We start from the raw sequence: 115,343 nt of genomic DNA, 5'->3' as shown, positions 1-115,343 counted from the left end.
TCGTCAATTATTTCTATCTCTGAAAAATTATTTTCAAGAAATTTTCGCATTGCTTTACGCTCCAGCAGTTCATCTTCAGCAATTAAAACCTTCATTCCAGCTCCTCCTTATCTCGTGGCAGTAAAAGTCTTATTACAGTTCCCTGCCCTGGCTTTGACTTCATTTCAACAATATGGGTTAAACGGAAGAAAAGTTGTAAACGTCTAATTACATTCGTTAGCCCGATTCCAGTCGAATGACCGACATGCTCTTCCTTCTGTTTTGTCAGAGAAAGAATTTGATTCACCTTCTCTTGTTCCATACCTGCTCCATCATCGCTAATTTCGACAATCACATTCTTCAATTCCTGGTAAATAACAAGAGAAATCGTCCCCCCTTCTTCTCTCCCCTCAATACCGTGGATAAACGCATTCTCTACTAAGGGCTGTAATGTTAATCGGGGGACTTCAAGCTCAAGACAGGACTCATCAATATCTAAGTGAAATGTTATCCGTTCAGAAAACCGGACTTTTTGAATATGAAAATAATCTTTAACAACCTTGACTTCATCTTTTAATGAAACTCGATGTTCAATTTCTCCAAGACTGTGCCTAAGCAGTGTCGCAGCAGAATCTATTAACCCTGAAGTTGATTTAGCATCTTCCAAATAAGCCATCTTGGAAATCGTGTTTAACGTATTGAACAAAAAATGCGGGTTTACCTGATTTTGCAAGTGCTTTAGTTCCATTTCCTTAACTAATCGATCAAGCTCTGATTGATCCTGTATCTCCTCAAATAGTTCATAAATGTTTGAGCGCATCTGGTTAAACGTATCACCTAGCAATCTCAATTCATCATTAGTACGTACATTAATTGGCTCACCCTTCAAGTCACCTCTGGATACTTCCTCAGCAGCAACGGACAGCTTTCCTAATGGACGGGTAATCCCTTTTGAAAACCATAAAGCAAAAAATACCGCCAGCATAATAGTTGTCAGAAACAAAAAAGCGATAAACAGCAGAAAGTTTTTATTACGCAACTGCAATTCATCATAAAATGATTGATAGGCAGTTAATTCAAGCTTAATAATTTCCAGTGTGGATTCTGCTATGTAATCCGATGCATTCCCTGCTTCCTCAAGGTGATTCATATACTTTTCACTGTCACCTCTTAAAACAAAACCAACTGTTAGCTCCGTTTCACGAATGTATGTCTCTATTAAATTTATATAATTTTTCATTTCAATTGTGTCTATATAATAAAACGTGGCCATTAACTGTTCCACGTTACCTTCCAGTTCTTTTTTTATCCTGTAATAATCTTTAGCACTTCCCGACTTCGGTTCATTCACATATGATTTTGTTGTTGAATATAACCTTGATGTCTGTTGTGATATTGTATTCAGCAACAGAAAGCGCTGGAAACTATCATTATAGGTTTTAGTTAATTCATTTGAACTGACAAAGATGGAAATCGCTGTTACCTGAAATAGAATAACGAAAACAAAAAAATAAATGATTAGCTTACCGCGAATTGTCTTCATTTTAACACACCATATTTAAGTGGACTTAAATCCCTTTTTTCAACCACTTCAGTATTCGTATAAATTTCTTTATTTAATAAATCATTGTTCTGCAACTCGATCATTACATTTACCGATTTATTTCCCATTTCCCTAGGATATTGTGCAATCGTTGCATCAATTTTTCCTTTTCGAATCAATTCCTGTGTTTCTGGCAGCAAATCAAATGCAATAATGGTAAATTCTTTATATGTACCCATTTCCTGAATTCCGTCAACAATACCGATTCCATCCAATGCACTGGTTCCAACAAACATAGTTATAGACGGATGTTGTTTTAATAGTGAGTAGGTTGCTTGAGCTGCACCAATTGCAGTAATATTGGATTCTTCTATGTCAACAATGTGTATACGGGGCGTCTGCTTTATTACATGTTTGAAACCTTCCAGTCTTTTTTGTTGATTAATTGCGTTATATCTACCTGTAACAATTCCCACGTATTGTTCACCTGTGGTATTTTCGATTACCGCTTTGCCTGCTAATTTTCCTGCGTAGAAATTATCTGTTCCGATGTAGGCTTTGCGCTCACTGTTTGGAACATCTGTATCCACGGTGATAATCGGAATTCCCCGCTCAACCCCTTTATGAACTAAATCTACAAAGCGTTCACCAGGAACACCTTGAACAATAATCCCATCTACTTTAGCTGAAATCATCCGGTCCAATAATTTTAGAAGTTTATCATTGTTTGCCCTAGACGGAGCAAGGTACTCCAAATAGATATCATGTTCAGCTGCAGCCTTTTTAGCTCCTTCCTCGACTTGCCTCCAATATTCGTTGTCCGCTTCTTCAGCTATTAATGCAAAATGATAGTTGTAATCGGCTGACTCCACTTTCTCCGTTTGAATAATAAATGTTTTATAACCATAAATAAGCATACCGATAAAGCATATGCAGAAGATAACACCACTCAATGTATAAACTAGTAATCTAGAATTGCTCATCGCATCTCATCCTATTATTATTATGAATCTATTCTATCATGATGCTGCCAAAAATTGAAAAAATAGTTTACAGAGTATTGCAAACTTAATTTATATAAGTAATGTTTTATTTATTTTTTGACGACAATTATCCTATGTGACTGATAGATAACCTTAATCACAACTAGGCAAAAAGGCTCTACAAACCTAATGGAATAGGTGTTAAGTTCTATTTTTTGTTGTTGTTCTTTTCTTATAATAATCTAGAAATTATTAAAAAAATCCATTAAATTATTGTAAGCGGTTACAATAACTGAAGTACAATTCTACTAATAGTAATAGGGTTGAAAATGGAAAGGGAGCGATTACAGAAATAATGCTGTTGCAGGACGGCAAAGGTCCCTTTTTTATCAAACCAGTTAACTACAGAAAAATCTATTAAAAATTGGAGGATGAGAAGTGAGAAAAAAATTTATACCAAAATTATCAATTATGCTTTGTTTTCTAATGGTAGTCTCGGCACTACCAATTTCACCAGTAAAATCAACTATGACTGAAGCTGCTGCAACCAGAAATTTCACCTCATCATTTGAAGCAAGCGATCAACAACCAACATGGGAAAATACTTCAGAAGTAGATAGTGAAGGAAATAAAATGACCTCAGGAGTGATTGGGGAAATTCCTTATGATTCAATCCAGGGGGATATAACGAATAAAGTAGAAGAAGTCTCAGCTAGTAACAGCAATCCCCCAAATGAAGTAGCTACTAATTTAATAGATCGAAGTGCACAGTCAAAATGGTTAGCATTCGAATCTAGTGCATGGATTGAATTTTCATTTGCAGAGCCACAAAATCTGGTTAAATACGCACTAACATCTGCTAATGACGCACCAGGAAGGGATCCCAAAAATTGGACATTAGTTGGCTCTAACGATAGGGAAAACTGGGTGGAGCTAGACGCAAGAACGGATCAGACTTTCAAAGACAGGTATAAAAGAAAAGTTTATGAATTTGAAAATAACGAGGAATACACTTATTACCGCTTGAAAATAACCGAAAACGCTGGTGATGGACTTACTCAATTGGCAGAAGTTGCATTATCTAACGGAATTGACGTTCCACCGCCGCCACCATCAGACATGAAAACATACGTCAGCGAAGGTCCAACAAGTAGCTATACAGCGAAGACCAGAGTTGGCTGGACAGGTAAAAAAGCGTTAACTTACGAAGGCAGACATGAAGTAGACGGGGAAGCATATGCCTATAACAAGCTATTTGATGTGAACATTAAAGTTACACCAGAAGCACAACTATCTTACTATATTCATCCACAGTTTGTGGATCAGGATCAATTGGACTATTCTAGTACCTATGTATCGATTGATCTAGCATTTACCGATGGAACCTATTTGAGTGAACTTGGAGCAAAAGACCAGCATGGTGTTGACTTAAACCCTCAGAAACAAGGTGAATCGGAAACACTTTATCCGAACCAATGGAACCATAAACAAGCTGACATTGGATTAGTTGCTGAAGGAAAAACCATTGATAGAATACTAGTTACTTACAAGAATCCTAAAGGACCGGGTGTCTTTAAGGGAAGTATTGACGATATTAAAATCGAAGGTAACCCCGAACAAGCAGACTACACAAGTCCTGTAGATTACGTAAACATACTAAGAGGAACGAATTCGAATGGATCATTTTCACGTGGGAATAACTTTCCTGCTGTAGCAGTCCCACACGGTTTTAATTTCTGGACTCCCGTAACGGATGCTGGTTCTACAAGCTGGCTTTATAGTTATCAGCAATCAAATAACGAGAACAATCTTCCAGAACTTGAGGCATTCTCTCTTAGCCATGAAACTAGCCCGTGGATGGGGGATCGTCAGACATTCCAGGTTATGCCTGCTAAAGGAGATAGTCCGAGTGCTGACCGTAATGAACGAGCACTTCCGTTCAAACATGAAAATGAAATAGCAAAACCCCATTATTACAGCGTAGAATTTGAAAATGGTATTCAAACAGAAATGACCCCCACGAATCGAGCAGCAATGTTTACCTTTACATTTACGGGTGATACGTCAAATCTCATATTTGACAATGTGAATAATAAAGGCGGTTTAACCTTAAGTCCAGATAAGCAGACAATTACAGGGTATTCAGATGTTAAAAGTGGTCTATCAACTGGTGCAACAAGAATGTTTATTTACGCTATAGTTGATAAGCCTGTAAAAGATAGTGGTAAATTAACCGGTGAAGGAAGAGATAATGTCACAGGTTATTTGCAATTTGATACATCTGGTACTGACAAAACGGTCAACATGAAAATAGCAACATCTCTAATTAGTACTGAACAAGCTAAGAAGAATTTAGAACAAGATATAAAGTCTGATGTTAGTTTTGAAGACTTAAAAGAACAGGCAAAAGAACTTTGGAATGAGAAGCTGAGTATTATTGAAATAGAAGGGGCATCACATGATGAACTTGTTACATTTTACTCAAACATGTACCGTCTGTTCACATACCCAAACAAAGCATATGAAAATACTGGTACAGAGGCTGATCCTGTTTATAAATACGCAAGTCCATTTTCGGAAGAAGCTGGCGAGAATACTGCAACAAAAACGGGAGCTAATATTGTAAAAGGTAAGCCTTATGTTAACAATGGCTTTTGGGATACGTACCGAACAACTTGGCCTGCTTATACATTATTAACGCCGACACAAGCAGGTGAAATGATCGACGGGTTTGTCCAGCAATATAAGGATGGAGGTTGGATATCAAGGTGGTCTTCTCCTGGATATGCAAATTTAATGGTTGGTACCAGCTCAGATGTGGCATTTGGAGATGCATATCAAAAAGGGGTAACAAACTTTGATGTTGAAGCCTATTATGAATCTGCGATAAAAAATGCCTCAGTTGCAAGTGAAGATCAAAGTGTTGGTCGAAAAGGATTATCCACATCCATCTTTGACGGATATACGAGCAACTCAACTGGTGAGGGCATGTCATGGGCAATGGATGGCTATATCAATGACTTTGCAATTGCAAACATGGCAAAAGAACTACTCGAAAAAACAGATGAAAATGATCCCAAATACGAGCAGTATCAAGCAGATTATAACTACTACTTGTCACGTGCTCAAAACTACGTGAATATGTTTAATCCCAAAACTGATTTCTTTATGGGCAAAAAAGCTTCTGGTAAATGGAGAGCTACGCCGGAAAATTATGACCCAAGAGAATGGGGAGGAGACTATACAGAAACAAATGGATGGAATATGGCTTTTCATGTTCCACAGGATGGTCAGGGCTTAGCCAACCTTTATGGCGGCAGGGACGGGCTTGCAAATAAGCTGGATGAATTTTTCTCTACCCAGGAAACCGCCTTACATCCTGGTCACTATGGTGGTATTATTCATGAAATGCGTGAGGCACGAGATGTACGAATGGGAATGTACGGACATAGCAATCAGCCATCCCATCATATCCCATACATGTATAATTTCGCAGGGCAACCTTGGAAAACACAGGAAAAGGTTAGTGAGGTATTATCACGCCTTTATTTAGGAAGTGAGATTGGCCAGGGATACCCGGGAGATGAAGATAATGGTGAAATGTCTGCGTGGTATATATTCAGTGCAGCAGGGTTCTACCCATTACAGATGGGGAAACCAGAATATGCAATTGGGGCTCCATTCTTTGAGAAAATGACTATTCATTTGGAAAGTGGCAAAGACCTTGTAATTAAAGCTCCAAATGTAAGCAAAAAGAATAAATATGTACAAAGCTTGAAGGTGAATGGCAAGTCCTATAATAAGACGACACTACCCCATGACTTGTTAGCTGAAGGGGCAACACTTGAATTTGATATGGGACCGGAGCCGTCTGATTGGGGAACAAGTGAAGATGCATTACCTGCATCTATTACAGATAATGCAACTAACGGTTCTTCCCTTCTTCCAGATCCATTAAAAGATTTGACAAATCATGCTGATGGCAGCGCCATTCATAGTGATAAGGGTGTTGCGGATCGCCTCTTCGATAACAACTCTGAAACAAAAGTGACATTGGAAAGAGAAAATCCATGGGTTCAATATCAATATAAGGATGGTGCCAAAAGACCGTTAATGTACACCATTACTTCAGGCAACAACGACCAATCAGATCCAAAAAGTTGGACATTGTTAGGATCTAAAGATGCAAAAAATTGGACCATTCTTGATGAAAGAACAGATGTTAATTTTAAATGGCGGGAATTCACAAAACCATTTAATATTCAAAACCCTGGTGAATATACCTATTATCGAATAAAGGTAACTGAAAATGGAAAAAATGGCTCTACTTCATTTGCAGAAATAGAATTTCTCGGTTATGGAAATACGGACGAGAAATTTGAACAAGTGAAAGAGACTTATGAAGGTTATCGTGATTCTGGCGATGTTAAAGGGGCAATGATCAAGCAGTTCGATGCCAAATATGGACAGGCAGAAGATCAGTTTAATAAAGAGCATTTTAAACAGGCAGCCAAGAAACTGGATGATCTATTGAAATTCTTGAATAAGAATTCCGGGAACATTACAAAGGCAGCAAAAGAAGTACTAAGTGCAGACATAAACGCACTAATCACTTCTGTTGCACGATTAAATACAGGTGGTAAACCTGGTAAAGGACAATGGAAATATAAAGATGAGGTAGAACAAGTGCCTGTCTTTGAGGTTTCAAAGCTTTCTGCTCCTACTATTAAACCAGGAGAAGATGCTACGATTTCAGTTAATGTTACAAATATCGGATTATTGGCAGGTGACAAACAAATTGATTTTTCTTTTGATGGGGAACCTGTTGAAACAAAAACAATTACGCTTGAACCTGGTGATAGTAAGACGGCTACGTTTACCGTAAGTGACGTAGCACTAGGAATACACGAATTTAAAATAAATGAATTAACCGGAACATTAAAAGCGCTACATGATGGGCCAGTGCTGTCACTTGATTTTGAAGATGATGTGAAAGACGCATCACCTTATGGACATGACGGAACGATTCATGGCGATGTATCGTTTGTAGAAGGAAAAGTCGGAAATTCCATTAAACTAAATGGTGGATGGATTGATATTCCTTCCACTAAGTTGTTGAATGGTGATGATGAATTTACAATTGGGCTATGGGTTAATCTTGAAGACCCAGGCCAAGATCAGAAAATTATAGGTAAAACCACTATTGGGAATGGTTATGTTTTAGGCGTAGACGGTGGCCTTTATCCTGAAATGTGGGATGATAGTGGAAACAGGTTTAGCTTTAATAATGGCTCGATTGCTCCTAATGAATGGACTCATCTGGCTCTAACCTGGAAACAAAATGGGCAGGTCACTGGCTATATCAATGGAGAAGAAGCCGCAAACGTTGCAGCAGGAATGAATCCAATAGCACCTAATGATAATCCGTTAATTATTGGTGGAGCACCATGGGGACCTGAGGGACTTCAGACAAAAGGTTTAGTCGATGAAGTTCGAATCTACAAAGAAGCACTAAGTTCAGATGAGGTAAAAGAAATGTACACGAGGAACGCAAATTAAATTGAATATATCTTAACTGCAAAAAGCCAAAAAACTCCGATCCTATTGCGAGGAATCGGAGTTTTTTGAGTACTCGCTATTCGACTGTGAATTTCGCTTCAGCCCAGTTTCCATGGTCTTCTGCGTTACCATCGCCTGCGTCTGTAACTACTAATTTTAATTTCTTTTTCCCTTTTATATCTAGGTCAACTTTCTTTGCTGGGGTGTTATTATACATAATGCCACTCTCATATACGAGTTCACCATCTAACCATGCTTCAAAAGCTATTGAACCGCCGCCTATCTCCTGGTCAACTCCCACGAAAGATTGAAAGCGTTCGTAGCCTTTTCCTTCCAAATCGTAGACGATTTCTGAGTGAGCATGTGTTCCAAGTCCTTTATCATAGGTAACTTCCGATGAACCATCCCATAATCGTAATGGATTTCCTTCAATTGATTTGTCCCTCTGAATCGATCTCCAACCAACCGTTGCACTCTTCCATTCCGTATCACTTAAATATAGTTCATCTACAATCTCAAAATTAATTTCATATTTTGCAGATAATAACCCATTGTTTGAAGTGACTTCCACAACCGTTTTTCCTGGAAGTCCTTCTGCTGGTGTTATATCTACTGTAACGTTATCGCCCGTTGGAATCACGTCTACCTGTGGTACTTCGTCAATCGTCCCCTTCAGGTAACTAATCGAATACTTGTTTATTTCTGTATTAAAGTTTGCTAAGGATTTTCCATTAATTTTGATATTCTTAACTAGGTCATCCGTTACTACACGTTTGCTCAATTCCATTGGAGAATCATTGTTTGAAATCGGCTGTAAACGATAGCTGTAGGCATATGTCTTATCCGCATCTAACATAAATTCTGGATGTGGTCTTGCCCCCCAGCTGTTATCGCCACCAAGTCCCATTTGATGATAATTTAAGCTGACAAATATGTCTTCCTGCTTTTCCAATTCGTATGGATGTGCGGAGGACTCTAAATCCTCTTCCGTATAATGAAGTGCATTAACTTCCATCAACGGTAAGCCGGTAGCCATTAAACCAATTCCTTTTTTATTGGTAAAGGTTACCCAGCGTACATCCGTTTTGTTTCCGGTTTCCTGTGGTTCAACATATGGGAAAAATTGATTGTCTACTGTACTACTGTATACACCAACAGGATAGCCGGTTTTACGGTCCCAGTAGTTGCTTTCAGGTCCGCGTCCATACCAGTCCATCTGTTCAAACTCTTCTGGAAGGGTTAATTCCATTCCTATAGCCGGTATTTCTGGTAAACCATTTCCCGCTTCAAGTGTACTTTTTACAACTACTTCACCTGTTCCATATACAATATATGCTGTTTGGAATTCAGATTCATTTGTCGTCGGTAAGGTGCCGGTCACATTTATTCGAACAGCATTCTCGCCGTATTTCGTCACCTCAACATCTGTCACAGTTCTGTTTTCACCAGCATCCCTCCATGTACCCGAAATGCTAGGCATGCCGTATCCGTTATCATTATCAGTTGGAGCTCTCCAGTAGTCAGGTACCGGTCCACTCTTAATTAATTCTGTTTTCTTGTATGTGAAGGATGTGATCGTACCTTGAGCTTTATTAAAGTTCAGCTTAAAGTCTGTTCCATCAATTGAAATAACAGAATCTCCATTATCTACATTAATTTCAGACATCCCTGATATCTCTTCTGGTTGTACTTGTGGAACATCGTACTGCACTTCAAATTGTTCGTATGCAACCTCATGACCTTTTGAAGCCCATTTTGTGTCTTCTTTCAACGTAAAACTTACATCTAAAAAGTACTCTGAACCTGCCTTCAAAGTTGGCTTTTCCATTGGTACTGTTATTTCTTCTGTTGATAATGGATTAACATTTAATTCATCTATTTTTCCTTCTTGAATCACTTTACCGTCTCGTTTTAATTCCCAATGAGCATCAAATGCATTCAAGTTTGTAAACAGGAATTCATTTTTCAACTCGATAACACCATTTTTCGCATCTACAGCATGAACTTCAATTTCTTGATATACTTTTTTAACTTCTTTTAGTTCCGGTTGAACTGTCCGGTCTGCGGAAACCAGACCATTTGCCATGAAGTTATCGTCATTTGGATTATCCCCCCAATCCCCTCCATATGCGTGGTAAAATCCTTTATCTTTACCAGGTATAGGTTCAAGTAGGGTTTGATTCACCCAATCCCAAATAAATCCACCTTGTAAATTATCATATTTATCGATGACATCCCAATATTGATAGAGATTACCGACACTGTTTCCCATCCCATGAGCATATTCACACAAGATAAAAGGTTTTTCGTTTCCAGATTTACCATAAGCTTCGACACTTGAAACAGAGGGATACATAACACTTTCCATGTCAGCCCAGCGGTCGTCACCTTCATAGTGAATGATCCTGGTTGGATCTAATTCGCGTCCTAACTCAGCCATATGCTTGAAGGTCGTACCAGTTCCTGCTTCATTTCCTAATGACCAGATCAATACCGATGGATGATTCTTGTCACGTTCAACCATGCTTTCCATACGATCAAGTGATGCCGGAAGCCATTGTGGATCACTTTTAGGTAGTTGCCACCTAATTCCATGTGATTCCAGGTTTGCTTCGTCTATTATATAGAGCCCGTATTCATCAGCTAAATCATACCACACTGTTTGATTCGGATAGTGTGACGTACGAACTGCATTAATATTGTGCTTCTTCATCAATTTAATGTCTTGGATCATGCGTTCTCTCGAAACCGTTCGGCCATCTACCGGATCCATTTCATGACGGTTAACACCTTTAAATGTGATCGGTTTACCGTTTAGTTTCATTTGACCATCTTCAACCTTAAATTCCCGGAATCCGACCTTTGTACTTGTTGTTTCTGTAATGTTGCCATTTTGATCTTTTAGTGCTAAAACAAGTGTATAAAGGTTCGGTTGTTCAGCCGACCATTTTTTTGGGTTCTCAATTAATTGCTCTTTTTTAACAGATATTTTTGTTTTTCCGTTAAAATTAACTGCAGCTTTTAACGGCTCTTCTAATACCTCTTTGTTATGCTCATCGTACAAATACATTTCTACCGTTTGATTACTGGATTCTCTTTCTTCATGTTTTGTTAATTCAACATCGACATTTAACTCAGCATCTTCATAATTCTTATCAAGATTGGTTTGTACCGCAAGATCACGCATGTGAACATTAGGGGTAGAATAGAGGTAAACGTCTCTAAATATTCCGCTTAAACGAACCATATCCTGGTCTTCCATCCAGCTTCCATCTGACCAGCGATATACCTCAACGGAAATAGTATTTGTTCCTTCTCGGTTAATGTATTCCGAAATATCGAATTCAGCAGGTGTAAAGCTGTCTTCACTGTAGCCAACTTTTTGACCATTCACCCATACGTAAAAGGCTGATTCCACTCCTTGAAATGAAACATAAACCGGATCTCCATCCCAATTACCGGGAACCGTGAATTTCTTTTTGTAGGAACCTACAGGATTGTATTTGGTTGGTGCTTTTGGCGGTGCCGGATTTTCGATACCTGTCCACGGATAAGTGATATTTGTATAAATGGGGTAGTCGTAACCTTCTAATTGCCAGCTTGATGGAACCTGGAGCTTGTCCCAATCCGTCACATCGTAGTCTTTTTTATAAAAGTCTTTTGGTCTTTCTTCGGGGTTATCAGACAAATGAAAACGCCATTTACCATTCAACGTTTTATAAAACTTAGACTTGGTTTCATTGTCTTTTATTGCCGATTTAATATCCTTATAGTGCATGATCGAAGCATGTGCAGGCTCTCGATTCACCTCAAATATTTCTGGATTGTTATTCCATTCTGGATAGCCTTCATCTGCTGTTGCAGAAGGGGTGATCATTAGAAAGCCTAAAGAGAAAAAAGCAACTAACGACACAATACCTAACAATTTTTTTAACATCCAATTTCTCCTCTCAATAAGGTAAATTTAATAATCCCACGAAATTTAACCGCTTACATTACTCCCTTCACTCCTCCTTCATTAATTAATTTAATTAAGTAACTTCTCATTATTATAGATTTTTAACCCGGTTCCTTCAAGTAAATTTCTGAAAGTTCGTACTTTTGTACTGGAAAAATTAGGAGTGTTACTAAATACCCATGGAAGTTGTTTCCTCTGGATTAATCCTTTGACTCTCATGTCAGGTTCCTCCCTGAAAAAGCAGTTATTCTGTGATTTCCAGGGGATAATCAAGAAATTTGCTATTACTATTCAACAAGTTACCATTATGAAACAGGATAAAAGAATTCCTCCAAGAGCAGCGATACCGCTCCTAACAGTGTTGCATCTTCCCCTAAATTGGTTACTACTACCTCAGTCTTCTTTGCCTCCGGGGTAAGTATTCGCTCTTCAATCGTTTGATGAATGGCAGGTAGAATATACGCTTGGCTTTTCATAACTCCACCGCCCAACACAATTTTCCTCGGATTAACTAAATGAATAAGGTTCGTTAGACCAATACCAATAATCATTCCTGTTTCCTGTAATACACCCACATATGCTGTGTTACCGGATTTGGCTAATTCAAATACAACTTCCGCTGTTGGCGTAATCGGGTTGGACAAATCTTCTAACTTTTTGCGTGCACGTTCAGCAATGGCCGATCCAGTCGCAAAGGTTTGAAGGCAGCCACGATTACCGCACTCACACACTTCCCCATTAATATCGATTGTCATATGACCAATTTCACCAGCTATATTTTGTGCGCCATGAAATAGCTTTCCATTAACAACCATACCGGCCCCAACGCCACGGCCCAAGTTCACTGCAACCATACTGTCCAGCTCACCATGGCCTCCAAACCATGCCTCGCCTTGCGCCATAGCCCGAGCATCGTTTTCTACTTTAATCATTACATTAAATTCCGTTTCTAATTCCTCTTTAATAGGAATATTAGTAAGCTTTAAATTTGGCGCTATGAGAGATGTTCCTTCTGATACATCTACAACTCCATGCATTGCTATCCCAATTCCCATAATTTCGGCACCTTCGATGGGAATTTCATTAATAACATTACGTATAGCCTTTTTTAGAATCGAAATAAACTGATCATTCGATATTGGGAGGGACAATTTGGCGGAAGAACGATTCACAATATTTCCTGCAAAATCCGTCAGAATACATTCAATTCTCTTAGGACCGGCGTCAACTCCAACAATGTAAAATGCTTTACTATTAATGTGAAGCATTGTTGGCTTTCTGCCACCCATGGATTGTCCACTGTCACTCTCAGTTACAATGCCCTGAGCAATTAACTCTTTAACAATACTACTTACTGTTGGTGGTGTGAGTTTAGTGTCTTTTGCAATTTGCGCACGAGAAATCGGCTCGTGCGTTCTTATTTTATTTAATATAATTGACTTATTCACTGATTTCATCAGTCTAAATGAGCCTCGCTGCATCGTTAATCCCCCGTACAATAGTTATTTTTTCTTATTATATCATGTATCAACGTTAGGTAATCTAAATAGTTTAAACGTAAAATCTATATTAATAATTGCACTGCCTTATGTAAAGATAGGAATTTCCCCTCCTCTCCAATATCAAAGAATATATAATTTACTTTAGTTTTTATTGAATATTCCAGTTAAATCTTTTATAATTAACTTAGTTAAATTAATTAATTAAGTTAACAGCATTAAGAAAGGATTTATGATTTCTTATTTACTAACAATAAACATATAAGTTTAAATACTCATAAAAAATTCGTGGAGGTTATTTATGAACACAACTGACCTAACCAACCAATTCCAATCCATCTTCCAAACAACCGAAATACCGCTTATCTTCTTCGCCCCTGGCCGAATCAACCTAATCGGTGAACATACTGATTATAACGGTGGCCATGTCTTTCCTGCAGCCATTTCCTTTGGTACATATGCACTTGCCAGAAAACGAGATGATCAAAGATTGCGGTTTTATTCGCTAAATTTTCCTGAGATAAATATAATAGAATGTGAACTTGCAGATCTCTCCTACCAGGAAACACATAGTTGGGCAAACTACCCGAAAGGCATGATTAAGATGTTGCAGGATCATGGGCATGCCATTACGACAGGGATGGATATCTTATTTTACGGAAACATTCCTAATGGGGCTGGCCTCTCTTCCTCAGCTTCCATCGAAATGGTGACAGGAGTGCTTTTGGAGGAGTACTTCCAACTTAATATTAATCGTGTTACTATGGTTCAGCTAGGGCAAAAGGTGGAAAATGACTATATTGGCGTGAACAGTGGGATAATGGATCAGTTCGCAATTGGTATGGGGAAAAAAGACCATGCCATTCTATTAAACTGTCAAACATTGGAATACCGTTATGCTCCAATTCATCTTGATAATTATGCAATTATCATCATCAATACCAATAAGCAGCGAACGTTAGCTGGATCCAGCTACAATGAACGACGCAAACAATGTGAAGAAGCACTTGCCGATTTGCAGACAGAACTTTCAATTAGCAGTCTTGGGGAGCTATCCAATGAACAGTTTCAAATGTACCAGCATCTAATTACAAATAACATTAACCGCAAACGCGCCAAACATGCTGTATTTGAAAATAGTCGAACCTTAGAAGCTCTCGATCAACTGCAGCAAGGGAACCTGGGCCAGTTTGGTAAATTGATGAATGCATCCCACTTATCATTACAGCAGGATTATGAAGTGACAGGACTTGAGCTTGATACCCTTGTCGAAGCAATATGGAAGCAGGACGGAGTACTCGGTGCCCGCATGACCGGCGCCGGATTTGGTGGATGTGCCATTGCCATTGTAAAAAAAGATAGACTAGAAGATTTTAAGCGAAATGTAAATAATGTATATCGAAACGCCGTCGGATATGATGCAACATTTTACATTGCATCAATATCCGATGGTGCTAAACAATTGGAAGAAGGAGTGATAGAATGAGTGTTTTAGTATTAGGCGGAGCTGGTTATATTGGGTCCCATGCAGTATATCAGCTGATGGAAGAGGGTCGAGATGTTGTCGTGGTGGATAATCTTGAAACCGGACATAAAGGTGCTATTCATCCAAAGGCTGCCTTCTATCAGGGAGATATTCGCGAAATTACTTTTTTACGTGAAGTTTTTAAAAAAGAATCCATAGATGCAGTTATCCACTTTGCCGCAAATTCACTTGTTGGTGAGTCCATGGATAAGCCATTGAAGTACTTTGATAATAATGTTTATGGTACACAGGTTTTATTAAAGGTTATGGTAGAGCACGATGTAAAGCATATCGTGTTTTCCTCCACTGCTGCAACTTACGGCGAACCGGAAACTGTACCCATTACTGAATCAATGCCAACAATTCCAACAAATGCTTATGGTGAAACAAAGTTAGCGATGGAAAAACTGATGAAATGGACGTCACAGGCACACGGAATCAGCTATGCGTCCCTCCGTTACTTCAATGTTGCAGGCGCCAAACAATCAGCAGTAATCGGCGAAGATCATCGCCCGGAAACACATCTTGTTCCAATTATTTTACAAGCGGCCCTTGGTCAGCGTGAACATATTACTATTTTCGGAGAAGATTATGACACCCCTGACGGCACATGCATTCGCGACTATGTTCATGTTGATGATTTGATTAACGCCCACCTGCTCGCATTGGACTATCTGAAAAATGGCGGCAAGAGCGATATTTTCAACCTTGGAAGCAGTCAGGGATTTTCTGTCAAAGAAATGATTGACGCCGCAAGATTAGTAACCGGCAAGAAGATTCCTGCAGTAACTGGACCACGTCGTACTGGTGATCCAAGCACCTTAATCGCAAACTCGGATAAAGCAAGACAGATTCTCGGCTGGAGCCCAAAACACACCTTCATCCAGCAAATTATGGAGGATGCATGGAGATGGCATTCCTCTCATCCGGATGGCTATAAATCGGATGTTACAGCATCATGATTTATGAGCAAATTTCCAGGCTGATTGAGAAGGCTATTGAAGCAGAACTTATTGAACAGACAGATCGTATATATGTCCGTAATCAGGTTATGCACCAGCTGGGATTGGCTTCTTTTCCGGAAATGGTGTACAGCGCTAATAATGAGGACTCCATTCCTGACCTGCTTGAGAATATTATTTCCTGGGCAGTAGAGCAAGATGTAATTGAAGATATTTTTGATGCCAAGGAAATCTTAACAGCGAACATAATGAATTGCTTTGTAGCAAGACCATCAGTTATCAATCACAACTTTTATACAAAATATGAGCAATCACCAGTTGCAGCGACCGATTATTTCTATCACCTAAGTAAATACAGTAATTACATTCAGTTGAACCGCATCCGAAAGAACATCCATTTTAAAGCAAATAACGATTATGGTGTATTCGATATTACAATCAACTTATCCAAACCGGAAAAGGACCCTGAGCAACTTAAACGCGAACGTAAAATAAAGCAAACCGTACAATATCCAAAATGCCTTCTTTGTGTGGAAAACGAAGGTTATACAGGAAGAACTGGACATCCTGCCCGGGCGAACCATCGGATGATTAAAATACCTATTCTAGGTGAGAACTGGTATCTGCAATACTCGCCATATGTCTATTATAATGAGCATAGTATTTTGCTCAGAGAAGAGCATCGCAATATGAAAATTGATAGGCATGCTTTTGCACGACTGCTCGCGTTCACGGAAAAATTCCCACACTATTTTATTGGTTCAAACGCGGATTTACCAATTGTTGGTGGGTCTATTTTAAGTCATGACCATTATCAGGCAGGACGGTATCAATTTGCCATGACCAATGCCGAACATGTTCTTGACTTTAAGTTGAAAAATTTTACGGATGTTTCTGCATCTGTCTTAAAATGGCCATTGTCTGTTATTCGTTTAAAAAGTAATAATCAAGTACATCTCACGGATGCAGCCGATTATATTTTACAGATATGGAAAGATTACTCTGACAACGATGCAAAGATTCTTGCTTCTTCAGGAGAAACACCGCATAACACGGTCACCCCGATAGCAAGAATGCGCGATGGCTCATTTGAGCTTGATCTGGTACTGCGAAACAATCGTACAACAGAAGAACATCCTATGGGAATTTTCCACCCACATGAAGATGTGCATCATATTAAGAAAGAAAACATAGGACTGATTGAAGTGATGGGTCTTGCTGTACTACCGGCTAGATTAAAGGATGAGCTTAGCGATTTGAAGAAGTTTCTATTGGGGGAATCGACTGATGTGGCGGTATATCATCAGGAATGGGCGGATTCCCTGAAGGATAAGTATGGTACAATTACTGACTCTGACAAAGCAGATGAAGTAGTGGAAAAGGAACTCTCGAAGAAGTTTACTAGAGTACTAGAGGATGCCGGTGTCTTTAAACAAACAAAAAAAGGATTGGAAGCCTTTAAAAGGTTTATTTCGGCATTGAATAAATAGTAATATATAGCAACAACACATGATTATAAAACTTTAAATAAAAGGAAATGAACACTTAATGAATATTTCAACAAAAAACATTAGTCCTGAAAAAAATATATCATGGCAGCTCTACACGCTTTCCAATGATAACCAAATGGAAGTAAGCTTTCTTAATTATGGAGGAGCAATAACAGAAATACGAACCCCAGACCGTAATGGGAAAGTTGAGAATGTAGTTTTGGGCTATAAGGATTACCGGAATTACATAACTAATCCCACCTTTTTTGGAGCCATCATCGGTCGTGTCGCGGGAAGAATAAAAGATGCCAGATTTAAGGCAGATCACCAATCATTTTCCTTAACGGCTAATGATGGGAAAAATCATTTACATGGTGGAGCAACAGCATTTCATCAATCTGTATGGGAGGCTACGCCCTTTGAAACAGAAACATCGGTTGGTGTGAAACTTTCACATAAAAGCCCTGACGGGGATGATGGTTATCCTGGGAATATCCATGTTGATGTTATCTATGAATTAAACAATCAGAATGAGTTTACGATCACATATGATGCAACAACAGATAGTACAACCCCACTGGCACTCACAAACCATACATATTTTAATTTAAGCGGAGACTTGAAGGATACAATAGAAAATCACAATGTAACAATAGGAAGCAGCCAATTTACAGAGTTAGATGAATATCTCATCCCAACAGGCAAAAAACTTAATGTTAAGAACACGCCATTTGACTTTACTTCAGGCCGAAAAATTAAACACGGAATATACTCTACTCATCTACAAAATAAACTAGTCGGAAACGGATATGATCATTACTTTCTTTTTGGAAATCCCCAATCAGGTATTGCTGTAACAGAGGAAGAAAGCGGACGTACATTAACTGTCCACACTGATGAACCAGGAATGGTTATGTATACATCCAATAACCTGGAAGCTGGCCTTGAGCTTAACGAAAGGATATCAATAAGGTATTTGGGGCTTTGCTTAGAGACACAAAGGCACCCAGCATCCCTCATATATGACGATTTTCCATCAATACTTTTACATCCTGAAGAAAGGTATCATTCAAAGACCAGATTTAAATTCGGAAATTAAGAGAGAGAAACGATTTCATGCCGTTTCTCTCTTTTAATTTCTCATAACTTATTTATTTTTATTTAAAACATCAAATGCAACGGCTGCGAGTAGTACGAGGCCTTTAATTGCTTGCTGCCAATCAATTCCGATTCCCATAAGGGACATACCATTATTTAAAACTCCCATAACTAGCGCACCGATAACGGCACCAAATACTGTACCGACGCCACCAGTGAACGAAGCCCCTCCAATAACTGCTGCTGCAATTGCGTCAAGCTCAAATAGATTACCAGCCTGGGGTGTCGCTGCATTTAATCGACCTGCAAAAATTATACCGCATAGGGCGGATAAGACACCCATATTAACAAAGACCCAAAACTTCATTTTCTTTGTTTTGACACCTGATAGCTGTGCTGCATTTGTATTGCCGCCAACAGCATAAATGTGCCGACCGATAACTGTTTTGTTCATAACAAATGTATATCCTGTAATTAAGACCGCTAGGACAATCAACACATACGGAATACCCTCATATGAAGCTAATACATATGTAAACACATTAATTAAAGCGATAAATAAAATTAGTTTAACAATAAATAAAGGATAAGATAATGTTTTAAACCCATATTTAGTATCTGTTCTTCGTAACTTTACTTCACTTAGTACATATACAATTGATAAGGCTATTCCTATAACTATTGTAAATAACTGAAGCTCTCCTCCGCTTCCGCCAAACAAATCTGGTACGAAAGATGAACTTAAACTTCGAAATCCATCTGGAAAAGGGGCTATTGTTTTACCATCTAATACGACTAACGTCAGTCCTCTAAAAATTAACATTCCTGCAAGCGTTACGATAAAAGCTGGAATATTAACAAACGCAATCCAAAATCCCTGCCATGCACCGATTACAGCTCCAAGTACTAAACATAGCAATATGCCTACTATTACCGGCAACTCCCAAGATACTAGTAGCACACCTGCAACGGCACCCACAAATGCTGCAACCGATCCAACCGACAAATCAATCTCTCCGGTTATTATAACTAGCATCATACCGATTGACAATACAATAATATAACTATTTTGCATAATAATGTTTGTTACATTTAGTGGCTTTAATAGAATACCATTCGTTAACACCTGAAATAAAAGTACGATACCGACTAAAGCAATTATCATTCCAAATTTTCTTATATTACTTGATAGAAGTTGTTTAATTCCCTCCACTAGTTACGACCTCCAACTATGTGTCATATATGTCATTAAGGTTTCTTGATTCGCCTCATTTTTATCAATTTCTCCAGTGATTTTCCCTTCATTCAGGGTATATATGCGATCACACATACCTATTAATTCAGGTAATTCAGATGAAATCATAATAATACTTTTCCCTTGCTCAGCAAGTTCGTTTATTAACTTATAAATTTCAAATTTTGCACCTACATCAATACCACGCGTAGGCTCGTCCAGAATTAAAACATCTGGGTCGGTAAATATCCATTTCCCTAAAACGACTTTTTGCTGATTCCCTCCACTTAAATTAAGTGTTTTCTGATAAATAGTAGGTGCTTTAATATTTATCTTTGATTTAATAGACTCCGCTTCTACTACTTCTTCACTTGAATCAATCACATTTTTATTTGCTAACTTGTCTAAATTTGCTAATGTTAGGTTATTTTTAACACTATCAATTAAAATTAATCCATACTCTTTCCGGTCTTCCGAGACATATGCAACACCATTTTTAATAGCATCATCCACACTCTTAAAAAATACTTCTTTTCCATTTCTGAAAAGTTGACCTGTGATTCTTTTGCCATAGGACTTCCCAAACACACTCATTGCCAGTTCAGTTCGTCCAGCGCCCATCAATCCTGCAATACCAATGATCTCTCCTTGCTTTACGTTTATATTTATATCATGAAGTATCTGTCTTTCAGAATTTATCGGATGGTAAGCTGACCACTTTTTTATTTCAAAAACAATATTGTCTTTTATATTATGGTTCCTTTCTGGGAATAAGTTAGATAAATCTCGACCAACCATATCCTTAATAATTTGACTTTCGGTAATTTCGCCATCATCAACATGATATGTCTGAATCGTTTGACCATCACGTAAAACTGTAATACTATCAGATACCTTTAATAACTCTTTTAATTTATGTGAAATCATGATAGAAGTCATGCCTTGTTCTTTAAATTCCAATAAAAGATTTAATAGGTTTTCGCTATCTTCTTCATTTAATGCTGCAGTTGGTTCATCTAAGATTAATAGTTTTACTTTTTTTGATAGTGCCTTAGCAATTTCAACTAACTGTTGTTGACCCACACCAATGTTTTTTATTTTTTCTAGAGGGTCTAATTTCATTCCAACCTTTTTAAGAAGTCGTCTTGTTTCAACGATTGTTTCATTCCAATTTATAATACCTTTTTTTGCTTGTTCATTCCCTAGAAATATATTCTCCGCAATGGATAATTCAGGAATCAGCGCGAGCTCTTGGTGAATAATGACAATTCCTCGTTCTTCACTTTCATTTATATTTCTGAATTGACATGCTTTCTCTTCAAACGTAATATCGCCATCATATGTTCCATGAGGATGTACACCACTTAGGACTTTCATCAAAGTGGACTTTCCCGCACCATTTTCACCTATAAGCGCATGTATTTCACCTGGCCGGACTTTTAAGTTTACATCATTTAAAGCTTTTACACCTGGAAATGTTTTGGTTATTTCCTTCATTTCCAATATAGTTTCAGCCACTGCAATCACACCTTTTGAATTAGAAATAAGTAGGATGATTTAGCAATAGGAATTAAACTTCATTGCTAAACCATCCATTAAAAGTTTAGAATTATTCTAACTCTTCCTCTGTAAAATACCCAGTATCTATTAAAGCCTCTTGATAATTATCAATATCTACTGAAACAGGTTCTAACAAATAGGAAGGAACGACTTTAACTCCATTATCATATGTTTCCGTATCGTTTACTTCAGGCTCTTCACCATTAAGTACGGAATCTGCCATATTTACTGCTTTTTTAGCTAATTCTCTTGTGTCTTTAAAAATTGTCTGTGTTTGTTCTCCGGCTATTATAGATTTAACAGAAGCAAGCTCAGCATCTTGCCCAGTAACAATAGGCATTGGATTATCATCTGAGCCATACCCTACTGCCTTTAATGAAGAAATGACACCTCTGCTGATTCCATCAAACGGCGAATAAACAACATCGATTTTTTCACTAGAATAATGGGCACTTAACAGGTTATCCATACGTTCCTGCGCCTCTGCACCACTCCAGCGAAGGGTTGCACCCTGATCAAAGTTAGTTTGTCCACTCTGAACGACTAATTTACCCTCATCAATATATGGTTGAAGAACTGACATGGCACCGTCCCAGAAGAAATATGCATTATTATCATCAGGTGATCCTGCAAATAATTCGATATTAAATGGACCTTTACCCTCAGCTAAACCTAACTTCTCTTCAATATACTCTCCCTGTAGGACCCCTACTTTGAAATTATCGAACTTAGCATAATAACTAACATGCTCACTGTTCATAATCAACCGGTCATACGCAATAACTGGAATTTCTTGGTTTTTTGCCTGTTCTAATACATCTGTTAGTGCTGAACCATCAATTGAAGCAATTACTAGAATATCTACCCCTTTTGTAATCATGTTTTCAATTTGGGATAACTGGTTCTCCACGACATCCTCAGCATACTGGAGATCTACCTCATACCCTAAATCTTCAAATTCTTTCTTCATGTTTTCACCATCATAAACCCATCTTTCAGAAGACTTGGTAGGCATCGCAATCCCTACCGTCTTACTGTCACTTTCTCCTCCTGCATCACTGCTGCAAGCTACCATAGCAATTGCGAGAAACAAAATAGATAATAAAAAGCTAAATTTCTTCATAATCTTTTCCCCCTTCTTCCTTTACATTAGATTTGGTTTTGCATAGTTATATTCACAGACTCTCTGGTAGATAGCGCTTTCATAAATTAATAAAATATACTAATAAAATATGTATACTGTAAATATAACGATTAAGTCTATTAAATTTGTTCGTACAAAATAGAGTAATTTAACCATCATCTTGTACGTACATATATTATAAAATAAATAAAACTATTTGGCAACATAAATTTTTGTAATCTTTTCATATTTAATAGTAAAATAAAAAATGCCACCTTTTATAAAATTAAGATGGCATTCTTTTAGGTAGTGAGTTTCTGCCGGTTCAGATCCTGTGTAGAACTTCTATATACTATCTCAGGCGTATAAACAATAGAATCAACTTGGCTTTGCTCATTATTCTTACTATTTTTCGAATTAATTAAATCAATAATCGTATTCGCTGCTGCTTTCCCCATTTCACTTTTCGGGTGAGCGATAGATGTTAGCTTCACTTCAGATACTTCGGCTAACACAGAATCATCATAGCCTATGATTGATATATCCCCAGGAACTTTGATGTTTCTACGTCGTAATACGTCAAGGACCTTAATCACAAGCTCATCATTGTAACAAACTAAGCCAGTAATTGAATTACTCTTAGACATCAAAAGTTTCTCTATCTCTTCAGTTGGTTTGGTATTTTTTTCTTCGGTATTATACGTAATTATATTTGTTGGATTCAGCGGAATTCCGTGCTTTCGATGCGCTTTCAAAAAGCCCTTCATTCGTTTAGTCCCCTGGGTATCATCCGTTTTAAAGCAGCCAACGATATCTGTATGGCCTAACGTGATTAAATGCTCTGTTTGCATAAATCCGCCCTTTTCGTCGTCCATCACTATGCTTAGAGGCTCTAGTTCATCATAATAAGCATTAATCATAATGTATGGAATTGATAACCGTTCAAGATTCAGATAGTAGTTTATATTGGGATTCGAAAATGCGCTTCTTGTAGGCTCAATAATAATTCCATCAAATTGTTGTGTCAGTATCTTCTCTAAAATTTCCCTTTCTTTTCCATGATCGTTGTTTGTGCTGAAAATACTGACTTGATAACCCGCTTGACTCAGACAGGACTCAGCCCCTCTAATAATCGAAGGAAAGATATAATCGGAAATATAAGTCGTAATAATAGCAATGTTCTTCTGGTTATTTTGACTTTGCTGTTCATTTAATGTACTTCTGTCTGCACAATATGTTCCAGATCCTTGTTCCCGGTATAACCAGCCGGTTGTTACCAAGTCGCCAATCGCAAGGCGAACAGTATGTCGACTTACTCCAAACTCTTTCATTAACTCGTTTTCCGAACTTATTTTTTGATGTGGAGTATATGTTCCATCCATAACCTTTGATTTAAGCGCACTTTTAACTTTACTGTATTTCGTTTCCACAGAAACCACCTCAACCTGCCTGCATTTGTTCGTATAAGTTAAGCATAACATAAATCTTTATCCAAACTATATTAAAAGGACTGCAGGGCTATATATTAACTACAGCCCCTCCTCTTATTCATTCTTACTGCCAAACAGCCTCACTCAACTTTAATTCATTCCGAAGTTTACGTGGAACTGTATCTTTATCAATAACAACACATTCTATATTCGTCATATCAGCAAAATCATATAATTGTTCTGTTGTTACATTTAATGAAAATACAGTATGATGTGCTCCGCCAGCATAAATCCATGATTCTGTTCCTTCACTTAGAGATGGTTCAGGCTTCCAAAGTACTTTTGCAACAGGTAAGTTAGGTGTTTCTTGATTAGGTTGTTCTGCTTGCACTTCATTCACAACAAGTCGATATCGTCCGCCCAGTTCAATTAATGAGGCATTAACTGCATTCCCCCCTTGTCCGTCAAACACGAGACGTGCCGGGTCATCTTTCCCGCCAATACCGAGTGGATTTACAACAATTTTAGGTTTAGTTGCAGAAACTGTTGGACAAATCTCAAGCATATGTGAACCAAGTACCTTTTCATTTCCGGGTTCCAGGTGGTACGTATAATCCTCCATAAAGGATGTGCCTTTGTTTCCGGCAATAATCTTCATCATTCGTAGTAAAGCTGCTGTTCTCCAATCACCCTCACCAGCAAACCCATACCCTTCTGCCATCAAGCGTTGTGCAGCAAGTCCTGGTAATTGTTTCATTCCATGTAAATCTTCGAAATTTGTTGTGAAAGCATTGTAATTTCGCTTGGATAAAAATGCTTTTAAACCTAATTCAATACGAGCTTGCTCTAAAATAGAATCTTTTACTGGACCGCTCTTATATGCTTCAGCAGGCAAAACATATAACTCACTATACTCTTGGAATAAGCCTTCAACTTGCTTATCAGAAATTCCCCGCATTTCTTCAACCAGATCACCAATTCCATAGTAATCTACTGTCCAGCCAAACATAATTTGTGCCTCTACTTTATCACCATCGGTTACAGCAACATTTCGCATGTTATCACCAAATCGTGCAACCCTAATATTAGTGCCTTCCGTCACTGCTACGGCAGTTTGCATCCAACTACCAATTTTCGATATTACTTCATCATTCCCCCAATGACCGACAACTACTTTTCGTGAGATATTCATTCGAGTTCCAATGAAACCGAACTCTCTATCTCCATGTGCTGACTGATTCAAGTTCATAAAATCCATATCAATATCTTTCCAAGGAATATCACGATTAAACTGTGTATGTAAATGCAGCAACGGTTTTTGTAGAGCCTTTAGACCTGCAACCCACATTTTAGCTGGTGAGAAAGTATGCATCCACGTAATTAATCCTGCACAGTTTTCATCACTATTAGCCTCTAGCATTAATTTTCGGATATCATTTGAATTTGTTAGTACTGTTTTAAACACGATTTTAAAAGGTAAATCAGCATTTTTGTTTAAATTATCTGTGATAATTTTGGAATGGTCCTCCACTTCCCTTAGCGCATCCCCACCGTATAGTTGCTGGCTTCCCGTTACGAACCAAAATTCATAAGGATTTAGTGTTAGCATTTGTTTTCCTCCCATATTGTTTTTGACTGGTATATTATTTAATTGATGAGTTATTTAGAGGCAGTTCTAAGAGCTCGTAAACGCTTCATAACATCATTTTCACCACGACCGAAATATGTATGAAGCTTTGAATACTCTTGATACAGTTTTTCATATATTGCTACATTTTCAGGGATAGGCTTTATTACTTCATCTTTAATTCTTGCCATTTTCCTTGTCGCAGCTAATATAGAACTATATCCTCCATTATCTTCACCTGCTGCAACTGCTCCAAACATAGCCGCTCCTAACGCTGGTGTTTGTTTTGAATCCGCAATTTTAATAACACGATTTGTAACATCAGCATAAATCTGCATTAAAAGCTTGTTCTTTTGCGGTAAGCCTCCGCAAGCATAAAGCTCGTTAACCTCTACTCCATTTTCATGAAACGCATCAACTATTTTTCGAGTTCCAAATGCTGTTGACTCCAATAATGCACGGTATATTTCCTCAGGCTTCGTTTGAAGTGTCATTCCCAGTAACAGACCGCTAAGATCAGTATCAACAAGTACGGAGCGATTACCATTCCACCAATCAAGTGCCAATAATCCCGTTTCACCAGGTTTAAAATTGGCAGCCTTTTCTTCTAGCCATTGATGAACATTAACACCTTCATCGTCAGCCGCCTTCTTTACATAATTAGGTACAGATTCATCCACATACCATGCAAAAATGTCACCAACAGCTGATTGACCTGCCTCATAGCCGTAAAAACCAGGTATAATACCGTCTTCAACGACACCACACATACCTTCAACATGCTTTTCCTCTTTACCTAAAAGCATATGACATATAGAAGTACCCATAGCCATCACGAGTTTACCTGGTTCAGCCACACCCATGGCCGGCACTGCAGCATGGGCATCAACATTCCCAACAGCAACAGCAGTACCTTCGATTAACCCCGTAAGTTTCGCCATTTCTGCGGTAAGGCCACCAGCATTGGTACCTAATGAAACAACATCACCACGGAGCTTTGTGTCAGCTAGATTTTCCAAGCGTGGATCCAATGATCTGAAAAATTCCTTACTGGGATAACTTTCTCTTTTATGCCATATTGCTTTATAACCAGCCGTACAGCTGTTACGAACCAAATTATTTGTAAGCTTCGAAATTACCCAGTCCGTTGCTTCCACAAATTGATCTGTTTTGTCATAGATTTCTGGAGCTTCATTGAGAATTTGCCATATTTTTGCAATCATCCACTCCGAAGATATTTTTCCACCATACCTCGGTAAAAAATCCTCCCCACGCTGTTCAGCAATTTCATTTAATTTTGTTGCTTCATCTTGTGCTGCATGATGTTTCCATAATTTCACCCAACTGTGAGGGTTATCTTTTATTGATAGATTATTGCTTAACGGATCTCCCTGCTCATCAATAGGCAGCATTGTACATGCCGTAAAATCAATCCCAATCCCAATAACATCACTGGCATCTACTTTTGATCCGCGTAAAACTTCAGGAATAGAATTACCTAATACTTCTATATAATCTTGTGGATGCTGTAGAGCCCATTCATAGCCTAACTCAACGCCTGATTCAGGTAGTTTCTGATCAATAACCCCATGTCTATAGGGTGTTACATGATCAGCCACTTCCCTGCCGTCATCTAATGAAACAAGAACTGCTCTGCCTGATTCCGTTCCATAATCTACTCCAATCGTATATTTTTTTGCCATATTGCCTTCCCCCCTTATTTCTTTTGTCCATAATACGCTTTTGATCCATGCTTTCTTAAGTAATGTTTATCCAACAATGCTTGATCCATATCGAAAATGGATGGATTTAACTGATACGTTTGAAGTGCCATTTTAGCCACTTCTTCTAACACAACAGCATTATAAACCGCCTCGCTTGGATCCTTGCCCCATGTAAAAGGCGCATGACTATTAACAAGCACACCTGGCATTTGTAGCGGATTTATATCTTGAAAGGTTTCCACAATCACATTTCCGGTTTCATGTTCATACGAACCATTGATTTCAATATCTTTCATTGCTCTTGTACAAGGTATTGTTCCATAGAAATAGTCTGCATGGGTGGTTCCTAAAGCAGGAATATCCTTGCCAGCTTGCGCCCAGCTTGTTGACCATGGTGCATGTGTATGTACAACACCGCCAATTTCTTTAAAATTTTTATATAGAACAATATGGGTAGGAGTATCAGATGATGGATTCAAATCACCCTCAACTTTTTTTCCCTCTAAATCGACGACCACCATATCGTCACGTGAAAGTTCTTCATAAGAAACTCCACTTGGTTTTATCACTACTAAATCACGCTCTCGGTTGATACCGCTTACATTTCCCCAAGTAAAAGTAACAAGGTTATGCTTTGGAAGCGCTAAATTCGCATCAAGAACTGATTGCTTTAATTTTTCCAACATATTTTCCACACCCTTCACTTAAAATCAATCTTGTACGTATGAGATGACAGCTATACCTTAATAATAATATAATTTGTACGTACAATCAACATAATAATTCTATTAATCTTATAAACGTTATATAAAGAACCCAGATTAAAAAGCACATCAAAAAGGACAAGCTTGTAGCTTGCCCTCTAATATAAGTCCCTCTTATTTACTAAATACCCTGTTTTTGTCCATGTACCTCAAGACGATAATATGGTGACATGCTCTCTAACTCGTATGATGTCTACTCTTAGTCTAAAATGCTATTGCCATTTTCTAACAAGATACTCACTATTTTGTTTAAGAATATTATAAGCATTCGCAGTAATCATTTCATTTCCTCTCTCACTTTCAAGCTTTTGAATAAATTTCTCCATATGGAAAATTGCTTTTTCAGTATTTTCCCGACCATCGAAATGAATCACCGAATCTAATTGTGCTTGTAAAGATCTAGCAGCACCGTAATTTTCAAACTCTCCTTCTTGTTCAAAATTACCAATAAGAGTTCGCATCTCATTTAAATTATAATCCATCATTGCCCAATAGGCTGGTTTTACATTGAAATCTGGGTCAAAGACAAATGGCGCGTCCTTTCCAACACCATTATTGTAATCTTCAGCCCGATCATCAAGCCATGTATGGTCATCGGCAATACCCCAGAAAGTAACGTTGCTGATTTTATCACCTAATTCCTCATAAAGCTCAAATAACTGATCGTAGCGCTCTGCTTGATCGAGCAGACGTCCACTCGCTAGAATCTCATCATAATCTGCGAAAGCAGGTGTTGGCGGCCATCCATAGAGGCTGACATCTAACTCAGTAATGTGATTGTCCAACCCTAAACCAGCAAACATATTGATAGATTCTCTTGTATCTTCAATAGAAGGCCACCCAATTTGAATGTGCGCCTGATGTCCTACTCCATCAATCGGAACCCCTTGGTCCAGTAGATCTTTAACCAAATCATACAGATAGTTTCTTTTTGGTTCTACTTCGGTATTATAATCATTAATAAATAATTTGGCATCTTCTGCGGCATATTTTCTTGTTGTCTCAAAAGCTTTCTTAATATAGTCTGTTCCAGTAATCTGGTACCATTTGGATTCACGTAATCCTCTGTCATTAGATGCATAAGGGTCAATTGTTTCATTGACAACATCCCAGGCATCCACTTCATCTTTGTAGCGCGTTACGATAGTCTTAATGTGCGTTTCCAGACGTTCAAGTAAAATTTCCTTATTTCGTTCTCGCTGTTCAGGATCTGTTTCATCTACCATTGGATTTCCTTCCTCATCCAGGAAAAACCATTCCGGTACCTGACTATGCCAAACAAGCGTGTGAAAGCGCAAATCCATATCATTTTCTTTAGCGAACTGAACAATCTTATCTGCCTCTTCAAAGTTAAAATTTCCTTCTTCAGGCTGAATATTGATAGGCTTCATCACATTCTCGGCAACAATGCTGTTATAATGGCGCTTCAATACCTCTCCATGAATTCCTTCCAGCTGATACGGTTCAACAGCGGCGCCAATAGGAAAGGAGTCTTCATATCTTTGTTTAAGCGGCGTTACCTCTAAAGCACTTTTAGATTCATATCCCTCTTCTGCACTGGCTACACCTGTCCCTGCAGGTAATAATAACGACAAAGCTAACCCTGTAACAGCTGTTACTCGTAGAACTTTTAACATCAAACATTCCCCTTTCTAGTAATTTTTTCGTTTCAACAATGCCGACTTATCTTCATTTATTTGTAAAAAGACACCCCCCTTCAGTAACTTGAACCTATACTTTTTATATTAGGATCTTTTTGATAACGTTTGACGCTCTTTAACCCTCACAGTTGATATAAAATGCGAACTAACTTTATCGTAAATTCCTTGCATTCTTTATAAGATGAGTGCTAAACCATCGCTGCGGAAAAATACTCGCTTTCCATGGGGAACGCTTCAGCCTCCTCACGAGCAAAAACGCTCAGTACGCGGGGTCTTCAGACTGTTCCTTTTCCCATAGGAGTCTCGCATTTTTCCGCAGCTTAGAATAACTCAACGAACTCATAGATTTTATAACTACGCATTGATCAGAAAACCTCAACTGGAAGAGGTATCTTATATAGAGAATGAAGTTTTCCCCATGGCTAAGAAGCAATGTCACAATAAGTATTAATTAGATAAAGTGAGCAAAAACCAGCGTAGGAAATACACGTAGACTCCTGTGGGAGCTGAGGCCTAGATGAGACTACGCAGCGACGTAGGAGCAAGAAGGCTCATCAGCCGCCCACGGAAAGCGCAGTGTATTTCCGAAGCGGTGTCATAGCACTAAGCAATTTTTCTATGTTACTTCGCAGTTTATATCTTTTGTGTCAAAAACAATCTTTTAGAAAACAGTCTTTATACATTAAAAAGACCACCTCAAGTAGCGTTTAACACTTCTGAGATAGCCTTTTTTTAGTGAGTATATTTTATTTTCGAAATTCTAAAAGTTCTTCATTTATCTTTTTCGTCTGTCCATATATTCTCTGATAGATATTGAATAACTTCTTATAGACTTCAACATTATCCCTATCCGGAATAAATTCTTTATCTACTTGTAAAAATTCAGCCGCACAATCGCTTAAAGAATCAAACCATCCAGAGCCATATGCCGCTAACATTGCCGCTCCCATTCCAGGACCCTGCTCACTTGAAAGTTTAATGACTCTGGCATCGAAAATATCAGCCTGCATTTGTAACCAGACATCATTTTTTGCACCACCACCAATTGAAACAATTGAATCAATCGTCTTTCCATTATTACGGAAAATATTAATCGATTCATTTAAAGAAAAAGTGATCCCCTCGAGAACCGCTCGAACAAAATCCTTTCGCTGATGCGAACTATCCATGCCAATAAAACTTGCCCGAATCACTGCATCTGCATGTGGAGTTCTTTCTCCTGTCAAATAAGGTGTAAACAATAGACCATTGGATCCAATAGGAACAGTTTCCACTTCAGATACTAAGTCCACAAATGACTCATCCTTGGCAAAGACATCTTTAAACCAACTGAGACTATGCCCCGCTGAAAGGGTAACCCCCATTGTATAAAATGCATTAGACGATCCATGATTAAAGTAATGAACCTTGCCTTGAAAATCTTTGTTATCACTGTCTTCATAGGAAAGGACTACACCAGAGGTGCCAATACTGCAAAGCGTTTTCCCATCCTCTAAAATTCCTGAACCAATCGCACCACAGGCATTGTCTGCACCACCCGCAAATACGCTTGTCGAATTCGATAATCCAGTAATGCCAGCAACCTCAGCACTTACTTTTCCTGTTTCAGTATGTGACTCCACTAATGGCGGACAAAGATTTGAATCAATCTCAACTAAATCACAGATCTCCGTACTCCATTCTTTCATACCAATATCCAATAGTAATGTACCTGCAGCATCAGAAAATTCCATGTGCAGTTGACCTGTCAGCCTATAGCGTAAATAATCTTTTGGTAAAACGAATTTATTTGCCTTCTTAAACAATTCTGGTTCATGTTCTTTTACCCATAACAGCTTTGGTAATGTGAATCCTTCCAACGCAGGGTTTTTCGCTATATCTAGCAGTCTCTCTTCGCCGACAGTATTATAAATCTGCTGGCATTGTTCAGTCGTACGCGTATCATTCCAGAGAATAGCGTTGCGTAATACTTGATTATTTTCATCAAGCAAAACCAAACCGTGCATTTGTCCGGCAAAACTAATCCCTTCAATTTCTTGTGGGTCGATATTGTTATCCGCCAACAGACTAGATAGACCTGCAATTGTCTGTTCTACCCATACATGAGGATCCTGTTCACTGTAGCCTGTTTTTTCCTGAATCAATGGGTATTCTTTTGAAATTTCGTGTACAACTTCACCATTTTTATTAACCAATAAAATTTTCACCGCGCTGGTTCCTAAGTCGATACCGATTACATATTTCATAGCATTACTCCCCAGCATAAGCTTTTAGTAAATATTGATTTAGCGTCGCCTTAATTTGTTCCAGACGTCCGGATTGATGGTTGATTTCAGTTAATCCTAAAGCATGATCCTCCAGCTTATGAAAATCAGTTTTCCCTTCAACAACATCCAAACCGATACCTTCCTTATAGCTGCTATATCTGTTTTCAACAATATCCTCAAGAACGTTATCATCTATTAGTTTTTGCGCTACTTTTAACCCGACTGCGAAGCTATCCATTCCAGCTATATGAGCATGGAATAAATCCTCCGCTTCAAATGAGCCTCTTCTGACTTTCGCATCAAAATTTAAGCCGCCACGGCCGAGACCGCCATTTTTAATAATTTCATACATTGCTAATGTTGTAGCATGCAAATCTGTCGGGAATTCATCTGTATCCCAGCCTAACAATGGATGCCCTTGGTTCGCGTCAACTGAGCCTAACATATTATTAATCCGTGCATAATGAAGTTCGTGTTCAAATGTATGCCCGGCCAGTGTTGCATGATTTGCTTCAATATTAAACTTAAAATGGTCCTGAAGACCGTAATTTTGTAAAAAGGCAAATCCACTGGCTACATCGAAATCATATTGATGTGTGGTCGGTTCTTTTGGCTTAGGCTCGATTAAAAATTGAGCATCAAAACCTATCTCTTTTGCATAATCAACAGCCATATGGAAAAACCTTCCTAAGTTATCCATTTCCAATTTCATATCTGTGTTAAGAAGCGTTTCATAGCCTTCACGTCCACCCCAGAAGACATAATTTTCTGCTCCCAATTCTTTACCTATTTCCAATCCTTTTTTAACTTTTGCAGCCGAATATGCAAATACATCTGCATTATTTGATGAAGCTGCTCCATGAATAAAACGCGGGTGTGTAAAATTATTCGCTGTATTCCAAAGTAATTTAGTCTTACTATCCTTCATATAGCCCTTCATCAGGTCAACAATTGTATCCAGATTCTTATTCGTTTCTCTAAGATTGCTTCCCTCAGGAGCAATATCTACATCATGGAAACAAAAATATGGTACATTCAGTTTTTCAAAAAATTCAAAGGCAGCTTCTAATCTAGCTTTAGCTAAATCCATCCCTTTATAGTTATCCCATGGCCGAACCATCGTACCTGCACCGAATGGATCGGAACCATCCATTGTAAATGTATGCCAATAGGCAACCCCAAAACGAAGGTATTCCTCTACCGTTTTATCTCCTATTTTTTCTTTTGGATTATAAAACTTAAATGCGAATGGATTAGTAGAATTCGCTCCTTCGTATTTTATCTGCTCAATATCTTTAAAAAATGTCATTATCATAACCTCCCAATAATTTATAATGTTTTAAATGAAGAGTTTGAAATCGCATACATCAAACAGTCTAAATTTAAACTTCGTCAGTATGTATGTTTTACGTTAATGTAACTGCTTACATAAAAGTATACCAACCAAAAGTTAGTTTGTCTATCACATGAACAAAGTTTATAATAAACATAGCTAACCTTCTTCCCATGAAGAAATGATTAATTTATAATGGACCACATGGAACATCCCAAAAGGAGGATTCCCCCTTGAATAGTACAAGTGGCTTTATTTATAGTGTATTAGAATGGATCACAAGATTTGCTTACGTAAATTTGCTCTGGATAGTGTTCACCTTAACTGGTGGTATAGTTTTAGGTATCTTCCCTGCTACAGTATCCTTGTTCGCCGTGATAAGAAAATGGCTTTACGGCGAAGCAGACATTCCAGTTTTTAAATCATTCTGGAATTTTTATAAGAAGGATTTTATAAAAAGTAATTTACTTGGTCTGTTTATAAGCGGGTTAGTCATACTTATAGGAATTGACTTTTTATTTATAGAGGTAAATGTAAACGATTTACTAAGATTAGCGTATTTACCTTTGTATATATTTATGTTCCTGTTTCTATTATTCTTTTTCTACATCTTCCCGGCATTTGTTCATTATGATTTAAAATTGCCGAAAGTAATCAAAAATGCTTTTCTTGTAATGTTAATTTCCCCGATTCATAGTTTACTAATTATTATTAGCCTCATATCCATTTATTTTATTATAGAGGCAGTGCCTGCATTGGCTTTTATATTCGGTGCGAGCACTTATGCATTTATAACGATGTGGCTTTGTCTTAATGCTTTTTCAATAGTTGAAAGAAAGGGAAAACGCGCAAAATAAGGAAAAGAGAAACCAGCGACTCTCCTACAAGAGTTAAGCTGAAATTTTCTCTTCCTGCAGATTATTTTTCCTTGTAAATAAAGTAATCGAAATCAGCATGCTTGCTTCGGCCAGATGTATCCTGGCACTGCATGCCAACAAATGCGCCTGTAAAAAATCCTCCACCTTGAATATAATCATCTGACAACTTGTAGGATGGAAACTGGATCGGGATAACTGTCCAATTTTCTCCGTCAAACGAATAAGAATACTCGTAAATGTTTGTCTGTACATTTACTCGGAGGTACACATATTTCATATCATCTGGGATAACAATTTCTTTACCTTTAAGCGGATGATCAAATGTAAAGTTATCACAGGTCATAAGCTCTAGTATTCTACCATTCTCCTCATGCCAAGAGACCTGCAATGATGTCCAGTTTTGCGTATTATAATAATTTACTAAACCTGCAGATTGCTGAAAAGTAACTGGATTGAATGCTACTTTTGTCTCTGCAGTAAATTCAAAGTGCTGCCACCGTCTAGCTACATATGCTTGCGTAAATTTTGATGATAATGATTCTTTTCCATATAAACGTAAATGACCGGGGTTGTCGTTTAGCGAGACAATCTCTTCCCCTAATGGAACACGTAATGTCTGAAAATGAGGATTTAATGTAACGGAATTAAAGTCATCTTTTTCAGGATAATCTTTTTTCCATTTAACTTGTTCTATAGCAGGACCTTCAATTTCAAGGGATGGCTGATTCCCGCCAACGACATATGGCCAATCATTTTTCCATTCCAGTCGCTGAATTGCCGTTTCTCTGCCTAGCGGACAGAATCCACGTGGATCCAGCAATGGTTGCGCTTCTCTTGGCAAAGGTCTTCCTGTTAAATGAACTAAAAACCACTCATCAGTGTGCGTTTTAACCATCGAAGCATGCCCTGATTTCTGCAATTTATTTCTTGGATATGACCAAGAAGTAATCAATGGATTATCAGGATGAACTTGATACGGCCCTCTTATATCCTTTGAACGTGCAATTGTAGCTTGGTGATCAAATTTTGTACCACCTTCAGCAGTTAACAGGTAGTAATATCCATTTATTTTATATAAATGAGGCGCTTCAGTTAGTTTAATATCTGTTCCTTTAAAAATAACTTCTGCTTTTCCAACAAGCTTTTGTTCATTGGCATCATATTCCTGAAGCACAATACCATAGAAATTATGATTTCCTGAACGATGATCCCAAAGCATATTTGTTAGGTATTTTTTTCCATCGTCATCATGAAATAAAGATGGATCAAATCCTGAACTGTTTAAGTGGATCGGCTCTGACCAGTCACCATCAATCATCTCACATGTGACGAGATAATTGTGACTGTCTTTCCAATTCCCGTCTGTTACTTTGACATCCGTATAAATAAGCCAGAATTTCCCATCACTATAGGAAAGCGCTGGCGCCCATATGCCTCCTGAATCGGGGTTACCCATCATATTAAGCTGACTCAGCCGGTTAAGCGGTCTTGAAATTAACCGCCAATTCTTCAGATCCTTTGAGTGATAAATTCCTACTCCAGGGAACCATTCAAATGTAGAAACAGCAATATAATAATCTTCTCCGGCACGACAAATACTTGGATCCGGGTTAAACCCTGTTAATATTGGATTTCGAATAATAGCCATTAAATCCACCTCTACCTCTCTATATTTATTTATCCTTTTACTGCACTCGCTGAGATCCCTTCAACAATTTTGTTACTGAAGAAGAAAAATGCGATTAAAATCGGTACAATACTAATAACAAGTGTTGCTCCGATCGCACCCCAGTCAGTCATATATTGCCCAACAAAGTTTTGTATGCCGACCGTAAGTGTCTTATACTTGTCTGAGCTAATAAAGGTATTCACGAATACAAATTCATTCCAATTGTAAATCATGTTTATGATGACCGTTGTTGACATTACCGGTATTGTCATCGGTATGATAATACGGAAAAACAGTCGGTTAATAGAGCAGCCATCGATAATTGCAGCTTCCTCAATTTCACGTGGCAACGTGTAATAAAAACCTAACAGTATCATCATCGTTATTGGAAGATTATAAGCAGTATAGGTAATAATAATTGATAATGGGTTATCAATTAAATTCACAGTCAGGAACATTTTAAATAGCGGGATCAGGGCCGAATGAATTGGTATCATCAAACCGACCATAAATAACCCCAAGACCAGCGAACTGAGCTTCCATCGCATCCGTGTGATAGCAAAGGTAGCCATACTCGCCAATAAAACAGTCAGGAAAATGGCCACTACCGTATACCAAACACTATTGAAAAAATAGATTCCTATATCACTTTGCCAAACTTTAATATAGTTCTCCCATTTAGGATCCTGCGGGAGGGCGAGTGGAGATCCTCCAAAAATTTCCCTGGTATCCTTTAACGAAAATAGAACTAGCCATACCAATGGAAAAATTTGAAAGACAGCTACTACTCCTAGACAAAAATAAAGAATTAAATATCCGACTCGATTCATGTATTTAACCTCCTTCTAGTACTGCACTTCATCATCAGTAGCTGTTAACTTCCGGATGAATACAGTAACAATAAGTGTAATGATCAGTAATAAGAAGCCGATTGCACTTCCGTAGCCAAAGTCAGAAACTGAAAATGCTAATTTATACATATAAGAGGCCATAACCTCACTTGCTCCACTCGGACCTCCGCCAGTCATAACATAAATTAAATCAAAATATTTTAATGACCCGACAATAGCCAATACAATTGTTACCTTTATAACCCCCATGATAAGCGGCAATTTTACTTTATAGGCTATCTGAATCGGAGAAGCTCCATCAATTTTGGCTGCCTCAATGAGTGAATCAGGGATATTTTTAAGAGCAGCGTAGTAGATCAATATATAGAAACCTGCATACTGCCATAAGATAGGTATAAAGATCGCATACAGTACAACATCAGGATTTCCCAGCCAAACTGGGGGATTATCTATACCTATTGATCCTAAAATACTGTTCAAAATGCCATTCGCTGGGTTGTAAATCTTTATCCATAGTTGAGCAATAGCTACAGAGGATAAAAGCATTGGTATTAAGTATATTTTCCTAAGAAGGCCAGCACCTTTTATCTTCGAGGCCAAAATAAGAGATATTGCTAGGTAAATTATTAAACTCAGTGTAGAAAAGCCTGCCAGTAAGAAGGAATGCAGTGCACTTTCCCAAAACTTTTCATCTTGTACAGCATTAATATAATTTTCCAGACCAATAAATTGCATCTCACCAATGCCATCCCACTCCATTAAGCCGTAATAACCTGTAAGAATTAATGGTATGTAGATTAATACTGCAATCAAAAGAAGTGCAGGAAGGATATATAATGCAATCATTAGCTTGTTAGACATAACCTTATTCAAAACATTCACCCCCAAAAGATTGTATATAAGGCACTAAAACTTTGATGTAAGCCTCATATATTTCACCAATTTCCATTGTAACCGTTTTCTTTTTTTGCTTTTAAAAAAACTTTAATAAGTACTGTCCTTACTTACTAAAGTGCAATTTTAGAATATCAAAATATCATCTGTTTGTCTAGTGGATAAACAAAGTTTATATCAGTTTAGTTAAAATCAGTATATATGTAAACTAGCAGTAATAGAATCGCAGATTACCAGTTACCCTGTTTATTCACTTAGAAAACTTGGCTTATCACCTAGCCTTAATGGTGAAAGCCTTAGTTGCACTTATGCAGTAAGAAAATATTTATACTTTCTTATCTGCCAAAAAACAAGGCTGCCGAGTTTTATATCGACAGCCTGTGAACATACAATTAAATGCTTTGTCCTATACTTATATTCTATTCCCCTTCAGCAAGCGCTTCTTCTTGTAGTTCGGTAAACTTCTCCGGTGTTATTTCCCCGCCAAATAATGATTGAATTGCGTCCAGGTGAACCTGTGCTACATCAGGATCCATTTGAACATCTGCGAAAAGCGTAATATTCTCTGCTGCGCTTAATTCATCCAATACATTAATATACATTTCAGGAAGGTCAACAGAACTTGTATCCACTTTAGTTGCCGGTATAACGCCAGCCTCTGTTACAGCCTGTTGTCCCCATTTTTCAACAAAGTAAGAAGCAAATTCTTTAGATTCCGATTTAACCTCAGAATTTTCTGCTACAAATAAGCCCACTCCTGGTCCACCAACCCAGCTGTTCAAACTTCCTTGACCATCAACAGTTGGGAAGTTAAAGAAACCAACCGAATCTCTAAACTCTTGTGGGACATCTTCGTTTGTAGTGTAATTAGGCAGATCCCATGAGCCGATTAAATACATTGCCGCTTGCCCATTCATAAACAGGCTTTTTGCCTCCTGGTCAGCAAGGGCATTATACCCTTCATTAAATGCATTCATATCTGTTAGGTTTTGTATCTCTTCAGCTGCTTTTACAAGAGCAGGATCTTCAAACGAGCCGGAACGATTAATTGCATTAGTTAAAGTTTCTGCACCACCAATACGGTCAGCAAGGTACATGTACCATAGTGAACCAGTCCATCGATCCTTGTTTCCTAACGCAATAGGCGCAATATCATTCTTTCGTAATGTATCAACAACGTTTTTGAATTCTTCATATGTCTTCGGAACTTCCAAACCATTCTCTTCAAATATTGCCTTATTATAGAAAATAGGTGCGATATTTAATTCCAATGGAAGTCCATATGTGTTTCCATCGATTGCATATGCTTCAGTTGTTCCAGGTACAAAGTTTTCCTGTAATCCACTGTCTAGCACATCATTTAAAGGGGCAAACATTTCTCCTTCAACATAAGGCTTTAAAAATCCTGCCGCCCATGTCATCCCTACATCCGGTAGTTCTCCTGAAGCAGAAAGCACCTTCAGTTTTTCCTTGTATTGTTCATTACCTAAAATTTCCAATTCAACTTTGACACCAGGGTTATCCTCTTCGTACTGACTTACAATTTTATTTACAATTTCGTAGTGGTCTTTTGAACTTCCTTCTGGCCATAAATGCATAAACTCAATCGTCTTTTCAGCACCCTCAGCTTTATCACTACCGCTATCTTCTTCTCCGCCTTCATCTCCAGAACAAGCTGCAAACACCAACATAACTAAAGCCAGTAAAGCAAACAAAAATACTGATTTCTTCTTCAACATATTTATACCCCCTCGTTTATTGTAAACGCTTTCTGAATTCCATGTGTATAGAATAGCAAATAAATCATCGTTTGTCTACTGAATAAACAAAGTTTATAATAATAGTTAGCTGTCGATAATAGTTAATATAAAGGTTACACTTTTTATAACTGGCTTGAATGGTGTTATACTAATAAAAAACGTTCTAAGTGAAGGAAGCGTAATATAATTAATATCAAGGGAAAAGGAGAACACGGTAATCATGGGAATAAATCAAACATGGAATCAATTCGTCGTTAAAAAAGGAAACAAATCATTAGTGCTTCATACAATTAAAGTTAACTCACCGAGCTCACGTGCAGATGTTGCTCATAAAACTGGGCTTAATAAAGGAACTGTTTCGTCTTTAGTAAATGAACTCCTTCAGGAAAAGCTGATTACCGAGTCAGGCCCAGGACAATCAAGTGGTGGCAGAAGACCTGTCATGCTACATTTCAACCAAATTGCCGGGTTCTCTATTGGTATAGATTTAGGTGTTAATTATTTACTTGGAACTTTAACCGATCTGCAAGGAAACATTTGCGATGAAAAAAAAATTTACTATAGCCAATTGTCGTATGAGGAAATAGAAAAACGGCTAATTGAAGTGATAGATTATTTATCCGATTCCACACCCGAAAGTCCATATGGAATTGTTGGAATTGGTATAGGCGTACCAGGGACGGTAAGTACCAACGGAGAGGTATTATTAGCACCAAATTTAGGCTGGAAAAATGTAGACTTAAAAACAATAATAGAAGAAAAATATGATGTACCTGTTACGATTGAAAACGAAGCAAATGCTGGTGCATACGGAGAAAAGAAATTTGGCGTAGGCGTAGGGGAAAACGCAGATAATATAATCTATATTAGTGCAGGCATTGGAATTGGAGTAGGCCTAATCCTAAACGGGAAACTATTTAAAGGCAGTAAAGGTTTTTCAGGTGAATTAGGGCACATGACAATCCAAGCTAACGGACTTAAATGCCGTTGTGGTAATGAGGGATGCTGGGAATTATACGCATCTGAACAAGCCTTATTGAATGAAGCTAAACAATTGGGAATAAAGCCAAAAGAAAATGATGAACTAACACTCGAGGATGTTAACGAACTAGCAGAGATCAACAATCCGGATGCTATTAAGCTATTCGAAAAGATTGGGGATTACTTGGGAATCGGTGTGAACAATATTATAAACATCTTTAACCCAGACCAGATCATTATCGGTAATAGGATAGCAACATCTGAAAAATGGCTTAAGAAAACCTTGGAAAATAGAATGAAAACCCATACGTTATGGTATCAGCATAGTGATTTAAATATTTATTTTTCGGAATTGAACATCCACTCTACTGCACTTGGAGTTGCTGCTATAACTGCAGAGAAATTTTTAAATGTAAATTTCGAAAAAAAGGCACTAGAAGCATAAAAGTAATAGGTAACCCTAATTTGTTAAAACTGCGACAAATTAGGGTTATAAATTTATGATAAATTAATTAAACAACCTCTTTCGATTGATTCATAGCAAGCATCAATCACACGCATGTTATTTATTGTATTATCAAAATCATGATACAACTCTTTTTTTCCATCTATAATCGCCTGTGATATATGCTCCACCTGGCCCCGATATTGATCGCAATTTACTGTTTCAGTTCGTTGAACACCAGCCTTCTCAACAACCACTAACCCATCACCACCATTATTATCAGGACGATATGCTCTTGGAACTGTAATACGCCCTTCTGTTCCAATCACTTCATATTCACTCCGGTGTGCCATATTAAAGCTAGAGTCAAATATTGCTCGTACTCCATTTGGAAATGTCATATATCCAACTGCATCAGTTTCCACGCCATACTTAGAGTCAACTACACCATGCACATGAACACTATCCGGTTCAGCTCGAAGTATATTCCTAATCGAATGAATACCATAACACCCGATATCATAAATACTTCCGCCTCCCTTTTGACTACTCATGCGGATATTATTTTCTTTCCCGGCAAGGAAAAACGAGAAAGCAGCACGCATTAATTTCACTTCACCAATTTCACCAGAATCAATTATCTCTTTCACACGATTGTGCTGTGAATGGAAATGATACATAAATGCTTCCATGAAAAGAACCCCATATTCCTCACAAACCTTTTTCATTTCCATAACATCATCAGCATTAATTGCTGCTGGCTTTTCACATAAAATGTGCTTCCCCTTTTTAGCAGCCTCCATTACCCACTGTTTATGCAGGTGGTTTGGTAACGGAATATAAACAGCGTCAATATTCGGATCATCCAATAGTTTGTCATAGTCATCATATGTATACGGGATATCGAACTTTTTCGCTATCGTTTCAGCTTTCTTAATGTCACTCCCACTAGCTATGGCAGTCACCTCAGCATTTCCAGAGCGCAAGAAAGCAGGTATAAGTGCTTTTTGTGCGATGTTTGCAGTGCTTAAAACTCCCCAACGGACTTTAGCCATAAAAACTCCTCCTATTTGAATAGTTGTAATCTTTTCTTAATTATACATGAAATTTTCTCGGCAACAAAAGTGTTCAAATGTCGAAAAACCGGACAATTTGTCATTTCCCGGGAAATAACAAGAAGATTGTTGTTTAATGGAAATCTAGTAATCAACTAATGATATTCATCAGAATCCATAATAAAAAGAAGGTAATCAGGATCGTCAAATTGGATACAGTTCCGATAAACCTTTGGTCATAGTTAAATTCAACAGAATAAGGCAAAACCGACACTGATACTGGCAACATCAGACCAATAAGGACAGTATATTTAAACATATCATCATAAGGTAATATATAAAAGAGTGATATACCGACAGTTAAGCCAAGTACGTACCTAATGGTCAAAACTTTCATAATGAGTGTATAGTAACGTTTATCAAACTTAAAATTTAAATAAATACCTAGTAACAGAAATGATAAAGGCATGTTTGCAACGGAAACTATCTCGGAAACATTTATTACCATTTCTGGAAGCTGAACACTTATTATATTCAATCCACAAACAGTAATATAAGTCATTAATGGGATTGAACCCGTCAACTTCCTCATGATTACACCTAGACTAAGCTCTGCCTTATCGGATGAATAATAGCTGCCAATTAGATATAGTAGACCAAACACGATAAATGCATTACCAACATCAAACATCCCGAAATATTTAATACCTTCTCTTCCCCAGATCCCTTCAACGAGCGGATATGCAAACAGACCAATATTAAAGCCTGGCACACCAGCATTCCAAGCATACCTTTATTTTCTCTGCTTTCCTTTTTAAATATAATAATAGATACAAAAGCTGAAAGTAGTCCATAACAAAAGGCTATACCTATAAGAAGAAATAAGGAAGATTCAATCTTAATGTCACTAAAAGATACAATAATTAATGCCGGAAGAGTCAGATTGAATATTATTCTCGCTAAACCTTCTCCATCCTTTTCCTTTATTATATTAAATCGTTTTAGTGTATAACCCAGTGCTATGATTATTACGGCATACAAAAATTGCTCATTAAAGCCAGACATTATGTAGTTCACCCTTCGTTATGTATGTTTGTTTTTGAAATTCTAATACAAAAATAAATAAGCCCCCACAACCCGAGCCAATAATATTAGCTTATCATACAATCTTGGCAGGTAGTTGGGAGACCTAATTTTATAGAAATTTTCATGCATCCAATACGGAGAATTCAACCAGCTGCGGAGAGTTTCCAAAAACTGAGTAGTGGCAGGCATCTAAAACAATGTTAACCCTTTAACTTCTCCTCAACCTCCCTCATCACCTCCGGATCAAAGCCATTTTTAAATGAGTTACCCATTCGCACTGATTTCCCAAAATGATATTGAGTAGCACCAACAAATTCATGAATTCCCTTGATATTTGCAGGGGTAAGTCCTGAACCTGGCATGATGACAGGCCCATTTCCCTTTTCTACAAGTTCCAGGAGCTGTTGTTTTCCTGCTTCAGCATTTGCTTTACCACCTGACGTTAGGATTCGCTTCACATTCTGCTGGTATTCAGCCAGCGTTTCATATGCAGTTTGCAGGAATGGCACTTCGTCAAATGCACGGTGAAAAGTGATATCCAGCCTAGGATAAAGCCGGATAAGTTCCTCCAGCATAGTCGTATTAATCGTAAGGTCCTGATTTAAAGCCCCAAAAACAATGCGATTACAGCCAAGTTTTTGAATGACGTCGATATCTTCACGAATAATCATCAAATCCTCATCTGTATAACTAAAATGATAGCTATGTGGACGGACCATAACCTGCACAGGAATGGCAACACTCTCCAGTACTTGCTTGATTGTTCCATAACTCGGAGTCAAACCACCCTCCTGCATAGCAGAAACGAGTTCTAGCCGATTTGCTCCAAGCTTCTCAGCCTGCACTGCTTCCTGTCCATTTTGTACAATTACTTCTATTTTCATCAGTTCACCAGCCTTTATTATGTATTGTCTTGGCAGTTACAAGCATCTCGTTATTGGAATAATTTTATTAATGCTTGTGTTCCGCTGTCGTTTTCTCCTTTTTCGGCAAGTTCTTTGTATAGTTCCAGTGAAAGGGAAAGCCCTGGTGTGGAGAGGCCCATTTCTTGTGCCGACTCCAGCGCGATGGTCATATCTTTGATAAAATGCTTTACATAAAATCCTGGTTCGAAATCACCTGCTAACATCCGTGGGGCTAGCTTTGATAAAGAAAAACTGCCTGCTGCACCGGTTGTAATGCTATCCAGAACACGGGAAGGATCAAGCCCTGACTTTTTGGCATAGGCTATCGCCTCACAAACTCCAATCATATTCGATGCAATGGCAATTTGGTTTACTAATTTCGTATGCTGCCCTGCACCGGCTTTTCCTTGTAAAATGATATTCTCTCCAAGTACATCAAAAATAGGGGAAACTTCATTAAATACATGCTGTTCACCGCCAGCCATTATAGCAAGTGTTCCATTTTTAGCACCAACATCACCGCCAGATACCGGCGCATCTAATACATGGATATTTTTCTCCGCTGCTTGTTGGCTGATGTAAATGGCAAGTGCTGGTTTGGATGTAGTCATATCAACAATATATGAACCAGACCTGGCATTTTCAATAATTCCGTCTTCCCCAAAATAAATACTTTCCACGTCTGACGGATAACCTACCATAGTAATTATAACGTCAGATGTCTGAGCTAACTGAGCAACAGAATTTTTCCAGTTAGCACCATTGTCCAATAGTTCCTGTGCTTTCTCCTTTGTCCGGGTATAGAGATTGATGGAATACCCTGCCTTTTGCAGATTTAACGTCATACTTTTCCCCATTACGCCTGTTCCAATAACACCAATAATTGACTGCTTTGAAAGCATAACTTCTCACACCTCTCCTTTTCTTAACTGTTTCCATTATATTAGAAAACCTGGATTATCACCACGTTCAAAGGTTAAGGCTGCTTTCACTTTTTTCAGTATTGCGAACAAATTACAATAAAAAGTTCTGACCAACAAGGACAGAACTTTTTACTACTCGTTTAATATCCTGGAAATTCTTCAGTAATGATATTATCATCTTTCACCCCAGTCTCAAGCAGCATCTCTCGCATATCCCATACCATGCCGCCTGGACCAGACAAATAATAAATTGGCATTTTTACATCTGAAATATACTTTTTAAGCATATCAGCATCTATGTGACCACTTTCTCCATTCCACTTTGAGTCAGCTCGAGTCATTACTGGAACAAATGTAAAGTTATCATTTTCCTCTGCAAATGCTTCTAAATCATTCAAAAATGGTGCGTCATCAGGTGTCTTATTCGAATACAGCAACGTCATGTCATGCGCTGAATTATTAATGGTTGCCTGGGCAATCATGCTACGTACTGGAGTGATGCCAATACCTCCAATAATAAATACGGCAGGTGTTGATTCCGTTTTATGCAGGGAAAAATCGCCATATGGACCATTGAATTCAACCTCAGCTCTCTCCGGTAAATCCTTTAATACCTTCTTGTAAGCAGAATCACGTATTCTTGTAGCGATAGCTAATTTATTTTCAGCTGGTGCGAACACAAATGAAAAATCTCTTGAGTTTCCTTTTTCATCTGTCTCACTCGGTTCGATTAAATTAAACTCACCAAATTGTCCTGCCTTAAACTCAACTCCCTCAGGCTTTTCCCAGTGAAATAGCATCGTGTCATTCGCAATAACTTCCTTTTTAATTAATTTAATCGTATTAGACACATTATTCAGCTCCCTTCCATCTCAATCAAACAATCTATTTAGCTTTACCCAATATAACTAAATTTCAATCCAAAGCGTCGTGCCTGTCACTCCCCGGTTTTTGTCATTATATGTCGAACCAAAACTGAAAAGGATGCGCTCCATAACGGAAACGCACCCCTCGACTTATTCTATATCGGATACTTTTACAATTGCTTTGCCTACGTTTGCACCTTGAAATAAATCAAGAAATGCATCAATTGTATTCTCGAATCCTTCTGTGATTGTTTCTTCGTACTGAATTTTTCCTGCCTGCAGCCATCCTGCTAATGCTTCAGATCCTTCTTTAAAACGGGAAGCATAATCACCGACAGTGAAACCTTGCATTAATGCGCTTGATTTAATCAGATAGCTTTGAACACGTAATCCTATATCGGCCTCCTTGTTATTATAGGCAGAAATCGCCCCGCAAACAGGAATACGCGCAAATTTATTCAATAATGGAAGAACGGCGTCACCGATTTCCCCGCCAACATTTTCATAATAAACATCAATTCCGTTAGGACACGCTTTTGCTAATGCCGTTTTAATGTCTTCTGTTTTATAATTAATCACAGCATCAAATCTGAGTTCATTTTTAAGGTATGCTATTTTTTCATCTGAACCAGCAATACCAACGACATGGGCACCTTTAATTTTTGCAATCTGACCTACAACAGAACCAACAGCACCAGCTGCTCCTGATACAACAACCGTTTCACCTTCTTTAGGATCTGCAATATCAAGCAACCCGAAATAAGCTGTTAGACCTGTCATTCCTAACACGCTTAAATAAGCTGACGCTGGGGCAAGATTCGTATCAATTTTTCGTACCATAGATTCCTTCACAACTGAATACTCCTGCCATCCCAAAGCCCCTGTTACAACATCACTTTTCTCAAAATGTGAAGACTTCGATTCCACAACCTGCCCAATCACCGCACTTGTAATAACGGAGTCTAATTCAAACGGTGGGACATAAGACTTCACATTATTCATTCTTCCTCTTAAATAAGGATCAACCGATATGTAATTCGTGCGTATAAGCACTTCACCCTCAGCAGGCTCTCCAATCGGTACTTCAGCAAATTCAAAATCGTCTTTTGTCGGTGTTCCTGACGGTCTATTTATAAGTTTAATTTGTTGTTGCAATATGAGTCATCCTTTCCTGATTATCAACTTTATATTATCCAAATAGTAACATGCATGCAGATATTTTAAGGAAGCTGCCATCCCTTAAAAGGCTGACAGCTAATCCAGATTTATTATTTACCCTTGATTGTTAGGGCGAACAATCACTTCATTTACATCTACATTTTCCGGCTGGTTCACGGCATAAAATACAGCCTCAGCAATGTCCTCACTATTTAATGGCGTCATTGACCCAGCACTTTTTTTGAAATTAGAAAGAACTTCTTCATCCGTGATCGTTTCTGTAAGCTCCGTCTGAACTGCACCTGGAGAAATCGATGTCGTTCGAATGTTGCTTTGCGCCACTTCTTTTGCCAGTCCCTCCATCATAATACGAACTGCGAACTTAGTACCTGAATACACAGCACTGCTTGGAAAGACTTCATGTCCGGCGACAGAAGATGTGGTTAAAATATGGCCAGCGTTTTTCTCCAGCATATGCGGAAGTACTGCTGCTACACCATAAAGCACACCCTTGATGTTGACATCTACCATTCTGTCCCACTCATCTACCTTCAGGTTTTTCATAAAGGATAATGGCATTAACCCTGCATTATTGAATAGAACATCTATTTGACCGTATTCTTTTATGGTAAAATCAGCAAGTTCCTGCATTTGTTCTCTAGATGTAACATCCGTTTTCTTTATAGCAATGCTGCCATTATCAGAGCTGATTTTATTTTTGATTTCTTCTAATCGCTCTTCTCTACGTGCTGCAAGGACAACATTGGCACCTTCATTAGCAAACTTTTCGGCTGTTGCTTCACCAATGCCGCTGCTTGCACCCGTAACAACAATTGTTTTTCCTGTCATATTACCCACATAAATCACTCCATTATTTAGTCTGATACAATATTTTCCCCTGCTACCCTATTTTTAAACTAACCAATGTATAGACACTATTCATTGCATTTATGCTGTAAGAATCCACAACTGCCAAAAATAACGAGTACCACGCTTACGTGATACTCGATACTCGATAATAGACTTTATTTCATCCACTTCGGTTTGCCAAACCCTTTAAACTGTTCATCAATAATTCGCCCATTCTGCATCACAGCAAATCGCTGACATAATTTTTTGACAACCTCCATCTCCTACTACCCTACCTTTTCAGGCTACCTTATCAATTCCGGCAACCTTTAATGCGAACGCATCATTTTCAAAGACCGTTTTAGAAGCAACTAAGTAAAATCCCTGAAAAATCATCCCAATCGATTGTCTTGCTGTTCGCAAAGCTTTTGGAGGTAAGGTTAACAAATTCACACCGTCAACTAGGACAGCGCCTGAAGTCGGCCGTTCCAAAATGTTCATGCATCGAAGAACATCATTCTGCAGGAAGTAGTACGGCACCACACCTTTAAAGGTAGGTTGCTGTGACATCATAGAGCCTGTCCCTCCGTCACTCTGGATAAAATATTTATTTTTTTCGTTCCAAATATTTGTCAACAGAAAATTTTAACAGAGCAACTTACTTCTCTATCATCCTGATATCATGGTACACTGGAATCGTATATCTTGAGCAGTAAAAAAAGTACTGCATAAGTGCAAAAAAGGCACTCAACATTAAAGCTCGGTAAATGCCAAGTTTTCTAAAAATGGGGGAAATGTATGGGTAAACGAATATTACTTTTCATAATAACAAACATTCTGGTTTTAACGACGATTGTAATTGCCTGGTCGCTAATTACAACTTATACAGGGATTAGCGGTTCGTTTGAAAATAGCAGTGGTTATTTAGGAATTAATTATACATCATTAATGGTATTCAGCTTGCTGGTAGGTTTCATAGGATCGTTCTTTTCATTGGCAATATCACGCTGGATTGCTAAGAAAATGATGAAAGTTAAAGTGCTGGATCCAAATGATCAATTATCAGCACCTGAACGAGCTGTAGTTGAAAAAGTTCATCGACTTTCTCGAGCAGCTGGATTAGTCCATATGCCTGAGGTTGGGATTTATCAGTCTGGTGAAGTAAATGCATTTGCAACAGGCCCTACTAAGAAACGGTCGCTTGTTGCTGTTTCAGCTGGTCTATTGAATAACTTGGACGATAAAGCAGTTGAAGGTGTCATTGCTCATGAGGTAGCCCACGTATCTAATGGCGACATGGTAACCATGACATTATTACAGGGAATTGTTAACACATTTGTCGTCTTTTTCTCAAGGATTGCAGCAATTATTGCGTCACGATTTGTGCGTGAAGAAATGCAATTTGTCGTCCGTTTCGCGGCGATTATTATTTTCCAAATCTTATTCTCTATTCTTGGAAGTATTGTCGTCAGTGCCTACTCACGTCACCGGGAATATCATGCCGATCGTGGAGGCGCAGATCTGGCTGGTCGTGACAAAATGGCACATGCGTTGCGTTCATTGAAAAATAACGTAGGCCGAGCTAGTGTTAAGGATCGCACCGACGATTCAGCAATTCAGACAATGAAGATAAATGGAAAAAGCGGTCTAATCAAACTCTTCTCATCTCACCCTGATATTGATGAGAGAATAAAGCGATTAGAACAGCGCTAGCTTTAACCGGTGATCGATAAAATCGCATATAATTAGAGGGTACAAATCGCACGTGGGTTTGTACCCTTTTGTTTAGATAGCGATTGAACATCAGACGCAGGAAAGCAGCGTGAATCCTCATTCCGCTAATAGCAAGAAAAGCTGCTCCAACAGGGGTGAAGCGGATCCTCGTTCCGCTAAATGTACAAAATTAACCTAAAATGAGGGTTAAAATGATAAATAGCGGAATGAGGATCCTAAGCGAAGCCCAAAGTGAGGAATTTATAGTGAATAACGGAACGAGGATCCGTCCCTTAATTTTACTGTCATAATAGACCTAGAAATAAATGAATAACCTAGTAAATCTTGGGAAAGGTAGAAAAAACAAGGAGGCTCAAAACGATGAAAAAATTTCTGCTTTACATTGGGATATTTTCCATTATCGGATTAGTATTAGTCGGGTTTAATAACACGGAACAGCATTCTGATATGCGCGGAATGCATGAGCTAAGTAATAAGGAAGATATTTTAAGAGGTACCAACGAAGTGATCACCACTACAAAAGAATTAAAAAAGATTACAGAATCTGAAGAGTACAAAACCAGGGAAATTAACAAATTGGGGGAAGAAATTGAAAATAAATGGGACCGGATTGAAAAGAAAGTAGAAAGAGAGTACCCGGAAGATTACACAAATATCGAGAAAAGTCTCTATCCGTTAATTACAATGGCTAAAAAAGAAACACCCAACAAGAAACAGCTTCAGGGATTGTCCAACCAAACACTAGAAAAGCTAACAAACTTCAAGCACAAGATTGAATAGGAACAAAGGGGACAGGTTCATCGTCCCGCCCAAGCGGGACAGTGAAACCTGTCCCCTCTGTCCCGCTATTCTGCTGACTCGTACTCATGAACCCATACTTTCATATCGGGTTCCCATTTCATACCGGGGTGTATGGATAAGATAGCGTTCTTATATCCGTCTGCATTTTGATAGCCTTCCTGCATTGCATATTCATCTGTTATTTCTCCAAGTTTTTGTTCGTAGACATTTCGCACAATAAACGCTTGACCTTTTAGCGTCATGACCTCACCAACGTCTGCATAACGACCATTTCGGCGTGTTGCAGTTTTTTTGCCAGCGATTACTTTATCTATATCAGATTCAATTGTAACCAGCTTTTCAACTGTACATGTTTTTGGGGGTAAAACATTATTTTGTTCTGTCATTAAGTAGCCTCTCCTTTTATTTAGTATAAACGTTAAGAGATAACTAGGCTAATAATAATTCTAGGGACGCGAGACAAAGGGACTATCCCCTCGTTTCAAAACCGCCCACCGCCGGGCTGGGACAAGGTTCCTGGCCCCGATGTCCCACCCCTATAATAATTATTCCATTATTGTTCATACTAAGCTGTAAAATGCTACATAATAAAAGCAGGTGCATACATCTATGAATTCCCAACTCATTTCAATTATTATTCCTTCTTATAATGAAGCAAGTAACATTGAGCCTCTTTATCAGGCAATTGCTAATGAATTCGCCAGCATCAAATATGAATATGAACTTCTTTTTATTAATGATGGAAGTACAGATGACACATTAAATCGTATCAAACAGCTGGAATTAATCGATCGAAATGTGAAATATATCGATTTCACAAGAAATTTTGGCAAAGAAGTAGCACTCCTTGCAGGCTTTCAGCATGTTAAAGGAGAAGCCGTAATTGTCATGGACGCTGATTTACAGCACCCTTGCTCCTTAATTAAACCATTCTTACAAGGATATGAGGAAGGGTTCCATCAAGTCATCGCCCAGCGCAATCGAAAAGGAGATAGCCGGATACGGTCATACCTTTCCTCTCTCTATTACTGTATTGCTAACAAAGTCGTAGAAGTTGAACTTAAAGATGGAGCAGGAGACTTTAGGCTATTAAGCAGAAATGCAGTCGAAGCACTTCTGCTTTTAAATGAAGGTAACCGTTTTTCAAAAGGACTATTTTCCTGGATCGGATTAAATCAAAAAACGATTTATTATGAAAATGTAGCCCGGCAAAACGAAAAGCCCAAATGGTCAATCGCTAAGTTATTGAATTATGGTATTGACGGGGTCATTTCTTTTAACAATAGACCACTAAGAATTTGTTTTTATACTGGTGCTCTTATTTTACTCTTGTCTCTCACTTATATTTTTATTAACTTACTTTTTATTATGACTAATGGTATTACAGAACCCGGGTACTTCACCATTATATCTGCCGTTCTTTTTCTGGGGGGAGTTCAATTACTCTGCCTTGGTGTAATTGGAGAGTACATTGGAAGGATCTATTATGAAACCAAAAAACGCCCCCATTATTTAATACAGGAAACAAATATTTTAAAAGGAGAAAATCGTGAACGTAATCAGGCTAGAGTTTATAAGATTTATAATAGTGGGGATCATTAACACCCTAAATTATTATGGCATTTATTTGATGTTTAATTTAGTGCTTGGAATTAACTATATGGCATCCCATATTATTGGGTTTACGATTAGTTTAATTGTTTCCTTTTTTCTTAGCTCCTACTTCACATTTCAGGTAAAGCCGTCTTTAAAAAAATTCCTGCAATTCCCGCTAACTCAGCTTTTTAATATCAGCTTTTCATCCGTACTAATTTATTTATTTGTTGAGTATTTTTTTATTGATAGTACGATTGCTCCGATCGTGTCCCTATTTATTACTGTTCCTCTCACATTTTTGATAACGGGAAAAATTCTAAAGAAATAACGGAGAATACATATGCACAAAAAACGCGATCTTATTTTCCTTATAATCTCAAGCCTTATCGTTGCTGCGCTGGGTCACCTATTTTTTATATCAGAATGGTTTCAGGATAGATATATGGTAGGGCCGAATGATGGCTTACAGCAAATGGTTACATTTAAAAAACTTTTGTATGGGCAATATACCACTGGAAATTTCTTTTATTCCTATGAATTTGGTTTAGGCGGCGGTACGTACAGTCAATTGGCGTTTTACTTCTCCACATCATTTATGTTTATGTTAACAGCAGCTTTGGTTTATTTATTGCAAGCTGCACAGTTAGTCGGACCTGCTGATACATTATTTTGGGCGAATGCAGCTGTATTTGTCAGCATAGTTCGGCTGGCTATTATTATTGCGATAACAACTTACCTATTTCGTTATATGAAATGCAACTGGATGCCTGCTTTTACCGGGGCTGCTATCTATGGATTATCCGCCATCTATTTTCGCCATGCAACCTATTGGGAATTTTTTACGGATGCAATGCTATGGGTTCCAATACTTGTATTTGCTGTGGAAAAAATCATTCGTGAAGCACGAGGAGGCTGGTTCATTGGTGCTGTCGCAGTCACTCTCTTTAACAATTTTTACTTTGCGTATGTTAACTTGATTTTTATCCTGATTTATATCATTTTTCGTTGGAAAATTCAGTTGGAAGAGAATGAAACCAACCGACTGAGACAATTAAAAATGTACGTTGTCAGCGGAGTCCTCGGCTTAGGAATCAGTGCGGTTTCTTTTGTTCCTGCTGTTTATGGCTATTTGAATAATCATCGACCTCCATATAGCCAAGAAATTCCTCTATTTAATTGGGATAACATTTTATTTAACAGTCGATTCGTGATTATCCCTGCCCTTTTTTTAATACTACTCTTCCTATTCTCGTTATATAAGAACCGGACCTTTCGACTGTTTGCAGCGTTGAGCATTATATTTATACTTCTCCACTTCACTCCTATCGCAGCCAGCGCATTTAATGGATTTTCTGCACCTCAATATCGTTGGGAATATCTGCTTTCCTTTACAATAGGTGCTTGTGTAGCTTTTGGCTTAAAAGAGATAGATAAAATTAGCAAAAGGCAATTATCAAGGGCAAGCATTGTTGTAACTATTGTTTATCTTTTTACTATTTTTATGGATAAAAAAATAAGCATCATTTCTGAACTAAGTTTTGCAGTTTTAACTATGATGGTTATCACGATACTTTTGCTTTTTATGTTTATATTGGGAAAAGATCGAGTACGTCTTATTCTATTGTATACAGGACTTTTAATCATTCCTATTGTTTTTGCAAATGTGTTCCAATACGGGCTTTCTGTACCAGGAAAAGTAGATGAAGTTTCCAAAAATCATTTGCGAAGTGAAGATTATAATGGAGAAGAACAGCGACAAATTATTCAGCAGATTAAAGACCGTGAAACTGACCCATTCTATCGGATTGACTGGAAAGTTGGATCCTTTAATAATACTCCTATTGTACAAAATATTAATGGGATGAGTGTTTATGGAAGTATATTGAATAAGCACTTGCTATACTTTTACCTGTATGATCTAAACATTGACATGGGACGGGAAAGTGTTAGCCGGTATGCAACCCTTGGAAACCGCGCTAACTTATACAGCCTGCTTCAAGGAAAATATATGATCAGAGAAAAGGACAATAGCAGCCCTATTCCGTATGGATTCAACAAAATAATAGAATCAGAAAACTACATTGTATTACAAAATAAAAATATATTACCATTTGTACGTACAGCCAAAATGCTGTTCTCGGAACAAGAAATGAAACATACTTCAGTATTGGCAAGAGAATATGCCATGCTGGAAGGCGCGATTGTGCAGGACAAAAACAACGCTGCAATACCAAAAAAGCAGAATATAATTGATACAGCAGCTCTTGAAACAGTGAACGCCTCATATAATGACAATAAGCTCTCAGTTACAGATGACAAGGGTGGAATTAATATTTTAGTCGATGAAATTCACCCAGAAACAAAAGATTTTTATATTCGTTTTCATCTTGAAAACCTGGCAGCCGACCAAGGATTTACTTTAAAAGTGAATGATTATAAGACCACACGAAAGTCCAATCAGTCCGTTTACAAAACCTATGATGATAATTTGACCATTCGCGTTGCAAAGGCAGACAAAATCAAAATACGCTTGCCAAAAGGAGACTATATTTTAAAAGATCTAGCACTTTATCAGGAAAATTACTCAAAGTTGGAACAAGCGAAAAAACAAGCCACAGAAACGAAGAAGATAAACTGGCAAGATAACCGCATTACAATTACCTACAACAACCAGAATAATGACAATCTCATGATCCTGCCAATTCCCTATGAAAAAGGCTGGGAGGTAAAAGTAAACGATAAAAAGCAAGCAGTTAAGAAGGTTAATTACGCATTTGTTGGCTTTCCAATAGAAAAAGGAATAAACCATGTAAAGCTAATTTACTACCCACCATACTTTGGAACCGCACTAGTAATAACCCTCATAAGCCTCATACTATCTGTGGTGAGTTGGCGGAGAGCCAGAGGGAAAGGGCCCTTGTCACGCTAAAGCCGGAAATCCTGTACTGGGATAAGATTCCTGAGCCCAATGTCCCTCCCACCCAACTGGGACAAGGTTCCTGACCCCTATGTCGCGATGTTGCTTATTTTCCATTGTCCTTCTTGTTTGGTGAAGACAAATTCCATATCAAATATTCCGTGTAATTCGCTTTTGTGCTTTTGAACCAGTTTATATGTGGTTTCGTTTGATTTTTTTATAGTATAAGGTTCATCTTTGTTAAACATAGGATAGAGGTCTCTTGGAATCAGATACAGACTGCCATCTCCTTCATTTACGAAACCACTCCATATTGTTTGTGCCATATCTTTCGTCATAAAATCTGTAAATTGTTTATATAACTGCTCTTTTGTTTTTATCGTTTTAAATTTGTACCCAATATAGTCTTCATTAAATTTGTCATAATTTACATCAGACTTTATTCTTTCAAACATATTATTATAGTTGTCTAGAATCTTTAAAAAAGCTTTCTCTCTATCAGATTCATCTTCATTTTGACTTTGGTTTTCAGAGGTGTTGTTTTTAATTGTTTTCTTTGCATTATCACCGGAGCTGCCACTAGTTACACCTAAAAGTTCAGTAGACTTAACCTGCTCAGACGCACTTAGTGACTGTTGATGATCTTTTGGTGATTTTTCCATGCCGCTGCTGTTTTCTTCTGTTGTACCACAACCTGAGATCAGTAGCGTAAAAGCTACACTGATCATTAAAATGTGTTTCACAATAACACCCTCTCCATTAATTTCTATCTATTTAGACGAAATAGCATATGCAAATGTTTCATTTATATTACAAATTTCTCATCCTTTGTAATATTATTTCCACAATTATTTAAAATAACACCTTTGTTAAGAAGAGAGGTTATGGCACACTCACTCTCTATACTAATACAATCGAAACTCAGGTGAAAAAAGTGGCATCATAAAAAAATAAATATTTTTTAGATAAGAGTACACTTTTCTCCTAGCTGAAACGATAATAGTAGTGAGAGATGTATATTCTGATTGAACTTGCAAGTCTTGATGCCGGTACTTAAAAGCATTTACTGAAATTGACAGGTTAAGACTCTTATTTTATAATGAATTGTTATTTTTGAAAAAATTCGGAGTGATATATATGCATAATAAAGAACCCTACTTTATAACGGAATCAAAACAAATGTGTGAAGAAAGAGGGATGGATCCGAATGTCATGTCCCGCCCAAAAGTATTTTTATCCGAAAATGAACTAGCAGAAAAAAGAAAATCCTACAGCGAAATTTTGTCTGTTGTAAGTTTCTTTTCAAATAAACTATTAAATTCATTAGAAGGCACTCCAATATTAGTCGTTATTTCTGATGCGAATGGCTATCTCCTGGATATTGATGGTGATGAATCCATAAAGGCTACCACAGATCAGTTTGGAATTATATTAGGCAGCCAATTTACACAGGAAGACACTGGAACAAATGTTGTAAGTCTAACATTACAGCAAAAACATCCAATAAGTTTAATAGGTGAAAACCATTACCACAAGTTCCTCCAAAATATAGCATGCTATGGCGATACATTTGAATATACAGATGAAAAAAATTTACTTGGCAGTGTATCAATCATGATGCCGATTGAATTTCAGAATCCGCTCTTTTTAACGATGTTGTCACAGGCTGTTGATTCGATTGAAAGAGAGCTCCTGCTAAGAAAGCAAAATAAAAAGCTAAATATCATGAATCAAATCATGCTAAGCAGAACAAGTAATGGTATTGTCATAACAAACGAGAAAGGGATAACAACTGAGTTTAATGATTTTGCCCAAAAAATCTCAGACAATAGTAAAGATTCCGTAATAGGAAAAAACATCTGTGATTCACAACTGACAGGTGATTATTTTAAACAGGTCCTTGAACAAGAGAAAATCTTTAAAAATGAAGTCATACAATTTACAAATCAGCAAGGGGAACGCATTGTGTGTTTATTCGACGCACAACCAATCTATGAAGAAGAGAAAATGATTGGCGCATTTGGTCAATTTAGGGATATATCTGTTCGGTATTCTTTGCAGGAAAAATATAATTACTTAGCCTACCATGACGATTTAACTAATCTATCAAACAGACGATATATTAAAAAAGAAATTGAAACACTAATTGAAAGTATTAAATCTGGGCATAAAAGAAATCTGGCTATATTATTTTTAGACCTTGACCGCTTTAAAATAATCAATGATAATTTCGGCCATTCAAATGGTGACATACTTCTAACGGAAGTGAGCAAGAGGCTATCCAAGTGTCTGGAGGAAAGTGACGTGCTAGCCAGAATGGGTGGGGACGAATTTATTTTCCTGCTTAAGGACTTTGAAGATTTCAGTTATGTTACAAATAAGGCTGAGGAGATATTAGCCCAGTTCAATGCTCCTTTTCAAGTTGCAACAAACGAACTACATACTACTGCCAGCATTGGCATTGCAATTTATCCTGATTATCCAATCACACCTGAACAGCTTATGGTATATGCAGATAATGCAATGTATCAAGCAAAGTCACAAGGTAAAAATCGTTATGCGGTTTATACATCTGAATTATTAGTGGACTCTGTGGAGGAATTACAACTTGAAGCAGATCTGCGAAAAGCATTGGATCATAATGAATTTGTACTACATTATCAGCCTCAAATTGATAACAAAACCGGAAAAATAGTCGGTCTGGAGGCATTAATCCGCTGGAAGCACCCTAAGTTTGGTTTACTTTATCCAGGCAAGTTTATTAAGTTAGCGGAGGATAGCGGTCTAATTACGAAAATTGGCGAATGGGTAATAAATGAAGCATGTACCCAAAACAAAAAATGGCAAGAGGATGGCTGGGAACCAATAAAAATTGCTGTCAATCTATCTACACAACAATTTTTGACCCAGGATCTTGTCAAGTTTATGGAAGGAGTTCTGAACCGAGCAGAACTGGATCCAAAATATTTGGTCGTAGAAATAACAGAATATATGGCAATGGAATATGATTACTCCCTAAAAGTATTACAACAGCTTAAAGCTCTTGGTATTTGTATTAGTATTGATGATTTTGGTACTGGTTACAGCTCCCTAAAATACCTTAAGGACTTCCCGATCGATTATATTAAAATCGATAAATCATTTGTCGGAGAAATAACTGAGGATAATAATGATGCTGTCATTGTAAAAGCAATTATTACATTAGCACACAATCTTAGTATGAAGGTAATTGCAGAAGGGGTTGAAACAAAAGCACAGCTGGACTTTCTGCACCAATATTATTGTGATAAAACACAGGGTTATTTTTTCAGTAAGCCTATTCCAGCTGAAGTATTCGAACAAAATTACCTGCAATTGAAAAGAGAAATTAAGTCAAAAAATGAGAGGAAAACAGGTATATGAACACATCTGCATCTGTATTAGCTGCAAACTTTAAAAGATGGGGAGTCGACCATCTATTTGGTATTCCCGGTAAAGCTATCTCCCCAATAATATTTGAATTAAGGAAATATGATATAGAGTTTGTATTGTGCAAGCATGAGGCTGGTGGTGGCTTCGCGGCAGCCGGCTACTCGATAATGAACCAGAAGATTGGGGTTGCCCTTGGAACTTCTGGTCCTGGAGGTACTAACCTGTTAACAGCAGCTGGACAAGCGAAAGCAACACATACACCTTTGCTTCTTATTACAGGTCACCCATCCATGAAAGATACAGGTAAAGCTATGGGACAGGATTCAAGTATATTCGGAACAGATCTCCATGATATGTATAAATCAGTAACGAAATTCAGTGCCAGGGTGGAACGAGGAGATATGCTGCAATCCTATCTCCAGCATGCTCTGGAAAAAGCCGTGTCAGGTATCAAAGGACCTGTCCATCTATCAATCCCGTTTGATATTCTAATAGAAGAGATAGAACCGTTTGAAATTGATTTACCAAGTACAAATGAAATGATTTCACCTGCCATTGACAGTGTCGTTGAAAAATTGGATGCAGCAGAACGTCCGCTCTTATTCTTAGGAAAGGGTGTCCATTCAAGCAGAGCATATGAAGAAGTTCAGATGCTTGCTGAACACTGGAAAATACCAGTTATTACAACCCCTGGCGGTAAGGGGACATTTCTCTCCAACCACAAACTTTCGCTTGGAGCATTTGGATTGGGCGGCACAGTGGAAGCGACTGACTATGTCAATCAAGGTGTAGACCTATTAATCGTAATCGGATCCAAACTCAGTGATATGTCCATACCTGGTCTATCAAAGGAAATGTATCCAGAACATCTTATCCATTTTGATTATGACCCAACATTTATCGGAAAATCTATCAATGTACCGACCACACCAGTTCTTGGAGACATCCAATCTAATTTAAACGTTTTGTTAAGAGATATGCCTAAACCAGACAGTTCTGAGTTTTTAACTCCTATAAAGACGGAGCAATTAGAAAATAACCATCCAAATGAGCGAATGTCAGCAGTCACAGCATTAAAAGCTATGAGAAACGCTTTGCCTAACGATGCGATTGTCTTTGGAGATGATGGCAGCCACTCGTTCTACGGAATACAGAACTTTAACATTTATAAAGCCGGAACGTTCTTTTTTGATGATATTTTCGGCGCCATGGGAAATGGAATTTGCTATTCAATCGGCGCAAAACTAGCAGCTCCTGACAAAACGATTGTTTGTTTAGTAGGCGACGGCTGTATGTTTATGCACGGTACAGAAATTTCTACAGCATACAATTATGATTCGCCTGTACTTTTCATCGTTTTAAATAATGGAAGATTAGATATGGTAGAAAAAGGAATGAAAAAAATGACCGGCTCATCAACAGGCGGCGTTTATGAAACACCTTTAGATGCAGCGTTATTTGCTCAATCAATGGGATTACAGGCGTACACTTGCCAGAATTCATTTGATTTAACAGACCAGGTCAAACAAGCACTACATACTACAAAAGAAACCAAAAAACCGGTTGTCGTGGAAGTTTTAGTCGATCAGAATGAAACACCACCAACCATGGGGAGGCAATAAAATGGAAGACAGTAAGCGTTATGAAACCGGAATGGATGTAATGAAGGAGCTTTTTTCAGAAGAAGTCCGTAAAGGCATGGAAGGCATGAAGCAAATCTCACCCGACTTCTGGAAAATGATCGTTTCATTCGGATTCGGTGATACATATTCAAGAGAAGCATTGTCGCTGTCTCAAAAAGAGATCATCACGCTAACAGCACTAATCACGCAAGGCGCATTTGATCAGCTCAAGGTTCACCTGCAGGCAGCTCTCAAAGTCGGACTAACAAAAGACGAAATCAAAGAAATTATTATCCACTGCTCAGCCTACACCGGATTCCCCAAAGCAGTTCAAGCAATGGGAATCGCCGGCGAAGTGTTTGACGGGACATAAGGAACAGGTTCCTTGTCCCAGTCAGTCCACTGTATTTCACCGAATCCGGTCAATAACACTCTTGGATAAACCAGTTATTCTTGATAATTGCCTAATCGTCACCGCATTCAGTCCTTTAAGCTCTAAAATAATCGCATTCCTCTCTTCATTTTTCATTTGTTGCAGAGCACTACTGTTTGGTATGCCTAGTTTTACCAAATAATTCTTTACTTCGCTATCGGAATACCCAACCTTCACATGATCCTCTAAACAATGTTCATCACTATTAACTTGCATATATTCGGCAAACAATTGAATCGCTTTATTTCTACCTGGGGAAAATAAGTTGAACCCTTTTTGGCAGTTTTTTAAGCGAGTGGTAACTGACATTCAGAAAAAGCGGGACAAAGGTTCCTGTCCCCTATGTCCCGCTCATCCCACTTCACTTATCATTTTGTGTACTTTGGCTATTTCTTCGTCTGGGACTAAGTAATAGTAGGTACCGTCGATTTTCGTTCCGCTGCCTTTTAGCATGTAACTAACTGTATTCTTTCTGACATTTTTGTAATTAAATAACAAGTCCTTCATATCGTCAAAGTCCATGTTTGTTGCCATATTTTTACCCAGAACATCAATCATATTATCAATCTTGTTTACCGATGCGATACTGGAACCTTTATCAATAATGGCTTCAATAACCTGGCGTTGACGTTTTGTTCTGCCAAAATCACCATTTGGGTCTTTATACCGCATACGGACATACCCCATTGCCTGTGGCCCATTTAGTGAAATTTCACCTTCGGCATAGTGGTAGCCTTTTTTATAATAACCTGTATCATACCAATCCAATTGATTATCAACAGTAATTCCGCCAACAGCTCCAACCATTTCAGTTAGTCCTTCCATGTTCATTTGCACATAGTAGTCTAAACTTATATCCAGCATACTTTCGACTGTAGAAATTGACATATCTGTTCCGCCAAAAGCATAGGCATGATTGATTTTATCCTTAATGCCTTCACCAACAATAGTTGTTCGCGTATCGCGAGGGATACTGATTAATTTCATCTTGTTATTTTTCGGGTCAAGCGAAAGTACCATCAATGCATCTGAACGGCCACTGTCACCTGCACGTTTATCGACTCCTAACAGCAGTATGTTCAGTGGTTCCTGTGCCTCAATTTTCTTTTTTCCTATTTCATGATCAATGGAAGATACTTTTTTATGAATTTTTTCATTAACGGTATCCTTGGCATCATTATAAATGGAGAAGGCATATGCACTCACTCCAAGCCCCAGAACCAGAATTATCGCTAAACTAATTTTAAGCCACAGTCGTTTTGGCTTTTTGTTTCTATTTAAACGCTTTTGTTCTGACATGTATAAATACCTCTATCCGTGGAGATTTCTTGTCTTCTATTGTAAAACAAATACATTATACCATTTAGCAAAGGTAGTTTACTAGTTACATTTTGATGTCATAGGTATACGATACCTTAACACTTCAGACAAGACTCATCACTGAAAACCCAATGTCAATATACAAAAAATAAGGCGATAACAAGTCATTCAACCGACTTTTACCGCCCCTATTTAATTTAACATATAGATTATCCGACATAAACCGGGAAGTGACAGGCACCCACCACCAGCTACTTCTCCGGCGCTAATTCTATTGCTTGTTTCAATGCTTCCAGCATGCTTCTTTCGTCTGCTATACCTGTACCTGCGATGTCAAACGCTGTTCCATGGTCAACACTTGTTCTGATAATTGGCAGACCTACTGTGATATTCACTCCAGCTTCAAGTCCCAATACCTTAATTGGTCCATGCCCTTGGTCGTGATACATGGCGAGGACGATATCAAAGTCACCGCGTTGCGCTCTAAAAAATAGCGTATCAGCTGGAAGTGGACCTTCAACATTCATTCCTTCTCCCGTTGCACGATCAATAGCTGGGATGATCTTTTCTTCCTCTTCTCCATAACCGAATAAGCCATTTTCTCCGGCGTGAGGGTTGATTCCGCACACACCTATTTTAGGTTGGTCTACTCCAGCATTTGTTAGTGTTTCATGTGCTAATCGAATAACTTTATAAACACGTTCCGGATTAATCATATTAATAGCATCGATTAGACCGACATGTGTCGTTACATGAATCACCTTTAATTTAGGGGAAGACAGCATCATGGAAAAATCTTTCGTACCCGTTAACTCAGCCAGAATTTCTGTATGGCCAGGGTAAATATGTCCACCTTTATGCAATGCCTCCTTATTTAAAGGTGCAGTACAAATTGCATCAATTCGTCCATTGTTTGCGAGTTCTATTGCAGTCCTTAAATATTCAAATGCTGCATTTCCGGCCTCTGCAGAAACCTGTCCAAATGGCAGTTCTCCCGGAAGTAAATCAAGATCATAACAAGCAATTTCACCAAATTTTGTTGTGAAATCAGAATCACCATCTACTTCCTTAATCGTTAATTCAGTATTCAGCAGTTCGGCAGCGCGCTTCAGCATTTTAGCATCACCAATTACAATTGGGTGGGACTGATCATATAAATGCTGACTTTGTAAACTTTTCACAATAATCTCCGGACCTACTCCTGAAGCGTCCCCCATCGTAATACCCACTATTGGTTTATTGCTCATTATTATAAACTCCCTTCAATTCCTGCATCGCATTATAAATCGAATCCTCTTTTCCAAATGCTCCTGCTTTTGTTACAACTGTATATTCAGAATCTGTACCGATTAGTGTGCCTAATGGAATCCCTGCTTCAACCTGTTTGATTAAACGGAAGCCTATTCCACCTAGGTGACGCGAGGTGTCTTTTGCTGTATCCCCACCAGTTAACACCAAACCAGTAAGGCCCTTATTTTTTTCAGTTATTGTTGCCACGATTTCGCCGATCGCCCCAGAGATACGTTCCCCAATTTGGTAGCCAGTTAAATTAAGATTTTTTCCAATCTCCATAACTTGATCCCTTACGTCCTGATTAGAAGGAACATACAAAACAATATCATTCCCGTTTTCTAATCCTTCAAGCAAATCTTTAACAGTATTCTGTCTTAAGTTTTCCCAATCATTCCCAAAAGTTTGCACGGGATCCAGTTCAACCGCTGTTACATTAGGTTGGTTGACCGCATAACGCACTTGATTCTGGGTTACCTGTGATAAACTTCCGCAAACTGTCATGACACGATTGGATTTGGCAAAAGATCGTTCACCTGCCTCCTCACTGATTCCAAGTACTTCAGGAAGGACCTCTGCTAGACCTGCAGAACCGGACCAAATAACCCGTTCGGAAACAGCAACCATTTTTTGAGCTGCTTTTTGTAAATCCTTCTGTGTTTCTGCATCACAAACAACATAGCTTACCTCATTTTCCTTAAAGCTATTAACTTTTTCCTGAAAATCAGACAGATCTGCTTCAATATCTACTTTTTCAAGCAGGCCCACCGGTTGTCCAATTTCATTTTGCAAAAGCGCAGGAATGGATGATTCCGTCACAGGATGCTTCGGGTCTTTTGATATTTCTGTTTCAGCTATTTTCTCACCGTTGACGTAGTGAACTCCCTCTTTCGTTGTTCTGCCAAGCGGAGGAAAAGCCGGAGCAATAAATACAAACTCCGGTTTAAATACATCATACAGGGCCTGCAGCTCGGTTCCAATATGCCCCCTTAGGGTAGAATCCATTTTTTTATAAATAGATAAATAACCTTCCTGTTTTAAAAACTGACCAGCCTGCTTCGTCACATAAGCCGCTTCATCCTTAGACAACGCACGTGAATTTGTATCGATGACAACTCCGCTATCAAGGTTATTCTGATCTTTCGGGATATCAAAAAGAACGGAAGTATTGATCCCTTTTTCTGTGAGCTGCACGCCACTATCATTTGCTCCAGTTAAATCGTCTGCAATAATACCTATAATGTGTTTCATGTTGATTCCTCATTTATTAACAGATTTATATTATTCAACTACATAGTCGTCTGGTACTTTAACACCTTTTTTGTCTAACCGCTTCACAAGAAAGCCGATATATACTGGAAGCAGAATCGCTGTTGTAACAGTTGATGCTGCCACCTGCACTGTAGCAAGGTCAACGTGTGATGCAAAGCTTGCGCTGGCAGCTGCAATTGCTGCTGGTGTTGCTACTGCGTTACCTGCTGTTGAACCCTCTGAAGCACCAGCAATCGGATTCCACTTAAATGCTTTGAAGATGAAGTACCCTGCTGTACCAGTTAAGAATACAGTTGCCAATCCAAGAATAATACCTGACAATCCACCATCAATAATTGCGCCAAAGTCAATTCCCATACCTAATGCAAAGGCGAAGAACGGAATTAACATGGAACTTCCTTTATCAAAGAACTCTCTCATTTCTTCATCTAAATTACCTAATACCATACCAACAATTATTGGTAATAATACCGCGATAAATGAAACGAATGAAAACAGCCCGTCAACGAATCCCATAGCACCGAAAATAGATAATGCTACCATTGTAAAGAATGGACCATCATTTAACGCAAGCAACGAATATGCAGCACGGTCTGTTTTATCACCATATTGACCAACCAGCGCCACATACAAGCCGCCATTACTGTTAGTCATTGCAGCAATAATCGCAATCGGCGCTAAACCTAACCAAAGACCATTTTCTCCAGCTAACATATATGCAATAAGTCCGAATGTTGCACCTACTATCCATTTGGTCGTCAGTAATGTAGCACCTTTACCAAGGCTGACCCCGACATTTTTCAAATTAATTTGTGCTCCTGTACATAATAGGAATAGTGCAATAAGTGTGCCTGCCCCATCTACGAATAATGCCTGTGTGAAGTTACCAATCCTTAGTAAATCAGGCGCGATAGTATTAAGTGTTGCAGCAAGCAATAACGGTACTACCATCATACCTCCAGGAACTTTTTCTATCGATGCTTTAATTCTCATGTTTATCCCCCTCATAGTATATTGTTTAATAATTAAACACAAAATATAAAGTAAAGCGTTTTCATATTTTATGATAAGATATCATGATATAAAATGCAACATATTTTATCTATTTTCTTTTTCACCAAAAAATACTTTAATATATTGTTGCATTTTTAAACATAATATAAAAAAAGAGAACCCTATCTAGGATTCCCCTTACTGCTTCAATTTCCGCCATAAAGTTGAACGATTAATATTCAGCCTTTTAGCCGCTTTTGATTGATTGTTCCCTTCTTCTTCTAATACCAGTCTGATCACCTGTTGTTCTATTTCTTCTAAGGTTCCGTTAAGCGACAGCTTTTTATCATTAGACGTCAACATTTGTTTGTATTTACTCATCAATTCTTTTACATGGAAAAGTTCTATAAAATTTGCCGTCGTCATCCTGCTCAATTCTCTGATTACTTTTTTTAATTGAGTAAGATTTCCTAACCATTCAAACTGCAAAAGATATTCAATTGCATCTTGTTTCATCCCGATTGTTTCAAAGCCGTTTTCAGCATGAAATTCAGCTAAGAAATAATCAACAAAAGCTCCAATATCTTCTTTTCTCTCCCTTAACGGTGAAAGGTGAATGACATGATCCGAAATCTTCTGATAGAGCTCTTCATCATATGCACTGTTTTGCACAAGTTGATCAAGCGATTCATTAGCTAGTACAATAACTTGCATAGTATCTGGTATATTACGCAATAAGTTTTTAATGGTATCCTGCATTTTTGCAGACAGTGCTTCAACGTCTTTTATAATAACTGTACCGTACTTTATAGCTGCAAGCTTTTCTTGTACATTATCTTCACTTGTTAAGTGGCCACCCTCTAAAACAACCATAGGAGACCCCTGGCCAAATTTTTCAAAATGTAATTCTTGGGCAACCGTATATTTCCCTGTTCCCGGCTCGCCGATGATACACAGCATTTCATCCGCGCTTACAAATTGCTGAATACTATTTCGTAAACGCTTTGCTTCGTCACTCTCTCCAATAATCGGGACATGCACTGGGGCACCAATAAGTCTAACTGCTCTATTATCAGATTTCACCTGTGAGGAATGAACAGTTATCCCTATGATACCTTCTGACTTACTTACCAGAAAGCCTTGTAATTCGTATACAGTATTTTCACCTTCAACTTCAGTCCACTGATTTGTTTCATTTTCCAGTACCCTCTTTATCACCTTCGAAATAACAGGTGAATCTAGTATCTCATGACACTGGTTCTCTTGTTCATACTTTAAATTCTTCTCAATTACTTCAGCATTTTCATTCAGTAATATAACCGGGAAAGGCATCGAATTGAAAGTTTCCTGAAAATAATAGAATTGGCTGTTTACCCTGCGAAAGAAGTTATATACTCTTATTCCTTCTTCAAAAGCATCTGTAACGGCTTCTTTTCCGGACGTAATCAGAACCCCGCGCAATCCAACCTGCTCAGCAACCTCAACAGTAATAACATCACCAATCACCACTGCGAAACCTTGGTGCTTTAGTTCCTCCAAGTGACCTCTCACTTCAGTTCTGGATTTAATTGTGATCATCTTTACATCAAATTCTAAAATATTGCATATAGTTGCTGCCCCTTGAGAAATATTCGCGTAGCCAACGAGCGCAACCCCTTTTTTGATACCACGAATGAGAGTAAAGACACGCAGCATATCATAGCCAGTTATATCGATATGCACAACAGGTATTGAAACTTCATCCTGAATCATCGTGGCTGTTCCACCACGACTGATGATTAGCTCATACCCTTGTTGTTCTGCTAATTTCGCAACCTTCACACCTTCCTCAAGGTTAGCTATAGTCACATCCAAGTCAATATCTTCAGGTGAATCCACTTTTTTAGCCGTTTCTGCCAGACCTTGATACGGAGCAATCAGGAGTGTTTTTATCATCTTCCATCCCTCACTTGTTGCATATTTCAACACTTTCATTATTACATATAGATTAATGAATGTCATGTGAAATACTAAATACCGGAATGAATAGGGATGAAAATAATTACTCCTTTTCGTTAAAGATTCACTTAAAAAGCTTGCAAGACTACAATGCCCTGCAAGCTTTTAATAATCTACTAATAAATTCCTACCTGGTCAAATCCACTAGCAACCTCTTCAGCTTCCACACTCCCTTCACCATAAATATCTACCGCTGACTGTACGATAGCAGACCGTGCAATACTAAAATCAGAATTAGGTGTCAAGTAGGTGGTTAATGCACGATAGTAAATATGCCCAAGTTTATCCTTGCCAATTTGCTGACCTATTAGGTATGCAGCGTGATTTGTGATGGACGAGTTAACGTGAACACCACCATTATCTACCCAAATTGGCATGTCGTAGAATTCATCCATATGCTCAGGATACATTCCGTCACCGTATGGCGCTCTTGCTTCAGATACTGCAAACTGGTCCGGATTACTTAAGCTGCGTAATGCAACTCTTCCCTCTTCAATGGAAGCTGGCGCCATAATGTCTTCACCCAATTCCCAATCATCTTCATCGATAAGGGCCCCAAACACATCAGCAAATGACTCATTCAATGCTCCCGATTGATTACGATATCGTAAATTTGCAGTATGACTTATCACACCGTGTGTCATTTCATGGGCAGCAACATCAAGTCCTGCCGAAAGTGGTACCATGAACTCACCATCCCCGTCACCATAGGTCATCTGACGTCCATTCCAAAACGCATTATTATAATTGTTACCAAAATGAACATAAGATACGATAGGCATTCCATTGCCATCAAGGGAGTTACGGTCATGTTCATTCAGATAATAATCGTATACAGTTTCTGAATTATAATGTGCATCTACGGCCGGGGTTTGGTACTCATCCATCCAAGACTCACTCTTGTTTTCAAAAATATCTCCGGTGTTATAATCGTATGTGTAAATACCTTCTAGGTTTTCATGCGATTCATCATATAATTTAAAGGTAGTACTTTCATCAGGTTGTATTTCCATCGTTGTGTGAAGCTGTCGCTTTTCACCATGTACTCCTTCGCCTACCCCTATATGCGCCTTCTTTTTAATATCATTGGCGTGCAATAACGCATTATACTTATCAATGACATCACCCGATTTGGCATCAACGAATACAAACCAGTTGCCAGGTTCTTCTCCCAGGAAATTAACATTAATTTTATAGGCAAGATTGCTTTCTCCTTCGAATGAATAAATAACGAGATTAGAGGTAGGTTTATACGCTAGTTTTTCTGGAGCATTCACGGATGACTTAGCTTGTTGAAGAGCTTCACTGGTGTCAACGGAAGGATTGGTGTTAATCACATTATCTTGAACTACTTTATTAAGGTTGCCATTTACTGCAACAACCTCATTTTTCTCATTAAAGTGAACAATTACTTCAGTACCTTCTACAGGCACTCCACTTTTCGTTTGGTTAAAACGAATGTGTGTCATTCCAAAATCGTCTTTTTGAATATCTTTTACCTTTAAGCTTTCCTCCGGATTCTTAATCCCAATCTTATTCACATTTTGCTTCAGGAAGTTAACCGCATTTGAGGCATTGCTGGCGGAAAACTTTTTTGCGACTTTCTCCTTAACGAATATCGGGACATTGGCTTTTGCATTCCACGTCTTCTCTTCTTGTACACTACTAAAACTGGAATCTTGCGGTTTAGCTAACACGTCACTCACTGTGACCGAGCCAACTAATAGTGCCGATGACAGAACAACAGGAACAATATACCTTTTCTTCAATATTATACCTCCTATTTGATTTGATAGTTTAATTATAGATTAATAGATTACTAATTTCATGATTAATTAGAATTGTTTTAATTTTTGGATAAATAGTTATGTATACCTAATATTATTATTGAATTGGGTAATAGAGGCTATCTTTAACCTCATAAGAAATGCTAGCGATTAAAACGAAAAAAGCACCATTCAGGCGCTTTTTTCGTTTTTCACTATGTAGTTCATTGCTGCTTCTTCATGGTAATTAATTTTCTTTTTAAGTTCATGTTTAAATCCCTCATCAAGACAATCGGAGACAATAGTTGATAATTCCCGCAGTCTTAATTGATGCCAAAAAAACCTACCACGATAGTAAAATTTCTTCAAACATATTCCTCCTTGCAATACCATAAATCGACGGAGGTCGTATTCGATATCTGGCAAGCATTGTCATTCGACTTTAGCCCCTGTAGTTTTGCGTCACCGCTTTTCAACGATTTTGCCCTTTCGTACGATTTATGTTGTTAATTGTATTATCGTGTATATAGTCATGGTTTTTAATAGTTCTTTACACCTATTTATATAAATTTGGTACTTTAGGAAAACTATACTCCAAACTGTTATAATTCCATTACATACTTGCTAAAAAAGGGGACAAAAGCATTGATTAATGTATACACAGATGGGGCATCAAGTGGCAATCCGGGAATTAGTGGTGCTGGAGTTTACATAAAAGCAAACGGAAAAATATACGAATATTCATTTCCATTGGGAGAGATGTCCAACCATGAAGCAGAATTTCATGCTGTGTTGAAAGCATTAGAAATTTGCCAGGAGAATTTTCCGGATGAAATACTGTCATTTCGATCGGACTCAAAGCTTGTAGTAGACGCAATTGAAAAAGACTTCACGAAAAACAAAACCTTTCTCCCCTTACTTGAAAAAATAAGAGTTGCTTCAAGTAACTTCCCCTACTTTTTTATCAAGTGGATACCTGATAAAAATAACTACGCAGATAAATTGGCAAGAAAAGCAATTCAACGGGACGGAGGGTCAGGTTCCTCGTCCCAATAAGGAGAAAAAGCATGATTATTTTGTAGAAAAAAACATAGAAAGTCACCCCATTTTTTGGAGTGACTCCCACTATTGTGATCACTAGCTAGTGTTGAAGATCCACAACAATTCTTGAAGAAAACTCTGGCGTTTCATATTCAACATCATCTTCTATTAAGTTAAATGATGCAACGAACTTGTCATCTTCCGTATGGTAATCAATAGAGGTCAACACCGGACTATCATCAACCATAACAGTGCCTCCTTTTTCATTCAGATCACCATTAATTTCCCCATACGGTATTTCCAGCTGTAACAATCCTTCACTTTCTGTAATTTCATAGTTGTCAACAGTCTTATTTAAATCAAGAACAATCCTAGAATAATTTGAATGGATTCCGTACCGGATATTTTCTATAAATGTAGGTGAAACTCTAACATCTCTACTAGCTGTATAGTCATTAAATTCTGCTGTTATCTGACCTTGTCCTTTATTTTCAGCATGGAATTTACCATTTTCTACATAACCAATATCATTTGAAACGGTCCAATCTACTAACGCAGGATCAATCTCTAGTTCTTCTCCATTTTTATCAAATCCCTTTAATTCTAATTCAACACTTTGGTCAGTTGAGGCGGTTAAATCCAAGGGTAAAATACCCAAGTTTCCCTCTTCTTTATATGGATTAGAACCACTCGGATATGGATTATATAATAAATATTGGTTACGAACCTCTGAAACCCATGTATTTAACTCCTCTTCCCAAGACGCGATCACTTCATCAACCGGCATATCATTCATGATCATGTCTGGTACATCAGGATCTCCAATTAGGTTTGCATAACTGGAAGTCATCTCAAACTTTTCTGGATCCTGATCACGTATAGCATCAACAAGGTTTATTCCTAAAGAAACCAAGTCTATTTCAGACGGATTATCAATGTGTACTTGTACGCCACCAACGAGTTCTCCTTCATATTTTCCAAACATTGGAGTGAAATACGCTGATCTAAAAGTAACTCCATTAATGTCACGGCTATTCATTTCCTCAGCCAAACCTTCACCGTCTATCCAGGGAGCACCTACCATTTCAAATGGCCTGGTAGTACCCAGCCCTGTCGATAATGATGTGTCATCCAGCAACTCAGTTCCTGCATATAAATATGCTGTTTCTTTGGTTGGTATATTAGGTGATGTCATAACCCAAGGAAGTCCAGTATCCTCAAAATGCATTGAGCGTTTCCAGCCTTTCATTTTGGATACTTTCAGATCAACACCCATACTGTACTCATGATTCCACATTGTTGCTAATTCACCGACAGTCATACCGTGTCTCACTGGCAAGAGAAATCTGCCCATGAAGCTGACTGTATCCTCAGAACGTAGCGGTCCTTCAACTTTCGTGCCGCCAATTGGATTTGGCCTGTCCAATACAATTAATTCTTTATTGTATTCTGCAGCTGCTTCCATAGCAAAACCTAGTGTATAAATGTACGTATAAACATTTGAACCGATATCCTGTATATCAAACAGGAGCACATCAACCTCTTCCAACATTTCTTCTGACGGTTTCCAAGTTGACCCATATAGGCTGTAAACCGGTAGTCCAGTTTTCTCATCTATATAGGATTCAACGTATTCTCCTGCTTCACGATTACCGCGTATACCATGCTCTGGTCCAAACAAGGCTGTTAAGTTAACATCAGGATGATTATATAATAAATCAATACTGCTCTCTAAATTACTGGAGACGCCTGTTGGATTAGTAATTAATCCAACACGCTTGCCCTTCAGCCAATCCAGATTATCTTCCAGCAACACTTCAACACCAGGCATTACACCGCTTTTCCCATTATTGCCTTTGTCACTATTCGCACTCGAAGTTGTCAGGGCAGATGACATAATCAGTACTAAAACCATCATTGCCATTAATAATTTCTTAAACTTCATCGAAACACTCCTTAATGAATTTTTGGTAAAATTACGCCAAATTTACATTCATTCTTTCGGTTTACTAGCGCTTTTTCCTTCAATCATACGATCAACTTTCTCGTTCAATTCATGCTGACTCCGGTATATCTCAATCATTTCTTCAATAAGACTCTTTTCCGACATTACAGTCATTAAATGGTCCTGCGCATGAACAAGTAAGACCGGTAAATTTTCTAATTTTTGTTTTGAATCTTCCTGGATAAATTCCGTTTGTACTTTATGCGCCTTTAGAAGTTCATCTGAAGCTTGTTTAATTTTTGACTCAACTTGATCAAAAGCTGCATTTCTAGCTTCCTGCAGTGCTTCATGCAAATAATTTTTTGCATTTCCCGCATGTAAAATGATACTCATAGAGAATTTTTCAATGTCCATTTAGATATCCCTCCATAGTGGATCAGATGTATCGAGTGATTTTGCAACCAATCTTTAATCCTGTTGTCTACTAATATTTCTAATTCTTTCATTCTAGTAAAATTATAACTTGATGCCCTATTCAACCATGAGTCCAAAAATGCAGGATGACACATAATTTCTGTAGTTCCAGGCTGCAAATTCGAGAAAATATTTAATAGGTAGTCTATAGAGACATTTTCTTCACCATAAAAATCATAATAAAGAAAATCCGTAGTAGGAACGCTACCTGTTTGTTCCGACCCTGTGAATGTCCGCACAGGAATCTGATAGCTTTTCGCAACTTCCAGTACTGCTTCCAATGCATTCGGGATATGAAGATGCATATGATGATGGCTGTCTATGTGGGTCACATCCCCATACCATCTATACAGTATTTCAAGTTGGGCTTTTAGTTCATTCTTTATATCCTCCTTTTTAGCAGATTCCATCAATTCTTTTCCTTTTAAAAAATTACCAGCATGATCAGTTAAACTGCTATTAGATGAAAAAATTGGCTGGCCAGCATCTAGTACGAGATGCAAGCCAATTCCAAGATTCGGGTATCTTTTCGCTTCTTCTAAACTCTGCTTTGAAAATTCTGTATTAACCATTGCTGTTGTACTTGTTAACATACCATACTTATGGGCATATAAAATGCCGCAAGATACCCCAGGTGTAAAACCAAAATCATCAGCATTAATAATTAACCTCGTGGGGGACTTTTCCATCAGTAATTTCTCCTTATTCTTCATCCTTGGACGCAGCTACTTGATCATTTTGTTCTTTTACTAATTCTTCTTCTACTAGCTGTTTATCATATAAACGGAAGAACGGATAGTAAATTAGTATCGCAACTACAAGGTTAGCCATCATTAGCACTCCACCGCGCCAATCACCAGTTGTCAAAATACCTGAAAACGGTGGTGGTGTTGTCCATGGAACAATGACATAAGGTTTGCCTACAAAGCCAAGAGACATGGAAAAGTACGTTATTACCCCGACTGCTAATGGTGCCATAATAAATGGTATGAACAGTAGTGGGTTCATCACAATTGGCGCCCCGAATACAATAGGCTCACTAATATTGAAAAAACTAGCCCAAATGGAACCTCGTCCTAATCCTTTTAAGTGTTTTGACCGCGCTCGCCATACAAACAAAATAGTTAGTGCAAGTGCCATACCTGAACCACCTACAGCCCACCAAATCGCCATAAATGGCTGTCCCACAATGTGTGGTAATGCTTCTCCTGCTTGCTGTGCTGCCACATTTTGTTCAGTTAGACTGTACCAAATTGGTGCCATAACACTGGCAACAACTGAAATTCCATGAATACCAAATGACCACAGCAGATGAATTAGGATGATTGCTACCATAGCTCCCCATAAACTGCCCCCCATTGCTTCTAGAGGTTGACGCAGAACAGCACTTACTATGCCGTGCAATGATAATTCAAATGAGGATCTTAAAATCAAATCTACTCCCCAAACGATAAAGATAATTGCAGCACCTGGAATTAGTGCAGTAAATGCGCGCCAGACTGAAGGTGGAACCCCATCAGGCATCCGGATAACTATGTTTCTCACTTCAAAAAAACGGTAAACTTCAACAGTAAAAATTGCTAAAACAATGGCAATAAACAGGCCCTCGCTGCCCATCAAATTTAGCGGTATATTCCCTTCTTCAGTAAGCGGTGTCGCAACAAAAAAGGCCGCCAGACTGAGAACACCTGCTGATAACTCATCCATTTTATAGCTTTTAGCAAGACTAAAGGCTATTGAAAATACTGCTACCAGACCAAGCAGTCCAAACGTAGCATTTACAGGTATACTAAGTGACGGAGCATACGGTGCCATGAATTCTGACCATGATTCCACTGGTGGAGAAGAAATGATCAGAAAAATACTGCCGATAATTAACAATGGCATAGTTGCGATAATCCCATCCCGTACCGCCTTTAAATGCCGTTGCTCTGCTAATTTCCCAGCAACTGGCATAAAGTATCGTTCCATAAAAGCATTAAAACCATTCATGATTATTCCTCCCTTTTATAATTTTATTTGATCAGTTTAAGTGCCTGATCAAGCACTTTTTCACCATCAGTTGTGCCATAAGCTCTCATATCGATAATATCAATCGGTGTATTAGCTTCTTCAGCTTTCTTATAAAGTGCATTTTTCTTATATCGAATCTGTGGACCTAGCAAAATAACATCAGCTGAAGCCAGTTGACTATCGATATCATCAACAGAATGTGCGTTGATTTCTGCATTAATATCCCTATTTTCTGCAGCAGTCTTCATTTTCTCGACAAGTAAACTGGTGCTCATTCCTAAAGCGCATAATAATGTTATTTTCATAATTTTTTACCCCCTTATTAAATTTCTTGATAAAACTGCGGTAAGTATTGCTCATTTACCGGCAACATATCTGCCAAAATATTTTTTGCTCGTTCTACAGATGGAATAAGCGGATGCAACGTCAATGCCTGTAGTGCAGTCCCTTTATTTCCTGTAACAGCTGCCTCCACAGTCAATTCTTCATATGCCTTTACCTTCTGAAGCAGCCCTCTGATCTGGGTTGGAACTTCTCCAACTTGGAGTGGTGTAATTTGATGTTTCTCTACTACACAATTTACCTCAATACTGACATCATCCGGTAAACAGGATATTGCCCCATTGTTTCTCACGTTTAGGGTGTGAACCTTTTTTGAATCTGAATGAATTGATTTGATTAAATTAATAGCAGCTTCTGAATAATATGCACCACCTCTTTTTTCAAGAGCTTGAGGCTTGTCCTGCACTTTTGGATTTTGATAGATTTCAAATAATTCCTTCTCAACTTCCTGTACTTGATCAGCACGAGTTTCATTATCCCGAAGTTGTTCAAGCTGTTTTTCAAGGATCTGATCAGTTTGATAATAATATTTATGATATCCACATGGTATTGCTTGCATAGACTGCAGAAAATCTAAGTCCCATCCAAAAGAAGGGATATTTTTTGCTTCATAGATATCAGATTTTCCAGTCAAAATATCATCTATTCTAGACTCGCCATTGATATATAATCCAGTTATCCAGATGAGATGATTAATACCAACAAAGTTGATACTTACTTCTTCTGTCGATACGTTGTAGGTGCTGGCAAATTTTTTATAAAAATTAATCGGATTATTGCATAGACCAATAACCTTTACATTACTATGCTTTAATATTGCTTCCGTAATAATACCCGCTGGATTTGTGAAATTTAATAGCCAAGCATCTGGTGCCAGCTCTTCAATATCTTTGCAAATATCCAGCATTACCGGAATTGTTCGTAATGCCTTCATGAAACCTCCAGCACCTGTTGTTTCCTGTCCGACAACACCTTGCTGAATAGAAAGGTACTCATCTTTTCGTCGCATAGCTAACTGGCCAACTCGGATTTGAGTAATTATATAAGAGGCATTCTTAATTGCCTCCCTCCTATCTAGTGTAGCAACGATTTTTATAGAGCATTGTGCTTTTTCAACCATCCTCTTAGACAAATCTTCAATAATAGATAGTTTTTCTTTTCCTTGTTCAACATCAACCAACCATACTTCTGAAACATTTAATACTTCCTGATTATTAATAATACCTTCTAACAATTCTGGAGTATAAGAAGATCCCCCTCCTATTACAGTTAATTTTACTGAACCCATCATGTAACACACCCTTTCTTCTGTTGACCAGTTGCTTATGATACCTTCATATTACTATGTAAGCGCATTCATTTTGAGTTGAAGTTTTTCCGTTGACAGCGGAAAAATTCTACAAACGAAAAAGCAAAGGAATAAACCCCTTGCTCACGAAGTATTTACTATTACTCTTTTAAATTGTTCATATGTCTCACACTCTAAAAGTTGCAATACAGTCCGCTTATTGTCTATTAATTTACCAAGTGAGTTAAACATTGGCTTAAGATCATCTTTCTTTGTTTTACTAGTATTCAAAAGGAAAATCACCTGCACTAGCTTGTCTCCCCATTGGATGGGTTTATTTAAAGTGACAATAGACCAAAAAGTGGATTCTGTTTTCGGTTCAAGCGGGTGAGGTATTGCTATTAGATTTCCAAAACTTGTAGGAGCATATCCTTCTCTTTCAAGTACAGAATTGATATAATCGCTTCCTGCCTTCTGATCTCTCATTAAAATATTACCCAAAAATGTAATGACAGACTCCGGGGTTTCAAAATCACGCTTTAAAAATGTATATCTCTCGAGCATGTATTGTTCAAACACAGATTTACTTTTTGCCAGCTTTCGCTCAACTTCTGTTACATCATTATCTCCCAGTATTGTACTTACATATATTACTGGAACCCCCAATTCCTGTTGAATAGGAATGGTGCTTATGATAAAATCAAGATTTTCCAAAGAGTGGTGGTTCAGATTATAATATTCTGTTGTACCTAAAACGTCCAGTTCTTCACCAAATCTATCTTTTAGTTTATATGATAATAATTGCGCACTGCCACGTCCCGAAGCACACACAATCAAACACCTGTTAACATGAGACTTTACTTTTTTAAGCCTTTCTTGTGCAACTTCAATATGAAGTGCTAAATATCCAATTTCATCTTCATCAACGGTTATTTTCATTTTTTCATAAATTACGTCTGTTCCAATTAACGCTGCCTCAAAGGAAAGTGGGTATTTCGTTTTTATTTCCTCCAACATCGGATTGCGTATATTCATTTGATATCTATATCTATTAATGGCGGGCTTTAAATGTAAACTTAAATTCCACAGTAAATCCTCATCACCGGAAAGCTCTAATGAATATTTTTCATCAATTCGTTTCACCATATTCACTGCCAAATCATATACCTCATCATCAATAACAGCAGCTTTAACTTTTTCCATCTCGTTAACTGGTTTTGACAGCTTTGTCCCCTGTAAGTGAATGGTCAGATATACCACTTCATTTTCGGAAAAGGAAACTTTTAAACCTGTTTCAATGTCCTGAATAATTTCTTTTGCTACAAGAAATTCCTTTATATTTCCAATATTATTAAGTTCATCAGGCACAATTTCAACAGGGTTATCCTCTTGAATCCGTTTACAAGCTATAGCAAGATGCGTTATTAAATTTTGTAAACTGATATCCGAAATAATAATTTGATGTCTGCGCAAATTTTTTAGGATACTGTGTCTAATAAGCTCCAGTTCATCTTCAGACAATATTTTCAGCCAATGTGAATGATCTTCCATTTGAATAGGTTTTTGATTAAAAATAAACTCCGAGATACAGAAACGAATGTACGATTCTTTACCAATTGCCTTAATTCCATAGTTAGGTTTATGCTCAATAGATAATTCATATTGCTTTAAAAATGCACGAACGGTTTTTAAATCAGTCTGTAATGTCGAGCGGCTGACAAATAATTCTTCAGCTAAATCCTCTATTTTTACAAAGTCAGTCTGTAGTAAAATTCTCTCTATTAGATAATTGACCCGTTCATCAGGTTCAGTAGGTACCATTATTGCTTCTTCCTTAATGTAATCTTGTAAAAAGCGATTAAAAGTTGCTTCATCCTTTATTTGTAATGAATATCCCTTTCCCCTGTAAGCATCAATTTGCATGTTATATTTCCAGATAAGATTGTTCAGCTCTTTGATGTCATTTCTTACTGTCTTTGAGCTAACATTCAATACATTCGACAATTGTACACTGGTCATAGGAACATCAATTTTTTTAAGCAATTTTATAATCTCTCGCAACCGGTAATTCATAATGGATACCCCTTTTTGACAATTATATATACTTATTACCGAATAGTTTGATAATACCATAAACATATGTTTCACATTAATATTAACAGTTCCACCAATATTCGCAATATTATTTAAGACATCAAAAAGGAGGGTTACACTATCTATTCATGCAACGACACATTAAATGAAGATGATTTAAAGTTTTTGCCGTTCCATCTCCTTTCTTAAACATTCCATACAAAGCTTCACATACTAATTCTATTGCATTGAACAAGTACATATACTATATAACTGCACTAACCATTAAATAAGGGGGAGTAAATTTGAAAACAGGATTACGTTTGTTTTCATTCGTTTTTTTAATAGTGGGTCTTAGTTTTTTACTGTTCGGCTGTGGTTCAGATTCCGATGCTGAGCAAGCAAGTGAAGGCGGTAAGCGAAAACTTGTCGTTGGCACCGATGCAACATATGCACCGATGGAGTATATGGATAGCGAAGGAAATATTGTAGGGATAGATATTGACGTTGTCGATGCAATTGCTGAAGCAGCAGGCGTTGAAGTAGAGTATAAAAATATCGGATGGGAGCCATTATTTCCTGCAGTGGAAAATGGAGAAGTTGATTTTGCTGTATCTTCCATTACCATCACAGAAGAAAGAAAAGAGTCATTCGATTTCACTGACCCATATTACTTTGCGAATCAATTAATTCTCACGAAAGAAGACTCAGATATAAAATCATATGCTGATCTTGAAGGCAAAGAAGTTTCAGTCCAAATAAACACGACGGGACATGTCGCTATACAGGAGCTGCTTGGAAAAACAAGTTCTGACATTCTTGCAACAGAAACGATGCCACTTGCTATCAATGAAATGCTTAATGGCAATGCCGATGCGGCAGTTGGTGATAATTCCACCGTCAACGAATATATCAAGAACAACCCGGACACAAAATTAAAGACAATCGAGGATGATAGTTTTGAGAAAGAGTATTATGGACTAATGGTTAAAAAAGGGAATACGGAAATGCTGGAATTATTAAACGAAGCGATTCAAAAAGTAAAAGATAGTGGTGAGTTGGAGGAAATCACTGGCTTCGCTGTTGAGTAAACAGCTGTAATAACTAAGTTATTTAAAGTTTGCTCATTTGGGGGTAGTTGTAATGGATTTCCTGCAAAATATACGCTTTGATATGATATGGACCTACAAAGAATTGTTTATTCGAGGTGTTGGAATAACGCTGGCACTCACACTCGTTGGCTATCTAGGGGGAATTATATTAGGCTTGTTTTTTGGATTGGGGAAAATGTCCAAAAAGAAGTGGATCTACTACCCTTGTAAATATTATGTCGACTTTTTCCGCGGAACCCCATTACTCGTACAAATATTACTTATTCACTTAGCGGTAATCCCAACCATTTTCGGTCACTCCTTAGGCTATTTTGCATCTGGAGCACTTGCACTTGTTTTAAATAATGGGGCATATAATGCAGAAATAGTCCGTGCAGGCATTCAATCCATTGAAAAGGGGCAAATGGAAGCAGCCAGGTCACTCGGCATGCCATTTACCGAAGCAATGAGAAGCATTATTTTGCCGCAGGCTTTTCGTCGGATGATACCTCCACTCGGAAATGAATTAATTGCACTGCTTAAAGATTCATCGCTGGTTACGGTTATAGCGGCGAATGACTTGCTTTATGCTGGCAAAGTAGTTGCAGGCGCCTATGCACGATTCTGGGAGCCATATATTACGGTTGCAATCTTATATTTAATGCTGACATATGTTTTTACAAAGATTATTACGTATGTAGAGAATCGTTTTAGTAATAGTTATGTTCCATCACCAAGAAAACGTCCCTTCACATCCGGTTCCAGGTCTTGAGGAGGATGAAGTAATTAATGATTAAAATACAAAACTTATTCAAATCATTTGGTGACCTAGAAGTTTTAAAAGGAATCAATTATGAAGTAAAGGAAAAAGAAATCATTTGTGTAATCGGCCCCAGTGGTTCCGGAAAAAGTACGTTTCTTCGTTGTATTAACCTGTTGGAGGATATTACCGCTGGGGAAGTTTTTATTGATGACGTGAAAGTAAACGACAAAAACACGAATATTAATGAGATACGAAGAGAAGTAGGAATGGTGTTCCAACAGTTTAACCTTTTCCCGCATATGAGCGCACTGGCAAATGTTGCACACGCTCCGAAAAGAATTCGGAAAATGTCTGCAGTTGAAGCTAAGAAACTAGCATATCAGTTGCTTGAAAAAGTTGGACTTAGTGATAAGGCGGATGCCTTTCCTGAACAATTATCCGGCGGGCAGCAACAGCGGGTAGCGATAGCCAGGGCGTTAGCAATGCAGCCGAAGATTATGTTGTTTGATGAACCAACCTCAGCACTTGACCCGGAAATGGTTAAAGAAGTGCTTGAAGTCATAAAACAACTTGCATTCGAAGGCATGACGATGGTGGTTGTCACGCATGAAATGGGCTTTGCCAGAGAAATGGGAGACCGCATCTTATTCATGGATGAAGGACTACTCGTTGAAGACGGAACACCCGAACAACTATTTAAAAACCCACAAAACGAACGAACAAAAGCATTCCTAAGCCAGGTTTTGTGACGAAGGGGCAGGTTTCTCGCCCGGGACATGGGGTCAGGTTCCTTGTCCCATTAACGCAATTCCTGAGGCATGTTCCTCGTCCCGAAAAAAAAGCCGAGATCCCATCCAATATGGAATTTCGGCTTTTCACGTTAGACCCTGGCCTGTTACGCCGGATTCAGTATTCTTCTCAGAAATTGCTTCGTCCGTTCTTCTTTTGGTTCCTTCAGCACTTGACTTGGAGATCCTTGTTCGACGATATAACCGTCATCCATAAACAGGACTTCATCGGATACCTGTTCGGCAAATTGTAATTCGTGGGTCACGACAACCATCGTCCAGTTTTCTTTTACCAGGTCTTTGATGACGGATAATACTTCCCCGATCAATTCTGGGTCCAGTGCAGAAGTTGGTTCGTCAAATAACATCAATTCAGGCTTAATTGCCAACGCGCGTGCAATACCAACACGTTGCTGCTGCCCACCCGATAACTGATTGGGGTAAAGATCTGCTTTATCCTTTAACCCTACTTTGGTCAACAACTCCATTGCCCTAGCCTGCTCCTCTTCCTTCTTACCTTTTTGCACGATAATAGGGCCCTCTGTTACATTTTCCAGTGCAGTTTTATGTGGAAAAAGATTATAGGATTGGAACACCATTCCGGATTTTCGTCTCAATTTCAATATATCCCGCTTATGAACTTTATTGGAAAAATCAAGATTAAAAGAATCACGAAACGAAAAGGTCCCTTCATTTGGCTGTTCCAATGCATTCAGGCAGCGAAGAAGTGTTGTTTTTCCGGAACCTGAAGGACCTATTATTGATAATACTTTTCCTTTTTCGATCGTTAAATTGATGTCTTTCAAAACTTCCAGATCACCAAATGATTTGGTCAAGCCATTTACAGTTAAATACACAGATAATTCACCTTCCTAGGAAGAAATATGACGCTCCAGCCTGGTTTCGATTGCCTGCTGAACAAGTGACAACAGAAAACAAACAATCCAATATAAAAATGCCGCTTCAATATAGATCAGCATGAAATCGTATGTTACAGCAGCAATCTCTTGTGCCTTCCTGAATAACTCGGTGACAAGAATTAACGAAGCAAGCGATGTATCCTTCACCAGACTGATAAACGTATTGGATAACGGTGGCACGGATACTCTTGTCGCTTGTGGTAGAATTATTCGCCTAAGCGCTGTATTTTGAGTCATCCCAATCGTATACGCGGCCTCCCATTGACCTTTTGAAATAGATAAAATAGAAGCACGGATAATTTCGGATGCATATGCCGCTACGTTAATCGAAAATGCAATAACTGCACTTGGAAAAGGGTCAATCGTTACATCAAGACTTGGCAGCCCGTAAAACACGATAAATAATTGAACAAGCAATGGCGTCCCTCTGACTGCTGAAACAATTGCAATAGACGGCGCGCGGAGAAATGCTGACTTGGAAAGCCGCATGATAGCAAGCAACAGCGCGAACAACAATCCAACGGTAAATGCTATTAAAGTAAGCGGGATTGTATATTGAATCCCGCCTAATATCATTGGAAGCAGAGAGTTTTTGAATAACTCCCAGCCCCCCATCGTTGCATCTATGGTAAATAACATATTACTTGGAAGAAACATCTTCACCAAACCATTCTTTTGCTATTTTAGCCAGTGTGCCATCTTCTTTCATTGCCTTCAAATGTTTATTAACCGCGTTAACTAATTCTTCATTCCCTTTATTAAATGCAAATGCTGTTTTGGAAGCATCATCCTGTTTGGCAGCAATTTTAATTTGTTCTGACCCCTGCTGCTGGATATAGTCAAGGACAGCAAGCCTGTCATTCACCGTTACATCTGCTCTTCCTTGCTTAATCAATTCAATCGATTGCGCTAAACCTTTAATGTTAACAATTTCTGCTCCATTCTCTTTAGCAATCTTCTCAAAGTTACTTGTAAGAGACTGTGCGGACTTTTTCCCTTTTAAATCGTCAAATGAATTAATACTTTCATTATCTTTCGGTGTAACAACCACTGCTGATGAATATGTGTAAGGTATGGAAAAATCATAGTTCGCCTTACGTTCTTCATTAATTCCCACCTGATTAGCAATTAGATCAAATCGTTTTGAATTTAAACCTGCAAACATCGAATCCCATTTTGTTTCCATGAATTCAACGTCGACACCCATACGATTTGCAACTTCCCGGATGACTTCCACATCATAGCCAGTTAGTTTATTTTCTGCATTATGGAATGTAAATGGAGCATAAGTGCCTTCTGTTCCTACAGTAAGCACACCTTTTTCCATAACTTGATCATATAAGCTCGCCGTTTCTCCAGACTCATTATCTGCACTGTTATTTTGCTGCTCTTCGCTAGATCCACATGCCGACAGAACAGCTACTACACTTGCCAGTACCAACAAATAAAATAATTTCTTCATTTTTATACCCCCAGTAATCTTATCGGAATAATGTCTAATTGATTATAAAGTATCTTATGCAATATGTAAATGAATTGATTTCGAACTTATTTATATACTTACCCAAAATCAGAATTTCATTAAACCAAGACATGGGGCTGGCCGGCGGGACATGGGGTCAGGTTCCTTGTCCCTAATACTGAAAATGCTATAATAAGGAAAAGATTGGATGAGAATAAAAGGAGGATCAACATGACAAATCGTAAAGGCATCAAACGTCATGAGTCACTACAGCCTCTGTCACGCCATCATATGATTGGGTTGCACTTGGCACTGAAGCTAAAACGAGCTGGAACAGATGAAAGCCTTTTAACAAAAGAAGAAATTAAGCAGGAAGTCGATGAATTTTGGAATCCAAATGGACAACAGCATTTCCGGGAAGAAGAGGAATTTCTTTTACCCGCATACGCCCAGTATGAAAATGTAGAGCAGCCGGAGATAATAGAGATGCTTTTGGAACACGTAAAGATACGTGCACAAATGGATAATCTGATCAACGCAAAAGATGTCAGTTTAGATGTCATGCACGAATTGGGTATGCTGTTAGAGGCACATATTCGGAAGGAAGAACGCGTGATTTTTCCAATGATCGAAAAAGCATTGCCAGAGAAGAAGCTTCATGAACTGGCTCCTTATTTGCATTGATTATCGGTAGTTGAAACTTTAATCGAAAAAGTAACCCCTCCCTCATATGAGTTGTTACTCGCTTAATTAAATGATTTTCAAGTCAAGCTTAAATAGCGTCACCTTCCCTATTTGTCGGATCACTAAGCATTTTCCTCGAGAGTGTAACTTTACTGCAGCAAGACTGTCATACTTAATTTATTTTTTTTAAAAACAGAGGGTGAATCCCTCTTCCTAGTTAACCTCTAAAAACCCGTAGTCCTGCTCCAATGATGCCCTGATCTGTCTTTAACTGACTGTTTCCCATTCCATGAAGGATATGTTTTTGCTCGTCTAGTAAAAATGGTGTTAGCTTATTTTTAATCAAATCCACTAGAAACGGGTTATGATTTGCTACACTTCCACCAAACACAATTTGCTCGGGGTCAATAATACTCGTAAGCATGTAGATACCCTGTGCAATGGAGAAGGCAGTTTCCTCAATAATCTTTTGTGCTTTCACATGACCATGGTAATACTTATCAAACACATCAGCAGTCGTTAAATTTTTATCACCATATAGCTTCTGAGCCTTTTTGGCAATAACCGGTCCTGATGCTGCCCTTTCCAGCCGTTCCATTCCTTCACCCGTTTCGCGCATAGAAACAGGGACAAGCCCCAATTCTCCAGCAAACCCGGCACCACGTATAAATTCACCACCCTGAATAATGGAACAGGATACACCAGTACTAATAGTAATGTACACAAATAATCCATCGCTGGACATGTCAGCATTATTCCATTCGGCGTACGCTGCCATGTAAACGTCATTGTCAATCTCTACTCGCTCTATGCCTGTTGCCTTCTTAATTCTTTCTCTGAAAGGAAACTGAGACCAGGGCAGATTATTTTGAAAAACTGCTATTCCGTTTTCCCTGTCCACTTTTCCAGGGATTCCTACTCCCATTCCGCATATATTATTGGCCGGGATGCTTGAATGATTTATTAATTCTTCCACACAATGGACTACCTGGGAAAACATACTCTCCTTATTAGTCGGATCACTATGTACCGTTTCTTTTTGAATGAGGTCTCCCTTTTCACTTACAATCCCTGCAGCTATTTTCGTTCCTCCAATATCGAGCCCAATTGCATGGTTCATGTATTATTCCTCCTTGTCATAGAAAAAGAAAACTGAATGGTGTACCCATTTCATGTTTAGTCTTTGGTGTATTAATGTGCAAATTTATATTTAAGCTACACAGCGAAAACCAATATTCCCAGTCGAACTATCAGAATTATTTGATGTTCTTACTGCAACCCTACTTTAACGGAACAGTACCAACATATCAATCTTCTTTTTCATTTATTTCTGGAAACCTACCCAGTCACAAATTGCAACAATGCTCTCCATTAAAGCATAATTCGTCTTGTCACAACCTGACCCTACGTCCCTCTTTTCTTCCGCTTCAACAGCATATGCTCCACTGCTCCAGTACCGATAAATATCCCACTTAAAATAAAGATAAATCCAACCACATGACTAAAGGTAATTACTTCATTCAAAAAGATAGACGCTCCAATAATTCCAAAAAGTGTGTTCATATTGATAAAAAGAGCTGCTTCTGCCGGCCCTACTTTTTTAATGGCGTAATTATATGTCATATGGCCAAACGCTGATGCGAAAACTGCACTGAACAAAAAGACTGCCCCCAGCTTCCAATCAAGCAAATAGGTAATCTCGTGAATTTCTGATCCAAATGCCTGACTCAATATAAAAATAAAAACCGACCCAAGTAAAAGCATGTAGCCAGTTGCAAGACGTGGATCAAATGTCGGCTTCAGTTTGCTAATTAACACAAAACTAAATCCCTGAACAACAACTGCCAGGAACACGATGAAGTCACCTAATGAAACAGCCGCCAATCCGTCAGCACCTGTCAACGTTGTCACGACCACTCCGATAAATCCTAAAATAAAACCAAAGACTCTCAGCCACGTAACACGCTGACGCAAGATAATTACAGTCATCATCACGGTAACCAGCGGCATCATCCCTAAAATTAACCCACCGTTTATTCCTGACGTCAAATTCAGACCAACCGCAACAAACGAATGATGTAAAACGACATTAAAAATAGCTATGTAAAAAATAACAAGCCACTCATGCTTACGTGGTAATCTGAATATCCCCATCACAGCACAGATTACCAGCACCACAATCCCAGCTGCCATAATTCGAAAAGACGTCAAAAGCATCGGGTCAATTGCATCAACAAGCACCTTTAACGCCGATAAATTTAACCCCCACATTAACATTACCAATAATAATAAAATGTATATTTTGACCATAAATCTATTCACCTATTTCCACAGTTGATGCTTCTACTCTACAATACTATTAGAAAACTGTCACGGGACAGTGGGTCAGGTTCCTTGTTCCGTTTACTGCCACAGTGACGACGAGGTTCCTGTCCCCTCCGTCCCATGCAAAAAAGCCAGCCCTCTCGGCTGGCTTTTTTGCTCTATTATTCAATAAAACTAGTGTCAACTAATCCTTCTAAGTCTGGTTTTTCTTCCAGAAATTCAAGGTCATAGGATGAGTTTGCAAAATCCTGTAATACTTCTGCATCAACTTCATATGTGAAATTAATTCGTTCCCATGCGTTATCAATTACGGAAGACGAAAGTTCCTGATCGGTAATCTCTTTTATCTTCTTGATCGCAATTTCTTTTGCTTCTGCTGGGTTATCCTGAATGAACTCTGTTGCTTTTTTGTGACCGTCTACGATACTTTGAACGAGGTCAGGTTTGTTTTCAACTAGGTCTTGTGACGTTACAAATACAGCTGCTGGCAGTGTTTCACCGTATGCAACGTTTTTTGTATCTACAAGTACTTCACCGCTTCCTTTTTCTTCAATAACAGATGCCCATGGTTCTGGAACAGTTGCTGCGTCAACGTTTCCTGTTTTAAACATGCTATGATATGTCGCTGGTTTACCTGTAACATGTTTCATTTCCCCACCAGTACGGTCTGATGTAATACCGTATTCTTCCTTCATCATTGTTTCAAATTGAACATCATGCGTGCAGCCTACACGTGGAGAGATAAAGGTTTTTCCTTTCATATCCTCAGGTGATTCAATGTTGGCCCCTTTTCTAGCCATAATCACAGTACCACCTGTTGAACCTGCGGCGACAACGTTTATTTTTGCTCCACTTGTGAAGTGGTTCATCGCCGGCCCTGGTCCTACAAGTCCGCCTTGGATGTCGCCTGTTTCAAGAGCCGTCATAAAGGCTGATCCATCCGGGAAGTATTGGTAGTTTACTTCTGTTCCGTCCGGTAATGTTTCTGTATATAAATCCTTTTCTTCCGCTACCATTCCTGCAACGTGGTTAATGTTCGGGAAGTACCCAATTGTAATTTCCTTTGATCCCTCACCGCTTCCATCTCCACCTGAAGCTTCTCCGCTGCTTCCGCATGCAGCTAAAACGAGACTAAGTGCTGCTAATGCTATAATTGATAAGAACTTCTTCATTTAAAACTTCCACCCTTCTGTTTATTTAACTAATCCCCAACGTTTCATAACGTTTTTTTCTAATTTAGAAAATACAAGTTGATCGACGATTGCGCCAATCAGTCCGATAATAATAATAATGGCAATAACCTGATCCATGCGGGCATAGTCCTGTGCGTATCTCAACGAATAGCCGAGTCCTGGTCCGTTACTAAGTAATTCACCAGCCATCAATGCGCGCCAGCTGAATGCCCAGGCAAGCCTAACCCCAGACATAAAATAGGGAATGCTTGCAGGTACCTCAACCCGGTAAAATAATCCTAACCCGCTCGTGCCCATCGTTCTTGCTGCACGTACGAAGTGAGGTGGGACATTATGAATTGCCGACCTGACATTTAAGGCCATCACAAATGTTCCACCTAAAACAACGACAAATACGACAGCAAATTCGGTAAATCCAAATAGCATGATAGCAAGTGGAACCCAAACAATACTCGGAATACTTTGCAAGGCAATTAAATACATGCCCGCTGTCTCATCCGCCTGCTTGGATTTGCCAAGTATCACACCAACAATTGTCCCTAAAAGAATCGCCATGAACAAGCCTGCAAATAAATGCTTGAAACTCGCCCCTAATGCCTTGACGAAATCCCCATGTGCAAAGCCTTCATATAATGCTGTCCAAACTTTACCAGGGGACGGAAAAACAACATCTGCGAAAACATTCATCGAAAAAACCAACTGCCATAATCCAATGATCGCGGCTAAAAATAATACACGTTTAACGACTATATTGAATTTCATTTGATAACTCTTCCTCTAAGACTTTTTTTATTTCACCTTCAAGCAAATCCATGACTTTCTTTTCATGTTCTATTACTACTTGATCCTCACGCTTTCTAGGCCTTGCTATATCTACTTTAAAAACAGATATCACACGCCCCGGACGCGTCCCCATAACAATAACACGATCTGACAGTTTAATAGCTTCCTGGATACTATGTGTCACAAAAAGGATTGTTTTTTGTGTTTCCTGCCAAATTTTGATTAACTCATCCTGCAAGATATGGCGTGTCTGTTCGTCCAGCGCCCCAAATGGTTCATCCATTAATAAGACTTTCGGATCCATTGCTAGAGCCCGTGCAATGGCAACACGTTGTTGCATTCCGCCAGACAGTTCATAAATATAACTATCCTTAAACCTGCTTAAGTGGACCATTTTAAGATAGTGATCCGCATGTTCATTCGCTTCTTTTTTACTCATAATCCCTTTTAATGGAAAAGTAATGTTATCGCGAACATTGAGCCACGGGAATAACGAAGGCTGCTGAAAAACCATCCCACGCTCTCGTCCAGCCTGTTTGATTTCCTTTTCCTGAAGCAAAATCGATCCATCAGTAGCACTTTCAAGTCCTGCAACCATTGAAAGCAAGGTCGATTTTCCACAACCAGATGGCCCCAGAATCGATACGAATTCGTTTTCAGATACATTTATGTCAATATCGGAAAAAACTTCAAATGATGACTGCTTCTCCTGGTCTGTAAAAGTCTTTCCAACATGATTCAATTCAAGAAACAATGAATTACCCCCTTTCATGATAATTCCTATCAACTAACTTGGTTATTACAGTATACTCATTTGATGATATGTATGTCAATGGTTTTTATCCCTAAAATTATTCATTTTGCTATTATTAAAAAAAGCACCTATTCCGAAAATAGATGCTTCTTAATGAATCTTGCAATTGAGTGAGTATATTTTTAAACTTTCAACTTTCTACAACTATTTTTATATACTCCAAGGAGTTGCAGTCTCTTTTATAGCTTTTTTTACTTTATTTAGATTACTTGATCCAGTTGTTTCCAGCCATTGATAGTAAGCTTTCTTACCTTGCTCACCAAAAGGTTGTACACCGTCTTTCCATATAGCTCTTCCACATAGACTTCCACTGAACTCGGCTTTTGCTTCTTTTGCAAAGTGCAGTGTTTCGATAAATTGCTCATTTGTCACACCGCCGCTTAAATAAATGAATGGTAAACGGCTTTTTTCTGAACAGGAAAGGTAATAACTTGCTGCTTTTTCTTTACTGAAGACTGGCTCATAGTTATCATATTGATCATAGCCTTCTATATTATAAATGGAAACAGGTACTTCTACCTTCAACATATCGATACCATATTCTTCTTTAGAAAATTCCTCCATGAAATATTCAATGATTTCTGGTTTGGTTTTCGCAAATTCTGCCCCCTTTGTTGAAAGGCCATCCGCACTATACGAAACTGGCTCCAATATATAAAGAAGATCATTTTGCTTACATTCATCACCCACACGCTTAATAAGTGCTTTTTTTATCTTATTATATTTTTCTTCCTCTTTGTGATCATAATAGACTAATAATTTGAGGGCACTTGCTCCTTCTTTTACAAGGTCCTGAACAGCATAGTCGTCAACTAAATTAGGAAGTCGGCCTTTTTCAGTAGCGTCATAACCTGTTTTTTCATAAGCCATGATCAAACCAATATCATCATTTAATTTCCTTGCCGCGCTCCATCCGTATTCAGGATCAAGAAGCAGTGAAGAAGACTGGTTGCCAAGCACCTCGCTGACACCTTCTTTAAATTGGCTTAACCCTTCCTCATAGGAAATGTTTTCATTATAAGATTTAATCATCTTCCCTAAAGACCCTCGTTGGTCCATAGCAGTTGCCAATACAATATGGTCATCGTCTGAAATTAATTCTAATCCTCGTTGTTTGCCTGGTGTTAGTTTCATGTATTACCCTCCTTGTCATCTCGCTTAGAAATCTTTTCAACACTAATTTGTTCCATACACCAATCTATTTTTTCAGGGTTTATATACCCTGTTTTCTCTTCCATCGCATTTAAGACGCCCATTGTCAGACCATATTTCATCAATACCTCATCTGCCAAACCATGGGATAAACCAGCAGCAAAACCTGCTATCACTGAGTCCCCAGAGCCCACGGGATTTACCGCTTCCACATTAGGTATCTTCACACGATAAATGATTTGGCCATGCTTAACAATCGCACCTTGTGCTCCTGTTGTGACAACAACCCAAGTAACACCTGTAAACATCGGAGAGTTTAGTGCTTCAACAATTTGCGTCTCAGTTGCATATTTCTTCCCAAATAAATCAGTTAATTCATCTTGATTTGGTTTTATTAAATAGGGCTTATTCCCGCTATTAAGTGTGGGTACTAGGAGCTTACCTTTTGTATCTAAGAGTACAGGAGTATCATAGTCTGCTGCGATCTCTACTATTTTGTTATAAAAATCATCAGCCAAACCTTTAGGCAAACTTCCAGAAATGGTTACAATATCTACCTTTTGAACATAATCAGAAATCTTCTCTAAAAATTCATCAGCCTCATTATCCATAATTTCTGGACCACTCTCTAAAATTTCCGTTTGCTGTCCATCATGGATTACGGCGATGCAATTCCTTGTTTCCCCATGTGTTTTGACAAAATAATTATGAATACCCTGCATCGAAATTTGTGTACGGATATAGTTTCCTAAACTGCCACCTAAAAAACCTGAAGCAGCAACTTCTTCCCCGAGTTGTTTTAATACTCTAGAAACGTTCAAACCCTTTCCACCAGCAGTTTTCGAAACGTCATGCACACGGTTTACCGTATCAAGTGAAAAGCGGTCAAGCTTATAACTTATATCTACTGCAGGGTTTAGTGTAATTGTTAATATCATCTTTTTCACCTCAACTTACGCTTTGCGATACTTGAATTCACCAGCAACAGCAGTCGCCTGTATATTCAAATCGTCATCAACCACCACAAAGTCGGCAATTTTCCCACCGGCAATACTGCCTAGTTCTTCATCTCGACCAAGACTTGCTGCTGGCGACAAAGATCCACGGTGCCAAACTTCAAATAAAGGTTTGCCGCTCCATTGATACAAATTTTTCACACCATCAACCAGTTTAAGAGTGCTTCCTGCCAAGGAACCTGATTCCGTTCGCGCAATTCCATCTTTCATAATAACCGGAAACTCACCAAGCTGGTATTTACCATCAGGCATTGATCCAGCACGCATACAGTCAGTAATTAATGTCAGTTTATCATCCTTTATTTGATCTGCCATTACTGCAATTTCCGGATGCACATGAAAGCCATCACATATCAACTCGGCAAAAGCACGTCCGTCCGTCAGTGCTGCACCGACAACACCAGGTTCACGATGATGCACACCTGACATGCCATTAAATAGATGGACAAAGTTCTCTGCACCAGCATCGATTGCATCTTTACAGTACTCAAAACTTGCATCCGTATGTGCCAAACTCACCAACACCCCGTCATTACTAACTGCACGAATGAACTCCATCGAGCTGTCACGTTCTGGTGCTAGTGCAATTTTCACAATTCCTTCCTCTGCGAGATTCTGCCATTTTCGATATTCCATATAATCCGGATCACGAAAATAAATAGGATTCTGTGCTCCCTTATGTTTTTCCGTAAAATAAGGACCTTCTAAGAATATACCTTCTGATTGGGCACCACCTAAGCCATGTTTAACAGCCTCTTTAACAGCAGAAATGGCCGCATTCAAGTCTTTATTTGAAGATGTTAGAGTAGTTGGCAAAAACCGAGTTACACCAAGTGGCAGTATAGCTTCTGAAATTCCATGCACCGCTTCAGCTTGACCATCCATGATATCAAAGCCATTGATTCCATGAATATGGGTATCAAATAATCCTGGGGCAATTGTATACCCGCTCCAGTCAACAACTTCAGCATCGGATGGGACAGCATCAGTAAACTCGCCAAATCGGTCATTAACCACTTGCAAATAACTTTCCGATTTCTCTTCTTTTTCAAGTAGAAATCGATCTGCTTTTATAAAATAAGTCATGATATACCTTCTTTAACCTTAGATTCCATTATCATCTGGTGCTGCTTTCTTTTTCTTTAAGACAAACTGTTTTATGTTATCTTTTCCTTCATTGATAACTGCTTTTGCAAAATCATCGATATTCAACTCACGCTGAAATAGGCCACTTAATAGCATCGGTGAATTTGTTCCACCAATTACACGAACATCTTTTTTCGTTGATGCTATGCTTGAGCATACATTAAATGGTGTTCCTCCGGCTAAATCTGTAAAGCAAAGAACACCGAATCCAGTATCCACATTTTCAATCGCTTTTGCAATTTCCTTCTCTAGCTCATCCTTATTCTCTTCAAATGGAATAACTTCAATTTGTTTTACTTCTCCAGTAATTAGTTCTACAGATTGAAGCATTCCGTTTGGAAATGACCCATGTCCAGTTAATACAATCCCAATCATTTTTTCCGCCCTCCTACATGATTCTTGTTATACCATTAGAAAACTTGGCATTCACCAAGTCCTTGTGGCGAATGCCATAGTTCACATATGCAGATAAGAAAGTTTGCTTTCAAAAGAAGGAAGGCTTTCTCTTCGACTATGAAAACCTATCCCTTGACTATTATAGAATTCCGAAGAACGAACCAATTAACCCAACAATAACAGTTACACCAATCAGCATTAATGGTGAACGTCCTTTTTTTAGTAACCAGTACATTAGTAATGTATAGGCTAATGGAAGCATAGCAGGCATAATTTGATCCAATACATCTGTCTGAATATTTAACTTTGACTCACCAGACTTCCAAACGTAATCTATACTAAATGATACATATGTTGCAATTAACCCACCTACAACTGTAAGACCAACAATTGATGCAGCACGAGAAACATGACGTGTTCCTTCCTTCATCTTAGCTATTGCTTTAACACCAGTTTTGTACCCATAGCTCATCAAGCCGAATCGAACACCAAAGTGTATAATATTAAATGAAATTAAAAACACAACTGGTCCTAATACGTTGCCATCAACTGCTAGCGATGCACCTATACCTGCCGTAATTGGGAGTAACGTAAGATAGAACATTGCATCTCCAATACCACCAAGTGGGCCCATGGTAGCAACTTTAATACCGCGAATCGCTTCCCGATCCTCTTTCTTCCCTTCCATCGCAAGAATAATACCCATGATGAATGTTACAAGGAATGGATGCGTGTTAAAAAACTCCATATTATCTTTCATCGATTTACTTAAGTCTTTTTTATTTTTATGAACATGGCGAAGTCCTGGCAATATTGAATAGAGCCAACCAGCCGCCTGCATCCGTTCATAGTTAAAAGAAGCTTGCAAAAGTAAAGATCTCCATACTAAATGACGCAATTGTTTAGGTTTAAGTTCCTCTGCTTGTGTTTGATCTTCATACATATTAAATGCCATCAGCGATTTCCTCCTCTCGAGGTCCTTGATTATCTGGTCCTGGCTTGTTTTTGTTTTGATAAAAATCATATAAAGCAATTGCCAGACCAATTAGTGCAATAGCCAAGATTGGTAATTCCAAGTATGCTGCTAGGACGAATCCAACAATAAAGAACATTACGTATTCGACCTTCATCATTATCTTCAATAACATTGCAAAACCAATAGCAGGCATGATACCCCCAGCAATTGATAAACCATCAATAATCCATTGCGGAACCGTTTCCACAAATGCGGCTGCTTCTTCTGCACCAAAATAAATCGGTAAAAAGGCAATTAACGCATTAAATACAAAGAGTATAGCAATACCTAAATAGTTTATGCCCTCGATTCCTCGATAATTGGCATCAAGAGCAAACTTGTCAGCCTTGTGCATCATTGGAGCAAACGCCGTAAAGAATAGAGTAATAAGTCCTTGTACAGCTACAGCAAACGGAATCGCTACCCCAACTGCAACTTGTGGATCCTGTCCTGCAATAATACCAAATGCAGTACCAATAACCCCACCTATAACAACGTTAGGCGGCTGTGCACCAGCAAGCGGTACCATACCCATCCAAATTAATTCTAATGTTCCCCCAACAATTAAACCTGTTGTAACATCTCCTAATATAAGTCCGACTACAAGCCCTGTAACGACAGGACGGTGAATATGTGTTAAACCTACATAAAGGTCAATACCTATAATACCGGCCCAGAGGGCTATTAATAGAGCTTCCAATAACATGGATAAACCCCTCCCTTTTGATTAGTTATCTTTTTAAAGTAAATCTAATATATTCTGTCCTCTTTCATCAGGTACTCTTCGTAAATCCAGTTCCACACCCAAATCGCCTAGACGCTTAAATGCTTCTATATCTTTATTATCAACAGATACAGTTGAAGAAATTTGCCTTTTCCCTTCTTCATAGTGCATGTTTCCAATGTTGATGTGATCAATTGGAACGCCACCTTTTTTCAGTGCCAATGCGTCATGCACATCTTTTACAACTAGAAATATTTTTTGACGTGGAGCGGCTTTATGAATAATATCAATTGTTTTTTTTAATGAAAAAAAGCGAGCTTGAATCACATCAGGCAAAACCATTTCCATTAGATTTTGTTGTACCTCATCTTCAGAAACCTTGTCATTTGCGACAACCACTAGGTTAGCTCCTAAATGATTTACCCATGTAACACCTACTTGTCCATGAATCAGACGATTATCAATTCTTGTAAGTAGTAAATTTGGTCCAGACATACTGTTCATCCCTTCAAGTTTTAAGTTTTATTTAAAAAATACCCAGTAAACTTATTTAGCGTAATCATAAATTGTTACACCCTGCACGACACGATTCACACGGCCATCAGGACTGGGGTTATCCGGAGTAATTCCAAGTTGTAATGACTTTTTAAACGCCAGACCCTGCGCAAAGATTATATACAACAACGCTCGGTGAAAATCGCTAGGAAGTCTTTCTGCTCCAGTATTTACTGGGATTGTCCAGTCAGCTAATGAATCGACCTCAGAATCTTCCTGGTCAGTAAGTACAACAACCTTCATACCAGAATCATCGGCTGCAAGTTCACGCAAAATGTCCATATCGTATTTTCGTGTATACGAATCACGAGACATAAACACAACTACTATCGAATTTTTATTTAAAATTGATTTTGGGCCGTGACGAAATCCGAGTGATGATTCGTGCACCGCGACAACTTGTCCTGCAGAGAGTTCCAGCATTTTTAATGAGGCTTCATGTGATAGTTGACCAAGGATACCGGAACCTAAATAGACAATCCGCTCTATATTAAACTCTAGAATTTCATCAATTTTATCTGGGAGCTTTTCAAGTAATCTTTTCGCATTAGCGATTACATTTACTCCGACTTCTTTCGATGTAAACAAGGTGTATGCGGTTATCATCATACACGTGAAACTGCTGGTCATCGCAAATCCTTTATCATGGGCTTTGTCCGGCATAAGAATAGTAACCGAATTTATATCATTTTTAATATCCTTGGCTAACTGTCCATCCTTATTACATGTGATAACTACCTGATAAAAATTATCGATAACCTGCTCCCCAAGCGACACAGCTGCAACACTTTCCGGACTATTTCCAGACCGTGCAAAAGACACCATAATTGTCGGAATTTCCTTAAGTAAATATTCCTCGGGATTTGAGACGATATCTGTTGTCGGAATTGCTTCAAATTGAATATTCCCGGGATTTTCTTTACGCAACTCCGGCACCAGAGAATCACCAATAAATGCTGATGTTCCCGCCCCTGTCAGAATCACACGAACATGATTATGCTTTCCATAAATCGATTCAATAAAGGCGTTTAATGAACCCTTTTGTTCAGAAAGTGAATCTATTAATTCCTGCCAAACAACCGGTTGCTGATAAATTTCTGATGCAGTATGAACTGCTTTTTTTGTCTTTAATTCTTCATCTGTTAATTTAAACATATTTCAACCTCCATCATGCTGTAAATTTTGTTTTCTTGCGCGCGTGGTTATGTTGTCATTACCAGTTGTACTATAAAAATAACTCTATCAAGTTATCGTAGTAACCATAAAAGCAGTTAATATAACCATCACTTAATAGAGTTTCACGTTAATTCAACGGTATAATCGAATTTATCACCACGAGCTACACTAATAGTATATTCGATCAATTCATCATTATGATAAGCAAAGCGCTTAATCAACATGGCAGGCTGATCTGCTATCATGCCTAATTGAAATGCTTCTTCCTTTCGAACACTTGTCGCAGAAAAACGCTCAATTGCCTTCGTTACACCTACTTGATAATCCTGCATGAAAACATCATACATCGGACGCTCTACCAAATCTTTTTCTGTCAGATTCGGAAAAGTTCTTTTTGGCACGTAGGACGTTTCATACATTAATGGCTCATCATCAGCAAGCCGTAACCTTACAATCTGAAATACTTCATCCATTGGTGCAAGATTCACCTTATCGGCCAGCCTCTCATCCAAAGCAATCTTTTGAAATGAGATGACCTTTGTAGTAGGCCTCTTATCCATCGCCTTCATCTCTTCGGTAAAACTGTAAAGCTTAACCAAATTTTGATTATAAGTTTTAGGAGCTACAAATGTTCCTTTACCATGTAGCTTATAAATATAACCTTCACGCTCTAATTCTTGTAGCGCTTGTCTTACGGTTATACGGCTCATGTCATAAACATCACATAACTCACGCTCTGAAGGTAATTTCTCATGAATCTGATATTGCCCATTATCGACTTTTTTTGTTAAATCTTCTATTAACTGTAAATACAGTGGAACCTTACTCACCTTATCCAATTCGCTTAATCCCACCTCCTAAAACAAACTTACTGATAAATTGACTTTCCGCATGTGGTTATTACCAGTTGAATAATATAAGTATAAATTATATCTAATAAAATGTAAAGGTTTACTTGCACAATAAATTTTTGATAACCTAATGGGTACTATTTTAATATCTAATTGATATGTTTAGTAGATGAAAGTATTATAACTCAACCAGCAACCCAGTCTTATCATCCCTCTTTTTCATTCGAGGATATTTGATACACTGCGGGTCAGCTTCTTCTCTTTCTTCAACCTCACCCAATAACCCAACAAGCCCACTGGTAAAGGCTATTTCGGCAGTATTGCTCCATGCATCGGTTTCATCCAATGCTGTAGGCAAAAGCAATCCATCACTTAGCAGAAGAATTCCGGTAACTCGATTTAGTGGGATTCTTCCATATTCGATATAATCGAATGCCTCATCACTGCCGTCAATAACGCCATATCCATCAGCTGAATTAAGCTTATCACGATTCTGGAGCAAAATGGGCTTAACCTTTTCCCGAAGGTCTCTTATATCCAACTCATTTCCATCAGCCTCACGTAACTTAACAACTTCGTTAATCGCGACTTGATCCAGGTATTGAACCAAATCATAAGTAACAGTGCGTATTTCACCATTTTCATATTTCAGAAACAACATGCAATCCCCCGCATGAAAATAGTCAAAAGATAACCCCTTTTGATCAAATTGGATAGCGGCTACACCTGTTGAACTTCTCTGCCTTTTCGGTATCTCGTTAATGCTTGAGTTATCTAGTTTTTTAAAATTAGTTTCATAGTATTCCACAGTTTTTTCACTTAATGTTTCATTTGCCGACAGAATACCTTTATAAAGGGATTTAGCTTGCGTAACCTGCTGCAATTCTTCCTGTACAGCCTGTGATGCTACATAGCCTGGAATACCATCCAACCCTGTTGCACCATCAATAGCTGCAAAAATACGAGCGTCTTCATTTATAACATAGGCATCCTCATTAATTTCTTTATCGCCCTTTTTGTATAGCTTGGTTATTTTCAAATTCATCAGCCTCCCCCAACTTACCTTGGTGTCATGAAAAGTTGTGTCCAATAGGTTCCATATGGCAGCCCAGCGCCCTCTACATAACCGACACCAATATGTGTGAAACCATCTTTCATAATATTTTTCCGATGTCCTTCGCTATTCATCCAACCCTCTACAACCTGTTTTGGGCTGCGTTGACCGGCCGCAATATTTTCTCCCGCCATGCTATAAGAAAAGTTGAATTGCTGCATCATGTCAAAGGGTGAACCATATGTTGGCGATGTGTGGTTAAAATAATTATTTTTCGCCATGTCCTGGGATTTCTTTCTGGCAAGACTGCTTAGACGATCATGCATTTTAAGTGGTTCCAGGTTCTCTTTTGCCCGTTCTTTATTAACAAGTTCAACTACTTTCTTCTCAAACTCGGATGGATCTTTTGCCACAAGGTCCGAGGAAGCACTTTGCTCTGGAGAACTTTTCGATCCCGTGTCTCCACCATTTGGAACCCTCACCAGTTGCGTTAAGCTATCTTTAATTTTCGCAACACTTAGATCATTGTCAGCGAGCCATTCTTTTATATCAACCGTCCATTTATCAAAAGTCGCTGTTTCTATTTTGTCAGCCTTCCACGTCTTCTGCACTGTATCTGGTGTTTGAATCGACACCATAAACAAAATAGCAACAAACACAAATAGCCATCTCAACATTTGTGTTCACTCCTTCGTTTGTGAAATCTCTCTAAACATATCATTCCAGCAGCGAGACTGTCTATATCGTCTGTGATATCCGCATGAAAACCCACTATGTAATATTTCCCTTATTTCTTCATTAAAAAACAAAAATTGTTATTAGGCATTATCTCCAAACCTCAATTTATTTAATCGAAATGAAAGAGGCTCCGAAAATCACATTAATTGCAGCCTATATACACTAAGAGTGAAATAATGCTAGGCATCCGTATTTTATTATTAGACATCTACTTTTCCTCTTTTCTTTTTATTATTGAAACCAACTCTTAAATTTGTAATTTATTTTATTTAAATAATCGTAGCATATTTACAGTTTAATTATAGTTAGGTGTACATTTCTAATGATTATAATCCTTTTAACATTTCCCTTCTAAAAAAGGAAGGAACTAATTATAATTGTAGAAAAGGTATTTACATTACGTCTAAATAGAGGAGTTGTATCAAATGATTACACTAAAAAACATACATCAAGCGGCTGAGCAAATAGCTGATACGATCAAAGAAACACCGATTCTCACTTCCACAGCACTTTCTTCCATTTGCGGGAACAACATGTTCTTAAAAAGTGAACATTTGCAGAAAACGGGTTCCTTTAAAATAAGAGGGGCAACGAATAAAGTAAAAAAGGCCGTACAAGAAGGGGCAACCTATGTGACAGCTGCCTCGTCGGGAAATCATGGGCAGGCAGTTGCGTATATTGCCAATGTCCTTGGAGTACCAGCCACAATTGTCGTGCCTGAGGACGCAACGGCAAGTAAATTGAATGCCATCCGGGACTATAACGGGAGAATTGAAAAATGTGGAACGACCTCAGCGGAAAGATTGCCTCGTGCAAAGCAATTAGCATCTGAAAAGTATGGTGTGTTCATTCCCCCATATGACGACCCTTATATCATGGCAGGGCAAGGTACAGTGGGGCTGGAGGTACTGAAACAATTAGATGATGTAGATGTGGTCGTTGTTCCAGTCGGTGGCGGTGGTCTTGTTTCCGGAATATTAACTGCAATTAAGGAAACAAAGCCACATGTAAAAGTGATTGGGGTTGAACCTGAAACCGCTAATGATACATACCTTTCATTGGAAAAGGGATTGATAACTTCAATTCCAGGAACAAAAACAATTGCAGATGGCTTACGAACAAGTCAGCCTGGTGACTTGACATTTCCTATTGTTCAAAAATACTTGGACGATCTGGTATTAGTCAATGAAGCTGAAATCCAGCAGGCCCTATTTTTTGTCCTCGAACGAATGAAGCAGGTCATTGAACCATCCAGTGCTGTTGCAGTAGCTGCTGCGATGTTTGGAAAGTTGGGTGTAACAGATAAAAACGTAGCTTGTGTTCTTTCCGGCGGTAACATGGATGTACGTAAACTCGGGACATAGGGTCAGGTTCATTGTCCCGATCCGTATCGTCCCATCAGTTATAAGATCACGAAAATAACATCTGTTTTAAGATCACGAAAATAACATCTGTTTTAACTACAATCGATTTTCACGTTAAATAAGTGGCATCTGGGATAAAAATTTTTCCCAGATGCCACTTTTTCAGCTTTAAATACGATAGTACTTAAAAGTAAGATATTTTCTGCTTTAGCTGAAAATGTCCATCTATACCATTAGAAAAAGACAACCGGGAATGTACTGCCGCTATCATAACAATCCTTATCGAAAAATATACATTTAGGTGAGGGGGAATTGTTATGAGTGAAATCAATTGTTTAGTGTGTGGTGGAGTACACTTCCGTAAAGGGTACTATACTATTGATGTTAACGTCGATATTTACTCAACAGCTTATAACAATGTTAGAACAATGACTAACAGTTTTGAGTATCCAGTTGATATCGATGTAGACGTAGATACCGATATAGACCATCAAACTGATACAAGGACTGATATTAATCTGAAGCTGATATCAGAGGAGAAGGATTCCTTTCTTGACCGCCATTCTGATGTTTACAAATACGCATGTGAGGATTGCGGCTATATTATGACATTCACCAAGGAGAAAAATGTGAAAAGTAAAAAACAAGAACAGAAACAAAAACAGCTGAAGAATAATTATGATTGGACTGATTTTGGTAATTAGGGGAGATCGTGACTGAGGTACTGGGACAAGGAACCTGTCCCCGATTGTCCCTCTTAAAAAGCTGCCAGTCCAAATGAACTGACAGCTTTGATCTGTTTATGCAGTTAGTTCCTCATATCGTTCACTTTGATCGCTATTCCTGGAGAAAGCCACCGTAAAGTAAACAAATGTACCTACGGCCGAAATGGCCAAAAATATGAGTAAAGCAATTACATCGAAACTATTAAATTGACCCATGTTTATAATCGACTTGAATCCGTCTATCGTGTACGTCATTGGTAAAAAGTTGCTAAGCGTTCGTATGGAAGCAGGTAACAAATCAATTGGAAGCGGACCTCCAGTTGTTTGCAGCTGCAGGATGATAAATGCTCCTGCAAGGAACTTCCCAATCGTTCCCCCTACCGTTACAAATAGCTGAACAATTGCAACAAATGTAATGCTTGTCAGAATTGCGAACAGCAATAGACTGAAACCACCTTCAACCGGCAGTCCAAGAACACCAATTGTAACTGCTGTTAAAACGATAGCTTGAATCGTCGCAAGTACCGCCACTTTGACAAATTTGCTTGCAAACCACTGTAATCCGGAAGATGGTGCAATCACGGGTTTACGGAAGTTAATAACAAGCGATATGATCAATGCTCCTACAAATAAAGCAAGTGATAAAATATAAGGAGCAGTTGACTGGCGATATTCGGAGATTCCATTAACCTGTTCTCCATTTAATTGAAATGGAGCGGCAAACATTTGAACGTTCTCATCACCAGTTTGTATACCGGCTGTCTGTTCTGCAGCATCCTGCAGTTTTGTATGCAGTTCTTCACTACCAGCGGTTAATTGTCCCGCTCCATCGTCCAACTGCGTCACACCTTCTGATAACTCGCCCCAGCCTTGTTCAACAGAAGCCGTCCCATCACTGACCTGCGAACTGCCACTATTAAGTTTCGTAGCGCCCGCTGTTAAATCACCCCAGCCTTGCTCAACAGTGTCAGTTCCTGCACTAACTTGTGAAGCGCCACCAGAGAGTTCCGTAGCACCTGCAGTTAGATCGCTCCAGCCTTGTTCGACAGAAGTTGTTCCTGCACTAACTTGCGAAGCTCCTCCAGCTAGTTTTGTAGTGCCAGCAACCAGGTCGCCCCAGCCCTCTTCAGATGCAGCGGTTCCGGCGGCTACTTTAGTTGCTCCGTTAGCTAAGCTACTCATTCCGGGAACAAATTCTCCTTCTACTTTATTAACTAAAGTGGTTAGACCAGTTTTCTTTCCATCCCCTACTAGTTTTTGTGCCCCAGATTTTGCCCCGGAGATACCTGCTGCTAATTGTGGAACACCACTGATTTCAGAGTCTTTACCGGCTAATACCATACTTTCGCCCATAATTTTCTTGAATTCAGGATCCCTCATCAAACTAGGATTTTTCTTTGCATATTCACCCAGATCTTTGAAAAGTTGTTGTGATAACCCCGATAACTGTCCTGATCCTGACTCTAGCTGTTCTAGTCCTGCATTTAACTCCTTGCTTCCAGCTGTAGCAAGTTTTATACCACCAAGTATATCAACAGCACCCTGCTTCAATTCCTTGGTACCTAATTCTAAATCCTTTGCACCTTTAGCCAATTCAGAAATTCTCGGACTTTTTTCTTTCAAACTCCCCAACATTTGACCAAGCCCAGCGTTTAACTGCTTTGCGCCATCATCCAAATCCGAAATTCCCGGGCTTTTTTCTTTCAAAGAACCCAGCAATTGACCAGTTCCTTCTTCCAGTTGTTGCGCACCACCGGCCAATCGCGAAATATCAGGACTTTTTTCATTTAAAGAACTCAATAATTGCCCTGTCCCTTGTTCCAGCTGTTTTGCACCATCAGCCAGGGTGGAAATATCACCTGATTTGCCTTTAAGCGATTCAAGCATTTCACTAGTTCCATCTGATAATTCTTCCGTCCCAGCAGCTATTTGATTTGACCCATCTGCCGCCTGTTTGAATCCGTCAGAAATACCTGCTAACTGAGTAAACAATTGCTGTGTATAGTTAGCTGTAATTTTATATGAAAGTCCCTGACTGATTTGCTTGATAGCACTATCAGTAATCGTTGATGCGGTAAAATGTAACCCCTCATTTTGTATGTATTTCAACTCTGGTGGCTGAGGATTTTCTTCCATTACGGTTGTTACATTTTTTGAAAAATCCTTTGGTATTTCAATAACCATGTAGTAATCGCCGTTTTTCAAACCCTTCGTTGCTACATCCTGCTTAACGAATTCCCATTTTAGTGTAGGTTCTGCTTTTAATTCTTTCACCAGGTCGTCCCCAGCATGAACATCTTCATCACCGGATTGAGCACCCTCATCCATATTAACGACGGCAACTGGAAGGTTATCCAGATTTTCACCATAAGGAGTAACAGCCGAAGAGGAAAGCATTACGACACTATAAATAACCGGGAAAAGTAACACTGCAATTACAGAAATAAGTAATTTTTTATTTTTAAACATGTTGGCAAACTCAGCTGACAATAACTTAAAAAACCCCAATTAGTTTCATCCTCCTCTAAATTATTTTGTCATTACGTATGCCAAAAACACTCTTTGTTGTAAGCCCTTTCATTTTTTTCTCTACTTTTAAACTTACTCCCTCCTTAAAATTCTATGAGGTACAAAAATGAATACCCATTCACTTTATACCCTTAACATATATAATACAGAATTTTCACCATTTAGGCAATATTTATTTGGGTATATTTTCCTAAAGAGGGACGGAGAGTCAGGTTTATCGTCCCGTATCACTACTTTTCTATATTTAAGTAACATTAGGAAAGGCATAGTATGGATATTCTATTCGCTTGGCTGATTAGTCTTTGAGACAACGAACCTGTCCCTTTTGTCCCAAAATAAGAATGACTCCAGCCAAATGCTGGAGTCATTCGTTGAATAAATTATATAGCTGTATAACCACCATCACTTGGAACAAAAAGCACTGTTAACCGGTTTCTTTTCATACTTCGCTCACACTGATATATACGCCTGATTCAGCTATTTTGAGTGCCGCAGCACGTCTTAAACCAATACCGTCTCCTGTGATTACGGCAGCAGGAGGTAAAAACACCTGCTACTTCACTCCTCGAAACTGGGACAAGAAACCTGTCCCCACTTGTCCCTCCTAACCAATCTTCTCTGAGCTTTCTTCTTCTGTTTCTTCCTCAATCGTTTCAATTCCAATTCCTGTATAGCCTAGCAATATGGCAAACAGAAAACCTACGTAACATAAAATCGCCCATGGTGCATAACTCAAAGTAGATACTCCGAGGGTTCCTGCCATAAACACACCGGCAGACGACCATGGTATAAGTGGCACGACAACAGTTCCAGAGTCTTCTAAGGTTCTAGAAAGATTCTTCGCATGTAACCTTTTATTTTTAAACGTATCCTTGTATATTTCACCTGGAACAATAATTGATAAATAAGAGTTACCTGTTACTAAAGCCATCGTTATACATGAAAGAACTGTTGACAAGATAAGGTCCCCAGTTGTTTTAACAATTTTTAGTAATGCATTAATAATAACCTCTAAAATTCCTGCTTTTGTGATGATTCCTGCAAATATAAATGCACTAAATGCAATTAAAATCACACCTGTCATCGATTGCATGCCACCTTGATTAACCAGCCTGGTTACTTCAGGTATTACACCTTCAGGGTTAAAACCTGCAGAATTAACCATGGACACATTGAATCCAGTAACTGTGGAAGCAAATATATCTACTGGTGAAATTCCTTGAATGAACTTGGCTAAGAAACCTGCAACAACAGACGAGAATATAATTGTTGGAAGGGTTGGTTTTTTCCTGATTGATCCGTAAAGAACTATAATTGGTGGCAGTAACAATAATAGATTCCAGTCAAACATTTCCGTTAATGTTTGTAACATTACTCCCATTTCTTCTGGAGTTGACACAGAATCAGATGAAAGATTAAAACCAACAATGGTATATACAATAATACTAATTATGGCTGCAGGTACAGTTGTATAAAGCATATGTTTGATGTGTTCATATAATTCGCTTCCTGCAGCGATAGGAGCCAGGTTGGTTGTATCCGATAATGGTGAAAGCTTGTCACCAAAGTATGCACCCGCAACAATTGCACCTGCTGTAGCGGGCAAGGATGCACCTAATCCAGTCGCAATCCCAATTAAAGCCACACCGACTGTCCCAGCCGATCCCCAGGAAGTTCCAGTTACAATTGAGATGACAGCCGATACTATAAATGCAATAAGAACGATAAACGCTGGATTAATGATTTCCAACCCATAATAAATCATCATAGGGATAGTACCTGAAACCATCCAGGTCCCGATTAAAACACCAATCGATATAAGAATTAATATAGCAGGCATTGCAGCATCAATTTTTTCACGGATTCCTAGCATCATTTCATCCCAATTGACGCCTACACGAAGAGCGATAAACCCTGCAAAAATAGATGCCAGAATAAGCAGCGGCTCTGGGCTAAACCCATAAACCCCATAACCAATCGCAAGAAGTAAAAGCATAACTACAATAGGTAAAAAAGCTTCAAGTAAAGTTGGTTGTCTTTTCATAGTTCTCCTCCTAATATGGGTAATTTCTATTTTTCAAAAGTCCCTTTAACCATTACTTCCTTATCTCTAATCATGTGTTTGCCTCTCGAAAATACATGTTCAATATCCAACGTTTCTTTATCTAAGATTAAAATATCAGCATCAGATTTTTCCTTTAACAGTCCTTTTTGATCTAACCGGAGTGCATTCGCTGTATTACGTGTAACTAAAGATAAAACCTCCGAAATAGCTAGTCTATTTTCTCTAATAGCAGAAACAACCTGGCTAAATAAAGTTTGCGGACTGGCAACACCGTAGCCTACTAACTGCCCTTCATCGTTAAATTTAGGCAAACTACCATTTCCGTCCGACGATATTGTTAGTTGTTCCATGTTTCCGCCATTTTCTTTAAAGTATGTAATCCATTCTCCAGTCTCATGATCAGCGGTAATATCAACAAAAGCACCTTTATTGGATAAGGCAATTGCGTCATCCAGCAGCTCTCTGCTTCTTGTGATATGAGTAGCGTAAATATTAGATGGCGGAATCTCATAATCTTCCAGAATACGATGTAAAAATGATAGACGATCTTTTCCTATCCCAACGTGGAAATGCGTGACACCAGCCTTGTTGCTCAGCAGTCCACCTATCCTTGCTTCAGCGGCCAGTTTAGCTATTTCATGAAGAGAGGGCTGTGCCGATCTAGAATCTGAAATAGCTATTTCACCCGCTCCAATCACTTTATCAATTAGAATCACGTCATCTTTTACGGAAGATGTGATGGTGGGAGTTGGGACATGATAATTCCCTGTATAGATATAAGTCGTAATCCCTTCTTCTTCAAGTCCCCTAGCCTTTGCCAAAAGTGTGGTCATATGACGAGTTGTTCCATCTGTCCCAATACAACCAACAACTGTAGTTATTCCGGATTTGGTAATTTCACTAAGCTGCATTTCAGGAGTTCTTGTCGCAAAACCTCCTTCGCCACCTCCTCCCATTAAATGGACATGAGGATCAATCATTCCGGGTAAAACAATTGAGCCTGTTGCATCGATAACTTGAACATCTAATCCAAGACCCAGTAATTTCTCTTCATTAATGTCACCGATTTTAATTATCTTATCTCCAATAATCAGAACTGACTTTGTACCAATGTAATCTGGTACATAAAGCTCGCCATTTTTTATAAGCGTAACCATAGTATGTCTCCTAACTTGATGAATTTGTTTTCCGATTATTCTAAAAACTACAAGTATGTCTACCCTCCTTACAAAAACTCTATCTACCACTCAATAGCAAATTTCGTGCCAACTCAATTTAGCCTGCCATTTCACCACAAAGATCCCGATAATAAATTTTTAGGTTTACTTTTAGGTTAATCAGATACCTAAAAAACTGCAATTCCTTAAAGAAATTACAGTTTCAAATTTAAATATGTTCAAGCACCTTGCTCCCAAGCTCGGTAATTTTTGTTCCTTGTTTCTTTGTACCCGAATAGACACAGCCACATTTTCTTAAAGCATCTATTTTAACACGAAGCTTGCCCTCTGAAATTGGGACATCCAAAATGGAAATTATTGTTTGCCTGCCAATTCCTGAATTTTGATTTTTATACATTAACAGACTGTATAATATTTTTTTAAAGAGGATTAAATCCCCCTGATCCTCCAGGTAATTTATTGCAAAATTAACTTCACTTTCGTCGGTGGTTCTTGGTTTCATGCTTAATGGAAGATGCTCCACTCCGGCATGTACACCATCTGCCACGACTGTTAAATAATTTACTAAACCTTCCAATTCACGAATATTACCAGGCCAATTATAATTAGTAATCGTTTCTAACATTTCCGCAGTTAAACTTAATTTTATATTTCGTTCATCAAGAAGATGGTTAATCAGTACCTTAATATCCTGCTGCCGCTCCCTTAACGGAGGAATATCTAATGGAAGTTGATTTAAACGATAGAACAAATCTTCCCTAAATTCACCCTCGCTTATCATTTGATGAATATCCTTATTTGTCGCCGCAATAATTCTTACATTAATGGGTATTACTTTACTTCCGCCCACACGCATTACTTCTCTTTCCTGAATGACACGTAGTATAGCCGCCTGGATGTTGGGAGGGGCATCACCGATTTCATCTAAAAAAATAGTTCCATTTTGAGCCAATTCAAACAATCCAGCTTTACCGCCTCGCATTGCCCCTGTAAAGGCTCCTTCTTCATATCCGAATAGTTCGCTCTCGGCAAGGGTCTGTGTAATACCTGCAAAGTTAACTGCTAGAAAAGGACCCTTCTTCCTGGAAGAGTAGTCATGTATCGCCTGGGCAAATACCTCTTTCCCCGTCCCACTTTCTCCAGAAATAAGAATAGTATATTCACTTCTCGCAATTTTTTTAGAAAGATTCTTTGTCTGTTCAATTATTTCACTTTTACCGACAATATCGTCAAACGAATATTTTGTAGTCAGGCCTGATTCCGTCTTTTTCTTTCTAATCTCCTGTTCCATCCGCTGTACATGTGACACATCCTGAAACGTGACAACTGCACCAGCGAATTCTCCATCTAGAAAATTCGGTGTTTTTGTTATAAGAATATGCTGTCCTTGCACCTGAATAATCTCTCTTGGAATTTCCCTCTTGGTATCCATCACATCATCAATGTTCAAATCCCTAATTACTTCTGAATAATGCCGTCCAATTACATTCGATCCCTTTATTCCTAGAATGTTACTTGCCTCTTCATTAAAAACAGTAATCGTTCCATTAGCGTTAACCCAAATAATACCTTCATGAACGGCATCCAAAACGGTTTCTAAATGGGTATTTAAAAATTTCTCATTCTGAATGGAAGTAGCTAATTCCCTCCCGATACGGACAAAGTTTCGAAAATAATCCATCGTATAAAGATGTGGTTTATCAATTGATAATTCAAGAGTTCTAGCAATTTCAAAGATAGTTGATAAATCCAGATTCCGATCTCCTAAATCAACAACCTTTTTCACCTTAGGGGGCACCAATTCTGTTAAACCATGGGTTATAGCTACATCAAAGCCCTCTAATTCCGGAAGTGGATTCATATCAGGCGAGTACGCAGTTAAAGCTAATTGATCAAATCCAAGTCTTTTAAATAATTCAACAGAATCTCTTGCAATATGTGTTTCATTACTAACAAGAAGGCACTTGGTATCTGCCGGTATATCAAGCAGTTGTTCTAACTTATTAAAATCAATCGATCGATTTGCAATTATTAAGGGTACATTCTTTATTCCCGTCCCAAGGTACTCTGTATATATCTCATACGAACCAGAGGAAAGCACCAAATCTACTTCATTCATATCGACTGGTGGAAAATGATTGCTTGCCAATTGAATGCCCTGGCCAAATATTTCCTTAAGCTTATTTTTAAATGCATGATAGACCCCAACCTCTTTTGTCAGGATGAAAATAACTGGTCTGTTCATTTTAATCGCTCCTAATTATCAGAAAAATAAATAACTAATACTGAGCGTAATAGTAACATAGAACGTGAAATAAATCCTCAACAGTAGAACAGCTGTCATCCAAAGTAAATGATTTGGTTGACAGCCACTTAAAATTAGAGACTCAAATTTGACTACAATTAGTAATTCGGCATGCTTTGAACCGGTGCAAGGAACCTGTCCCCGATGTCTCTATGAATGCGCTTTCGAACAAGACTAAATGTTCTGCTTTTAATGAATTATCAAAATTTTTATTGACTTCTTTATTTCTTCCTCTTATAATCAACCTAACAATCGTTAGGTGGTGGCCATTATTGAAAGAAAAATTAATTAATGCAGCTTTACATCAGTATTCTTTACACGGGTTTCACGGTGCAACAATGAGGAAAATTGCAACGGAGGTTGAGATTAAACCCGCATCCATTTATTTTTTTTATGAAAATAAAGAAAAATTATTTATAGCAGCATTCAGGCAATTGTTGGATGATCACTTCAGGAAATTGGAAAGTGTTTTAAACAATAATCAAAACAGTCCAGTAAATGAGATCTTCTCTGCTTTACTTCATGGTATTGTGGCTCACCATAAGGGGAATGAGCAGCATACAACTGCATACATTTCGCTTGTGACAGCACCTATACCGGAGATTTTTAAACACTTGAATTCTTATATGTTATATATCAATGATTGGCTTTTTGATTCGCTGGAATCAGTCCTTAAGGAAAACTATCCCTTAATGCCTTCAACTGAAGTGGATCGAGTCATTAAACAGTGGGTACTAATAGGGAATGGCGTTTTTTGGGGAATTAAATTATACGATGGCAAGGATTTTGCCGAACAAGTAGAACTTGCTGATAAAATGATCCAAACCTTATTCACTGAGCTTGAAGAAAAATATACAACATAGATGTTGGGAGGAAAAGATAATGGGAAATAGATTTGATTTAGTAAAAGACTATGCACTTGAACCAGTGCCACAGCATGAACGAAAGGGTTGGATTAAGCTGACATTTGTTTGGATGGGAGGAATTGTAGCTCTTTCTGCGATTGTTCTTGGCGGTACACTTGGCGCTGGACTACCACTATCTCAGGCAGTAATTGCCTCATTTATTGGTTCATTCATATTGGCAGTACTCAGTGCACTATGCAGCATTGTAGGGGCAAAGACAGGATTGTCAACAGCCCTTGTATCCAGGTTTGCTTTAGGAAAATACGGGTCCTATGCGGTTTCAGTCATTATAGCACTTGCCTTGTTCGGATGGTTTGGCGTTCAGCTTGATTTGTTCGGAGCGAGTTTACACAATGTTTTGATCAACGGACTGAATATTAACATCCCTCCACTTATTCTAGTATTAATTGGTGGAGTATTAATGACAACAACAGCATTAGTCGGATATAAGGCTATTGAAAAATTAAGTTTACTTGCCGTACCACTTTTGGCAATCCTATTAGTTAGCTCCCTAATCAAAGTAATGAGTGATAAATCGATGGGAGAAATAACAAAAGCACCAATTACAGGTGATGCAATGACAATGGGATCAGCAATATCCTTAATCATCGGATCACTGGCAATCGGGGCAATTATTGGACCGGATATTTCCCGGTATGCACGATCAACTAAAGATGCAGTCATCTCTTCCTTCATGGGGTATTTTGCAGGGTTTAGTATTGTATTAATAATTGCTGCAATTCTAGCAAAAGCAACAACACAATCTGATATTGTAGAAATTATGTTAAGTCTTGGCTGGGGAACAGCTGCGCTTCTAGTCTTAATATTGGCACAATGGACAACAAATGATAACAACTTATACTCATCCGCACTAGGGTTCTCGGTAATTTTTCAAAGGATTCCTAAGCCCGTCTTATCAGTTATGGCTGGTGCAATAGGTACTGGTATGGCAGTTGCAGGTATTTATGATAATTTTATTCCGTTCCTGAACTTCCTAAGTGCATTCATCCCTCCAATCGGGGGAATATATGTTGCTGAATTTATCGTAAATCGGGAAAAATTTAAATATGAAAATATCGGAAAAACCAAAAATGTGGAAGCAATCGCTATTGGTGTATGGGCAATCGCCACGCTTATTGCATTTATGACGATGGCTGCACCAAACGGATTTGGGTTGTTCAAACTTACTGGCGCATCAGGATTTGACGCATTTCTGATAGCATTTGGACTCCAGCTTGTGATGGGGAAACTTTTTAGTTCCAAAAATAAAGCATTTGATACAACACCATACGCAAAAGGAGGAAAAGTTTCATGAGATTAATAGGGAAACAGGAGATAGAAGATATTGCAATTGGCGCTGCTCTTTTAGGTACCGGTGGTGGCGGTGATCCGTATATTGGGAAGTTAATGGCGCTACAAGCAATTGAAGAAAATGGTCCTATTAAACTATTATCCCCAGATGAAGTTCCTGACGATGCACTTGTTGTACCGTCTGCTATGATGGGCGCTCCAACTGTTATGGTTGAAAAAATTCCAAGTGGTGAGGAGGCTGTCGGAGCATTTGAATCGTTACAGGCATATATGGGCAAGGAAATTTTTGCAACCATGCCAATTGAAGCAGGTGGAGTAAACTCATTATTACCACTTGCACTGGCCGCGCAATTAAACTTACCAGTTGTCGACGCAGATGGAATGGGCAGAGCTTTTCCCGAACTGCAAATGGTTACGTTCTATTTGGATGGTGTGTCTGCCACCCCAATGGTTCTTGCCGATGAAAAAGGCAATAACACTGTTCTTAATACCATAAACAATGTTTGGGCGGAACGAATTGCACGTGGCGCGACTATCGAAATGGGTGGATCTGTCATGCTATCCATCTATCCAATGGACGGAAAAATCATCAAACAAAGCGCGATACACAATATTCTGCAGTTGGAAGAAAAAATCGGCCGCACCATTCGTGAAGCGAAGCAAAATAATCATGAACCAATTGCCGAGGTATTAAAGCTTACAAACGGCCACACCTTATTCAATGGAAAAGTAACTGATATCGACCGCAAAACTGAAACTGGGTTCGCTCGTGGTACAGCTACTATTGAAGGAATTAACAGCAATCAAAATGAAGAATTATACCTGAAATTTCAAAATGAACATCTAATAGCAGAAACAAGAAAAAGAACATTATGCATGACGCCAGACCTAATTGCAGTACTCGACTCAGATACCGGGTTACCAATTACTACGGAAGGTTTAAGATACGGGGCTCGTTGTGTTGTTGTCGGATTACCATGCGACCCAAAATGGCGTACTAAAAAAGGAATTGAAACTACCGGCCCCCGATATTTCGGTTATGACATGGACTTTACACCAATTGAAGAACTGATGAATAAGGGGGAACAATAAAATGCCAAATTATCGTATTGGAATTGATGTAGGTGGTACCCATACCGATGCTGTCATTTTAGACGAGGCATATAATGTCATTTCAGAAATAAAATCACCAACTTCTGCTGATGTGAGCAGTGGTATCTATAAAGCATTACATGAAGTAGTAGCTTCATCATCTGTTTCAGTGGAAAACATTAATTACGCTATGCTCGGCACAACGCACTGCACGAATGCAATTGTTGAGCGGAAACGTCTCAATAACATCGCAGTTATTCGTATCGGTGCACCAGCAACACTTGCTATTAAGCCGCTGCTTGGCGTGCCAGAAGATCTTAAAGAGATTTTAGGAAAGTATATGTATATTGTCCGTGGCGGCCATGAATTTAATGGTCGTGAAATCACCGAGCTTGATGAAACTGACATATATCGGATAGCAAAGGAAATTAAAGGGAAGGTAGATTCAGTCGCAATCACATCCGTCTTTTCACCTGTCACAAATAAACACGAACAACGAACGGCTGAAATCTTGCAGGAAGTACTTGGTGATGAAGTTTCCGTCTCGTTATCCAGTGAAATTGGGAATGTCGGACTTTTGGAAAGAGAAAATGCAACTATTTTAAATGCAGCAATTGTAAACGTCGCCCGAACAACTGCAAATGGATTTGTAAATGCACTGAAAGAAGAAGGTATTGATGCAAAAGTCTTTTTTGGACAGAATGACGGAACACTGATGTCAGTCGAATATACCGTGCGATACCCGATATTAACCATCGCTTGTGGTCCAACAAACAGTTTGCGTGGCGCGTCTTACTTAACAAATACATCTGATGCGCTCGTTATCGATGTGGGCGGAACCACAACCGACATTGGCGTTCTAACAAATTCATTCCCACGTCAATCTTCACTTGCTGTAGAAATCGGTGGAGTCCGTACAAATTTCCGTATGCCTGATATTATGTCTGTAGGTCTAGGTGGTGGAACCGTTATCCAGGTTAATGATGACAATACATTCCAAATCGGTCCGGACAGTCTTGGCTATCGTCTAACAGAAAAAGCACTGATTTTTGGCGGTGACACATTAACCACCACTGATGTTGTAGTAGCACTAGGAAAAGCAGAAATAGGTGATCCATCAAAAGTGACTCACTTGAATAAAAGTCTCTTGGAAAATATCTATCAGGAAATGGTTTCCATGGTTGAAGAAGCATTAGATAAAATGAAAACCAGCGCAGACCCTATTCCGGTGATTCTAGTTGGCGGCGGTAGTATATTACTTCCTGATACTCTAAAAGGGGCTTCTGAAGTCATTTCCCCGAATAACTTCGGTGTAGCAAATGCCATCGGATCCGCTATATCACAGGTCAGCGGACAAATCGAGAAAATCTTTTCATTTGATGAACTTGGCCGGGAGAAAACGATTGAAAAAGCGAGAAAAATGGCACAAGATGAAGCAATCATAGCGGGAGCAGACCCAGATGACCTAGTAATCGTAGACCTGGAAGACGTACCTCTCGCATACCTGCCAGGCAACGCCTCCAGAGTCCGAGTAAAAGCAGCCGGCACACTGAAAAGAGACTGAGGGACAAGTTTATCATTCAGCCTCGTACGATTAAATCAATTGGGAGAGCAGAGAACAAAATTTCAGTTAACACATGAAAAAAGTGGCATTAATTAAAGCCACTTTTTTCATGTGTATACTTGTTACCCATTGGAAAAGTAAAATAACCGTTAATATGCCCCTATAATCATAGCAATAAAAGTTAACTATTTTTTAGCATGATCTTTTGATTGACCAGTTGCCAGGACAATGAACCTCTCCCCGGTTGTCCCTTTAAATTATTCCTTGCATACGCAAAATCACTTCTGCTATTAGGGCTGACCCTACAAATGTTCCTATTAATACCAGACTTGCTACTACAAGTGTTTTCCATCCAAGCTGCATAAAGTCTGTCCACGATCGGCCGATTGCAATACCTGCATAAGCCAGTATTGGTGTTGCTAGAGCAAGCAACTGTACTTCACTAGTCCAGGCAACAATCAAATCTGACCCAGGCATCCACGGCATTGATACGAGAACACCAATGATTGCAATATATGCTACACTCGGGAATTCTATTGGTATAGCTTTGTTTAAAATAAAACCTACCAGACAAATGGCAATAAGAACAATCATACCAGGTATTGCCACCAGTGGTACAATGTCATAGCCTGCCCAGTTACCTAATAACGCTGTAAAACCAAATATAACTAATAACAATGTCCATTCTTGAATATTTTTTAACAAGGTAACTCCCCCCTATTTTGTAATGACTTTCTCTTCGCCCTCTACCATTTCCGGATTTTTTCGGTTACGGCGGCGTGTCATTAAAGCGTACAGTTTTTCTGTTAAAGGCAAGCCAATAAAAATACTTATATAAAGTCCTGTTGATAGCGATAGCAGATTACTAGCACCTGCAAAAGCAACGATTTGTGTTTCCATTTCAGGGAACGCTGTAATCAGTGATCCACTTGCTGCAGCCATCATACTGCCGCTCCCGATACCTGAGGCCATTGCAAACGATAGGGGATCTATTGGAGTTATAGTCGCAAGGAATCCAGCAATCAGCCCCATAAATACAGCTCCGAAAACTGTACCGAAGATGTAAACTGCCATGACTCCCCTTCCTTCAGGTGAACTTATCCCATAATTATCCATAATTAAACCCACGTTAGGTTCACGCGCAACGGAGTGCGTCATACCGATGGATTCTCGTTTCAAACCTAACCAGATAGCAACAGGTAAAGCGAGGAATATTGTCCCTAAGTTTCCTAGTTCCTGTAACAATAAGGCAGGGCCGGCTTCTATAATTTGCGGTAATGATGGACCGATAATAACCCCGATTTTTGCCAGCAATAATGCTACACCTAAAACAATAATTGGTTCCGCATTTTTTGATTGTTTCTCTTTAACTACAGGAGTAAAATATAAAATTAACCCGATAATCAATGCATAAAGCATTGGCAACAGTAAGACAATCCCTGGACCGACTGAGAAGCTGAATGTTCCAATTGCTTCAGTAACAATAACAATTAATAGCACTAGCGCATGAAGTCTCCAATCTTTCCATAATCCTTGTGCAACTTCACTACTCATCATAATTCCCCCTCGTATAATAAGTTTTGAATCACAGTTGATGTCAATTTCCAGTAAGGTTTTGTTCCTTGACAAATGAATCCTTAGTTTTGTATTCCGGGCTAGCCCGGAATACAAATTTCGGGACTTGGATGCTT

The 115,343-nt window shown here is 38.5% G+C and carries 94 protein-coding genes, 3 pseudogenes and 2 riboswitches (1 of these 99 running past the window's edge); of the genes and pseudogenes, 26 read left to right on the top strand and 71 right to left on the bottom strand.

Annotated elements, in window-relative coordinates; translation table 11 throughout:
• The 3 genes in view from ACE1TG_RS10770 to ACE1TG_RS10760 are tightly spaced (each overlapping or abutting the next) and all read right to left on the bottom strand, a layout consistent with a single transcriptional unit that may run on beyond the window.
• Nucleotides 1-95 carry the beginning of a response regulator gene (locus ACE1TG_RS10770; RefSeq protein ID WP_375052389.1) on the bottom strand. Its footprint begins 1,327 nt before the window's first position, so 95 of the gene's 1,422 nt are visible here — the first part of the coding sequence; it begins with the start codon at nucleotides 93-95; its stop codon lies off the left edge, out of view.
• Nucleotides 92-1,522 (bottom strand): sensor histidine kinase, encoded by a 1,431-nt coding sequence (locus tag ACE1TG_RS10765; RefSeq protein WP_375052388.1) that lies wholly within the window; start codon nucleotides 1,520-1,522, stop codon nucleotides 92-94. Before ACE1TG_RS10765 ends, ACE1TG_RS10770 begins: the two co-directional genes overlap by 4 nt.
• On the bottom strand, nucleotides 1,519-2,505 hold the full coding sequence (locus tag ACE1TG_RS10760; protein WP_375052387.1) for a sugar-binding protein: 987 nt from the start codon (nucleotides 2,503-2,505) through the stop codon (nucleotides 1,519-1,521). The genes ACE1TG_RS10765 and ACE1TG_RS10760 overlap by 4 nt, the downstream gene beginning before the upstream one ends.
• 438 nt (nucleotides 2,506-2,943) lie before the next feature.
• On the opposite strand from ACE1TG_RS10760, the gene ACE1TG_RS10755 reads away from it, so the two are divergent.
• Entirely contained in the window at nucleotides 2,944-8,064 is a 5,121-nt protein-coding gene (locus ACE1TG_RS10755; RefSeq protein ID WP_375052386.1) for a GH92 family glycosyl hydrolase, read from the top strand.
• Nucleotides 8,065-8,140: 76 nt separating this feature from the next.
• On the opposite strand, the gene lacZ is transcribed toward ACE1TG_RS10755, so the two are convergent.
• The 3 genes from lacZ to ACE1TG_RS10740 all read right to left on the bottom strand — a co-directional run bounded on the left by lacZ (nucleotide 8,141) and on the right by ACE1TG_RS10740 (nucleotide 13,503).
• A complete protein-coding gene (gene lacZ / locus ACE1TG_RS10750) occupies nucleotides 8,141-12,001 on the bottom strand; it encodes a beta-galactosidase, LacZ type (RefSeq protein ID WP_375052385.1) in 3,861 nt (1,286 codons plus the stop codon).
• A gap of 90 nt (nucleotides 12,002-12,091) precedes the next feature.
• Nucleotides 12,092-12,241, bottom strand: a complete 150-nt coding sequence (locus ACE1TG_RS10745; RefSeq protein WP_375052384.1) for a hypothetical protein — start codon at nucleotides 12,239-12,241, stop codon at nucleotides 12,092-12,094.
• A gap of 86 nt (nucleotides 12,242-12,327) precedes the next feature.
• Nucleotides 12,328-13,503: an ROK family transcriptional regulator gene (locus ACE1TG_RS10740; RefSeq protein ID WP_375052383.1), complete on the bottom strand. Its 1,176-nt coding sequence runs from the start codon at nucleotides 13,501-13,503 to the stop codon at nucleotides 12,328-12,330.
• 319 nt (nucleotides 13,504-13,822) lie between these two features.
• Here ACE1TG_RS10740 and ACE1TG_RS10735 point away from each other — a divergent pair, with 319 nt between their 5' ends.
• Genes ACE1TG_RS10735 through ACE1TG_RS10720 form a run of 4 tightly spaced genes read left to right on the top strand, consistent with a single transcriptional unit; the run spans nucleotide 13,823 to nucleotide 18,597 of the window.
• Nucleotides 13,823-15,007 carry a galactokinase gene (locus ACE1TG_RS10735; RefSeq protein ID WP_375052382.1) on the top strand — a complete coding sequence of 395 codons (1,185 nt, stop codon included), beginning with the start codon at nucleotides 13,823-13,825 and terminating at the stop codon, nucleotides 15,005-15,007.
• Nucleotides 15,004-16,008: a UDP-glucose 4-epimerase GalE gene (gene galE / locus ACE1TG_RS10730; protein ID WP_375052381.1), complete on the top strand. Its 1,005-nt coding sequence runs from the start codon at nucleotides 15,004-15,006 to the stop codon at nucleotides 16,006-16,008. Before ACE1TG_RS10735 ends, galE begins: the two co-directional genes overlap by 4 nt.
• A complete protein-coding gene (gene galT, locus ACE1TG_RS10725; protein WP_375052380.1) occupies nucleotides 16,005-17,498 on the top strand; it encodes a UDP-glucose--hexose-1-phosphate uridylyltransferase in 1,494 nt (497 codons plus the stop codon). The genes galE and galT overlap by 4 nt, the downstream gene beginning before the upstream one ends.
• A 58-nt stretch (nucleotides 17,499-17,556) precedes the next feature.
• Nucleotides 17,557-18,597, top strand: coding sequence for an aldose epimerase family protein (locus tag ACE1TG_RS10720; protein ID WP_375052379.1), 1,041 nt, complete (start codon nucleotides 17,557-17,559; stop codon nucleotides 18,595-18,597).
• Nucleotides 18,598-18,645: 48 nt separating this feature from the next.
• Here ACE1TG_RS10720 and mmsB read toward each other — a convergent pair whose 3' ends face one another.
• The 10 genes from mmsB to xylA all read right to left on the bottom strand — a co-directional run bounded on the left by mmsB (nucleotide 18,646) and on the right by xylA (nucleotide 33,295).
• Nucleotides 18,646-19,809, bottom strand: coding sequence for a multiple monosaccharide ABC transporter permease (gene mmsB, locus ACE1TG_RS10715; protein WP_375052378.1), 1,164 nt, complete (start codon nucleotides 19,807-19,809; stop codon nucleotides 18,646-18,648).
• Between the two features lie 3 nt (nucleotides 19,810-19,812).
• The gene (gene mmsA / locus ACE1TG_RS10710) at nucleotides 19,813-21,348 is read right to left on the bottom strand and encodes a multiple monosaccharide ABC transporter ATP-binding protein (RefSeq protein WP_375052377.1); all 1,536 of its coding nucleotides are present in this window, start codon (nucleotides 21,346-21,348) and stop codon (nucleotides 19,813-19,815) included.
• A 91-nt stretch (nucleotides 21,349-21,439) separates the two neighbouring features.
• Complete coding sequence (gene chvE / locus ACE1TG_RS10705; RefSeq protein ID WP_375052376.1) at nucleotides 21,440-22,513, bottom strand: multiple monosaccharide ABC transporter substrate-binding protein; 1,074 nt, start codon at nucleotides 22,511-22,513, stop codon at nucleotides 21,440-21,442.
• Nucleotides 22,514-22,815: 302 nt separating this feature from the next.
• Nucleotides 22,816-23,943, bottom strand: coding sequence for a GntR family transcriptional regulator (locus ACE1TG_RS10700; RefSeq protein WP_375052375.1), 1,128 nt, complete (start codon nucleotides 23,941-23,943; stop codon nucleotides 22,816-22,818).
• 124 nt (nucleotides 23,944-24,067) lie between these two features.
• A complete protein-coding gene (gene araA, locus ACE1TG_RS10695; RefSeq protein ID WP_375052374.1) occupies nucleotides 24,068-25,552 on the bottom strand; it encodes an L-arabinose isomerase in 1,485 nt (494 codons plus the stop codon).
• Between the two features lie 50 nt (nucleotides 25,553-25,602).
• Complete coding sequence (locus ACE1TG_RS10690; protein WP_375052373.1) at nucleotides 25,603-27,273, bottom strand: ribulokinase; 1,671 nt, start codon at nucleotides 27,271-27,273, stop codon at nucleotides 25,603-25,605.
• Between the two features lie 14 nt (nucleotides 27,274-27,287).
• Nucleotides 27,288-27,980: an L-ribulose-5-phosphate 4-epimerase gene (gene araD, locus ACE1TG_RS10685; RefSeq protein ID WP_375052372.1), complete on the bottom strand. Its 693-nt coding sequence runs from the start codon at nucleotides 27,978-27,980 to the stop codon at nucleotides 27,288-27,290.
• A 290-nt stretch (nucleotides 27,981-28,270) separates the two neighbouring features.
• On the bottom strand, nucleotides 28,271-29,695 hold the full coding sequence (locus tag ACE1TG_RS10680) for an endo-1,4-beta-xylanase (protein WP_375052371.1): 1,425 nt from the start codon (nucleotides 29,693-29,695) through the stop codon (nucleotides 28,271-28,273).
• Nucleotides 29,696-30,465: 770 nt separating this feature from the next.
• The gene (xylB, locus tag ACE1TG_RS10675; protein WP_375052370.1) at nucleotides 30,466-31,965 is read right to left on the bottom strand and encodes a xylulokinase; all 1,500 of its coding nucleotides are present in this window, start codon (nucleotides 31,963-31,965) and stop codon (nucleotides 30,466-30,468) included.
• 4 nt (nucleotides 31,966-31,969) lie between these two features.
• Nucleotides 31,970-33,295, bottom strand: coding sequence for a xylose isomerase (gene xylA, locus ACE1TG_RS10670; protein ID WP_375052369.1), 1,326 nt, complete (start codon nucleotides 33,293-33,295; stop codon nucleotides 31,970-31,972).
• A 257-nt stretch (nucleotides 33,296-33,552) separates the two neighbouring features.
• On the opposite strand from xylA, the gene ACE1TG_RS10665 reads away from it, so the two are divergent.
• Nucleotides 33,553-34,176: a YesL family protein gene (locus ACE1TG_RS10665; protein WP_375052368.1), complete on the top strand. Its 624-nt coding sequence runs from the start codon at nucleotides 33,553-33,555 to the stop codon at nucleotides 34,174-34,176.
• A gap of 61 nt (nucleotides 34,177-34,237) precedes the next feature.
• Here ACE1TG_RS10665 and ACE1TG_RS10660 read toward each other — a convergent pair whose 3' ends face one another.
• From ACE1TG_RS10660 to ACE1TG_RS10645, 4 genes are all read right to left on the bottom strand, one after another.
• Entirely contained in the window at nucleotides 34,238-35,845 is a 1,608-nt protein-coding gene (locus tag ACE1TG_RS10660; RefSeq protein WP_375052367.1) for a glycoside hydrolase family 43 protein, read from the bottom strand.
• A 29-nt stretch (nucleotides 35,846-35,874) separates the two neighbouring features.
• Complete coding sequence (locus tag ACE1TG_RS10655) at nucleotides 35,875-36,696, bottom strand: carbohydrate ABC transporter permease (protein WP_375052366.1); 822 nt, start codon at nucleotides 36,694-36,696, stop codon at nucleotides 35,875-35,877.
• A gap of 15 nt (nucleotides 36,697-36,711) precedes the next feature.
• On the bottom strand, nucleotides 36,712-37,590 hold the full coding sequence (locus ACE1TG_RS10650) for a carbohydrate ABC transporter permease (protein ID WP_375052365.1): 879 nt from the start codon (nucleotides 37,588-37,590) through the stop codon (nucleotides 36,712-36,714).
• 440 nt (nucleotides 37,591-38,030) lie between these two features.
• Complete coding sequence (locus ACE1TG_RS10645) at nucleotides 38,031-39,350, bottom strand: extracellular solute-binding protein (RefSeq protein WP_375052364.1); 1,320 nt, start codon at nucleotides 39,348-39,350, stop codon at nucleotides 38,031-38,033.
• Between the two features lie 241 nt (nucleotides 39,351-39,591).
• Here ACE1TG_RS10645 and ACE1TG_RS10640 point away from each other — a divergent pair, with 241 nt between their 5' ends.
• Nucleotides 39,592-40,797, top strand: a complete 1,206-nt coding sequence (locus ACE1TG_RS10640; RefSeq protein ID WP_375052363.1) for an ROK family protein — start codon at nucleotides 39,592-39,594, stop codon at nucleotides 40,795-40,797.
• Between the two features lie 53 nt (nucleotides 40,798-40,850).
• Here ACE1TG_RS10640 and ACE1TG_RS10635 read toward each other — a convergent pair whose 3' ends face one another.
• The 9 genes and pseudogenes from ACE1TG_RS10635 to ACE1TG_RS10595 form a co-directional block, all read right to left on the bottom strand.
• A complete protein-coding gene (locus ACE1TG_RS10635) occupies nucleotides 40,851-41,852 on the bottom strand; it encodes a Gfo/Idh/MocA family protein (protein WP_375052362.1) in 1,002 nt (333 codons plus the stop codon).
• Between the two features lie 151 nt (nucleotides 41,853-42,003).
• Nucleotides 42,004-42,624 carry an AEC family transporter gene (locus tag ACE1TG_RS10630; protein WP_375052458.1) on the bottom strand — a complete coding sequence of 207 codons (621 nt, stop codon included), beginning with the start codon at nucleotides 42,622-42,624 and terminating at the stop codon, nucleotides 42,004-42,006.
• A gap of 83 nt (nucleotides 42,625-42,707) precedes the next feature.
• Nucleotides 42,708-42,917 (bottom strand): annotated as a pseudogene (locus tag ACE1TG_RS10625) (AEC family transporter); the annotation flags it as partial.
• A 221-nt stretch (nucleotides 42,918-43,138) separates the two neighbouring features.
• The gene (locus tag ACE1TG_RS10620) at nucleotides 43,139-43,822 is read right to left on the bottom strand and encodes a copper homeostasis protein CutC (protein WP_375052361.1); all 684 of its coding nucleotides are present in this window, start codon (nucleotides 43,820-43,822) and stop codon (nucleotides 43,139-43,141) included.
• A gap of 50 nt (nucleotides 43,823-43,872) precedes the next feature.
• Nucleotides 43,873-44,745, bottom strand: a complete 873-nt coding sequence (locus ACE1TG_RS10615; RefSeq protein WP_375052360.1) for an NAD(P)-dependent oxidoreductase — start codon at nucleotides 44,743-44,745, stop codon at nucleotides 43,873-43,875.
• A 161-nt stretch (nucleotides 44,746-44,906) separates the two neighbouring features.
• Nucleotides 44,907-45,617, bottom strand: coding sequence for an FAD-dependent oxidoreductase (locus ACE1TG_RS10610; protein ID WP_375052359.1), 711 nt, complete (start codon nucleotides 45,615-45,617; stop codon nucleotides 44,907-44,909).
• A 165-nt stretch (nucleotides 45,618-45,782) separates the two neighbouring features.
• Nucleotides 45,783-46,787: an NADP-dependent oxidoreductase gene (locus ACE1TG_RS10605; RefSeq protein ID WP_375052358.1), complete on the bottom strand. Its 1,005-nt coding sequence runs from the start codon at nucleotides 46,785-46,787 to the stop codon at nucleotides 45,783-45,785.
• Nucleotides 46,788-46,904: 117 nt separating this feature from the next.
• The gene (locus ACE1TG_RS10600; protein ID WP_375052455.1) at nucleotides 46,905-47,639 is read right to left on the bottom strand and encodes an SDR family oxidoreductase; all 735 of its coding nucleotides are present in this window, start codon (nucleotides 47,637-47,639) and stop codon (nucleotides 46,905-46,907) included.
• 321 nt (nucleotides 47,640-47,960) lie between these two features.
• Nucleotides 47,961-48,152, bottom strand: a pseudogene (locus tag ACE1TG_RS10595) (methionine ABC transporter ATP-binding protein); the annotation flags it as partial.
• Nucleotides 48,148-48,244: riboswitch (SAM riboswitch) on the bottom strand. Its footprint overlaps the pseudogene before it by 5 nt.
• A gap of 193 nt (nucleotides 48,245-48,437) precedes the next feature.
• Between ACE1TG_RS10595 and htpX the strand changes: the two are divergent.
• Both htpX and ACE1TG_RS10585 read left to right on the top strand, forming a co-directional pair.
• Nucleotides 48,438-49,352: a protease HtpX gene (gene htpX / locus ACE1TG_RS10590; RefSeq protein WP_375052357.1), complete on the top strand. Its 915-nt coding sequence runs from the start codon at nucleotides 48,438-48,440 to the stop codon at nucleotides 49,350-49,352.
• A 381-nt stretch (nucleotides 49,353-49,733) separates the two neighbouring features.
• Entirely contained in the window at nucleotides 49,734-50,153 is a 420-nt protein-coding gene (locus tag ACE1TG_RS10585; RefSeq protein WP_375052356.1) for a hypothetical protein, read from the top strand.
• Between the two features lie 65 nt (nucleotides 50,154-50,218).
• Here the strand turns inward: ACE1TG_RS10585 and ACE1TG_RS10580 are convergent, their stop codons facing one another.
• Complete coding sequence (locus tag ACE1TG_RS10580) at nucleotides 50,219-50,560, bottom strand: ASCH domain-containing protein (protein WP_375052355.1); 342 nt, start codon at nucleotides 50,558-50,560, stop codon at nucleotides 50,219-50,221.
• A gap of 223 nt (nucleotides 50,561-50,783) precedes the next feature.
• On the opposite strand from ACE1TG_RS10580, the gene ACE1TG_RS10575 reads away from it, so the two are divergent.
• The 3 genes from ACE1TG_RS10575 to ACE1TG_RS10565 are packed head-to-tail and all read left to right on the top strand — an operon-like array spanning nucleotide 50,784 to nucleotide 54,699.
• Complete coding sequence (locus ACE1TG_RS10575; protein ID WP_375052354.1) at nucleotides 50,784-51,776, top strand: glycosyltransferase family 2 protein; 993 nt, start codon at nucleotides 50,784-50,786, stop codon at nucleotides 51,774-51,776.
• Nucleotides 51,777-51,804: 28 nt separating this feature from the next.
• Nucleotides 51,805-52,098, top strand: a complete 294-nt coding sequence (locus ACE1TG_RS10570; RefSeq protein ID WP_375052454.1) for a GtrA family protein — start codon at nucleotides 51,805-51,807, stop codon at nucleotides 52,096-52,098.
• Between the two features lie 12 nt (nucleotides 52,099-52,110).
• Nucleotides 52,111-54,699 carry a YfhO family protein gene (locus ACE1TG_RS10565; protein WP_375052353.1) on the top strand — a complete coding sequence of 863 codons (2,589 nt, stop codon included), beginning with the start codon at nucleotides 52,111-52,113 and terminating at the stop codon, nucleotides 54,697-54,699.
• Between the two features lie 77 nt (nucleotides 54,700-54,776).
• Here the strand turns inward: ACE1TG_RS10565 and ACE1TG_RS10560 are convergent, their stop codons facing one another.
• A complete protein-coding gene (locus tag ACE1TG_RS10560) occupies nucleotides 54,777-55,430 on the bottom strand; it encodes a hypothetical protein (RefSeq protein ID WP_375052352.1) in 654 nt (217 codons plus the stop codon).
• Nucleotides 55,431-55,824: 394 nt separating this feature from the next.
• On the opposite strand from ACE1TG_RS10560, the gene ACE1TG_RS10555 reads away from it, so the two are divergent.
• Genes ACE1TG_RS10555 through ACE1TG_RS10545 form a run of 3 tightly spaced genes read left to right on the top strand, consistent with a single transcriptional unit; the run spans nucleotide 55,825 to nucleotide 60,093 of the window.
• Complete coding sequence (locus ACE1TG_RS10555) at nucleotides 55,825-58,089, top strand: EAL domain-containing protein (RefSeq protein ID WP_375052351.1); 2,265 nt, start codon at nucleotides 55,825-55,827, stop codon at nucleotides 58,087-58,089.
• A complete protein-coding gene (locus ACE1TG_RS10550) occupies nucleotides 58,086-59,720 on the top strand; it encodes a thiamine pyrophosphate-binding protein (protein WP_375052350.1) in 1,635 nt (544 codons plus the stop codon). Before ACE1TG_RS10555 ends, ACE1TG_RS10550 begins: the two co-directional genes overlap by 4 nt.
• Before the next feature lies 1 nt (nucleotide 59,721).
• On the top strand, nucleotides 59,722-60,093 hold the full coding sequence (locus ACE1TG_RS10545; RefSeq protein WP_375052349.1) for a carboxymuconolactone decarboxylase family protein: 372 nt from the start codon (nucleotides 59,722-59,724) through the stop codon (nucleotides 60,091-60,093).
• Between the two features lie 36 nt (nucleotides 60,094-60,129).
• Here the strand turns inward: ACE1TG_RS10545 and ACE1TG_RS10540 are convergent, their stop codons facing one another.
• The 8 genes from ACE1TG_RS10540 to ACE1TG_RS10505 all read right to left on the bottom strand — a co-directional run bounded on the left by ACE1TG_RS10540 (nucleotide 60,130) and on the right by ACE1TG_RS10505 (nucleotide 69,161).
• Nucleotides 60,130-60,462 (bottom strand): hypothetical protein, encoded by a 333-nt coding sequence (locus tag ACE1TG_RS10540; protein WP_375052348.1) that lies wholly within the window; start codon nucleotides 60,460-60,462, stop codon nucleotides 60,130-60,132.
• 42 nt (nucleotides 60,463-60,504) lie between these two features.
• On the bottom strand, nucleotides 60,505-61,452 hold the full coding sequence (locus tag ACE1TG_RS10535) for an LCP family glycopolymer transferase (protein WP_375052347.1): 948 nt from the start codon (nucleotides 61,450-61,452) through the stop codon (nucleotides 60,505-60,507).
• A gap of 272 nt (nucleotides 61,453-61,724) precedes the next feature.
• Nucleotides 61,725-62,720 (bottom strand): 4-hydroxythreonine-4-phosphate dehydrogenase PdxA, encoded by a 996-nt coding sequence (gene pdxA, locus ACE1TG_RS10530; protein ID WP_375052346.1) that lies wholly within the window; start codon nucleotides 62,718-62,720, stop codon nucleotides 61,725-61,727.
• Nucleotides 62,710-64,014 carry a four-carbon acid sugar kinase family protein gene (locus tag ACE1TG_RS10525; protein ID WP_375052345.1) on the bottom strand — a complete coding sequence of 435 codons (1,305 nt, stop codon included), beginning with the start codon at nucleotides 64,012-64,014 and terminating at the stop codon, nucleotides 62,710-62,712. Before ACE1TG_RS10525 ends, pdxA begins: the two co-directional genes overlap by 11 nt.
• A 30-nt stretch (nucleotides 64,015-64,044) precedes the next feature.
• Nucleotides 64,045-65,028 carry a 2-keto-3-deoxygluconate permease gene (locus ACE1TG_RS10520; RefSeq protein ID WP_375052344.1) on the bottom strand — a complete coding sequence of 328 codons (984 nt, stop codon included), beginning with the start codon at nucleotides 65,026-65,028 and terminating at the stop codon, nucleotides 64,045-64,047.
• Nucleotides 65,029-65,226: 198 nt separating this feature from the next.
• A complete protein-coding gene (locus tag ACE1TG_RS10515) occupies nucleotides 65,227-66,963 on the bottom strand; it encodes a sigma-54-dependent transcriptional regulator (protein WP_375052343.1) in 1,737 nt (578 codons plus the stop codon).
• Between the two features lie 179 nt (nucleotides 66,964-67,142).
• The gene (locus ACE1TG_RS10510) at nucleotides 67,143-68,795 is read right to left on the bottom strand and encodes a M4 family metallopeptidase (protein ID WP_375052342.1); all 1,653 of its coding nucleotides are present in this window, start codon (nucleotides 68,793-68,795) and stop codon (nucleotides 67,143-67,145) included.
• Between the two features lie 189 nt (nucleotides 68,796-68,984).
• Entirely contained in the window at nucleotides 68,985-69,161 is a 177-nt protein-coding gene (locus ACE1TG_RS10505; RefSeq protein WP_375052341.1) for a hypothetical protein, read from the bottom strand.
• A 42-nt stretch (nucleotides 69,162-69,203) separates the two neighbouring features.
• Nucleotides 69,204-69,288, bottom strand: a riboswitch (cyclic di-GMP riboswitch).
• Between the two features lie 149 nt (nucleotides 69,289-69,437).
• Here ACE1TG_RS10505 and ACE1TG_RS10500 point away from each other — a divergent pair.
• Entirely contained in the window at nucleotides 69,438-69,848 is a 411-nt protein-coding gene (locus ACE1TG_RS10500) for an RNase H family protein (RefSeq protein ID WP_375052340.1), read from the top strand.
• 85 nt (nucleotides 69,849-69,933) lie between these two features.
• Here the strand turns inward: ACE1TG_RS10500 and ACE1TG_RS10495 are convergent, their stop codons facing one another.
• The 7 genes from ACE1TG_RS10495 to ACE1TG_RS10465 form a co-directional block, all read right to left on the bottom strand.
• Nucleotides 69,934-71,778 (bottom strand): exo-beta-N-acetylmuramidase NamZ family protein, encoded by a 1,845-nt coding sequence (locus ACE1TG_RS10495; protein ID WP_375052339.1) that lies wholly within the window; start codon nucleotides 71,776-71,778, stop codon nucleotides 69,934-69,936.
• Between the two features lie 48 nt (nucleotides 71,779-71,826).
• A complete protein-coding gene (locus tag ACE1TG_RS10490; RefSeq protein WP_375052337.1) occupies nucleotides 71,827-72,192 on the bottom strand; it encodes a PTS lactose/cellobiose transporter subunit IIA in 366 nt (121 codons plus the stop codon).
• The gene (locus ACE1TG_RS10485) at nucleotides 72,168-72,941 is read right to left on the bottom strand and encodes a carbohydrate deacetylase (RefSeq protein ID WP_375052336.1); all 774 of its coding nucleotides are present in this window, start codon (nucleotides 72,939-72,941) and stop codon (nucleotides 72,168-72,170) included. Before ACE1TG_RS10485 ends, ACE1TG_RS10490 begins: the two co-directional genes overlap by 25 nt.
• A 13-nt stretch (nucleotides 72,942-72,954) precedes the next feature.
• Nucleotides 72,955-74,244: a PTS cellobiose transporter subunit IIC gene (gene celB / locus ACE1TG_RS10480; protein ID WP_375052335.1), complete on the bottom strand. Its 1,290-nt coding sequence runs from the start codon at nucleotides 74,242-74,244 to the stop codon at nucleotides 72,955-72,957.
• Between the two features lie 23 nt (nucleotides 74,245-74,267).
• Nucleotides 74,268-74,570 carry a PTS sugar transporter subunit IIB gene (locus tag ACE1TG_RS10475; protein WP_375052334.1) on the bottom strand — a complete coding sequence of 101 codons (303 nt, stop codon included), beginning with the start codon at nucleotides 74,568-74,570 and terminating at the stop codon, nucleotides 74,268-74,270.
• 17 nt (nucleotides 74,571-74,587) lie between these two features.
• A complete protein-coding gene (locus ACE1TG_RS10470; protein WP_483887890.1) occupies nucleotides 74,588-75,895 on the bottom strand; it encodes a 6-phospho-beta-glucosidase in 1,308 nt (435 codons plus the stop codon).
• 144 nt (nucleotides 75,896-76,039) lie between these two features.
• Nucleotides 76,040-77,968 (bottom strand): BglG family transcription antiterminator, encoded by a 1,929-nt coding sequence (locus ACE1TG_RS10465; protein ID WP_375052331.1) that lies wholly within the window; start codon nucleotides 77,966-77,968, stop codon nucleotides 76,040-76,042.
• A 305-nt stretch (nucleotides 77,969-78,273) separates the two neighbouring features.
• Here ACE1TG_RS10465 and ACE1TG_RS10460 point away from each other — a divergent pair, with 305 nt between their 5' ends.
• Genes ACE1TG_RS10460 through ACE1TG_RS10450 form a run of 3 tightly spaced genes read left to right on the top strand, consistent with a single transcriptional unit; the run spans nucleotide 78,274 to nucleotide 80,571 of the window.
• Nucleotides 78,274-79,059, top strand: a complete 786-nt coding sequence (locus ACE1TG_RS10460; protein WP_375052329.1) for a basic amino acid ABC transporter substrate-binding protein — start codon at nucleotides 78,274-78,276, stop codon at nucleotides 79,057-79,059.
• A 52-nt stretch (nucleotides 79,060-79,111) separates the two neighbouring features.
• Entirely contained in the window at nucleotides 79,112-79,831 is a 720-nt protein-coding gene (locus ACE1TG_RS10455; protein ID WP_375052328.1) for an amino acid ABC transporter permease, read from the top strand.
• Between the two features lie 17 nt (nucleotides 79,832-79,848).
• Complete coding sequence (locus ACE1TG_RS10450; RefSeq protein WP_375052327.1) at nucleotides 79,849-80,571, top strand: amino acid ABC transporter ATP-binding protein; 723 nt, start codon at nucleotides 79,849-79,851, stop codon at nucleotides 80,569-80,571.
• Between the two features lie 146 nt (nucleotides 80,572-80,717).
• Here the strand turns inward: ACE1TG_RS10450 and ACE1TG_RS10445 are convergent, their stop codons facing one another.
• The 3 genes from ACE1TG_RS10445 to ACE1TG_RS10435 are packed head-to-tail and all read right to left on the bottom strand — an operon-like array spanning nucleotide 80,718 to nucleotide 82,992.
• Entirely contained in the window at nucleotides 80,718-81,467 is a 750-nt protein-coding gene (locus ACE1TG_RS10445; RefSeq protein WP_375052326.1) for an amino acid ABC transporter ATP-binding protein, read from the bottom strand.
• A 15-nt stretch (nucleotides 81,468-81,482) separates the two neighbouring features.
• On the bottom strand, nucleotides 81,483-82,187 hold the full coding sequence (locus tag ACE1TG_RS10440; protein WP_375052453.1) for an amino acid ABC transporter permease: 705 nt from the start codon (nucleotides 82,185-82,187) through the stop codon (nucleotides 81,483-81,485).
• Nucleotides 82,171-82,992, bottom strand: coding sequence for an amino acid ABC transporter substrate-binding protein (locus tag ACE1TG_RS10435; protein WP_375052324.1), 822 nt, complete (start codon nucleotides 82,990-82,992; stop codon nucleotides 82,171-82,173). The genes ACE1TG_RS10440 and ACE1TG_RS10435 overlap by 17 nt, the downstream gene beginning before the upstream one ends.
• A 231-nt stretch (nucleotides 82,993-83,223) precedes the next feature.
• Here ACE1TG_RS10435 and ACE1TG_RS10430 point away from each other — a divergent pair, with 231 nt between their 5' ends.
• Nucleotides 83,224-83,676 (top strand): hemerythrin domain-containing protein, encoded by a 453-nt coding sequence (locus tag ACE1TG_RS10430; RefSeq protein ID WP_375052323.1) that lies wholly within the window; start codon nucleotides 83,224-83,226, stop codon nucleotides 83,674-83,676.
• Between the two features lie 217 nt (nucleotides 83,677-83,893).
• Here the strand turns inward: ACE1TG_RS10430 and ACE1TG_RS10425 are convergent, their stop codons facing one another.
• The 16 genes and pseudogenes from ACE1TG_RS10425 to ACE1TG_RS10350 all read right to left on the bottom strand — a co-directional run.
• A complete protein-coding gene (locus tag ACE1TG_RS10425) occupies nucleotides 83,894-84,796 on the bottom strand; it encodes an ROK family protein (RefSeq protein WP_375052322.1) in 903 nt (300 codons plus the stop codon).
• 284 nt (nucleotides 84,797-85,080) lie between these two features.
• Nucleotides 85,081-85,986, bottom strand: coding sequence for a DMT family transporter (locus tag ACE1TG_RS10420; RefSeq protein ID WP_375052321.1), 906 nt, complete (start codon nucleotides 85,984-85,986; stop codon nucleotides 85,081-85,083).
• A gap of 176 nt (nucleotides 85,987-86,162) precedes the next feature.
• Nucleotides 86,163-87,173 carry an aliphatic sulfonate ABC transporter substrate-binding protein gene (locus ACE1TG_RS10415; RefSeq protein WP_375052320.1) on the bottom strand — a complete coding sequence of 337 codons (1,011 nt, stop codon included), beginning with the start codon at nucleotides 87,171-87,173 and terminating at the stop codon, nucleotides 86,163-86,165.
• 21 nt (nucleotides 87,174-87,194) lie between these two features.
• Nucleotides 87,195-87,956: an ABC transporter permease gene (locus ACE1TG_RS10410; RefSeq protein ID WP_375052319.1), complete on the bottom strand. Its 762-nt coding sequence runs from the start codon at nucleotides 87,954-87,956 to the stop codon at nucleotides 87,195-87,197.
• Nucleotides 87,934-88,731 (bottom strand): ABC transporter ATP-binding protein, encoded by a 798-nt coding sequence (locus ACE1TG_RS10405; RefSeq protein ID WP_375052318.1) that lies wholly within the window; start codon nucleotides 88,729-88,731, stop codon nucleotides 87,934-87,936. The genes ACE1TG_RS10410 and ACE1TG_RS10405 overlap by 23 nt, the downstream gene beginning before the upstream one ends.
• A gap of 210 nt (nucleotides 88,732-88,941) precedes the next feature.
• Entirely contained in the window at nucleotides 88,942-89,925 is a 984-nt protein-coding gene (locus ACE1TG_RS10400) for a tagatose 1,6-diphosphate aldolase (protein ID WP_375052317.1), read from the bottom strand.
• Nucleotides 89,922-90,881 (bottom strand): hexose kinase, encoded by a 960-nt coding sequence (locus ACE1TG_RS10395; RefSeq protein WP_375052316.1) that lies wholly within the window; start codon nucleotides 90,879-90,881, stop codon nucleotides 89,922-89,924. Before ACE1TG_RS10395 ends, ACE1TG_RS10400 begins: the two co-directional genes overlap by 4 nt.
• 15 nt (nucleotides 90,882-90,896) lie before the next feature.
• Entirely contained in the window at nucleotides 90,897-92,045 is a 1,149-nt protein-coding gene (gene nagA / locus ACE1TG_RS10390) for an N-acetylglucosamine-6-phosphate deacetylase (RefSeq protein WP_375052314.1), read from the bottom strand.
• An 18-nt stretch (nucleotides 92,046-92,063) separates the two neighbouring features.
• Nucleotides 92,064-92,480, bottom strand: coding sequence for a PTS sugar transporter subunit IIA (locus ACE1TG_RS10385; RefSeq protein ID WP_375052313.1), 417 nt, complete (start codon nucleotides 92,478-92,480; stop codon nucleotides 92,064-92,066).
• Nucleotides 92,481-92,640: 160 nt separating this feature from the next.
• Nucleotides 92,641-93,456, bottom strand: a complete 816-nt coding sequence (locus ACE1TG_RS10380) for a PTS system mannose/fructose/sorbose family transporter subunit IID (RefSeq protein ID WP_375052312.1) — start codon at nucleotides 93,454-93,456, stop codon at nucleotides 92,641-92,643.
• Entirely contained in the window at nucleotides 93,446-94,222 is a 777-nt protein-coding gene (gene agaW / locus ACE1TG_RS10375) for a PTS N-acetylgalactosamine transporter subunit IIC (RefSeq protein ID WP_375052311.1), read from the bottom strand. Before agaW ends, ACE1TG_RS10380 begins: the two co-directional genes overlap by 11 nt.
• A 33-nt stretch (nucleotides 94,223-94,255) precedes the next feature.
• Entirely contained in the window at nucleotides 94,256-94,735 is a 480-nt protein-coding gene (gene agaV / locus ACE1TG_RS10370) for a PTS N-acetylgalactosamine transporter subunit IIB (RefSeq protein WP_375052310.1), read from the bottom strand.
• Nucleotides 94,736-94,786: 51 nt separating this feature from the next.
• The gene (locus tag ACE1TG_RS10365; RefSeq protein WP_375052309.1) at nucleotides 94,787-95,950 is read right to left on the bottom strand and encodes an SIS domain-containing protein; all 1,164 of its coding nucleotides are present in this window, start codon (nucleotides 95,948-95,950) and stop codon (nucleotides 94,787-94,789) included.
• A gap of 143 nt (nucleotides 95,951-96,093) precedes the next feature.
• Entirely contained in the window at nucleotides 96,094-96,801 is a 708-nt protein-coding gene (locus ACE1TG_RS10360) for a GntR family transcriptional regulator (RefSeq protein ID WP_375052452.1), read from the bottom strand.
• 199 nt (nucleotides 96,802-97,000) lie between these two features.
• Complete coding sequence (locus ACE1TG_RS10355) at nucleotides 97,001-97,867, bottom strand: protein phosphatase 2C domain-containing protein (protein ID WP_375052308.1); 867 nt, start codon at nucleotides 97,865-97,867, stop codon at nucleotides 97,001-97,003.
• A 14-nt stretch (nucleotides 97,868-97,881) separates the two neighbouring features.
• A pseudogene (locus tag ACE1TG_RS10350) lies at nucleotides 97,882-98,286 on the bottom strand (CAP domain-containing protein); the annotation flags it as partial.
• Between the two features lie 753 nt (nucleotides 98,287-99,039).
• Here ACE1TG_RS10350 and ACE1TG_RS10345 point away from each other — a divergent pair.
• Both ACE1TG_RS10345 and ACE1TG_RS10340 read left to right on the top strand, forming a co-directional pair.
• Nucleotides 99,040-99,978 (top strand): threonine/serine dehydratase family protein, encoded by a 939-nt coding sequence (locus ACE1TG_RS10345; RefSeq protein ID WP_375052307.1) that lies wholly within the window; start codon nucleotides 99,040-99,042, stop codon nucleotides 99,976-99,978.
• A 317-nt stretch (nucleotides 99,979-100,295) separates the two neighbouring features.
• A complete protein-coding gene (locus ACE1TG_RS10340; RefSeq protein WP_375052306.1) occupies nucleotides 100,296-100,682 on the top strand; it encodes a hypothetical protein in 387 nt (128 codons plus the stop codon).
• Between the two features lie 96 nt (nucleotides 100,683-100,778).
• Here ACE1TG_RS10340 and ACE1TG_RS10335 read toward each other — a convergent pair whose 3' ends face one another.
• The 4 genes from ACE1TG_RS10335 to ACE1TG_RS10320 all read right to left on the bottom strand — a co-directional run bounded on the left by ACE1TG_RS10335 (nucleotide 100,779) and on the right by ACE1TG_RS10320 (nucleotide 108,720).
• Entirely contained in the window at nucleotides 100,779-103,211 is a 2,433-nt protein-coding gene (locus ACE1TG_RS10335) for a YhgE/Pip family protein (protein WP_375052305.1), read from the bottom strand.
• Nucleotides 103,212-103,836: 625 nt separating this feature from the next.
• Nucleotides 103,837-105,276: a Na+/H+ antiporter NhaC gene (gene nhaC / locus ACE1TG_RS10330; RefSeq protein WP_375052304.1), complete on the bottom strand. Its 1,440-nt coding sequence runs from the start codon at nucleotides 105,274-105,276 to the stop codon at nucleotides 103,837-103,839.
• A gap of 26 nt (nucleotides 105,277-105,302) precedes the next feature.
• Nucleotides 105,303-106,454, bottom strand: a complete 1,152-nt coding sequence (gene iadA, locus ACE1TG_RS10325; RefSeq protein ID WP_375052303.1) for a beta-aspartyl-peptidase — start codon at nucleotides 106,452-106,454, stop codon at nucleotides 105,303-105,305.
• A 229-nt stretch (nucleotides 106,455-106,683) separates the two neighbouring features.
• Nucleotides 106,684-108,720 (bottom strand): sigma-54 interaction domain-containing protein, encoded by a 2,037-nt coding sequence (locus tag ACE1TG_RS10320; protein ID WP_375052302.1) that lies wholly within the window; start codon nucleotides 108,718-108,720, stop codon nucleotides 106,684-106,686.
• A 332-nt stretch (nucleotides 108,721-109,052) separates the two neighbouring features.
• Between ACE1TG_RS10320 and ACE1TG_RS10315 the strand changes: the two genes are divergently transcribed.
• Genes ACE1TG_RS10315 through ACE1TG_RS10300 form a run of 4 tightly spaced genes read left to right on the top strand, consistent with a single transcriptional unit; the run spans nucleotide 109,053 to nucleotide 113,652 of the window.
• Nucleotides 109,053-109,643, top strand: a complete 591-nt coding sequence (locus tag ACE1TG_RS10315) for a TetR/AcrR family transcriptional regulator (RefSeq protein WP_375052301.1) — start codon at nucleotides 109,053-109,055, stop codon at nucleotides 109,641-109,643.
• Between the two features lie 19 nt (nucleotides 109,644-109,662).
• The gene (locus ACE1TG_RS10310; protein WP_375052300.1) at nucleotides 109,663-111,000 is read left to right on the top strand and encodes a cytosine permease; all 1,338 of its coding nucleotides are present in this window, start codon (nucleotides 109,663-109,665) and stop codon (nucleotides 110,998-111,000) included.
• On the top strand, nucleotides 110,997-112,088 hold the full coding sequence (locus ACE1TG_RS10305; protein WP_375052299.1) for an S-methyl thiohydantoin desulfurase family protein: 1,092 nt from the start codon (nucleotides 110,997-110,999) through the stop codon (nucleotides 112,086-112,088). Before ACE1TG_RS10310 ends, ACE1TG_RS10305 begins: the two co-directional genes overlap by 4 nt.
• A 1-nt stretch (nucleotide 112,089) precedes the next feature.
• Complete coding sequence (locus ACE1TG_RS10300; RefSeq protein ID WP_375052298.1) at nucleotides 112,090-113,652, top strand: hydantoinase/oxoprolinase N-terminal domain-containing protein; 1,563 nt, start codon at nucleotides 112,090-112,092, stop codon at nucleotides 113,650-113,652.
• Between the two features lie 252 nt (nucleotides 113,653-113,904).
• Here ACE1TG_RS10300 and ACE1TG_RS10295 read toward each other — a convergent pair whose 3' ends face one another.
• Both ACE1TG_RS10295 and ACE1TG_RS10290 read right to left on the bottom strand, forming a co-directional pair.
• A complete protein-coding gene (locus ACE1TG_RS10295) occupies nucleotides 113,905-114,357 on the bottom strand; it encodes a hypothetical protein (protein WP_375052297.1) in 453 nt (150 codons plus the stop codon).
• A gap of 12 nt (nucleotides 114,358-114,369) precedes the next feature.
• Nucleotides 114,370-115,206, bottom strand: coding sequence for a DUF3100 domain-containing protein (locus ACE1TG_RS10290; RefSeq protein ID WP_375052451.1), 837 nt, complete (start codon nucleotides 115,204-115,206; stop codon nucleotides 114,370-114,372).
• Nucleotides 115,207-115,343: the final 137 nt, after the last annotated feature.

Source organism: Virgibacillus sp. JSM 102003 (assembly GCF_041949995.1).
GTDB lineage: Bacteria > Bacillota > Bacilli > Bacillales > Amphibacillaceae > Lentibacillus.
Note: the sequence above shows the minus strand (reverse complement) of the source record. Positions and strands in the feature narration are given on the sequence as shown.

Bases quoted from the DNA above. Each gene is read 5' to 3' on its own strand.
- ACE1TG_RS10575 (WP_375052354.1), top strand. From the start codon at position 50,784: ATGAATTCCCAACTCATTTCAATTATTATTCCTTCTTATAATGAAGCA.
- ACE1TG_RS10655 (WP_375052366.1), bottom strand. From the start codon at position 36,696: ATGAATCGAGTCGGATATTTAATTCTTTATTTTTGTCTAGGAGTAGTA.
- ACE1TG_RS10305 (WP_375052299.1), top strand. From the start codon at position 110,997: ATGAGATTAATAGGGAAACAGGAGATAGAAGATATTGCAATTGGCGCT.
- ACE1TG_RS10475 (WP_375052334.1), bottom strand. From the start codon at position 74,570: ATGAAAATAACATTATTATGCGCTTTAGGAATGAGCACCAGTTTACTT.
- ACE1TG_RS10515 (WP_375052343.1), bottom strand. From the start codon at position 66,963: ATGATAAAAACACTCCTGATTGCTCCGTATCAAGGTCTGGCAGAAACG.
- araA (WP_375052374.1), bottom strand. From the start codon at position 25,552: ATGCTAACACTAAATCCTTATGAATTTTGGTTCGTAACGGGAAGCCAG.
- ACE1TG_RS10465 (WP_375052331.1), bottom strand. From the start codon at position 77,968: ATGAATTACCGGTTGCGAGAGATTATAAAATTGCTTAAAAAAATTGAT.
- ACE1TG_RS10760 (WP_375052387.1), bottom strand. From the start codon at position 2,505: ATGAGCAATTCTAGATTACTAGTTTATACATTGAGTGGTGTTATCTTC.
- ACE1TG_RS10635 (WP_375052362.1), bottom strand. From the start codon at position 41,852: ATGGCTAAAGTCCGTTGGGGAGTTTTAAGCACTGCAAACATCGCACAA.
- galE (WP_375052381.1), top strand. From the start codon at position 15,004: ATGAGTGTTTTAGTATTAGGCGGAGCTGGTTATATTGGGTCCCATGCA.
- ACE1TG_RS10450 (WP_375052327.1), top strand. From the start codon at position 79,849: ATGATTAAAATACAAAACTTATTCAAATCATTTGGTGACCTAGAAGTT.
- ACE1TG_RS10545 (WP_375052349.1), top strand. From the start codon at position 59,722: ATGGAAGACAGTAAGCGTTATGAAACCGGAATGGATGTAATGAAGGAG.
- ACE1TG_RS10355 (WP_375052308.1), bottom strand. From the start codon at position 97,867: ATGAATTTGAAAATAACCAAGCTATACAAAAAGGGCGATAAAGAAATT.
- ACE1TG_RS10740 (WP_375052383.1), bottom strand. From the start codon at position 13,503: ATGCAGCGAGGCTCATTTAGACTGATGAAATCAGTGAATAAGTCAATT.
- ACE1TG_RS10525 (WP_375052345.1), bottom strand. From the start codon at position 64,014: ATGAAACACATTATAGGTATTATTGCAGACGATTTAACTGGAGCAAAT.
- pdxA (WP_375052346.1), bottom strand. From the start codon at position 62,720: ATGAGCAATAAACCAATAGTGGGTATTACGATGGGGGACGCTTCAGGA.
- ACE1TG_RS10400 (WP_375052317.1), bottom strand. From the start codon at position 89,925: ATGAAACTAACACCAGGCAAACAACGAGGATTAGAATTAATTTCAGAC.
- agaW (WP_375052311.1), bottom strand. From the start codon at position 94,222: ATGTTATTGGAAGCTCTATTAATAGCCCTCTGGGCCGGTATTATAGGT.
- ACE1TG_RS10395 (WP_375052316.1), bottom strand. From the start codon at position 90,881: ATGATATTAACAATTACACTAAACCCTGCAGTAGATATAAGTTATAAG.
- celB (WP_375052335.1), bottom strand. From the start codon at position 74,244: ATGAATGGTTTTAATGCTTTTATGGAACGATACTTTATGCCAGTTGCT.
- xylA (WP_375052369.1), bottom strand. From the start codon at position 33,295: ATGACATTTTTTAAAGATATTGAGCAGATAAAATACGAAGGAGCGAAT.
- ACE1TG_RS10290 (WP_375052451.1), bottom strand. From the start codon at position 115,206: ATGAGTAGTGAAGTTGCACAAGGATTATGGAAAGATTGGAGACTTCAT.
- ACE1TG_RS10385 (WP_375052313.1), bottom strand. From the start codon at position 92,480: ATGATTGGGATTGTATTAACTGGACATGGGTCATTTCCAAACGGAATG.
- ACE1TG_RS10765 (WP_375052388.1), bottom strand. From the start codon at position 1,522: ATGAAGACAATTCGCGGTAAGCTAATCATTTATTTTTTTGTTTTCGTT.
- nagA (WP_375052314.1), bottom strand. From the start codon at position 92,045: ATGACTTATTTTATAAAAGCAGATCGATTTCTACTTGAAAAAGAAGAG.
- ACE1TG_RS10415 (WP_375052320.1), bottom strand. From the start codon at position 87,173: ATGAAGAAGTTCTTATCAATTATAGCATTAGCAGCACTTAGTCTCGTT.
- ACE1TG_RS10640 (WP_375052363.1), top strand. From the start codon at position 39,592: ATGGGAATAAATCAAACATGGAATCAATTCGTCGTTAAAAAAGGAAAC.
- htpX (WP_375052357.1), top strand. From the start codon at position 48,438: ATGGGTAAACGAATATTACTTTTCATAATAACAAACATTCTGGTTTTA.
- nhaC (WP_375052304.1), bottom strand. From the start codon at position 105,276: ATGAAAAGACAACCAACTTTACTTGAAGCTTTTTTACCTATTGTAGTT.
- ACE1TG_RS10345 (WP_375052307.1), top strand. From the start codon at position 99,040: ATGATTACACTAAAAAACATACATCAAGCGGCTGAGCAAATAGCTGAT.
- ACE1TG_RS10540 (WP_375052348.1), bottom strand. From the start codon at position 60,462: ATGTCAGTTACCACTCGCTTAAAAAACTGCCAAAAAGGGTTCAACTTA.
- agaV (WP_375052310.1), bottom strand. From the start codon at position 94,735: ATGTCTGGACCAAATTTACTACTTACAAGAATTGATAATCGTCTGATT.
- ACE1TG_RS10690 (WP_375052373.1), bottom strand. From the start codon at position 27,273: ATGGCAAAAAAATATACGATTGGAGTAGATTATGGAACGGAATCAGGC.
- ACE1TG_RS10300 (WP_375052298.1), top strand. From the start codon at position 112,090: ATGCCAAATTATCGTATTGGAATTGATGTAGGTGGTACCCATACCGAT.
- ACE1TG_RS10365 (WP_375052309.1), bottom strand. From the start codon at position 95,950: ATGTTTAAATTAACAGATGAAGAATTAAAGACAAAAAAAGCAGTTCAT.
- ACE1TG_RS10535 (WP_375052347.1), bottom strand. From the start codon at position 61,452: ATGTCAGAACAAAAGCGTTTAAATAGAAACAAAAAGCCAAAACGACTG.
- ACE1TG_RS10520 (WP_375052344.1), bottom strand. From the start codon at position 65,028: ATGAGAATTAAAGCATCGATAGAAAAAGTTCCTGGAGGTATGATGGTA.
- ACE1TG_RS10565 (WP_375052353.1), top strand. From the start codon at position 52,111: ATGCACAAAAAACGCGATCTTATTTTCCTTATAATCTCAAGCCTTATC.
- ACE1TG_RS10340 (WP_375052306.1), top strand. From the start codon at position 100,296: ATGAGTGAAATCAATTGTTTAGTGTGTGGTGGAGTACACTTCCGTAAA.
- ACE1TG_RS10660 (WP_375052367.1), bottom strand. From the start codon at position 35,845: ATGGCTATTATTCGAAATCCAATATTAACAGGGTTTAACCCGGATCCA.
- ACE1TG_RS10410 (WP_375052319.1), bottom strand. From the start codon at position 87,956: ATGAAATTCAATATAGTCGTTAAACGTGTATTATTTTTAGCCGCGATC.
- ACE1TG_RS10585 (WP_375052356.1), top strand. From the start codon at position 49,734: ATGAAAAAATTTCTGCTTTACATTGGGATATTTTCCATTATCGGATTA.
- ACE1TG_RS10645 (WP_375052364.1), bottom strand. From the start codon at position 39,350: ATGTTGAAGAAGAAATCAGTATTTTTGTTTGCTTTACTGGCTTTAGTT.
- ACE1TG_RS10440 (WP_375052453.1), bottom strand. From the start codon at position 82,187: ATGTTTCTTCCAAGTAATATGTTATTTACCATAGATGCAACGATGGGG.
- ACE1TG_RS10420 (WP_375052321.1), bottom strand. From the start codon at position 85,986: ATGGTCAAAATATACATTTTATTATTATTGGTAATGTTAATGTGGGGG.
- ACE1TG_RS10680 (WP_375052371.1), bottom strand. From the start codon at position 29,695: ATGTTAAAAGTTCTACGAGTAACAGCTGTTACAGGGTTAGCTTTGTCG.
- ACE1TG_RS10620 (WP_375052361.1), bottom strand. From the start codon at position 43,822: ATGAAAATAGAAGTAATTGTACAAAATGGACAGGAAGCAGTGCAGGCT.
- ACE1TG_RS10430 (WP_375052323.1), top strand. From the start codon at position 83,224: ATGACAAATCGTAAAGGCATCAAACGTCATGAGTCACTACAGCCTCTG.
- ACE1TG_RS10435 (WP_375052324.1), bottom strand. From the start codon at position 82,992: ATGAAGAAATTATTTTATTTGTTGGTACTGGCAAGTGTAGTAGCTGTT.
- ACE1TG_RS10310 (WP_375052300.1), top strand. From the start codon at position 109,663: ATGGGAAATAGATTTGATTTAGTAAAAGACTATGCACTTGAACCAGTG.
- ACE1TG_RS10490 (WP_375052337.1), bottom strand. From the start codon at position 72,192: ATGGACATTGAAAAATTCTCTATGAGTATCATTTTACATGCGGGAAAT.
- ACE1TG_RS10580 (WP_375052355.1), bottom strand. From the start codon at position 50,560: ATGACAGAACAAAATAATGTTTTACCCCCAAAAACATGTACAGTTGAA.
- ACE1TG_RS10600 (WP_375052455.1), bottom strand. From the start codon at position 47,639: ATGACAGGAAAAACAATTGTTGTTACGGGTGCAAGCAGCGGCATTGGT.
- ACE1TG_RS10555 (WP_375052351.1), top strand. From the start codon at position 55,825: ATGCATAATAAAGAACCCTACTTTATAACGGAATCAAAACAAATGTGT.
- ACE1TG_RS10485 (WP_375052336.1), bottom strand. From the start codon at position 72,941: ATGGAAAAGTCCCCCACGAGGTTAATTATTAATGCTGATGATTTTGGT.
- ACE1TG_RS10550 (WP_375052350.1), top strand. From the start codon at position 58,086: ATGAACACATCTGCATCTGTATTAGCTGCAAACTTTAAAAGATGGGGA.
- iadA (WP_375052303.1), bottom strand. From the start codon at position 106,454: ATGGTTACGCTTATAAAAAATGGCGAGCTTTATGTACCAGATTACATT.
- ACE1TG_RS10425 (WP_375052322.1), bottom strand. From the start codon at position 84,796: ATGAACCATGCAATTGGGCTCGATATTGGAGGAACGAAAATAGCTGCA.
- ACE1TG_RS10495 (WP_375052339.1), bottom strand. From the start codon at position 71,778: ATGAAGTTTAAGAAATTATTAATGGCAATGATGGTTTTAGTACTGATT.
- ACE1TG_RS10745 (WP_375052384.1), bottom strand. From the start codon at position 12,241: ATGAGAGTCAAAGGATTAATCCAGAGGAAACAACTTCCATGGGTATTT.
- lacZ (WP_375052385.1), bottom strand. From the start codon at position 12,001: ATGTTAAAAAAATTGTTAGGTATTGTGTCGTTAGTTGCTTTTTTCTCT.
- ACE1TG_RS10570 (WP_375052454.1), top strand. From the start codon at position 51,805: ATGTTTAATTTAGTGCTTGGAATTAACTATATGGCATCCCATATTATT.
- ACE1TG_RS10470 (WP_483887890.1), bottom strand. From the start codon at position 75,895: ATGGGTTCAGTAAAATTAACTGTAATAGGAGGGGGATCTTCTTATACT.
- chvE (WP_375052376.1), bottom strand. From the start codon at position 22,513: ATGAAGAAATTTAGCTTTTTATTATCTATTTTGTTTCTCGCAATTGCT.
- araD (WP_375052372.1), bottom strand. From the start codon at position 27,980: ATGTTGGAAAAATTAAAGCAATCAGTTCTTGATGCGAATTTAGCGCTT.
- ACE1TG_RS10380 (WP_375052312.1), bottom strand. From the start codon at position 93,456: ATGGCATTTAATATGTATGAAGATCAAACACAAGCAGAGGAACTTAAA.
- ACE1TG_RS10615 (WP_375052360.1), bottom strand. From the start codon at position 44,745: ATGCTTTCAAAGCAGTCAATTATTGGTGTTATTGGAACAGGCGTAATG.
- ACE1TG_RS10735 (WP_375052382.1), top strand. From the start codon at position 13,823: ATGAACACAACTGACCTAACCAACCAATTCCAATCCATCTTCCAAACA.
- galT (WP_375052380.1), top strand. From the start codon at position 16,005: ATGATTTATGAGCAAATTTCCAGGCTGATTGAGAAGGCTATTGAAGCA.
- ACE1TG_RS10455 (WP_375052328.1), top strand. From the start codon at position 79,112: ATGGATTTCCTGCAAAATATACGCTTTGATATGATATGGACCTACAAA.
- xylB (WP_375052370.1), bottom strand. From the start codon at position 31,965: ATGAAATATGTAATCGGTATCGACTTAGGAACCAGCGCGGTGAAAATT.
- ACE1TG_RS10320 (WP_375052302.1), bottom strand. From the start codon at position 108,720: ATGAACAGACCAGTTATTTTCATCCTGACAAAAGAGGTTGGGGTCTAT.
- ACE1TG_RS10720 (WP_375052379.1), top strand. From the start codon at position 17,557: ATGAATATTTCAACAAAAAACATTAGTCCTGAAAAAAATATATCATGG.